Annotated in this window: 75 protein-coding genes and 4 tRNA genes; 36 read left to right on the forward strand and 43 right to left on the reverse strand. The window is 67.5% G+C overall.

Annotated features, from left to right (window positions below; all coding sequences use genetic code 11):
• The first annotated feature begins 299 nt into the window (after positions 1-299).
• The 6 genes from AC5P5R_RS17845 to AC5P5R_RS17870 are packed head-to-tail and all read left to right on the forward strand — an operon-like array spanning position 300 to position 4,532.
• Entirely contained in the window at positions 300-920 is a 621-nt protein-coding gene (locus AC5P5R_RS17845; protein ID WP_012479189.1) for a LemA family protein, read from the forward strand.
• Between the two features lie 3 nt (positions 921-923).
• The gene (locus AC5P5R_RS17850; protein ID WP_172986085.1) at positions 924-1,811 is read left to right on the forward strand and encodes a TPM domain-containing protein; all 888 of its coding nucleotides are present in this window, start codon (positions 924-926) and stop codon (positions 1,809-1,811) included.
• A complete protein-coding gene (locus AC5P5R_RS17855) occupies positions 1,811-2,305 on the forward strand; it encodes a TPM domain-containing protein (protein ID WP_032966445.1) in 495 nt (164 codons plus the stop codon). The genes AC5P5R_RS17850 and AC5P5R_RS17855 overlap by 1 nt, the downstream gene beginning before the upstream one ends.
• Positions 2,306-2,356: 51 nt before the next feature.
• On the forward strand, positions 2,357-3,244 hold the full coding sequence (lgt, locus tag AC5P5R_RS17860) for a prolipoprotein diacylglyceryl transferase (protein ID WP_164281760.1): 888 nt from the start codon (positions 2,357-2,359) through the stop codon (positions 3,242-3,244).
• Positions 3,241-4,035: a thymidylate synthase gene (locus AC5P5R_RS17865; protein ID WP_049395308.1), complete on the forward strand. Its 795-nt coding sequence runs from the start codon at positions 3,241-3,243 to the stop codon at positions 4,033-4,035. Before lgt ends, AC5P5R_RS17865 begins: the two co-directional genes overlap by 4 nt.
• A gap of 5 nt (positions 4,036-4,040) precedes the next feature.
• On the forward strand, positions 4,041-4,532 hold the full coding sequence (locus AC5P5R_RS17870; RefSeq protein ID WP_049395315.1) for a dihydrofolate reductase: 492 nt from the start codon (positions 4,041-4,043) through the stop codon (positions 4,530-4,532).
• 124 nt (positions 4,533-4,656) lie between these two features.
• Here the strand turns inward: AC5P5R_RS17870 and AC5P5R_RS17875 are convergent, their stop codons facing one another.
• The 10 genes from AC5P5R_RS17875 to AC5P5R_RS17920 form a co-directional block, all read right to left on the reverse strand.
• Positions 4,657-5,319 carry a DUF1287 domain-containing protein gene (locus tag AC5P5R_RS17875; protein WP_049395309.1) on the reverse strand — a complete coding sequence of 221 codons (663 nt, stop codon included), beginning with the start codon at positions 5,317-5,319 and terminating at the stop codon, positions 4,657-4,659.
• Positions 5,316-6,341 carry a symmetrical bis(5'-nucleosyl)-tetraphosphatase gene (locus AC5P5R_RS17880; protein WP_049395310.1) on the reverse strand — a complete coding sequence of 342 codons (1,026 nt, stop codon included), beginning with the start codon at positions 6,339-6,341 and terminating at the stop codon, positions 5,316-5,318. The genes AC5P5R_RS17875 and AC5P5R_RS17880 overlap by 4 nt, the downstream gene beginning before the upstream one ends.
• A gap of 15 nt (positions 6,342-6,356) precedes the next feature.
• On the reverse strand, positions 6,357-6,740 hold the full coding sequence (apaG, locus tag AC5P5R_RS17885) for a Co2+/Mg2+ efflux facilitator ApaG/CorD (RefSeq protein WP_005412297.1): 384 nt from the start codon (positions 6,738-6,740) through the stop codon (positions 6,357-6,359).
• A 13-nt stretch (positions 6,741-6,753) separates the two neighbouring features.
• Entirely contained in the window at positions 6,754-7,557 is an 804-nt protein-coding gene (gene rsmA, locus AC5P5R_RS17890; protein ID WP_005408139.1) for a 16S rRNA (adenine(1518)-N(6)/adenine(1519)-N(6))-dimethyltransferase RsmA, read from the reverse strand.
• Positions 7,554-8,534, reverse strand: a complete 981-nt coding sequence (gene pdxA, locus AC5P5R_RS17895) for a 4-hydroxythreonine-4-phosphate dehydrogenase PdxA (RefSeq protein ID WP_049395311.1) — start codon at positions 8,532-8,534, stop codon at positions 7,554-7,556. The genes rsmA and pdxA overlap by 4 nt, the downstream gene beginning before the upstream one ends.
• A 3-nt stretch (positions 8,535-8,537) precedes the next feature.
• Positions 8,538-9,881 (reverse strand): peptidylprolyl isomerase, encoded by a 1,344-nt coding sequence (locus tag AC5P5R_RS17900; RefSeq protein WP_005408141.1) that lies wholly within the window; start codon positions 9,879-9,881, stop codon positions 8,538-8,540.
• Positions 9,878-12,379 (reverse strand): LPS-assembly protein LptD, encoded by a 2,502-nt coding sequence (gene lptD / locus AC5P5R_RS17905; protein WP_080052387.1) that lies wholly within the window; start codon positions 12,377-12,379, stop codon positions 9,878-9,880. The genes AC5P5R_RS17900 and lptD overlap by 4 nt, the downstream gene beginning before the upstream one ends.
• Before the next feature lie 89 nt (positions 12,380-12,468).
• Positions 12,469-13,407, reverse strand: a complete 939-nt coding sequence (locus AC5P5R_RS17910; protein ID WP_100438890.1) for a histone deacetylase family protein — start codon at positions 13,405-13,407, stop codon at positions 12,469-12,471.
• Positions 13,408-13,416: 9 nt separating this feature from the next.
• The gene (locus AC5P5R_RS17915; protein WP_005408144.1) at positions 13,417-13,971 is read right to left on the reverse strand and encodes a cob(I)yrinic acid a,c-diamide adenosyltransferase; all 555 of its coding nucleotides are present in this window, start codon (positions 13,969-13,971) and stop codon (positions 13,417-13,419) included.
• 8 nt (positions 13,972-13,979) lie between these two features.
• The gene (locus AC5P5R_RS17920; protein ID WP_005408145.1) at positions 13,980-14,564 is read right to left on the reverse strand and encodes a hypothetical protein; all 585 of its coding nucleotides are present in this window, start codon (positions 14,562-14,564) and stop codon (positions 13,980-13,982) included.
• 106 nt (positions 14,565-14,670) lie between these two features.
• Here AC5P5R_RS17920 and ubiH point away from each other — a divergent pair, with 106 nt between their 5' ends.
• Entirely contained in the window at positions 14,671-15,879 is a 1,209-nt protein-coding gene (ubiH, locus tag AC5P5R_RS17925; protein ID WP_005412303.1) for a 2-octaprenyl-6-methoxyphenyl hydroxylase, read from the forward strand.
• Positions 15,876-17,057 carry a UbiH/UbiF family hydroxylase gene (locus AC5P5R_RS17930; RefSeq protein WP_005412304.1) on the forward strand — a complete coding sequence of 394 codons (1,182 nt, stop codon included), beginning with the start codon at positions 15,876-15,878 and terminating at the stop codon, positions 17,055-17,057. The genes ubiH and AC5P5R_RS17930 overlap by 4 nt, the downstream gene beginning before the upstream one ends.
• A 143-nt stretch (positions 17,058-17,200) precedes the next feature.
• Here AC5P5R_RS17930 and AC5P5R_RS17935 read toward each other — a convergent pair whose 3' ends face one another.
• The 6 genes from AC5P5R_RS17935 to AC5P5R_RS17960 all read right to left on the reverse strand — a co-directional run bounded on the left by AC5P5R_RS17935 (position 17,201) and on the right by AC5P5R_RS17960 (position 22,576).
• Complete coding sequence (locus tag AC5P5R_RS17935; protein ID WP_005408148.1) at positions 17,201-17,596, reverse strand: EF-hand domain-containing protein; 396 nt, start codon at positions 17,594-17,596, stop codon at positions 17,201-17,203.
• Positions 17,597-17,647: 51 nt separating this feature from the next.
• Entirely contained in the window at positions 17,648-18,715 is a 1,068-nt protein-coding gene (rlmM, locus tag AC5P5R_RS17940) for a 23S rRNA (cytidine(2498)-2'-O)-methyltransferase RlmM (RefSeq protein ID WP_005408149.1), read from the reverse strand.
• Entirely contained in the window at positions 18,699-19,259 is a 561-nt protein-coding gene (locus AC5P5R_RS17945) for a nucleoside deaminase (RefSeq protein ID WP_004154307.1), read from the reverse strand. The genes rlmM and AC5P5R_RS17945 overlap by 17 nt, the downstream gene beginning before the upstream one ends.
• Before the next feature lie 97 nt (positions 19,260-19,356).
• On the reverse strand, positions 19,357-20,079 hold the full coding sequence (locus AC5P5R_RS17950; protein WP_043035678.1) for a DUF6348 family protein: 723 nt from the start codon (positions 20,077-20,079) through the stop codon (positions 19,357-19,359).
• Positions 20,080-20,130: 51 nt separating this feature from the next.
• Entirely contained in the window at positions 20,131-20,784 is a 654-nt protein-coding gene (locus AC5P5R_RS17955; protein ID WP_495226423.1) for a hypothetical protein, read from the reverse strand.
• 43 nt (positions 20,785-20,827) lie between these two features.
• Positions 20,828-22,576, reverse strand: coding sequence for a glutamine--tRNA ligase/YqeY domain fusion protein (locus tag AC5P5R_RS17960; protein ID WP_012479204.1), 1,749 nt, complete (start codon positions 22,574-22,576; stop codon positions 20,828-20,830).
• 259 nt (positions 22,577-22,835) lie between these two features.
• Between AC5P5R_RS17960 and AC5P5R_RS17965 the strand changes: the two genes are divergently transcribed.
• Positions 22,836-23,099, forward strand: coding sequence for a putative signal transducing protein (locus tag AC5P5R_RS17965; RefSeq protein ID WP_005408153.1), 264 nt, complete (start codon positions 22,836-22,838; stop codon positions 23,097-23,099).
• A gap of 30 nt (positions 23,100-23,129) precedes the next feature.
• Positions 23,130-23,795 carry a peptide-methionine (S)-S-oxide reductase MsrA gene (msrA, locus tag AC5P5R_RS17970; RefSeq protein ID WP_049418682.1) on the forward strand — a complete coding sequence of 222 codons (666 nt, stop codon included), beginning with the start codon at positions 23,130-23,132 and terminating at the stop codon, positions 23,793-23,795.
• A 683-nt stretch (positions 23,796-24,478) separates the two neighbouring features.
• On the opposite strand, the gene AC5P5R_RS17975 is transcribed toward msrA, so the two are convergent.
• From AC5P5R_RS17975 to ahpC, 5 genes are all read right to left on the reverse strand, one after another.
• A complete protein-coding gene (locus tag AC5P5R_RS17975) occupies positions 24,479-25,435 on the reverse strand; it encodes a transaldolase (protein ID WP_100438891.1) in 957 nt (318 codons plus the stop codon).
• 50 nt (positions 25,436-25,485) lie between these two features.
• Entirely contained in the window at positions 25,486-25,890 is a 405-nt protein-coding gene (gene rnk / locus AC5P5R_RS17980; RefSeq protein ID WP_005408156.1) for a nucleoside diphosphate kinase regulator, read from the reverse strand.
• 123 nt (positions 25,891-26,013) lie between these two features.
• The gene (locus AC5P5R_RS17985; RefSeq protein WP_005412310.1) at positions 26,014-26,976 is read right to left on the reverse strand and encodes a LysR substrate-binding domain-containing protein; all 963 of its coding nucleotides are present in this window, start codon (positions 26,974-26,976) and stop codon (positions 26,014-26,016) included.
• 85 nt (positions 26,977-27,061) lie between these two features.
• Positions 27,062-28,654 carry an alkyl hydroperoxide reductase subunit F gene (gene ahpF, locus AC5P5R_RS17990; RefSeq protein WP_088610981.1) on the reverse strand — a complete coding sequence of 531 codons (1,593 nt, stop codon included), beginning with the start codon at positions 28,652-28,654 and terminating at the stop codon, positions 27,062-27,064.
• A gap of 223 nt (positions 28,655-28,877) precedes the next feature.
• The gene (ahpC, locus tag AC5P5R_RS17995; protein ID WP_005408159.1) at positions 28,878-29,441 is read right to left on the reverse strand and encodes an alkyl hydroperoxide reductase subunit C; all 564 of its coding nucleotides are present in this window, start codon (positions 29,439-29,441) and stop codon (positions 28,878-28,880) included.
• 355 nt (positions 29,442-29,796) lie between these two features.
• Between ahpC and prmC the strand changes: the two genes are divergently transcribed.
• Positions 29,797-30,654 carry a peptide chain release factor N(5)-glutamine methyltransferase gene (prmC, locus tag AC5P5R_RS18000; protein WP_100438892.1) on the forward strand — a complete coding sequence of 286 codons (858 nt, stop codon included), beginning with the start codon at positions 29,797-29,799 and terminating at the stop codon, positions 30,652-30,654.
• A gap of 48 nt (positions 30,655-30,702) precedes the next feature.
• Positions 30,703-31,644: a prolyl aminopeptidase gene (pip, locus tag AC5P5R_RS18005; RefSeq protein ID WP_014646006.1), complete on the forward strand. Its 942-nt coding sequence runs from the start codon at positions 30,703-30,705 to the stop codon at positions 31,642-31,644.
• A 374-nt stretch (positions 31,645-32,018) separates the two neighbouring features.
• On the opposite strand, the gene AC5P5R_RS18010 is transcribed toward pip, so the two are convergent.
• On the reverse strand, positions 32,019-32,903 hold the full coding sequence (locus AC5P5R_RS18010) for a LysR family transcriptional regulator (protein ID WP_060381100.1): 885 nt from the start codon (positions 32,901-32,903) through the stop codon (positions 32,019-32,021).
• A 105-nt stretch (positions 32,904-33,008) separates the two neighbouring features.
• Between AC5P5R_RS18010 and AC5P5R_RS18015 the strand changes: the two genes are divergently transcribed.
• Complete coding sequence (locus tag AC5P5R_RS18015; RefSeq protein WP_060380825.1) at positions 33,009-34,427, forward strand: MFS transporter; 1,419 nt, start codon at positions 33,009-33,011, stop codon at positions 34,425-34,427.
• 139 nt (positions 34,428-34,566) lie between these two features.
• On the opposite strand, the gene AC5P5R_RS18020 is transcribed toward AC5P5R_RS18015, so the two are convergent.
• From AC5P5R_RS18020 to AC5P5R_RS18035, 4 genes are read right to left on the reverse strand one after another with little or no spacing between them, the layout of a single operon-like run.
• On the reverse strand, positions 34,567-35,364 hold the full coding sequence (locus AC5P5R_RS18020; RefSeq protein ID WP_060380826.1) for an N-formylglutamate amidohydrolase: 798 nt from the start codon (positions 35,362-35,364) through the stop codon (positions 34,567-34,569).
• The gene (locus AC5P5R_RS18025; protein ID WP_005408165.1) at positions 35,357-35,911 is read right to left on the reverse strand and encodes an NUDIX hydrolase; all 555 of its coding nucleotides are present in this window, start codon (positions 35,909-35,911) and stop codon (positions 35,357-35,359) included. The genes AC5P5R_RS18020 and AC5P5R_RS18025 overlap by 8 nt, the downstream gene beginning before the upstream one ends.
• Positions 35,908-36,843: a 5'-3' exonuclease gene (locus AC5P5R_RS18030; RefSeq protein WP_005408166.1), complete on the reverse strand. Its 936-nt coding sequence runs from the start codon at positions 36,841-36,843 to the stop codon at positions 35,908-35,910. Before AC5P5R_RS18030 ends, AC5P5R_RS18025 begins: the two co-directional genes overlap by 4 nt.
• Complete coding sequence (locus AC5P5R_RS18035; protein WP_043033804.1) at positions 36,840-37,421, reverse strand: nitroreductase family protein; 582 nt, start codon at positions 37,419-37,421, stop codon at positions 36,840-36,842. Before AC5P5R_RS18035 ends, AC5P5R_RS18030 begins: the two co-directional genes overlap by 4 nt.
• 331 nt (positions 37,422-37,752) lie before the next feature.
• Here AC5P5R_RS18035 and pacR point away from each other — a divergent pair, with 331 nt between their 5' ends.
• Both pacR and AC5P5R_RS18045 read left to right on the forward strand, forming a co-directional pair.
• Positions 37,753-40,074: a PacR family protein gene (gene pacR, locus AC5P5R_RS18040; protein ID WP_043033779.1), complete on the forward strand. Its 2,322-nt coding sequence runs from the start codon at positions 37,753-37,755 to the stop codon at positions 40,072-40,074.
• A 51-nt stretch (positions 40,075-40,125) separates the two neighbouring features.
• A complete protein-coding gene (locus AC5P5R_RS18045) occupies positions 40,126-41,205 on the forward strand; it encodes an NAD(P) transhydrogenase subunit alpha (RefSeq protein ID WP_043033778.1) in 1,080 nt (359 codons plus the stop codon).
• A gap of 121 nt (positions 41,206-41,326) precedes the next feature.
• Here AC5P5R_RS18045 and AC5P5R_RS18050 read toward each other — a convergent pair whose 3' ends face one another.
• From AC5P5R_RS18050 to AC5P5R_RS18060, 3 genes are read right to left on the reverse strand one after another with little or no spacing between them, the layout of a single operon-like run.
• The gene (locus AC5P5R_RS18050) at positions 41,327-41,788 is read right to left on the reverse strand and encodes a DUF3106 domain-containing protein (RefSeq protein ID WP_012479217.1); all 462 of its coding nucleotides are present in this window, start codon (positions 41,786-41,788) and stop codon (positions 41,327-41,329) included.
• A gap of 3 nt (positions 41,789-41,791) precedes the next feature.
• On the reverse strand, positions 41,792-42,118 hold the full coding sequence (locus tag AC5P5R_RS18055; RefSeq protein WP_012479218.1) for a hypothetical protein: 327 nt from the start codon (positions 42,116-42,118) through the stop codon (positions 41,792-41,794).
• Entirely contained in the window at positions 42,115-42,699 is a 585-nt protein-coding gene (locus AC5P5R_RS18060) for an RNA polymerase sigma factor (RefSeq protein WP_099498133.1), read from the reverse strand. Before AC5P5R_RS18060 ends, AC5P5R_RS18055 begins: the two co-directional genes overlap by 4 nt.
• A gap of 98 nt (positions 42,700-42,797) precedes the next feature.
• Between AC5P5R_RS18060 and AC5P5R_RS18065 the strand changes: the two genes are divergently transcribed.
• Together AC5P5R_RS18065 and AC5P5R_RS18070 are read left to right on the forward strand one after the other, a co-directional pair.
• Entirely contained in the window at positions 42,798-43,118 is a 321-nt protein-coding gene (locus AC5P5R_RS18065) for an NAD(P) transhydrogenase subunit alpha part 2 (RefSeq protein ID WP_060380535.1), read from the forward strand.
• On the forward strand, positions 43,115-44,575 hold the full coding sequence (locus tag AC5P5R_RS18070; RefSeq protein WP_005412324.1) for an NAD(P)(+) transhydrogenase (Re/Si-specific) subunit beta: 1,461 nt from the start codon (positions 43,115-43,117) through the stop codon (positions 44,573-44,575). The genes AC5P5R_RS18065 and AC5P5R_RS18070 overlap by 4 nt, the downstream gene beginning before the upstream one ends.
• A gap of 132 nt (positions 44,576-44,707) precedes the next feature.
• Here the strand turns inward: AC5P5R_RS18070 and AC5P5R_RS18075 are convergent, their stop codons facing one another.
• On the reverse strand, positions 44,708-45,127 hold the full coding sequence (locus AC5P5R_RS18075) for a hypothetical protein (protein ID WP_024957742.1): 420 nt from the start codon (positions 45,125-45,127) through the stop codon (positions 44,708-44,710).
• A 122-nt stretch (positions 45,128-45,249) separates the two neighbouring features.
• On the opposite strand from AC5P5R_RS18075, the gene sufT reads away from it, so the two are divergent.
• The 3 genes from sufT to AC5P5R_RS18090 all read left to right on the forward strand — a co-directional run bounded on the left by sufT (position 45,250) and on the right by AC5P5R_RS18090 (position 49,150).
• Positions 45,250-45,801: a putative Fe-S cluster assembly protein SufT gene (gene sufT, locus AC5P5R_RS18080; RefSeq protein WP_012479222.1), complete on the forward strand. Its 552-nt coding sequence runs from the start codon at positions 45,250-45,252 to the stop codon at positions 45,799-45,801.
• A 59-nt stretch (positions 45,802-45,860) separates the two neighbouring features.
• A complete protein-coding gene (locus AC5P5R_RS18085; RefSeq protein ID WP_049431421.1) occupies positions 45,861-46,955 on the forward strand; it encodes a branched-chain amino acid aminotransferase in 1,095 nt (364 codons plus the stop codon).
• A gap of 452 nt (positions 46,956-47,407) precedes the next feature.
• A complete protein-coding gene (locus AC5P5R_RS18090; RefSeq protein WP_005408178.1) occupies positions 47,408-49,150 on the forward strand; it encodes a S8 family peptidase in 1,743 nt (580 codons plus the stop codon).
• 120 nt (positions 49,151-49,270) lie between these two features.
• On the opposite strand, the gene AC5P5R_RS18095 is transcribed toward AC5P5R_RS18090, so the two are convergent.
• From AC5P5R_RS18095 to wrbA, 3 genes are all read right to left on the reverse strand, one after another.
• A complete protein-coding gene (locus AC5P5R_RS18095; RefSeq protein WP_010481766.1) occupies positions 49,271-49,756 on the reverse strand; it encodes an asparaginase domain-containing protein in 486 nt (161 codons plus the stop codon).
• A 79-nt stretch (positions 49,757-49,835) separates the two neighbouring features.
• A complete protein-coding gene (locus AC5P5R_RS18100; protein ID WP_005408180.1) occupies positions 49,836-50,171 on the reverse strand; it encodes a DUF2069 domain-containing protein in 336 nt (111 codons plus the stop codon).
• Positions 50,168-50,761, reverse strand: a complete 594-nt coding sequence (wrbA, locus tag AC5P5R_RS18105) for an NAD(P)H:quinone oxidoreductase (RefSeq protein WP_005408181.1) — start codon at positions 50,759-50,761, stop codon at positions 50,168-50,170. The genes AC5P5R_RS18100 and wrbA overlap by 4 nt, the downstream gene beginning before the upstream one ends.
• A 77-nt stretch (positions 50,762-50,838) precedes the next feature.
• Between wrbA and AC5P5R_RS18110 the strand changes: the two genes are divergently transcribed.
• Both AC5P5R_RS18110 and AC5P5R_RS18115 read left to right on the forward strand, forming a co-directional pair.
• Complete coding sequence (locus tag AC5P5R_RS18110; RefSeq protein WP_005408182.1) at positions 50,839-52,113, forward strand: YihY family inner membrane protein; 1,275 nt, start codon at positions 50,839-50,841, stop codon at positions 52,111-52,113.
• Positions 52,110-52,679, forward strand: a complete 570-nt coding sequence (locus tag AC5P5R_RS18115) for a TlpA family protein disulfide reductase (RefSeq protein WP_005408183.1) — start codon at positions 52,110-52,112, stop codon at positions 52,677-52,679. The genes AC5P5R_RS18110 and AC5P5R_RS18115 overlap by 4 nt, the downstream gene beginning before the upstream one ends.
• A gap of 626 nt (positions 52,680-53,305) precedes the next feature.
• Here the strand turns inward: AC5P5R_RS18115 and ppk2 are convergent.
• The 4 genes from ppk2 to hemA all read right to left on the reverse strand — a co-directional run bounded on the left by ppk2 (position 53,306) and on the right by hemA (position 58,368).
• Positions 53,306-54,088 (reverse strand): polyphosphate kinase 2, encoded by a 783-nt coding sequence (gene ppk2 / locus AC5P5R_RS18120; RefSeq protein WP_005408184.1) that lies wholly within the window; start codon positions 54,086-54,088, stop codon positions 53,306-53,308.
• A 218-nt stretch (positions 54,089-54,306) separates the two neighbouring features.
• Positions 54,307-56,019: an O-linked N-acetylglucosamine transferase, SPINDLY family protein gene (locus AC5P5R_RS18125; RefSeq protein WP_099497492.1), complete on the reverse strand. Its 1,713-nt coding sequence runs from the start codon at positions 56,017-56,019 to the stop codon at positions 54,307-54,309.
• Positions 56,020-56,024: 5 nt separating this feature from the next.
• Positions 56,025-57,107 carry a peptide chain release factor 1 gene (gene prfA, locus AC5P5R_RS18130; protein WP_024957328.1) on the reverse strand — a complete coding sequence of 361 codons (1,083 nt, stop codon included), beginning with the start codon at positions 57,105-57,107 and terminating at the stop codon, positions 56,025-56,027.
• Complete coding sequence (hemA, locus tag AC5P5R_RS18135; protein ID WP_012479225.1) at positions 57,085-58,368, reverse strand: glutamyl-tRNA reductase; 1,284 nt, start codon at positions 58,366-58,368, stop codon at positions 57,085-57,087. The genes prfA and hemA overlap by 23 nt, the downstream gene beginning before the upstream one ends.
• Positions 58,369-58,431: 63 nt before the next feature.
• Here hemA and AC5P5R_RS18140 point away from each other — a divergent pair, with 63 nt between their 5' ends.
• From AC5P5R_RS18140 to ychF, 8 genes are all read left to right on the forward strand, one after another.
• Positions 58,432-60,117, forward strand: coding sequence for a tetratricopeptide repeat protein (locus tag AC5P5R_RS18140; protein ID WP_171969031.1), 1,686 nt, complete (start codon positions 58,432-58,434; stop codon positions 60,115-60,117).
• Positions 60,114-60,773 (forward strand): lipoprotein insertase outer membrane protein LolB, encoded by a 660-nt coding sequence (gene lolB / locus AC5P5R_RS18145; RefSeq protein ID WP_024957326.1) that lies wholly within the window; start codon positions 60,114-60,116, stop codon positions 60,771-60,773. The genes AC5P5R_RS18140 and lolB overlap by 4 nt, the downstream gene beginning before the upstream one ends.
• Positions 60,770-61,639 carry a 4-(cytidine 5'-diphospho)-2-C-methyl-D-erythritol kinase gene (gene ispE, locus AC5P5R_RS18150; RefSeq protein ID WP_065183692.1) on the forward strand — a complete coding sequence of 290 codons (870 nt, stop codon included), beginning with the start codon at positions 60,770-60,772 and terminating at the stop codon, positions 61,637-61,639. Before lolB ends, ispE begins: the two co-directional genes overlap by 4 nt.
• An 11-nt stretch (positions 61,640-61,650) precedes the next feature.
• Positions 61,651-61,727, forward strand: a tRNA-Gln gene (locus tag AC5P5R_RS18155).
• A gap of 140 nt (positions 61,728-61,867) precedes the next feature.
• Positions 61,868-62,827 (forward strand): ribose-phosphate diphosphokinase, encoded by a 960-nt coding sequence (locus AC5P5R_RS18160; RefSeq protein WP_005415400.1) that lies wholly within the window; start codon positions 61,868-61,870, stop codon positions 62,825-62,827.
• Positions 62,828-62,936: 109 nt separating this feature from the next.
• Positions 62,937-63,554, forward strand: coding sequence for a 50S ribosomal protein L25/general stress protein Ctc (locus tag AC5P5R_RS18165; protein WP_005408191.1), 618 nt, complete (start codon positions 62,937-62,939; stop codon positions 63,552-63,554).
• Positions 63,555-63,602: 48 nt separating this feature from the next.
• Positions 63,603-64,181: an aminoacyl-tRNA hydrolase gene (pth, locus tag AC5P5R_RS18170; RefSeq protein ID WP_049395820.1), complete on the forward strand. Its 579-nt coding sequence runs from the start codon at positions 63,603-63,605 to the stop codon at positions 64,179-64,181.
• Between the two features lie 141 nt (positions 64,182-64,322).
• Positions 64,323-65,414 (forward strand): redox-regulated ATPase YchF, encoded by a 1,092-nt coding sequence (gene ychF / locus AC5P5R_RS18175; RefSeq protein WP_005408193.1) that lies wholly within the window; start codon positions 64,323-64,325, stop codon positions 65,412-65,414.
• A 504-nt stretch (positions 65,415-65,918) separates the two neighbouring features.
• On the opposite strand, the gene AC5P5R_RS18180 is transcribed toward ychF, so the two are convergent.
• The 6 genes from AC5P5R_RS18180 to AC5P5R_RS18205 form a co-directional block, all read right to left on the reverse strand.
• On the reverse strand, positions 65,919-69,185 hold the full coding sequence (locus tag AC5P5R_RS18180; protein ID WP_100438893.1) for an autotransporter outer membrane beta-barrel domain-containing protein: 3,267 nt from the start codon (positions 69,183-69,185) through the stop codon (positions 65,919-65,921).
• A 263-nt stretch (positions 69,186-69,448) separates the two neighbouring features.
• Positions 69,449-70,090 (reverse strand): response regulator, encoded by a 642-nt coding sequence (locus AC5P5R_RS18185; RefSeq protein ID WP_005408195.1) that lies wholly within the window; start codon positions 70,088-70,090, stop codon positions 69,449-69,451.
• Complete coding sequence (locus AC5P5R_RS18190; RefSeq protein ID WP_049418867.1) at positions 70,087-73,314, reverse strand: hybrid sensor histidine kinase/response regulator; 3,228 nt, start codon at positions 73,312-73,314, stop codon at positions 70,087-70,089. Before AC5P5R_RS18190 ends, AC5P5R_RS18185 begins: the two co-directional genes overlap by 4 nt.
• Positions 73,315-73,437: 123 nt before the next feature.
• On the reverse strand, positions 73,438-74,658 hold the full coding sequence (locus tag AC5P5R_RS18195) for an EAL domain-containing response regulator (RefSeq protein ID WP_049418869.1): 1,221 nt from the start codon (positions 74,656-74,658) through the stop codon (positions 73,438-73,440).
• On the reverse strand, positions 74,655-77,426 hold the full coding sequence (locus tag AC5P5R_RS18200) for a response regulator (RefSeq protein WP_100438894.1): 2,772 nt from the start codon (positions 77,424-77,426) through the stop codon (positions 74,655-74,657). Before AC5P5R_RS18200 ends, AC5P5R_RS18195 begins: the two co-directional genes overlap by 4 nt.
• Before the next feature lie 163 nt (positions 77,427-77,589).
• Complete coding sequence (locus AC5P5R_RS18205) at positions 77,590-80,328, reverse strand: TonB-dependent receptor plug domain-containing protein (protein WP_111193815.1); 2,739 nt, start codon at positions 80,326-80,328, stop codon at positions 77,590-77,592.
• Positions 80,329-80,498: 170 nt separating this feature from the next.
• On the opposite strand from AC5P5R_RS18205, the gene AC5P5R_RS18210 reads away from it, so the two are divergent.
• The 6 genes from AC5P5R_RS18210 to AC5P5R_RS18235 all read left to right on the forward strand — a co-directional run.
• Positions 80,499-81,518: a cyanophycinase gene (locus tag AC5P5R_RS18210; protein ID WP_100438902.1), complete on the forward strand. Its 1,020-nt coding sequence runs from the start codon at positions 80,499-80,501 to the stop codon at positions 81,516-81,518.
• A 104-nt stretch (positions 81,519-81,622) separates the two neighbouring features.
• The gene (locus AC5P5R_RS18215) at positions 81,623-82,648 is read left to right on the forward strand and encodes an isoaspartyl peptidase/L-asparaginase family protein (RefSeq protein ID WP_100438896.1); all 1,026 of its coding nucleotides are present in this window, start codon (positions 81,623-81,625) and stop codon (positions 82,646-82,648) included.
• A gap of 137 nt (positions 82,649-82,785) precedes the next feature.
• Positions 82,786-82,871, forward strand: a tRNA-Tyr gene (locus AC5P5R_RS18220).
• Between the two features lie 24 nt (positions 82,872-82,895).
• A tRNA-Gly gene (locus AC5P5R_RS18225) sits at positions 82,896-82,969 on the forward strand.
• Between the two features lie 49 nt (positions 82,970-83,018).
• Positions 83,019-83,094, forward strand: a tRNA-Thr gene (locus AC5P5R_RS18230).
• Between the two features lie 41 nt (positions 83,095-83,135).
• On the forward strand, positions 83,136-83,456 hold a 321-nt coding region (locus AC5P5R_RS18235), incomplete at its 3' end, for a GTP-binding protein (RefSeq protein ID WP_254005100.1).

Below are 83,456 nucleotides of genomic sequence, written 5' to 3' on the forward strand. Positions count from 1 at the left end.
CAGCCCGGCTACACTCGGCGCTGGGCTACCACTCGCCTAACAACTACGCCCGGCAGCTCCGGGCTGCCGCCTGAAACGGCTTCATGGCGTCCGTTTTCAGGGGGCCAGATCAATCCGCGCCATGGATGGCGCGGCTAAGCCTCCAGGGACGGATTCACGGCGTCCCCCGCCATGCCCACCCGCCCGGACTACTCAGGCGATCCATGAGCATGGCCACCGCGGAGGGGGCGGCGCCCGATGGCCGGTCTTTCACCCGAACCGTGGCATGCTCGGTCCCCAGTCCACCCGGAACCTCCGCCATGCGCCTGTTCACCCGTGTCCTGCCCCTGATGCTGCTGGCCTCCCTGCTGTCCGGCTGCGGCTACAACGCCATCCAGCAGAAGGATGAAGCGGTCAAGGCCAGCTGGTCCGAAGTGCTCAACCAGTACAAGCGCCGCGCCGATCTGGTGCCCAATCTGGTGCAGACCGTGAAGGGCTTTGCCAGCCAGGAAGAGCGCGTGCTGACCGAAGTCACCAACGCCCGCTCGCGTGTTGGCCAGATCAACGTCAACGCCGACGACGAAGCCTCGCTCAAGCAGTTCCAGCAGGCCCAGGGTGAACTCGGCAGCGCACTGTCGCGGCTGCTGGTGGTCACCGAGAACTACCCGGTGCTGAAGTCGGACCAGAACTTCCGCGACCTGCAGGCCCAGCTGGAAGGCACTGAAAACCGCATCACCGTCGCCCGCGGCCGCTACATCCAGCAGGTGCAGGACTACAACACCTACATCCGCTCGTTCCCGCAGGTGATCACCGCCAAGATCTTCGGTTACAAGACCAAGCCGAACTTCACCGTGGAAAACGAAGCGCAGATCTCCAACGCGCCGGCGGTCGATTTCGGCAGCGCGCCGCAGCAGCAGCCGGCACCGCAGCCGGGCCACTGACCCATGCGCCTGGCCACTGCGCTCCTGGCCCTGCTGCTGTGGCTGCCGCTGGCTTCGCATGCACCGCAGCTCGCTCCGATTCCGGCGCTGGATTCGCCGGTGGTCGATACCACCGGCACGCTGGACGCCACGCAGAAGCAGGCGCTGGTGCAGCAGGCGATTGAGCTGCAGCAGCGCAAGGGCAGCCAGCTGCAGGTGCTGGTGGTAGCCACGACCCAGCCGGAAGACATCGCGCAGTACACCACGCGGGTCTTCGACCAGTGGCAGATCGGCCGCAAGGGCGTGGACGACGGGGTGCTGCTGGTGGTGGCCAAGGACGACCGGCGCGTGCGCATCGAGCCGGGCTATGGCCTGGAAGGCGCGATTCCCGATGCCATCGCCAACCGGGTCATCCAGGAATACCTGGTGCCGCGCTTCCGCAACGGCGACTACGCCGGTGGCATCACCGACGCCACGGCGGTGCTGGTCAAGCTGATCGACGGGGAAGCGCTGCCGGCACCGGTCAGCGGCCATCGCGGGCGTGAGCCCAGCGGTGGTGGCGATACCTGGTTTCTGGCGCTGTTCATCGGTGTGTTCGCCGGCAGCATCCTGCGCGGGATCTTCTCGCGCGTGCCGCGTCCGCTGCGTGGCCTGCTCGGCGGTGCCGGTGCGGCGCTGGCGGCATTCCTGTTCACCTCCACGCTGCTCGCCAGTGGCCTGGCTGGCGTCGTGGGCCTGATTGTTGCCATGCTCTCCGGTCACCCGGGCCGCTTTGCCGGTGGCGGTGGCTGGGGCGGTGGCAGCTGGGGCGGCGGAGGCGGCTTCGGCGGGGGCGGTGGATTCGGCGGCGGCGGCGGTTGGGGCGGCGGCGGTGGCCGCTCCGGCGGTGGTGGTGCTTCGGGGGGCTGGTGATGATCCAACGACTGTGTCGTCATGTATTTTCGCCGTCTGTACGGCGCGCGTTCCCGCCGGCCACGCTGCAGGCGATCACCGAGGCCATCGCAGCCGGTGAGCAGCGCCACGGTGGTCAGGTGATGTTCGCGGTGGAAGCGGACCTGCCGCTGGCCGCGCTGTGGCACAAGGTCACCCCGCGCCAAGCCGCCGAACATGCCTTCGCGCGCCTGCGCACCTGGGATACCACCCACAACAACGGTGTGCTGATCTACCTGCTGCTGGCCGACCACGCCATCGAGATCGTCGCCGACCGTGGCCTGCAGGGCCGGGTCAGCCCGGCACAATGGCAGCGGGTCTGCACCCACCTGCGCGAGGGCCTGCGTGGCTCCCATCCGGTGGAAGCGCTGCAGGATGCCATCGACGAGGTTTCCAGCCTGATCGAAGGGCACTTTCCGGCCTCGACCCGGTCGAACGATGACGCGTTGCCGAACTCGCCCCAGCTCCTTGGTTGAGCCGGGGCGGCACTGGCCCGAGAATAGGCGTTCAACCGCAAGGCACCTTCCATGATCTATTTCCACGACATCGACCCCATCGCCCTCTCGCTGGGGCCGATCAAGGTGCATTGGTACGGCATCATGTACCTGCTGGGCTTCACCGCCGCCTGGCTGCTGGGACGCAAGCGCATCGCCGCCGGCCGCCTGCCGGGCGTCGACGCCAATGGTTTCTCCGACCTGCTGTTCTACGCCATGCTCGGCGTGGTGCTGGGCGGGCGCATCGGCTACATGCTGTTCTACGCGCTGGGCGATTTCCTGCACAACCCGCTGCTGCTGTTCAAGGTGTGGGATGGCGGCATGAGTTTCCACGGCGGCCTGCTGGGCGTGCTGGGCGCTTGCTGGTGGTGGTCGCGCAAGCACAAGCTGCATTTCTTCGACACCATGGATTTCATGGCGCCGCTGGTACCGCTGGGCCTGGGCTTCGGGCGCATCGGCAACTTCATCGGTGCCGAGCTGTGGGGCAAGTACACCGACGGTACCTGGGGTGTGGTGTTCCCGTCCGGCCTGCCGGCACCGCTGAACCAGCTCGACCACGCCCCCCTGCAGGCGCAGTTCGCCACCGGCGCGCTGAACCAGTTCGCGCGCCATCCGTCGCAGCTGTATGAAGCCTTCCTGGAAGGCCTGGTGATGTTCGTGGTGCTGTGGGCCGTGTCGGCCAAGCCGCGCCACCGTTACCTGGTCGGCGGTCTGTTCGCGCTGATGTACGGACTGTTCCGCTTCGCGGTGGAGTTCGTGCGCATGCCCGACAACGGCGTCTACGTGGCCTTCGACTGGCTGACCCGCGGCCAGATCCTCAGCCTGCCGCTGATCGCTTTCGGCCTGGTGCTGCTGGTGATGTCGCGCCGTGCGCCGGTACTGCAGCCGCAGCTGCCGGTGGCTGCCGAGGGCAAGGCATGAAGGCTTACCTGGACCTGCTCTCGCATGTGCTCGAGCACGGCGCCGAGAAGAGCGATCGCACCGGCACCGGCACCCGCAGCGTGTTTGGCTGGCAGATGCGCTTCGATCTCAATGAAGGTTTCCCGCTGGTCACCACCAAGAAGCTGCACCTGCGCTCGATCATCCACGAGCTGCTGTGGTTCCTGAAGGGCGACACCAACATCGGCTACCTGAAGGACAACCAGGTGCGGATCTGGGACGAGTGGGCCGACGAGAACGGCGATCTCGGCCCGGTGTACGGCAAGCAGTGGCGCAGCTGGGTCACCGCCGATGGCCGTGAGATCGACCAGATGCAGTGGCTGGTCGACGAGATCAAGCGCAACCCCGATTCGCGGCGGCTGGTGGTCAGCGCCTGGAACGTGGGCGAGCTTTCGCAGATGGCGTTGATGCCATGCCATAACCTGTTCCAGTTCTACGTGGTGGACGGCAAGCTCAGCTGCCAGCTGTACCAGCGCAGCGGTGACATCTTCCTTGGCGTGCCGTTCAACATCGCCAGCTACGCGCTGCTGACCCACATGGTGGCGCAGGCCACCGGCCTGGGCGTGGGCGACTTCGTGCACACGCTGGGCGATGCTCACCTGTACTCGAACCACTTCGAGCAGGCCCGCGAGCAGCTGTCGCGCGCGCCGCGCGCGCTGCCGAAGCTGTGGTTGAACCCGGAGGTGACCGACCTGTTCGGCTTCCAGTTCGACGACATCCGCATCGACGGTTACGATCCGCACCCGGCCATCAAGGCGCCGGTGGCGGTATGAGCGCGATGAAGCTGTCGATGATCGTGGCGCTGGATCGCAACCGTGGCATCGGCCAGGGCAATGCCATGCCCTGGCACCTGCCGGATGATTTCAAGCACTTCAAGGCGCTCACCCTGGGCAAGCCGATCCTGATGGGCCGCAAGACGGCCGAATCGATCGGCCGCGTGCTGCCGGGACGGACCAACCTGGTGCTGACCCGCAGCGGCCAGGTGCCGTTCGAGGGCATGCGCGCGGTGGCGTCGCTGGACGAGGCGAAGGCGATTGCCAATGGCGAGGGCGCCAGCGAGCTGTGCATCATCGGCGGCGGCGAGATCTTCCACCAGCTGCTGGACCAGGCCAGTGACCTGTACCTGACCTGGGTGGATGCCGAAGTCCCCGCCGATACCCATTTCCCCGAAGTGGACGTGCAGGACTGGCGGGAAGTGAGCAGCGAGCCGCACCCGGCCGACGAACGCCATGCCTACGCGTTCCGTTTCGTGCACTACGTGCGCCGCTGATCGCGCAAATAGCAACGAAAACACCGACGGGGATGTCGACGGGTAGAGTCGACTGTTAGTCGACTGCTCTCGGCGGTCACCCGAAAAACCCGCGCTGCGCGCGATAGTCGACTGACAGTCGACTCTACCTGGGCTGTCGCTGCGGCATCCGGTAATGCCCGATGATGGCGTGCTGGAACAACAGGTTCTCTTCGCGCGTGCCGCGCGCGATGTTGTGCAGCACCAGCGGTGTGCCATTGGCCAGCCACCGGTCGGAGACGATGCCCACGTGCAGCAGGCCGTTGCCGTTGAGCTTCCAGGCGACGATGTCGCCGGCCGCATAGTCGGTGGCGGCGGCCGTGATCGGTTGCTGCCAGCCCTGCCGTTCGAACCAGCGCATCAGGTTCGGCACACGGCGATGATCGATGTTGCGGTCCGGCCGTGACAGGCCCCAGATCGCGGGATAGGCACTGAAATTGCCGCGCATGTCTTCATGCACGCGCGCCTGCAGGTCCAGGCCCTGGCTGCGCAGGGCACGCACCACCACGTCGGTGCACACGCCGCGATCAACCGGAACGTCGCCGCCGGGATAGGCCAGCACCTGATAGGTAGGGTCGTAGCGGGTGGTGACGCCGACCTGTGCGCGCGCCGCTGCCACCAGCGGCGGCGAAGGCGCCTGCGGCTGCGATGGCGTGAGGCCGGCGTTTCCGCCGTCGGCGGGGGCCGGGGCCGAAGGGGGCTGGCAGCCGCTGGCCAGGGCCACCGTCAGCAGCAGCACCGTCCATGGTGCCCCACCGTGCCGCGTCATGCCTGCGGCGGGGGACTGTTGCTGCCGGGGCCCGCAGAGCCACCACCCGCGCCGCCGCCACGGCGCCGACGACGGCGTGGGCCGCGGTTGCCCGGGTTGGCGGCCAGGGTGTTGCCGCCGCCCTGTTCCTTGCCCTGCGCCGATGCCGCCGGGCGCTCGTGCGCCGGTCGCGCTGGCGGGCGTGCGTTGGGCACGGGTGCGGGGACATGGCGGCCCGGCACCTGCACCACGCGCAGTTCATCGGTATCGAGCTGGATCGCGGTCAGCTTGCCGCCCCAGACTGCGCCGGTGTCGATGGCATGCACGCCCTGGGTGATGGTCAGGCCCAGCGCCGACCAGTGGCCGCAGACGATCTTCAGGTCGCGCTCGACCCGGCCCGGCACTTCGAACCAGGGGTACAGTCCCTGTTCCTGCGTGCCCGGCGTGCCCTTGTCCTCGATGCCGATGCGCCCGCGCGGGGTGCAGTAGCGCATGCGGGTGAGCACATTGATGATCGCGCGTGAACGGTCGTAGCCGGATAGGTTCGGCGCCCAGCTCGGCTTGTCGCCGTACATGTTGCGGAACAGCTTGCGGTAGCCGGCACCGTGCAGTTGCGCCTCGACCTCGGCGGCATGCTTTTCGGCCATCTGCGTGGTCCACTTCGGCGCCAGGCCGGCGTGCACCATCATCCAGCCCAGCTCGCGGTCCACGTGCACCAGCTTCTGCAGGCGGAGCCAGTCCAGCAGTTCGTCGCGGTCCTCGGCCTGCACGATGCGCAGCAGGTCCGGGTTGACCTTGCGCTGTTCCTCTTCGGTGCGTGCACCGACGGCCAGCAGCGAAAGGTCATGGTTGCCCAGCACCACCACGCTGTGCTCGCGCAGCGAATGCACCAGCCGCAGCGTTTCCAGCGACTGGCCACCGCGGTTGACCAGGTCGCCGCAGAACCACAGGGTGTCCTGCGCCGGGTCGAAGCGGATCTTCTCCAGCAGCCGCTGGGTGACGTCATAGCAGCCCTGCAGGTCGCCGATCGCCCACACACTCATCGTCCGGCCTCCGTGTCAGTGCAGGGTACGCGGGATGGCCAGCACGAAAGGTGCGACCGGCGCGGCGAATTCGGTGCCGTCGTCGGCGACCATGTCGTAGTGGCCCTGCATGGTCCCGTGATCGGTCCCCAGCATGACACCGGACGTGTAATGGAAGTCTTCACCGGGACGCAGGCGTGGCTGCTCGCCGATCACCCCGTCGCCATCGACATGCTCGACGCGGCCGTTGGCATCGGTGATGCGCCAGTGGCGTGCGACCAGGCGCGCGGCAACACGCCCCTGGTTGTGGATGCGGATCGTGTAGGCGAACGCATAGCGTCCGTCTTCCGGCGCGGATTGATCGTCGAGGAAGCGCGGTGCGACTTCGACGGAGATGGCGTAAACGTCAGCGTCTTCCATACCGGCAGTGTAATCAGGAGGCATTGGCCAAAGCGATGAATTCGGCCACGTCCAGCTGTTCGGCGCGGGCATCGGGACGTACGCCGGCGGCAACGAACTGTTCGGCGGACACCACGTTGTTCAGGGCGTTGCGCAGGGTCTTGCGGCGCTGCCCGAAGGCGGCCTTGACCACCTCGGCGAAACGCTTGTGGTCGTTGATGTTGATCGTGGCCGGGTCACGCGGCACCAGCCGCACCACGGCCGAATCGACCTTCGGCGGCGGCCGGAACGCGCCCGGCGGCACCACGAACAGCGAGGTCACCTGGCAGTAGGCCTGCAGCATCACGCTGAGCCGGCCGTACACCTTGCTGCCGGGGCCGGCGGCCATGCGGTCGACCACTTCCTTCTGCAGCATGAAATGCATGTCGCGGATCACCGCGGCATGTTCCAGTGCATGGAACAGGATCGGCGAGGAGATGTTGTAGGGCAGGTTGCCGACCAGGCGGATCGGCTGGCCGGCGGCCAGCTCGGTGAAGTCCACGCGCAGCACGTCGCGGTGGACGATGGTCAGCTCGCCCAGCGGCTCGGCGGCGGCGGTCAGCGGCGCGATCAGGTCACGGTCGAACTCGATCACCGTCAGTTTCGGATGCACGCGCAGCAGCGGCAGCGTGATCGCGCCCTGGCCGGGACCGATCTCGACCAGGCGGTCACCGTCTTTCGGGTTGACCGCCATCACGATCTTGTCGATGTAGTGGCGGTCGGCCAGGAAATGCTGGCCAAGCTGCTTCTTGGCCGGGGCGGTGAACACCGGGCCGGAGGGGGAATGCGGGGAATTCATGCGCTCAGTGTACGTTGCCGCGCAAGCTGCGCACACAACGTCGTGGCCGCCTGCAGGCTGGAAGGATCGGCAACGCCACGGCCGGCAAGGTCCAGCGCGGTGCCGTGGTCCACCGCAACGCGTGGGTAGGGCAGGCCCAGGGTCAGGTTCACCGCCTGCTCGAAGCCCGAGTACTTCAGCACCGGCAGGCCCTGGTCGTGGTACATCGCCAGCACGGTGTCGAAGCCGGCCAGCTTGGCCGGCAGGAAGGCGGTATCGGCTGGCAGCGGCCCGATCAGGTCCATGCCCTCCGCGCGCAGGCGCTGCAGCAGCGGAATGACCCGGTCCAGTTCCTCGCGGCCCAGATGGCCGTCTTCGCCGGCGTGCGGGTTCAGGCCGAGCACGGCGATGCGTGGCGCGGGCAGGCCGAACTCGCGGCGCAGCGCGGCGTGCACGGTGCGAAGGGTGTGTTCCAGGCTGGGCGCGGTAATCGCGTCGGCCACCTCGCGCAGTGGCAGGTGGGTGGTGGCCAGGGCCACGCGCACGATGTGGTTGGCCAGCATCATCACCACCTTCACCCCAGCCTGGTCGGCCAGCAGTTCGGTGGTGCCGCTGTAGGCGATGCCGCCTTCGTTGATGACGGCCTTGTGCACCGGGCCGGTCACCACGCCGTGCAGTTCGCCTGACAGGCAGGCCTGGCCGGCACCGAGCAGGGCGCCGATGACCGCGCCGGCATTGGCCGGATCGGCCTGGCCGAAACGGCTCGGGGTGGCATTGGCCACCACGCGCAGGCGCAGGTCGCCGGGAACGCGCGCTTCGGCACCCTCGGGCAGCAGTTGCAGCGGCAGGTTCAGCGCGGCCGCGGCCGCGCGCAGGGTGTCCGGGTCGGCGAAGGCCAGCAGCCGGCAATCTTCACGCGGCTGCTGGACGAGGCGGACGCACAGCTCCGGGCCGATCCCGGCGGGCTCGCCCGGTACCAGAGCGAGCTCGGGGCGCATCGATCAGGACTGCGGCGGCGTGGCGGTGTTTTCCGCGCGGTCGCCACTGCGGAAGCTGACGTAGGCTTCGCCACGCAGTTCCTGCAGGAAGCGGTTGTACTCGTCTTCCAGCTTGCGGCGGCCAATGGTCTCGCGGACCTGGGCACGCTGGTTGTCGTTGGTCACGTCGGTCTGGCGAGTGGCCACGCGCTGCAGGATGTGCCAACCGGCATCGGTGCGGAACGGCTGGCTGACGCCGCCGTCCTGGATGGCGGCCACCTGCTGGCCAAAGGCCGGACCGAACGCATCGGCCGGGAACCAGCCCAGATCGCCGCCCTGGCCCTTGCTGTTGTTGTCCTCGGAGGACTCCTTGGCCACGGTCTCGAAGTCCGCGCCACCGGCAATGCGGGCACGCAGGGTATCGATCTTGGCTTTGGCGGCCGCGTCGGTCTGATGATCGTCCACGCGCACCAGGATGTGGCGACCGTGGTACTCGGTGACGGTGCTGGCGCCAGCGGTGGCGCTGGCATCACGCACTTCCACCAGCTTCAACAGCTGGAAGCCGCTGGGGCCACGGATCGGGCCGACCACTTCGCCGGGCTTCATCTTTTCCATCATCTGCGCGAAGGCCTGCGGGATTTCATCCAGGCTGCGCCAGCCCAGGTCGCCGCCTTCCAGCGCATTGGGGCTGTCGGAATAGCGCACGGCCGCCGCGTTGAAGTCCAGCTCGCCCTTGTCCAGCAGGGCCTTGACGCCATCGGCCTTCTTCTGGCCGGTGGCGATCTGGTCGGCGTTGGCGCCGTCCGGCAACGCGACCAGGATGTGCGCCAGGTGGTACTGGTTGCCTACCGTGGCCTGCTGCTTCAGCGCGGCATCGACTTCACCCTCGCTGACGCTGATGCGGCTCTGCGCGAAGCTCTGGCGCAGGCGCTGCACGGTGATCTCGTCCCGCACCGATGCGCGGAAATCGTTGAAATCGATGCCGTCGTGGGCCAGGCGCTGGCGCAGGGCGTCCAGGTTCGAACCGTTCTGCTGGGCGATGGAGTTCATCGCCTGGTTCAGCTCCTGGTCGCTGACCCGGATGCCGCTGCCCTGGGCGCGGGCCACCTGCAGCTTGACCAGCACCAGGCGCTCGAGCACCTGGCGGCTGAGCACGTCTTCCGGCGGCAGCTGGTTCTCCCGCCCGGCGTACTGCGCCTTGATGTTGGCGATCGCACGCTGGAGCTCGCTCTGCAGGATCACGTCCTCATCGACGACGGCGGCGATGCGGTCGAGCGGCTGCGCCTCCTGGGCAAGCACCTGCAGGGGGGCGGACACGCTGGACACCGCCAGCAGCGAGGCGAGTAGAACGGGGAAGCGCTTGGTCATGGGATCAGATTCGGATCGTAGTCATCGCGGGTCGCCCCGGTGTTGCTGGGCGGCACGAGATAGAGGTCGTCGCGGTTGTAGCCGAGGATAGCACGGCGCAGAGTGCGGTCCGTGTCCTGGCCGATGGAGCTCAGGCCCTTCAGGACGAACTCCACCTGGATGGAGTTGTTCATCTCGCCTTCGCGATTGCGGACATAGCGGCGGCCGACCACACGCACGGCCAGGCAGCAGCTGTCCCACTGGACACCGCCGATGATTTCCAGCGGCTCCTTGTCCTGCAGCGAGTAGTAATAGCGGCCGACCAGGCTCCAACGCGCATTCAGCGGGTACAGGAACGACAGGTCGGCCTGCTCCAGCAGGGTGCGGTCATGCTTGTTGGCACCGGGCAGAGCACCGGCATTGATGCGGTAGCGGTAGCTCAGGTTGACCACGCCGTCGTTGGGCATCAGGTAACGGGCACGGACGCTGGCCAGATCCTCGCGCTTGTACTTCGGGTCCCACTGGTAGGTGGCGCCCAGGGTCCAGCGGTCGTTGATCATGTAGTTGCCGTCGGCGATCCAGGCCGACTTGCCCTTTTCCACCGGAGCACCACCTGGGGTGGTGGTCACCCGCGACTCATCGAAGTACTGGATCTGGCCGATCGAGGCCGAGAAACGTTCCTTGCCGGTGGTCTGGTCGATGAACCGGGTGCTCACCGCCAGGGTCAGCTGGTTGGCGTCGTTCTGGCGGTCGGCGCCGGTGTAGCGCGAGTCGCGGAACAGCTGGCCCCAGCTGAAGGTGAAGTCACGGGTGTCGAAGATCGGCAGCTCGTCCTGGTTGCGGTACGGCGTGCGCAGGTAGAACAGGCGCGGTTCCAGGGTCTGCAGGAACGACTTGCCGCGGATGCTGGTTTCGCGATCGAAGAACAGGCCGGCGTCGATGCTGCCGATCGGCAGGCTGCGGCTGGGCGAGGTATTGCCGCGCAGCTGCTCGGGCGTGGCCGTGTTCGGGTCGATGCCCTGCGAACTCAGGATCTGGGCCTGGATGCCTCTCACACCATCCACCAGGCCACGGTCCAGCTGATAGGCGGTGTAACGGTAGGCCAGGGTCGGGGTCACATACCAAGCCGCGCCGCTGATCGGGAATGACACATACGGCTTCACGTCCAATCGCGAACCGCCGCTGACACCGACGCCGTCGGTCCACTGCACTCCGTTGCGGGTGTACTGCAGATCCTTACCGGTGCCGACGGCGTTCTTGAAGTTGATGTCGTCGTGGGTGAAGCGCACCGCTTCGGCGTAGATGCCGGCTTCCAGCCAGGGCCGGACCGGCTTGTCCCAGTTGAAGTACAGGCGCGGCTGGCGGTTGTAGGGCAGGGCGCGCTCGTCGAGCGTGTAGTCGGTCAGCTGCCAGCGGTCGGCCATGATGCCGGCCGTCCAGTTCGTGCCGGTGCCATACAGGCCCACCGTGCTCTGCAGGTTGGAGGCGGTCACCCCCACCAGGCGGTTGGCGAAATCCTCGACATAGCGCTCGTCGCTGACCCAGGCCAGGTTGGCGCGGGCCTGCCAGTGGCTGTCCACGTTGTGGTAGCCGGTGAACATCACCCGGCCGCGGTCACGGTCACGCAGGCGGTCGTTGGGCATGAACGAGGTCAACACCTCGCCGCGGCCGCCGTTGTAGAGGTAGCGGAACTCGTTGTCGAGCAGCAGGCCGCGCCGGCTCATGTAGCGCGGGGTCAGCGTGTCGTCGTAGTTCGGCGCCAGGTTGAAGTAGATCGGCTGGGCGTAGTCGAAGCCGTTGCGCCCGGACATGCCCAGCTGCGGGAACAGCAGGCCGGTCTTGCGGCGATCATCGATCGGGAACTTGAAGTACGGCGCCCACAGCACCGGCACCTTGCCGATGCGCAGCACGGCGTTGCGCGCGGTGCCGAAGCCCTCGTCGTTGTCCACTTCGATCTGCGGCGCCGACAGCTTCCACACCGGCTGCGAGGGGTCGCAGGTGGTGTAGGTGGAGCGGTGCATCTGGCCGACCGCACCCTGCAGGTCGACCGACTCGGCATCACCGTTGCCCCGGCGCGACACCAACTGGTACTTGATGTCGGAGATCTTGTGGGTATCGCTTTCCTGGTTGCCTTCGGCACGCTTGGCGACCATCCGGATCGACCCGTCCTGGTAGCGGACATTGCCGTCGGCGATGTAGTTGCCGGTTTCGGTGTCGAAGCTGAGCTTGTCGGTACCGACGAACTGGTCACCCCGGCGCAGCGCCACGTTGCCCTCGTACTGCGGCACGGTGGTGGTGCCCAGCAGCTGGTCACCCTCGATGTCGGTCGGCTGCTGTTCGCGGGCGGCCGCGGCGGCAGCCTTGTCCTGGGCCGGGACCGGGGTGGGGGCGTCAGTGAATGCGGGAATGACGTCGGTGGCCGGGCACAGGCCCCAGTTGAGCGGCTTTTCATCGGCCATCGCCGGCAGGCTGATGGCGATGCTCAGAGGCAGGGGAAGCAGGCGGAGGGCTCGGCGCACGCGGTTCGGATTCGGGCGAAAACGGACGGTAGCTTGCCCCATCCCTTGCATAGGGGCAATGAAGGACGCCGGGGCCTGCCGGTTCGGGTTCATCCGGCGGAGGTGCCCACGGACGGCGTGAGCAGGGTCTGGACATGGACCACGCTGCACTCGGCCAGGGCCTGCAGGTCGTAGCCACCCTCCAGCATCGAGACCACCCGGCCGGCCGCGTGACGGCGTGCCAGCGCGTGCAGTTCACCGGTGATCCAGGCGAAATCGTCGGTCTCCAGCATCAGGTCCGCCTGCGGATCACGCAGGTGGGCGTCGAAGCCGGCCGAGATCAGCAGCAGCTGCGGGCGGAAGTCGTCGATGGCCGGCAGCATCTCGTCGGCCCAGACATTGCGGAAGCGGAAGCCACCGCTGCCCGGCGGCAGCAGGATGTTCATCAGGTTGCCGGCACCGCGGTCACGGCGCAGGCCGGAATTGGGGAACAGCCCGGCCTGGTGGGTGCTGTAGTACGAGACCCGGGCGTCGTGCTGGAAGATGTCCTGGGTGCCGTTGCCGTGGTGGACGTCGAAGTCGACCACCGCGATCCGTTCCAGGCCGTGGCGGTCGCGGGCATAGGCGGCGGCGATGGCGATGTTGTTGAGCAGGCAGAAGCCCATCGCCGTGCTGCTGGTGGCGTGGTGGCCCGGCGGGCGTACCGCGCAGAAGGCCAGCGGGTCGTCGCCCAGCATCACCGCATCGACCGCGGCCACGCCGGCACCGGCGGCGTGCACGGCGGCGCTGGCCGAGCCGGGTGAGGTCCAGGTGTCCATGTCCAGCTGGCGCAGCGGTGCGGTCTGCGGTTGCAGCACGAAGTCGAGCAGGGCGCTGTCGTGGACCCGGGTCAGTTCACCGAACTTGGCCGGTGGCGCTTCGCGCCACTCCAGCTGGCCGGGGAACGCGGTGTGCAGCGCGTCCAGCACATGCTGCAGGCGTTGCGGGCACTCCGGGTGGCCGGGGCCGGGGTCGTGCAGCAGGCAGGACGGATGGGTGTAGGCCAGCATCGTGCAGGCTCAGCGCTGGCGCTGCTGTGGTTGCCACAGCGCTTCGCCCTGGCCGTCGGCACGGGCCAGCACCCGGGCCAGCACGAACAACAGGTCCGACAACCTGTTCAGGTACTGCAACGCCTCGCTGCGCACGGCCTCGTGGCGGGCCAGGGTGACCGTTTCGCGCTCGGCGCGGCGGACGATGGTGCGGGCCAGATGGCAGCGCGCGGCGGCTTCGCCGCCGGCCGGCAGGATGAATTCCTTCAGCATCGGCAGGTCGGCGTTGTAATGGTCCAGCTGCTGTTCCAGGGCCGAGACATCGGCGGCGTGGATCGCGGCGTGGCCGGGGATGCACAGTTCGGCGCCCAGGTCGAACAGCTGGTGCTGCAGATGCACCACCAGCGCGCGCACATCCTCGGGCAGGGGCACGGCCAGCAGCAGGCCGAGCGCGGCATTGGCCTCGTCGACGGTGCCGTAGGACGCCACCCGGGCGTCATCCTTGGGCACGCGCTGGCCGTCACCGAGGCCGGTACTGCCGTCGTCGCCGGTGCGGGTGTAGATGCGCGAGAGGCGATGACCCATGTCGCGGCTCAGTGGCGAATGTCGCGGCGGGCCTGCTGGAGCTTCAACACCTGCTCCACGGCCAGCTGCAGGGCGGCGGCCAGCGCCACGTAGATCGCCGTGGTGCGCAGGTAGGGGCCGAACCACTGCGCGTAGTTCTGTGCCCAGCCGGCCAGGGTCGGCTCGGCCACGTTGCTGCTGGTCCAGTAGAAGCCGCCCTGCGCCAGCAGGTGGCAGACCGCCACCGAGGCGACCAGCAGCAGCGCGCCCTTGGCCAGTACCGGCCAGCGCGCGCTCTGGTAGTTGCGGCCCAGCAGCATGCCGCCGGCCCACAGCGAGAAATAGGCCGGCAGCAGCAGCCAGTAGCCCGGCGACACGCAGTAGTGCTGCCAGAAGTCCAGGCCGCTGCTGCGGATCACGATCCAGTCCACCAGCACCGCGAACACCATCAGCAGCGGGAACGCCCAGCGCGTCCAGCGGGCCAGGTAGAAGCCACCGATGAAGAACACCGCCCATGAGGCATCGGGGATCGCCGCGAAGTGATTGACACGGGTCGCTGCCAGCACCAGAACGAGCACGGACAGGACGAAGGCGCGGTTGGCAGTGTCGGACATGGTGGCGGGCCCGGAGCGGATTCAGGTTTCATTCTAGCCCGCCGCGCGGGTTGGCGCAGGACCGGCCGTTCGGCGTACAGACGGGGCGAGCGCGTATCATGAACGCATGAGTGAACGACATGACGTGCTGATTGTCGGTGGTGGCCTGGTCGGCGCCAGCCTGGCCATTGCCCTGGACCGCCTCGGCCGCGACGTGGGCCTGCTCGAGGCCAGCCCGGCCGGCGAGCTGCCGGCGGTGTTCGACCAGCGCAATCTCAGTTTCGCCGCTGCCACCGTCAATGCGCTGACCGCGCTGGGGGTGATGCAGAAGCTGGCGATGGCACCGGGCCCGATCCGGCGCATCCACGTCAGCCGTGCCGGCGATTTCGGCCGTGTGCAGCTGGAAGCGGCCGATTACGACCGGCCTTGGTTCGGCCAGGTGGTGGTCGCCCGCGACTTCGGCCAGGCGCTGGAAGCGCGGCTTCAGGAGCTGCCGCGGCTGCGCCGTTACCGGCCGATGCGGTTCCTGGGCCTGGGTGAAGTGGTCGACGGCTACCGCCAGGTGCGGGTCGCCGATGAGGCCGGCGAGCGCGTATTGCTGGCACGGCTGGTGGTGGGTGCCGACGGTACGACCAGTGGCGTGCGTGGTGCACTGGGCATCGAGGTCGACCGCCATGATTTCCAGCAGACCCTGTTCGTGGCCCGTGTACGCAGCCAGCGCGCGCCGGATGGCACCGCGTGGGAGCGTTTCACCGATACCGGCCCGACGGCCCTGCTGCCGCGCGGCGATCGTCACTTCGGCACCGTGCATGGTGTTGCGCGCGACCAGGCCGATGCGGTGATGGCACTGGACGATGCCGCCTGGCTGCAACGCCTGCAGAACGCGATCGGCTGGCGTGCCGGCCGCCTGCTCGAGTCCGGCCCGCGCAGCGCCTACCCGCTCATCCAGGTGCTGGCGCGCGCGCTGGCCGGTGAGCGCACGGTGCTGCTGGGCAATGCCGCGCAGACCATTCATCCGCTGGGTGCACAGGGCTTCAACCTGGGCCTGCGCGATGCGCTGACCCTGGCCGAGCTGCTGGAGGATGCGCATGAAGATGCCGGCAGTGATGCACTGCTGCAGGCCTATGTCGCGCGCCGCGAGGAAGATCGCCGCCAGACGGTGGCGTTCTCCGGCGGCCTGGCGCGCCTGACCAGCAACCCGGCGCCGCTGATGCGGCCGCTGCGCAGCCTCGGCCTGGTGGCCGCGCAACGCGCATCGGTGCAGTCGATGCTGGTCGGTGGCGCGATGGGCTTCCGCGGCGAAGTGCCGCGCCTGTGCCGCGGAGAAGCCGCATGAGCCGGCGCATGCGCCTTGATGTGGCCATCGTCGGTGGTGGCGTGGTCGGTGCCGCGTGCGCGCTGGCGCTGGCCGATGCCGGCCTGTCGGTTGCGCTGGTGGAAGGTCGTGAGCCCGCGCCGTGGCAGGCCGCACAGCCTGACCTGCGCGTGTTCGCCTTCGCTGCTGACAACGTACAACTGTTGAACCGCCTGGGCGTGTGGCCGGCGATCGTGCAGGCCCGCGCCTGGCCCTACCGGCGCATGCAGGTGTGGGATGCGGCCGGTGGCGAAGATCTGCTGTTCGATGCCGATCGCTTCGGCCGTCGTGAACTGGGCTACATCGTCGAGAACGGCCTGCTGCAGGATCGGCTGTGGGCGGCGTTGCCGGCGGCGGGCGTGCAGCTGCACTGCCCGGCGCGGGTGGAAGCGCTGGAGCAGGACGACGACGGCGTGCGCCTGCGCCTGGATGACGGTCGTCGCCTGGAAGCGGCGTTGGCGGTGGCCGCCGACGGCGCCGAATCGACCCTGCGCCAACTGGCCGGGATCGAGGTTGAAAAGCATGACTACCACCAGCGTGGCGTGGTGGCCTACGTGGACAGCGATCTTCCCAACCAGGCCACCGCCTGGCAGCGTTTCCTGCCGAGCGGGCCGCTGGCGCTGCTGCCGGTGGCCGAGCGCCGCAGCTCGATCGTCTGGACCCTGCCCGAGGACGAGGCGGCGCGCGTGCTGGCGCTGGACGAAGACAGCTTCAACCGCGAACTGACCCGCGCCTTCGCGGCGCGGTTGGGTGAGCTGCGGCTGGCATCACCGCGCGCAGCCTTCCCGCTGCGCCGCCAGCTGGCCCGTCACTACGTGGCCGGCCGCGTGCTGGCATTGGGTGATGCCGCGCACGTGGTGCATCCGCTGGCCGGGCAGGGCGTGAACCTGGGCCTGCGCGATGTGGCCGCCCTGCAGCAGTGGCTGGCGCCGTCGGCCGAGCGCCGTGGCCAGCCGCGGCTGTCGCCGCAGCGCCTGCAGCGCTGGGCACGCGAACGGCGCAGCGACAACCACATCGCCGCCTACAGCTTCGATGCGATCAACCGCCTGTTCTCCAACGACGAAATGCACCTGACCCTGGCCCGCGGCCGGGCGCTGGGCTGCGTCGGCAAATGGCCACCGCTGGTGCAGGCATTCTGGAAGCGCGCCGCCGGGGTGTAGCAGAATGCAAACCGCTCTGGTGGGTGCCCGACGTCAGTAGATCCACGCCATGCGTGGATGAAGATCGCGCTGGATCAAAAAAGGGGACGGAGGGGATTAAGTCGTTTGTGGCACAAACGACTTAATCCCCTCCGTCCCCTTTTTCAGTCGACCAGCCAGCCGGCCAGGTCGGCACGATCCAGCTTGCCGCGACGCTTCACGTCCAACGCATTGAACTCATCGGCCAGCGCCGGATTCGCCTGCGCTTCCTCGCGGCTGATGAAACCATCGCCGTTCACATCCAGCGCAGCGAAGTGGATGCGGTACTGGCCAACCACGCTGCTCGGTTCCAGCGAACGCACGGTCACCTGCGCCTCGCCGGCCGGTTGCGGAATCTCGACGCTGCCGCTGACCCGGCCCGCATCCAGCGGTTGCTGGCGGATCGCGCCGCCGGTGGGGCCCAGCGGCTGGCTTTGTGCCGGGGTGTGCGGCAATTGCTGGGCCACCGCTGGTGCGGCGGCCAGCAGGGTGATCAGCAGCGGAATCGTTCGATGTCGCATGGATGCTCCTTCCTCTGCAGCGCCGGGGTATGCCCGGCGGACGTGATGGCGTCAGCGCAGTGGCGACGCCAGTACGGTGATCTCCTCACGGTCGTGATAGAGCTGCTTGGCACGCACCACCAGCGGCTTGCCGGCCTGGTCCTGGAACAGGTCCAGGCACAGGCGGGTTTCGTCCCAGCGCTTCTTCATCGGCAGCTTCAGGTTGAAGATCGCGTGCCGGCACCAGCCTTCGCGGAACCAGGTGGCCATGCGTTCGGCCACGCGGCGCGGCTGCTCGACCATGTCACAGACCATCCAGTCCAGCGGCTGTTCCGGATGCCAGTGGAAGCCATCGGCGCGCAGGTGCTCGACCAGGCCGGTGTCCAGCACGTGCTGGCGCAGCGGGCCGTTGTCGATGCTCAACACGTGCATGTGCTGGCGGGTCAGCACCCAGGTCCAGCCGCCGGGGGCGGCGCCCAGGTCGGCCGCACGCATGCCGGGCTTGGCCAGTGCTTCGCGTTCTTCCGGCGTCAGCAGGGTCAGCAGTGCTTCGTCCAGCTTCAGCGCCGAACGCGAGGGTGCTTCGGGCAGCAGCTTCAGGCGCGGGATGCCCAGTGCCCACGGCGCGCTGTCGGCCGGGTCGGCCACGCAGACGAAGGCGTGGGTGCCGTCGACGAACACCACGTGCAGGCGCGGCAGGCGGTTGTTCGGCTTGTCAGTCAGCTTGCCGGCCTTGCGCAGCGCCGGGCGCAGTGCGTTGCCGAAGGCGCGGGCCAACCCGGACAGCGGCTTGCCGGCGTCCGAGTCCGGGTGTTCCACCCACAGGTCGCCGAAGCGCGGCGCATCGGCCAGCACGTCGAGCATCGGGGTAATACGGTCGGCCGGGTCCAGCTGCGGCAGCTCGGCCAGCACCACCAGCTTCTGCCGCGCGAAAATCAGCTCGCGCCAGCGCAGGCGCGGAGCCAGTGCCGCAGCTTCGTCGCACATGAAAAGCACATAGCCGTCATTGCGCTGGGTACGCGCATAACCGGCGAAACCGGCTTCGCCGGCACGGAACTGCAGCTCGCCGGCCAACTCGGGCTCGAAGCCCTGCCGGCACAGGCACAGCAGGCCGATGCCGGTCTCAGTAACGGGCGCCATCGCTTTCCCCATAGGCACGCAGCACGCTGCGCGCGGCGTCGCGGTTCAGGCCCTGCACCACTTCGATGCCGCGCTTGTTGAGTTCACCCACCCAGTCGGCCGGCAGCGGGCCTTCATCGAACGGGGTCAGCTCTTCGACGTCGGCCGAGTTGGCACCGATCAGCAGGCGGTCGATGCCGGCCCACACGGTAGCGCCATAGCACTGGCAGCACGGCTGCGAACTGGTGGCCAGGGTGACCGGCGACAGCACCGCGTTCAGGCGCGGGGTCTGCAGGCGCTGCTGGGCCAGCATGTAGGCCATGTTCTCGGCGTGCGCCAGCGAGGTCGCATGCGGCATCACCCGGTTCACGCCGGCGGCAATGACCTTGTCATCCGGGCCGAACACCACCGCGCCGAATGGGCCGCCACTGGCGTGCTCGACGTTCAGCCGCGACAGCTCGATCGCCAGCGCGACCTTGGCCTCATCGCCCGGATATCGACGATCCAGGTCGATCTGGTCGTGGATCCAGGCGGGAAGGGTCAGGTGGACTTGCGCGTACAGCATCGCGGGGGTGCCTCGTGTGGGATGGGAAAAAGTGCGGTTGCTTGGGGAACCGGCGCGCAGTGTAGCCGCACGGGCCTGTATCGGGTGTGGGCGTGGGTCAGCCTGGCGAGCCGGTGCGGATCACCACGTACTGCTTGCGGAACTCCAGCCCGGCCTGCGGCCAGCTGGCCGCGTAGGCGCGCAGCAGGGGCAGGGCGGCGGCGAAGTCGTGGCCGTTGACCCGGCAATCGGCCTCGCACAGGCCGTCGGCATCGCGCGAGGCGAACAGGCGGATGGCGAGGAATTGGCGGGCTTTCAGCAGCTCGTCGAAGGCCTCCATGCTGCGGGTGAACAGGCAGCAGGGGCAGGAGCCATGATCGTCTTCGCTGCAGGTGGAGGCATCCACTTCCTGTGCACGGTAGTGCGCCAACGGCCCCAGTACCACGGTGCGTTCGTGTTCCTCGCCATCGTCACCGGCCGGATAGGTCAGGCCCATCATCGGCAGGCCCTGTGCATCTTCGGCGCCGATCGCAGTCTGCAGGGTCGCCAGGTCTACCCGCACCCAGGTCTGGAAGCCGGACAACAGCGATGCCTGCTCATCGGCACCATTTGCGTGCTGGTACTCGAACAGGCCATCGGCGAATAACCGCGGATGCTGGCTTTCGATGACGGTGGAGGTCTGCCAACCACCGTTGTCGCGCGCGTGTGCGGCCATTGCATGCGGGGTCAGGCGCAGGCCGCTGTCCAGCAGCAGCGCGTTGCCGTCGACGTGGCTGGCGACGCCCGCGTCCTGAAGGACCTGCTGCAGCAGCGGGAGGAGAGCGGCGGAGGTCGTGGTCATGTCAGGCCTGTGGGGTGGATGGGGTGGAACATCCAGGCAGGGCCTGGGCATCTAGCGGTCGAGCGCGTCGAGTTCGGCGCGATATCGCTGCGCGTCGGATTGCTGCTGCGGATCGTTGCCGTGGTCGCGCAGCCAGCTTTCCAGCTCGCGGCGATAGTCCGCGCGGAAATCGGCATTGCCCGGGCTGAAATGCAGCTTGCGTGCCGCCACCTCCACCCGCTCGCGCGCGCTGGCCCGGGCCTGGGCGACGCCGTGCGGGGATTCATTGGTGAGGATGACGAAGTTGCGTGGGAAGCCCGGCGTGTACTTGACCACGAACGGCTGGTCGCGCGCCGGGATACGGATGGCGTTTTCCAGCGGCCACAGCGAAGCGGTGTTGGTGTGGAACACCACGTCCACGTCGCGGCCCTCGGCGGTACGCAGCACCCCTTCGTAGCGCCAGATGTACTGCTCGTTGAGCGTGGAGCTGGTTCGCTCGGCCTTGACGATCACCGCTTCACCACGCTCGCCCACCACGTTGAGGAAGGTGGCGTTGAGGAAGTGGCCGAGGAACATGTTGAGCATCGCCAGCGGGAACACCACGATGGCGTAGCCCGGAAAGCGCCGCCACCACGAGACCAGCCCGGCCAGCACCATCGCTGCAAAAAACGTCAGCCGCGGATGCTGCGAGATGAACCAGAACAGGACGGAGAGGGCGGTGATCATTGTCGATGGCGTGCGGGCGCCGTGCTGGCGCCCGCGCAGGTCCTCAGGCCGACCAGGTATCGCGCAGGGTCACGCTGCGGTTGAACACCGGCTTGGCTTCGGTGTGGTCGCGGCGGTCGGCGACGAAGTAGCCGGTACGTTCGAACTGGAACGACTGCTCCGGCGCGGCGCTGGCCGCGGCCGGCTCGACATAGCCGGTGACGGTGCGGCGCGATTCCGGATTGAGGTAATCGCGGTAGGTCTTGCCTTCCGATTCATCATCCGGGTTCGGCACCGAGAACAGGCGGTCGTACAGGCGGATCTCGGCCGGCACGCCATGCACGGCGCTGACCCAGTGGATGGTGCCCTTGACCTTGCGGTTGGCGCCTTCCATGCCCGGACGCGATTCCGGATCCAGCCAGCCGCGCAGCTCGGTGATGGTGCCGCCGGCATCCTTGATCACTTCGTCGCAGCGGATGATGCCGGCGCCGCGCAGGCGCACTTCGCCACCCGGCACCAGGCGCTTCCAGCCCTTCGGCGGCACTTCGGCGAAGTCCTCGCGGTCAATCCACACTTCGCGTGCGAACGGCACGTCGCGGCTGCCGAAGCTCTCGTCCTTCGGGTGGTTGCTGAAGGTCAGCTGTTCTTCATGGCCTTCCGGCAGGTTGGTCAGCACCAGCTTGACCGGATCGATCACTGCCATGCGGCGCGGCGCTGCACTGTCCAGGTCTTCGCGCAACGCGCCTTCCAGCACGCTGAAGTCGATCAGCGAGTTCTGCTTGCTGATGCCCACGCGCTCGGCGAACAGGCGCATCGCGGCCGGGGTGTAGCCACGGCGACGCAGGCCCTGCAGGGTCGGCATGCGCGGGTCTTCCCAGCCGTCCACCAGCTGCTCGGTGACCAGCGCCATCAGCTTGCGCTTGCTCATCACCGTGTAGTTGATGTTCAGGCGCGAGAACTCGATCTGGCGCGGCTTGGCGGCTTCGCGCGGCAGGCCGGCATCGACCAGCGGCTGGGTCAGCGCATCGTCATGGGCGAAATCGACGTTGTCCACGCACCAGTCGTACAGCGGGCGGTGGTCTTCGAACTCCAGCGTGCACAGCGAGTGGGTGATGCCCTCGATCGAATCACCCAGCGCGTGGGCGAAGTCGTACATCGGGTAGATCGGCCACGCGTTGCCGGTGTTCTGGTGCTCGACGTGCTTGATGCGGTACAGCGCCGGATCGCGCAGGTTGATGTTGCCGCTGGCCATGTCGATCTTCGCGCGAAGGGTGCGCGCGCCATCCGGGAACTCACCGGCGCGCATGCGGCGGAACAGGTCGAGGTTTTCCTCGACGCTGCGGTCGCGCCACGGCGACGGGCGGCCCGGCTCGGTGAGGGTGCCGCGGTAGGCGCGCACTTCCTCGGCCGACAGGTCGCAGACATAGGCCTTGCCCTGCTCGATCAGCTTTTCGGCGGCCAGGTAATAGGCCTGGAAGTAGTCCGAGGCGTGGCGCAGCTCGTTCCACTCGAAGCCCAGCCAGCGCACGTCGTCCTGGATCGCAGCCACGTATTCCGGGTCTTCCTTGGCCGGGTTGGTGTCGTCGAAGCGCAGGTTGCAGACGCCGCTGAATTCGCCGGCGATGCCGAAGTTCAGGCAGATCGACTTGGCATGGCCGATGTGCAGGTAGCCGTTCGGCTCCGGCGGGAAGCGGGTCTTGATCGCCTGGTGCTTTCCGCTGGCCAGGTCCTCGCGCACGATCTGGCGGATGAAATCGCGCTTCTCGTGGCTGTCGGCGGGGGTCTCGGGGCTGGCGGGGGTGTGCTCGGACATGAGTCTGGGGCGAAAAAGGGCAGAAAGACCAACAGTCTAGCGCGTACGGGGCAGGGCTGCCCGGTAGGGTGTGGGGATGCCGGCCAGCGGCCGGCACTACCCAACTGCACGGCGATCCACATTCCGCCGGCCCGCTGCCGGCGCTACCGGAAAGTGGATGGGTAGTGCCGGCCGCTGGCCGGCAGAACGGTCATGCGCCGTCACCACCACCATTCAGCCCACGGGCGTATGCTGGAACCCTGTCCCACGGAGCCGCCGCATGCACATCGTGTACAAGGCCGACAACCTGTTCGACGCCCACCTGGTCAAGCACGCGCTGGAAGATGCCGGCATCCCGGCCTTCGTGTTTGGCGAGCAGCTGCTGGGCGGCATGGGCGAGCTGCCGCTGTTCGGTGTGCTGCGGGTGGGAATCCCCGATGCGGCACGCCCGCAGGCCGAGGACATCGTGGCGGCGCTGGACTTGGGCCACGCGCCGGACGCCCCCATTTCAGATGCAGACGACATAGCCGGACTTCCGGCGTAGGAGCGCATCATGTTGGGAATTGGCCAGGGCATCCTCGGCATCGGCGCCTTCAAGCAGCGCCTGCCACGCCCGGAAGAGGCGCTGCCGGGGCGTGACCAGCCGCTGCCGCTGCACAGCAACCAGCACTTCGTGAACAGCCATCCGCTGAAGGACCGTTTTGCCGGCCTGCAGCAGATCCGTTTCGCGCTGGGCTGCTTCTGGGGCGCCGAGCGCAAGTTCTGGACCGAACCGGGCGTGTACAGCACCTCGGTGGGCTATGCCGGGGGCATCACCCCGAACCCGACCTATGAAGAGGTCTGTTCGGGCCTGACCGGCCACACCGAAGTGGTGCAGGTGGTGTTCGACCCGGCGGTGGTGAGCCTGGAGCGCCTGCTGCAGCTGTTCTGGGAGAGCCACGACCCGACCCAGGGCATGCGCCAGGGCAACGACACCGGCACCCAGTACCGCTCGGCGATCCACGCCACCGACGAAGCCCAGTACAAGGCCGCGCTGGCCAGCCGCGAGGCCTACCAGGCGCAGCTGGATGCGGCTGGCTACGGCCCGATCACCACCGAGATCGTGTACCCGGCACCGGCGTACTACTACGCCGAGGACTATCACCAGCAGTACCTGGCGAAGAATCCGAACGGCTACTGCGGCATCGGCGGCACCGGCGTGAGCTGCCCGATCGGGTTGGATGTGGAGGCGCCGCGCTGACGCGCGGTGGTCCGCCTGCGGCGGGCAACGTCAACGGCTGAAAGCCAAGGCCAAGGCCAAAGCCAAAGCCAAAGCCAAAGCCAAAGCCAAGCGGCTCTGGTTTGCTGTGAGTTTGGCGGGACGGGTGCAGATGGCGGGACACGCCGTAAACCCGTCCTTGGGGGCTCGGCCACGGCATCCATGCCGTGGACGGTCCCGCCATCTGCACCCGTCCCACCTTCGACAGTTTTCCGGTGACGGTGGGCGAGAGCATTGGTTACTGACGAACTGAAGAAAAACAAAAAGGACGCGGCGTTCGCCGCGTCCTTTTTGTTTGGTTCTGCAGTGCTTTCTGTAGAGCTGAAGGCAGCGGCAGGAGCCGCTGCCAACGTCGCTTGCGCGACGGCCCGGAGGGTGCCGGTCAGGACGACCGGCACAGCCATGCTCGGCTGCGAGCAAGCGAAGCGCGCGACCCGCTGTTGCTCTTCTTTCTTTCTTCCTTGGCGGGCGGCCGCAGGAACTTGTCAGAGGGCGGGCGGGTTGGGTTCGCGGGGGTGTCCGCGGCATGGATGCCGCGGCCAAGCCCCCATGGACGGGTTCACGGCGTCTCCCGCGAACCCAACCCGCCCGACCCAGCACGGCTGTTGCTTCATGCCCTTCGCGACCAACCGACCCGCCACGAGGGGCTCAGCCGTTGGCCGGAATCACAGTGCCGCGCGGATCCGCTCGCGCAGCGCCTGCAGATCCTTGGCAAACGCATCGATACCGGTCGCCAGCTTCTCGGTCGCCATCGGATCGGCCGCCAGGTCCGCCGCGAACTTCGCCGCATCGATCGGGGTCACCGCCGTGCCGTCCGCTGCACCGGCCACCAGCTTGCGCGGCAGCTCGCCGTGGTCGGCGTCCAGCTTCTCCAGCAGGTCCGGCGAAATCGTCAGGCGGTCGCAGCCGGCCAGCGCTTCGATCTGCGCGGTCGAACGGAACGAGGCACCCATCACCACCGTCGGCGAACCGCGGCGCTTGAATTCGGCATACACGCCACGCACGAACTTCACGCCCGGGTCTTCGTCGATGGTGGCCGGGGTCTGGCCGTTGGCCACGTACCAATCGAGGATACGACCGACGAACGGCGAGATCAGGAACGCGCCGGCTTCGCTGCAGGCCAGCGCCTGGGTCGGGTTGAAGATCAGGGTCAGGTTGCAGTCGATGCCCTCGGCCTGCAGGATGCGCGCGGCTTCCACGCCTTCCCAGGTCGCGGCGATCTTGATCAGGATCTTCTCGCGCGGCACGCCGGCATCGGCGTACATCTGGATGAACTGGCGGGCCTTGGCCACGGTGGCGGCGGTGTCGTGGGCCTGGTCGGCGTCCACTTCGGTGGACACGCGGCCCGGCACCAGCGTGCTCAGCAGCGCGCCGACGCCGATGGTCAGGCGGTCGGCCACGGCGTGCACCACGGCTTCGCGGTCGCCACTCTGCTGGCGGCCCCAGGCCAGTTCGCGTTCGATCAGCTCGGCGTAGACCGGCAGGTCCAGCGCCTTCTTCACCAGGGTCGGATTGGTGGTGCAGTCCACCGGCTGCAGGCGCTTGATCGCCTCGTAGTCACCGGTATCGGCAACGACCACGGACAGTTCGCGCAGCTGGGACAGTTTGGACGGGGTACTCATTACGGCTCCTGGTGCAGGGGGATCGAATCGCGCGCGGTGCGCAGCGGTAATCAGGGGCGGTCGTTGTGGACCGCGGTCACGCGCAGGCGCAGCTTGCGGCCGCCGGGCGCGTTCCAGTCGATGCTCTGGCCGATCGAAAGGCCGAGCAGGGCACTGCCGACCGGGGCCAGCACGGAAACCTTGCCTTCATCGACGTTGGCTTCGCGGGGGAAGACCAGGGTCAGGACGTGCTTCTCGCCCGACACTTCATCTTCGCACTCCACGCGCGAATGCATCATGACGATGCCTTCGGGAATCTGGTCCGGTGCCAGCACGGTGGCCCGGTTGAGTTCTTCAGCAAGCGCGAGCGCGGCAGGCGTCTGGCTCAGCGCAGGGGATTCGAGCATGGCGTCCAGGCGGTCCATGTCGAAGGTGGAAACGGTGATCGACGGCGGCAGGCCGCTGGCGGTACTCATGGTGAAGCTCCTTGGTTGAAAGCCATGCAAAAGGCGGCACCTGCTGGCGCCGCCTGTCTGTATTGTGGGGACAAATGCGGCCGGAATCGACTCCTGCCGATTCCAGGCCGGTGCTGCGGGGGTTCAGCCGTTCAGGGCGGGGCCGGGCAGGGCGGTCGCTTCGCCGGTGGCATTCACCGCATCAAGGGTGAACAGCGCCTGCGGCAGGCGCTTGAACTGGTCGGCCAGTTCCATCAGGAAGTCGTTCATGGCCGAGCTGCGGCGCCAGATCATGGCGATGCGACGGCTGGGACGGCCCTCGCCGGTGAAGTCGAGCAGGCGGATGTTGTTCGATCGCGGCACCGGCGGCTGCACCGACAGGCTGGGCAGCAGGGTGATGCCGACGTCGGCGGCAACCATCTGCCGCAGCGTCTCCAGGCTGGTGGCGCGGAACTCGGACTTCTCGTTGGCGCCGAACAGGCGGCACACTTCCAGTGCCTGGTCGCGCAGGCAGTGGCCATCTTCCAGCAGCAGCAGCTTCTGCGTGGCCAGTTCCTGCACATCCAGGTGTTCGCGGCGGGCCAGCGGGTGGCGCCCGGACACCGCCAGCAGGAACGGTTCCTCGAACAGGAACTCGGCGTGCAGCTGGTCGTCGATTACCGGCAGCGCCAGCAGCGCGGCGTCCAGCTTGCCTTCGCGCAGGCGGTCCAGCAGCACATCGCTCTTTTCCTCGACCAGCAGCAGTTCCAGCTCCGGGAAGCGCTCGCGGATGCGTGGGATCACATGCGGCAGCAGGTACGGACCGAGGGTCGGGAAGATCCCCAGGCGCACCGTCCCGGCTTCCGGGTCGCGGCTGCGTCGCGCCGCTTCCTTCAGCTGCTCCACTTCGGACACGATCACCCGTGCCCGTGCCGCCGCTTCCTGGCCGGCCGGGGTCAGCATCACCTTGCGCGGTGCGCGTTCCACCAGCGGCAGGCCCAGTTCTTCTTCCAGCTTGCGGATCTGCGTGGACAGCGTGGGCTGGCTGACAAAGCAGGAGGCGGCAGCCCGGCCGAAATGCTTGTGGTCGGCCAGGGCTACCAGGTACTTCAGATCACGTAGGTTCATCCTTACACCCCAGGGGTAACGGACCGGCTGACGGCATGGTTACCCGACAGGCAGACAATGTTCCCGGTGATCTGGGAACGGTGGATCAGGCCGCTTCAGCAACGGCACCGCTGCTGTTGCTCACCGACGAGCGGATCAGGTGGTCGAACGCGCTCAGTGCGGCGGTCGAACCGGCGCCCATGGCGATGATGATCTGCTTGTAGGGTACCGTCGTGCAATCGCCAGCAGCGAACACACCCGGCAGGTTGGTCTGGCCGCGGTCGTCGATGACGACCTCGCCACGCGGCGACAGCGCCACCACATCCTTCAGCCACTCGGTGTTGGGCAGCAGGCCGATCTGTACGAAGATGCCTTCCAGCTCGACGCGGTGGGCGTCGCCGCCGATGCGGTCCTTGTAGACCAGGCCGGTGACACGGCTGCCGTCGCCCAGCACTTCGGTGGTCTGTGCGCTGGTCAGCACGGTGACATTGGCCAGGCTGCGCAGCTTCTTCTGCAGCACTTCATCGGCGCGCAGGCTGGAATCGAACTCCAGCAGGGTTACATGCGACACGATGCCGGCCAGATCGATGGCCGCTTCCACGCCGGAGTTGCCGCCGCCGATCACCGCCACGCGCTTGCCCTTGAACAGCGGGCCATCGCAGTGCGGGCAATAGGCCACGCCCTTGTTGCGGTACTGGTCTTCGCCCGGCACGTTCATCTGCCGCCAGCGCGCGCCGGTGGACAGGATCACCGAACGCGACTTCAGCACCGCGCCGTTCTCCAGCTGCACCTGCACCAGGCCGTCTTCGCCAGCCGGCACCAGCGCGCTGGCGCGCTGCAGGTTCATGATGTCCACCTCGTACTCGCGCACGTGCTGTTCCAGTGCCGTGGCCAGCTTCGGGCCTTCGGTCTCCTTCACCGAAATGAAGTTCTCGATCGCCATGGTGTCCAGCACCTGGCCACCGAAACGCTCGGCGGCGATGCCGGTGCGGATGCCCTTGCGTGCGGCGTAGATCGCCGCTGCAGCACCGGCCGGGCCACCGCCCACCACCAGCACGTCGAAGGCGTCCTTGGCGGCGATCTTCTCGGCATCGCGCTTGCTGGCATTGGTGTCCAGCTTGGCCACGATCTGCTCGAGGGTCATGCGGCCCTGGTCGAACACTTCGCCGTTGAGGTACACGGTCGGCACCGACATGATCTCGCGCTTCTCGACTTCGTCCTGGAACAGGGCACCGTCGATGGCCACGTGCTGGATGCGCGGGTTGAGCACCGCGGCCAGGTTCAGGGCCTGCACCACGTCCGGGCAGTTCTGGCAGGACAGCGAGAAGTAGGTTTCGAAGCGGTAGTCGCCTTCCAGGTTCTGCACCTGCTCGATCAGCTCGGCGGTGGCCTTGGACGGATGACCGCCCACCTGCAGCAGCGCCAGCACCAGCGAGGTGAACTCATGGCCCATCGGCAGGCCGGCGAAGGTCAGGTGGATGTCCTGGCCCGGGGTGCCCAGGTCGAAGGACGGCACGCGGCCCTGGCCATCGCGCAGCACCTGCAGCGAGATCTTGTCCGACAGGCTTTCCAGGGTCTGCAGCAGTTCCAGCATCTCCTGCGACTTGGCGCCGTCGTCGGCGTGCGCGGTGATCTGGATCGGGCGGGTCACGCGCTCCAGATAGGTCTTCAGCTGCGACTGCAGGTTGGCGTCCAACATCGGTCTTCTCCTGGCTTCAGGCAAACAGGGGGCGTGGCACCGCTGTACAAGGTAGCGGACCAGCTGGGGGTAGGGGTGAACCCAAGACAGCGACCGTGGAAGGGGCTGGCTGGCCAAGGCGGGCGAGCGTTGGCTGTCTTGGGTTCACCCCCACGCCGGTAGGGCACCGGCATGGGGATGAAGGGCGCGCCGTGGCGTGGGGCCACGGAAGGCCGGTACTGCGTTAGATCTTGCCGACCAGGTCCAGCGACGGGGTCAGGGTCTTCTCGCCTTCCTTCCACTTGGCCGGGCAGACCTGGTTCGGGTTGGCGGCGGTGAACTGGGCAGCCTTCAGCTTGCGCAGGGTCTCGGAAACGTCACGGGCGATCTCGTTGGAGTGGATCTCCAGGGTCTTGATCACGCCTTCCGGGTTGATGATGAAGGTGCCGCGCAGGGCCAGGCCTTCTTCCGGAATGTGCACGCCGAAGGCGTTGGTCAGCTGGTGGGTCGGGTCGCCGACCAGCGGGAACTGGGCCTTGCCGACGGCCGGCGAGGTTTCGTGCCACACCTTGTGCGAGAAGTGGGTATCGGTGGTGACGATGTAGACCTCGGCGCCAGCCTTCTTGAACTCGGCGTAATGGTCAGCCGCGTCTTCGATCTCGGTCGGGCAGTTGAAGGTGAAGGCGGCCGGCATGAAGATCAGGACGGACCACTGGCCCTTCAGGCTGGCGTCGGAAACCTTGATGAACTCGCCATTGTGGTAAGCGTTGGCTTCGAACGGCTGGATCTGGGTGTTGATCAGGGACATCGTTTTTCCTCTGGTGAAGGGGAGTGGGTGAATCGACAGGAGCTAGGTTACCGACTCGCTGGCGATAAGAACAATCCATTGATTGCATCTATTTGATAGATGGAGTCTATCATTTGGTCATGAGCAGGCACTGAACCTTGCCGCTCCCATCCTGCAACTGGCTGTGTGACAAGGGAAATCTCCCCGAGGCGCGGAAAGGGGGCCGATAGCCCCTCCTTATTCCCTCCGGCAGAACCTGAACGGATTGCAGCTTTTTGCAGTGTCGAGCCACGCTCGACTGCGGATCTCTGGAACCGAGCCCATGCTCCGCTGTTCCAGAAGCAGCCGAGCATGGGCACGGCTCTACAATTGCGGAATGTCTTTCCAAACCGAACCCACCCTGCGCCAGACCGTGGCCGAGGCCAGTGCCCGTCTCGGCGGCATCGAAGCCCGCCACGAGGCTGAACTGCTGCTGCTGCATGTACTGGACCGCCCGCGCAGTTGGTTGTTCGCGCACGCCACCGATCCGTTGGCCGCCAATGACCAGGCCGCCTTCGAGGCGTTGCTGGCCCGCCGCGTGGCCGGTGAGCCGGTGGCCTACCTGACCGGCCGTCGCGGATTCTGGACGCTGGACCTGGAGGTCGACCCGGCCACGCTGATCCCGCGTCCGGAAACCGAGCTGCTGGTCGAGCTGGCGCTGGAGCGCCTGCCGCCAGACCAGTCGCTGCAGCTGGCCGACCTGGGCACCGGCAGTGGTGCGATTGCACTGGCACTGGCCAGCGAACGGCCGCAGGCGCAGGTGCTGGCCACCGACGCCAGCCCGGGCGCGCTGGCCGTGGCCGCGCGCAATGCCGCCCGCCATGATCTGCGCAACGTCCGCTTCGCCGAAGGCGGGCACGACTGGTATGCGCCGCTGCAGGGCGCGCGTTTTGATCTGATTGCCAGCAACCCGCCGTACATCGCCAGCGACGATCCGCATCTGGAGCAGGGTGACCTGCGCTTCGAGCCGGCCACCGCACTGGCCTCGGGTCCGGATGGCCTGGACGACATCCGCCGCATCGTCGACGGTGGCCAGGCCCACCTGCTGCCCGGCGGCTGGCTGCTGATCGAGCACGGTTGGGACCAGGGCGAGGCGATCCGCGCGCTGTTCGACGCGGCGGGGTTTGCCGAGGTGCAGACCGTGCAGGATCTGGAGCAGCGCGACCGCATCACCCTGGGCCGGCGTCCGGCCTAGAATGGAGGTTCTCCTGCCCCGGCAGGGCATCACCCTGGAGCTGCAAGCATGCGTACGCTGTACCCCGCCATCACCCCCTATGACGTCGGCACCCTGAAGGTCGACGACCGCCACACGCTGTACTTCGAACAGTGCGGCAACCCGGACGGCAAGCCGGTGGTGATGCTGCACGGTGGCCCGGGCGGTGGCTGCAGCGACAAGATGCGCCAGTTCCACGACCCGTCCAAGTACCGCATCATCCTGTTCGACCAGCGCGGTGCCGGCCGTTCCACCCCGCACGCCGACCTGGTGGACAACACCACCTGGGACCTTGTTGCCGATATCGAGAAGCTGCGCGAACACCTCAAGGTCGATCGCTGGCAGGTGTTCGGTGGCAGCTGGGGTTCGACCCTGGCGCTGGCCTATGCCGAAACCCATCCGCAGCGCGTGACCGAACTGGTCCTGCGCGGCATCTTCATGCTGCGTCGCTGGGAACTGGAATGGTTCTACCAGGAAGGCGCCAACCGCCTGTTCCCGGATGCGTGGGAGCATTACCTGAAGCCGATCCCGTCGGTGGAGCGCCATGACCTGATCTCGGCCTTCCACCGCCGCCTGACCAGCGACGACGAAACCACCCGCCTGGAAGCGGCCAAGGCGTGGGCGGTGTGGGAAGGCGCGACCAGCTTCCTGCATGTCGATGACGACTTCATCAACAGCCACGAAGACCCGCACTTCGCGCTGGCGTTTGCCCGCATCGAGAACCACTACTTCGTCAACGGCGGCTTCTTCGAAGTGGAAGACCAGCTGCTGCGCGACGCGCACCGCATCGCCGATATTCCCGGCGTGATCGTGCACGGCCGCTACGACGTGGTCTGCCCGCTGGCCAACGCCTGGGACCTGACCAAGGTCTGGCCGAAGGCGAAGCTGGAAATCACGCCGGCCTCGGGCCATTCGGCGTTCGAGGCCGAGAACGTGGACGCGCTGGTGCGCGCCACCGACAGCTTCGCCTGATCGGTAGTGCCGGCCGCTGGCCGGCAACGCCGCACCGGTAGCGCCGGGCCATGCGCGGCGCTACCAACCCTCATCCACGCATGGCGTGGATCTACCACAGCCTGGTAGTGCCGGCCGCTGGCCGGCAACGCCGCACCGGTAGCGCCGGTCATACGCGGCGCTATGAACCCTCATCCACGCATGGCGTGGATCGACCACAGCCTGGTAGTGCCGGCCGCTGGCCGGCAACGCCGCACCGGTAGCGCCGCGCCATGCGTGGCGCTACCAACCCTCGTCCACGCATGGCGTGGATCGACCACAGCCTGGTAGTGCCGGCCGCTGGCCGGCAAACCTGAAACGGGTGGATTCCTGCAGGCGCCGGCCAGCGGCCGGCGCTACCAATCCCCGGCCAGCAATGCGTCGGCCAGCACCTGCAGCTTCGGCGAATGCTGGCGCGACGGCGGGTAGATCAGTGACAGCGCGCGGCTGCGGCCCTCGAACGGCTGCAGCACGCGCTGCAGGCGGCCGTCGGCCAACGCATCGGCCACCGCGAAATCCATCACCTGCACGATGCCGATGCCGGCGATGGCCGCTTCCACCAGCGGATCGCCGCTGTCGAACACCATCCGCGTCGGCGGCGTGAACTCGCGCAGTTGCCCGTCCTGCAGGAACTGCCAGTCCACCAGCCGGCCACTGCGCAGGTTGCGCACCGCCAGGCAGGCATGATCCTGCAGCGCGGCCACATCGTCCGGTGCGCCACAGCGGGCCAGATACGCGGGGCTGGCCACCGTCACCCAGCGCAGCGGCCGCAATGGCCGCGCGACGATGCGCTGGTCGGCGATGACGCCGGTGCGCAGCGCGGCATCGAAGCCTTCCTCGACCAGATCGACCAGGCGGTCGCTGAGCACGGCTTCCACCTGCAGTTGCGGATGCTGTTCCAGTAATGGCGCCAGCATCGGCACCAGCACCTTGCGCCCGAACATCGACGGCGCACTGATCTTCAATGTACCCGAGGGCGTGCACGGGCGGTCGGCCAGTTGCCGCTCGGCATCGTCCAGGCCGGTCAACAACGGTGCCACCTGTTCCACGAACTGGCGGCCATCCGGGGTCAACGCCACGTTGCGGGTGTTCCGCTGCAGCAGCTTCACCCCCAGCGTGGCTTCCAGCCGCCCGATCGCGCGGGACAGGCCGGACTGGCTCAGACCCAGCTGACCGGCGGCCACGGTGAAACTGCGCGCTTCGGCCACCTGCACCAGCATGCGCACCGCATTGAGGTCCATCGAGGCTGCATTCATGCGGAAAATCATGACAGAAATGGTGGGCAGGGGGTTTATTGATTCGGTCGCATCAATGAGACTGCGCTCCCCCATCGATCCAGACCGCCGATGCCTCCCCTCAAATACCCGCGCTGGGCGTTGACCCTGCTGGCCACCGCGCAGCTGATCATCGCCCTGGACGCCACCATCATCTTCGTCGCCCTGCACGACATGGGCCGCGCGCTGCAGATCAACGCGCAGCAGCTGCAGTGGGTGGTCAGTGCCTACACCGTGGCGTTCGGTGGCAGCCTGCTGCTGGGTGGCCGCGCCGCCGACCTGATCGGTCGCCGCCGTTTCTACCGGCTGGGCATGCTGCTGTTCGCGCTGGCGTCGCTGCTTGGCGCACTGGCGCCGAATGCGACCTGGCTGATCATCGCGCGCGCCGCGCAGGGCGTCGGTGCGGCCCTGCTGTTCCCCGCCACGCTGGCACTGATCAACACGCTGTACGCCGAAGGCCCGGTGCGCAACCGCGCGCTGGCGATCTGGAGCATGGCCAGTGCGGTCGGCCTGGCGCTGGGCACGCTGCTCGGTGGCGTGCTGACCCAGGCGTTCGGCTGGCCGGCGGTGCTGGCGGTGATCGTGCCGCTGGCCACGGCGTGCGCGGTCGCAGCCGGTGCGTGGTTGCCGTCCGATGGTCCAAGGGTGCGCGGCCGCTCCTTCGATCTGGCCGGTTGCCTGACCGTCACCGCCGGCGGCAGCCTGCTGGTCACTACCCTGGTTCAAGGGCCGGAGTGGGGCTGGACGGCACCGGCCACGCTGATCTGCCTGCTGCTTTCAGCCGTGCTGTTGACGGTGTTCGTACAGATCGAAAAACGCAGCCGTGACCCGCTGATGCAGTTTTCGCTGTTGCGCCTGTCGGGCCTGCGTGCGGCACTCGGCCTGACCTTCGCCTTCATGAGCAGCTATGGCGTGCAGTACTACTTCCTGGCGCTCTACTTCCAGGATGGCTATGGCTGGAGCCCGCTGCAGGCCGGCATGGCCTTCCTGCTGCCGACGTTGGTGTGCACCTTCGGCATCCGTATTGCCGAACGCATGCTGCGGCGCCGTTCGCCACGGCAGGTACTGGCCTGGGGCTTCGCCGCCGGTGCCATCGGCATTGCCGCGGTGGCGCTGGCGATGCCGCACGGTGCCAGCTACTGGCCGCTGCTGCCGGGCATCGTGGTGCTCAGCATCGGCCAGGGCATGAGCTGGACGGCGATGTGGATCGTGGCCGGGCAGGGAGTGCCGGCCGCACAGCAGGGTGTCGCATCTGGCATGGCGGCTACCGCGCAACAGATCGGCGGTGCCCTAGGTCTTGCGGTGCTGGTGATGGTGGCCAACGCCGCGCGCGGCACGCAGGCCGCAACCAGTGCCGACGCCCTGCAGGGCATGGTCAATGCACAGTACGGCGCCGCGTTGTTCGCCGCGCTTGGCGTGGTGATCGCGCTGGGCCTGCGCCCGGCGCCGGTCGAATCGGCCGCCACCGTCTGCCCGGTCAGCGATGCATGATTGAAGGCGCTGGCGTGGGTGGTGGATGTGCCACGCCTGCGGTAGTGCCGGCCGCCGGCCGGCAAACACATTGATCCAACTACCCTGAGGTTGCCGGCCAGCGGCCGGCGCTACCGATCCGGGATGGATCCACGTGCGTTCAACCGAACGCCAGCAACTGCGGCTGCAATGCGCTGAAGATCCGCGCCAGCCGCTCCGCCCACGCCTGCTGCCCAGCCACATCGGCGATCAGGTCCTGGCGGATCTCCAGTTCCACGTGCACCAGGCCACGGCCTTCGCCATGCACCGGTACCGCGTAGTCGCTGGTACTGCTGACCGAATATGGTTCGTTGTCACCCACCACCAGGTCGCCTTCCTCGCGCAGTGCCTGCAGCAAAGCATGGGCGAAGCGCGTGTCCTGGTGGTACAGCACGCCGACATGCCACGGTCGCTGCGCGCCGTTCATCGCCGGAGTGAAGCTGTGCATCATCACCAGCAGGGTGGGGCGGCCGGCATCGCGGCGTGCGTCCAGTTCCGCGTCGATGCGCGCGTGGTAGGGCGCGTGGATCGCATCGATACGCTGCTGCCGCTGTGCCGCCGACAGCCCGGCATTGCCCGGCACGACGGTGTGGTCGCTTACTTCCGGAATCAGCGTCGGCGAGGCCAGCGGGCGGTTGCAGTCGATCAGCAGCCGCGAATAGGTCTGTTCGATGGCCCAGGCATCCAGCCGTTCGGACAGTGCGCGGGTGGTGCCGGCAATGCCGATGTCCCAGCCGATATGGCGGTCCAGTTCGGCCTGCGGCAAGCCCAGGCCTGCGAGGACACGCGGCACCTGCTGGCCGGCATGATCGGCCAGCAGCAGGTACGGCGAGGCACCCTGAGGCCGGTGGATCGTATGGATCGCCGGGTCGTCTGCGCCGAGCAGCGCCGGCAGCGCGTGCAGGTCGGCGTCAGCCACGCGGGCGTCCGTCCAGATGGTGCTCGATCATCCACAGCCCGGCCCAGAGCTTGGCGTCCAGCTCGTAGCCTTCGCCCATCTTCTGCACCAGCCAGGCCGCTGCCTCACTGCGCGGAATCTCGTGCACGATGATGTCTTCGCTGTCGTCACCACCGCCCTCGCCAACGCGGCGCAGGCCGGTCGCGCGCACGAAGGCGATCTTCTCGCTGCTGGCGCCGGAAGAGGTCGGGCCGATCAGCAGCACTTCGGCGTGATCGGCGGTCCAGCCGGTTTCTTCTTCCAGTTCGCGCACGGCCGAAACTTCGATCGATTCGCCGGCGTGGATGTCGCCGACCAGGCCGGCCGGCATCTCGATGGTGGGTGCCTGCAGCGGCACGCGGAACTGTTCCACGAACAGCACCTTGTCCTCCGGGGTGACGGCGATGATGATCGCGGCCAGGCCACCGGCATGGGTACGTTCGCTGTATTCCCAGGTGCCGCGCACCAGCATGCGCTGGTACTTGCCTTCATAGACGACACGCGGGGCTTCGGTGTTGCGCTGGCTCATGCGGGCTCGCTGTGGGTGGGAAGAATATCGGGCACGCCGGCGGCATCGAACAGCCGGCGGCGGGTCATCGGGCCGAAGCGCAGGGTCTGGCACAGGCCGCCGAGCAGCTCGGGATCGGCCGCCTGGCGCAACAGGCCGGGCTGGCTGCCTTCCAGCGGCGCGTCCAGCGCGATGGTGGTCAGCTGGCGCCAGAGCTGGGCGTGCTCGCGCTGCTCGCGCAGGCGCACCGCCATCTGGGCGGCGCCGCGCAGGCGCAGGAACGGCACTTCGTCGAGGCGTTCGTACAGTGCATCCATGCTGCCGAAATGGGCCAGCAGCACGGCGGCGGACTTGCTGCCGACGCCACTGATGCCGGGAATGTTGTCCACCGCATCGCCGCACAGCGCCAGGTAGTCGGCGATCTGGTGCGCGTGCACGCCGTGCCGCGCCTTCACTCCGGCCACGTTCCAGCGCTGGTTGCGTGCGTAGTCCCACTGCTCGTCGTGATCCAGCAGCAGCTGCGACAGGTCCTTGTCGGCGGAGATGATCACGCCGCGGTGGCTGCCACGATGCACATGCAGGGCGCTTCCGATCAGGTCGTCAGCCTCGTATTCATGGTGGGCCAGAACGGCGAGGCCCAACGCTGCGCACAGCGCCTTGCAGTGCACGAACTGGCGCTTGAGCGCCTCCGGCGCCGGGTCGCGGTTGGCCTTGTAGGCGGGGTACAGGCGGTGGCGGAAGCCACTGTCCAGCGCTTCGTCGAAGGCGATGGCGATGTGACGCGGGCGTTCGCGCTCGAGCAGGTCCAGCAGGAAGCGGGCGAAGCCGTGCACGGCATTGGTCGGCCAGCCCTGCGCGTCCTGGAACTGGTCGGGCAGGGAGTGCCACGCGCGGAACACATAGATGCTGGCGTCGACCAGGTACAGCGACGGCGGTGGTACCGGCAGGGTCATGCCGGAGGCGTCCAGTCGCGCAGCAGGATGGCAGGGTCCGGACGCTCGCGCTCGGGCACGGCGGCCTTCGGCGTGCCGATATGGATGAAACCGGCGATGCCTTCGCCCTCGGCCAGGCCCAGGTAGGCGTGCACGGCGGGGTCGAAGGCCATCCAGGCGGTCAGCCACTGCGCGCCGAAGCCCAGCGCCTGTGCGGCCTGCAGCAGGGCGAAGCAGACGCAGCCGGCGGTCATCAGCTGCTCCTGCTCGGGGACCTTCGGGTCCGGGCGCGGGCTGGCCACCACCACGATCACCAGCGGCGCATGGCTGAAACGCTGGCGATCCTTCTCGAACACGGCCTCGCCCGCATGCGGGTCGCGTTGGCGGCTGCGCTCGGCCAGGAAGTCGCCCAGAGTGTGACGTGCATCGCCGGCGATCTTCAGGAAGCGGAACGGTACGCGCTTGCCGTGATCGGGCACGCGCACTGCCGAAGCCAGCATCCGCTGCAGGGTGGCCGGGTCCGGGCCGGGCTCGGCCAGTTGCCGCGAAGGCACAGAGCGGCGGGCATCCAGGGCGAGCAGGGCGGCGGGGTCGGGCATGGAGTCTGAACCGGTCATCACGGAGGTTTGATTATAGTCGGGGTGGTCAAAGACACCGTCTGTGTCGCGTCTGGCCTTTGAATACCAAACTGTGATGAACGTCATGCCACTGGCGGGAAACGGACGGCCGCTTCCCCTCGCCTCGCAGGCCTTGCACGGCTTACGATATCTACCTTGCCGGGCCGCCGGTCATGAGGTTTGAAGTGAGGACTGTTTCACTGTCCGTGACGGGCTGGCCGGCCTACCATCGACGTACCGGTACATGGGGTGTGCCGGTTGTCGCGATGTCCACGTTGTCTGTCGTACCAGAGAAGGTGGGGAGCCTTCCCGAATGATGAGCGCGCCCACACCGATGGGATCGCCGGGCCGTGACCCGGCCCAGCTCCAGCGTGCCCGGGACATGGTCCTGCCCGCGCTGTGCCAGGCCTTTGGCGCGGCACTGGCGCGCTTCGACGATGCCCTGTTCGACCGGGCCGGCAATGCCGGTTCGTCGCAGCTGCTGTTCCTGGATGCGATGCGCGAACTGCGCCGCCGCCGCGAGGACATTGCCGGTGCCTTCTCTGGCCACCTGCAGCGGGCCTGGGATGCGCTGGCCAGTGGTGAGCCCATGTCGGCCGAATCGACGCTGTCCGGCCCAGCCGAGGATGGCCTGAGCCTGCTGGCCGAGCACGTGCTGGAGTCGCGGCTGGCGGTGCGCAATTTCGCCACGGTGCTGCTGCGTGACTTCAAGCCGGTGCTGGCGCGGCTCGACCGTCGCCTGGGCCGTCTGGTCGGCGGCGCCGAACTGGATGCCGACCATAATCCCATCAGCCCCGAACACCTGGGCGTGGCCATCCACGAAGCCTTTGCCGGCTGTGAACTGGCCCCGGAAGTACACCTGGTGCTGATCAAGCTGTGCGAGCGCGACCTGCGCGCGCCGGTGGGTCGCATCTACGAGAAGCTGGACGAGCAACTGGCCGCGGCCGGGGTGATGTCGCAGATGGGGGCGCCGCGGCGTCCGCCGTCGGCCGCGCCCGACCCGCGCATGGCCTCGGGCCTGGATGACCTGGTGGAGCAGCGCCCGGGCTCGGGCCTGGACGGCGAATTCGGTGATGACGAGCAGGCCGCGCCGGCCTGGGCGCAGCGCTTTGCCGCACGCTGGTCCGAGCGGCGTGGCCACATGCAGCAGCACCTGGGCGCCGAAGGCAGCGGCACCGGCGAGGCCCATGCGGGCCAGCAGGGCATGCTGCTGGAGGCGCTGCACGAACTGCTGCAGCAGACCCGCCACGTGCGCGAGGACGCGACGTCGGCCGCACAGGTGGCGATCGGCCAGCAGCGTCCGCTCAGCCAGCGCGAGATGATGTCGGTGCTGTCGCTGCTGCAGGCCACGCCCAGCGCGACCCTGCGCGCAGCGATCGGCGAGGACGGCGAATCGTTGGCGCAGCGGTTGAAGAGCGAAGTGCTGTCCAGCGCCACCCGTCTCGGTGTCGACCCGGGCCAGACCCGGCTGGACCCGCAGGACGAGGATGCAATCGACCTGGTGGGCATGCTGTTCGACGTGATGCTGGACGAGCGCGAACTGGAAGGCCGCTCGCGCGAGTTGATCGGCCGCCTGGTGGTGCCGTTCGTCAAGGTCGCCATGCTCGACCGTCGCATGTTCGTGCAGAAGACCCATCCGGCGCGCAAGCTGCTCAACTCGCTGGCCGAGGCCTGCGAAGGCAACACCGGCGAAAGCCAGGCCGAGCGCATGCTGATGGCCAAGGTCGAGGAGATCATCGAGCGCCTGGTCGCCGAGTTCAACGAGAACCTGGCGATCTTCCTGACCCTGGAAGAAGAATTCCGCGAGTTCCTCGTGCAGCATCGTCGCCGCGTGGAAATCGCCGAGCGTCGCGCCGCCGAAACGCAGCGTGGCCAGGAAAAGCTGGAAATGGCCCGTACCCGTGCCGGCGCCGAGCTGGACCGCCGCATTGGTGATGCCACCCTGCCGCCGGCCATCGCTGAATTCCTGCGCCAGCCATGGCAGCACCACCTGACCCTGGCGCTGCTGCGCGAAGGCGAGGAGGGCGCATCGGTGGCCGAAGCGCTGAGCCTGGGCGACGGGCTGCTGGAGGAAGTGGCCGAGGCCCGCCGCCAGATCGTCGGCAAGCCGTGGCTGCAGACCTGGCAGCCGGCGCTGGCCAAGGTGTTCGCCAGCGTGGGCGTGCATGGCGACGCCGCCACCGGCGCCATCGATGCCCTGCATGACACCCTGCAGGGCATTGCCGAATCGCGGCCGGAACTGCAACGCGCGCTGCCGGAACTGCCGCAGGTGGCACTACCGACCCCGCCGGTGGCCGAATCGCCGGCGGTCGAACTGGGCGGGCAGATCGATGCCGATGATTTCGACAATGCCGACGCCGATCGCTTCCGTCGCATGGAGATCGGCAACTGGCTGGACTTCGTCGACAAGGACGGCAAGGTGCAGGCCGGCAAGCTGTCCTGGGTCAGCCCGATTTCCTCGCGCCTGCTGTTCGTCAACCGTCGCGGCGTGCGCTTCTGCGTGGCCTCGCCGGAGGAACTGGCGGTGATGGTGCGGCTGGGACGCCTGCGCGCCCATGTGGATGACGGTGCGTTCGACAGCGCGATGCAGGGTGTGATCGATCGGCTGGACCCGGGCAGCGCCACGCTGCACTGAGTGGAGCCGCCTGCTAGGATCGGGAAAACTCACCGATCAGCGGGGACCTGCATGGCCGTGGCGTTGCTGGGGATCAAGGAGACCGCGCCGGGCGAACGGCGCGTGGCGCTGACGCCGGAAACCGCGCGCAAGCTCGGCGCCCTCGGCATTACCGTCTGGTACGAGGCCGGTGCCGGTCTGGCCGCAGGTTTCACCGATGCAGCCTATGACGATGCCGGTGCCCGCGCATTCGACGCCGGGCGCTGGACCGAAATCGACATCCTGTTGTGCGTGCAGGCGCCGCCGGCGGCGGTGCTTGAACAGCTCAAGCCGGGTGCCACCGTGGTTGGCCTGTTGACCCCGGCCAGTGATCCGGGCCTGGCGGCACTGGCTGCCGATGACCGCCTGCACCTGTTCCCGCTGCAGCAGCTGCCGCGTACCACCCGTGCGCAGGCGATGGACGTGCTCAGTTCGCAGGCCGGCATGGCCGGTTACAAGGCCGCGCTGATCGCCGCCGAACGCGCACCACGTTTCTTCCCGATGCTGACCACCGCTGCCGGCACCGTGCGTCCGGCCAAGGTGCTGGTGATCGGTGCCGGCGTGGCGGGGCTGCAGGCCATTGCCACTGCCCGGCGTCTCGGTGCACAGGTGGAAGGTTTCGACGTGCGTCCGGAAACCCGCGAGCAGATCCAGTCGCTGGGCGCGCGCTTCCTCGATCTTGGCGTGAGCGCGGCCGGTGAAGGCGGCTATGCGCGTGCGTTGACCGAAGAGGAACGTGCCGAGCAGCAGCGCCGGCTGGCCGACCACCTGCGCAGCGTGGATGTGGTGATCTGTACTGCAGCGGTGCCGGGGCGACCGGCGCCGACGATCGTGACTGCCGCGATGGTGGAGGGCATGGCCACCGGCAGCGTCATGGTCGATCTGGCGGCCGAGAGCGGTGGCAACTGCGCACTGACCCAGCCGGGGCAGTGCATCGAGCATCAGGGCGTGACCATCGACGGCCCGCTGGGCCTGGCCAGCCGCGGCGCCACCCAGGCCAGCGAGATGTATGCGCGCAACCTGCTCAACTTCGTCGCGCTGTTCGTGCGCGAAGGGCAGCTTGGTTTCGACTGGGAAGACGAGCTGCTGGCGAAGACACGCTGGCAGGCGTGAACGACATGGGGTCAGATCCCTTTGCCTCTGGCAAAGGGATCTGACCCTGGTTCCCGGAATCTGCCAAGGGGCGGATTCCTTTGCCTCAGCAAAGGGCTCTGACCCCGTTCCCCGCGGCGTTTCAGCGCGGCTTCGCCGGCGGTGGGTTGTCGCGCACCCAGTCCTTGCGTTGTTCCGGCGTCATCTGCGACCAGCGCTCGCGCAGTGCGTCGCGCTGCGCGGGCGGCAGTTCCCGCATCTGGCCGAACAGGGCCCGGGCCTGTTCACGCTGTTCCGGGCTCATGTGCTCGAAGCGGCGCAGGCCACGGCGGGCCTTGTCGCGCTCCTCCGGGCTCATCGTCTGCCAGCGCTGGCCATGCGAGAGCATGCGCTGGCGCTGGCCGGCATCGGCGCTGTTCCAGCGGTCGCGCAGTGGCGCCAGCAGCGATTCCCGCTGCGCTTCGCTCAACTGTTCCCAGGCCGGCAGCGGCGTGGCCGGCGCAGGGCGTGCCGCAGGGGCGGGCGCGGCGCTCTGCGCCAGCGCCGGGAGGGCCGGCAGCAGCAACAGGGTCATCAGCAGGGGCAGGGTGTGCAGTCGGGACATGATTCACTCCATCGCCAGGTCGGTATCGCCCAGCCACAGGTACAGATCGGGATTTTCGTCGTAGAGCGCGCTGTTGTCTTCCACCGAGGCCAGCACAGGTGCCGGCGCGGGGCCCGTCAGCGTGCCATGGCCGGTGAACTGCAGGCCGATACCCAGCGCCACCACCAGTGAACAGGCGCTGGCCAGCCACCAGCGCAGGCGCCCGTGCCGGGTCGCGCTGGCGCCGTGTCGGGCCTGGCGCAGGCGTGCCAGCGTAGCCGGCGACAGCGCGTGCAGCGACTGCGCGTGCAGGCTGCGCAGGGTGTCATCGGAAGGCAGGGAGCGGTTCACGGGTGGATCTCCAGGTAGTCCTGCAGCGCCTGCCGGGCGCGTGCCAGATGGGTTTTTACCGCGCCTTCGCTGCAGCCCATGGCGCGGGCGGTGGTGGCCCCGTCCAGGTCCTGCAGCACGCGCAGGGTGAAGGCCTCGCGCTGGCGGGCGGGCAGGCGGCGCAACGCGTCCACCAGCTGCTGGTACTGCTGGCGCTGTTCATGCGCCTGTGCCGGGTCCGGGCCGGGATCGGCCCAGTCGATCTCGCCGCCTTGCGCGTCCTGGTTGTCGCGCCAGAACGGCAGGCGGAAGCGGCGCCGGCGCTGCACGTCGATCACGCGCCGGCGCAGGATGCTCCAGAACAGCGGCGCCCATTCGGCTGCCGGCTTGTCGGCGTAGTCCAGCATGCGCAGCAGCGCGTCCTGCACCGCGTCCATGGCGTCTTCGCGCTGGCGCAGGCCGGCCTCGGCGAAGCGGAACGCGCGCGGGCCGACGGTGGCCAGGAACGCTTCCAGCGATGCCGGCAGGGCATCGGTCTCGGCGCTCGGGGGGACGGGGCTGCTCACCAGCACAGGGTACGGTTCCTCGCTCGGGGTCACCATCGACAACGCGTGAGCGCCGCTTCGGTTGACGCCGGGTGCACGCCGGGTTCAGCCCATGGTTATGATGGGCCGACGAAGACAGAGCGGGAGCGTTGCCAGTGAGTGACGGGTTCGTAGCGCTGTACATCTTCATGCTGGCCGCCATCGCCGGCCACGTGATCATTTCGCGGGTGCCGGTGATCCTGCATACCCCGCTGATGTCGGGCTCCAATTTCATCCACGGCATCGTGCTGATCGGCGCGATGGTGGTGCTGGGGCACGCACAGACACCGTTGGAGAAGGTCCTGGGCTTCCTCGCCGTGGTGCTGGGTGCCGGCAATGCCGCCGGTGGCTACGTGGTCACCGCGCGCATGCTGGAAATGTTCAAGCCGAGCGCGCCCAAGGGCGGCAAGGACGAGCCGAAGGAGCCGCAGGCTTGAACATCAGCACCGTCGAACTGCTCGACTGGCTGGTCAAGGCCAGCTACCTCGTCGCCGCCACGCTGTTCCTGCTGGGCCTGCAGCGCATGGCCTCGCCACTGACCGCGCGCAGCGGCATCCGCTGGGCCGGGCTGGGCATGCTGCTGGCCACGGCGGCCACTTTCTTCCTTCCCGAACTGCACAACGTGCCGCTGATCCTGGTGGCGCTGCTGCTGGGCGCGGGCCTGGCCTGGTGGTCGGCCGGCAAGGTTGCCATCACCGACATGCCGCAGATGGTGGCGCTGTACAACGGCATGGGCGGTGGCTCGGCGGCGGCGATCGGCGCGGTGGAGCTGCTGCGCTACGCCTTCCTTGCCAACCGCGATACCAGCCACTGGAGCGCGCAGGCGCTGGCCGATCTGGCCGCGCGCCAGCCGTCGGGCACGGTGCTGCTGCTGGCGGTGGTCGGCGCAGCGATCGGCGCGGTGTCGCTGTCCGGCTCGGTGATCGCCTGGGCCAAGCTGGATGGACGCCTGGACAAGCGCGTGACCTGGCCGGGCCAGCAGGTGATGAACCTGCTGGTGGCGCTGGCGGTGGTGGTACTGGCGATCATCGCCGCCAGCACGCTCAGCACCTGGGCGATCGTCGCCTTCTTCGTACTTGCGCTGGCGCTGGGCGTGCTGATGACGCTGCCGATCGGTGGCGCCGACATGCCGGTGGTGATCTCGCTGTACAACGCGTTCACCGGCCTGGCGGTGTCGTTCGAAGGTTACGTGCTGGGCAACGAAGCATTGATCATCGCCGGCATGATGGTCGGCGCGGCGGGCATCCTGCTGACCCGGCTGATGGCCAAGGCGATGAACCGGCCGATCCGCAACGTGCTGTTCTCCAACTTCGGCGGTGGTGCTGGTGGCGAAGCGCAGGCGATCAGCGGCTCGCAGAAGCCGATCGAAGCGGCTGACGTCGCCGCGATGATGGCCTTCGCCGAGCGCGTGGTGATCGTGCCTGGCTACGGCATGGCCGTGGCGCAGGCGCAGCACAAGATCTGGGAGCTGGCGCAGCGGCTGGGCCAGCGCGGGGTGAAGGTGAAGTTCGCGATCCACCCGGTAGCGGGGCGCATGCCGGGGCACATGAACGTGCTGCTGGCCGAGGCGGGTGTGCCCTACGACCTGATCGCGGACATGGACGACATCAACCCGGAGTTCGCCAACACCGACGTGGTGCTGGTGATCGGCGCCAACGACGTGGTCAATCCGGTCGCACGAACCGATCCGGCCAGCCCGATCTACGGCATGCCTGTGCTGGACGTGGTCAATGCGCGCAACGTGGTGGTGATCAAGCGCGGCAAGGGCACGGGCTTCGCGGGCATCGAGAATGCGCTGTTCTACGCCGACAACACCCGCATGCTGTATGGCGACGGTGCCGAAGCGGCAGCCTCGCTGGTCAGCGAGTTGAAGGCGCTCGACGGCGGGCATTGAGGACCGGGGGCGGATCCCTTTCCGCAGGAATGGGCTTTGACCCCTTTGCCGGCCAGCGGCCGGCACTACCATCCCATCCACGCATGCGTGGATCTACCTGCATGTCCCCGGCGGGCGTGGCAACCGGCGCGCTCAGCGCGCCAGCCAGGCGCCCACGGCCAGGCCCAGCGCCAGCCACAGCCACTCCACCGCGCCATTGGCCAGGGTGATCAGGGTCCAGGCCAGGTGCGGGCCCATCCGCATCGTGGCGTCCCACAGGTCCAGCCCGATCGAGCCGCCCATCCAGGCGCTGGCGATGGTCCAGTTGGCCACGGCGGCCACCAGCAGGGTGCCCACCACGACCAGCACGATGCGCAGCCGGCCCGGGCCGAGCGTACCCATGCGCAGCATGAACACCAGTTCCAGGGCGGTCAGTACCGCCATCCAGCCGACCTGCCGGCCGGTCATCAGCGCCAGCACCATCCAGGCAAGGGGAGCAACAACCAGGCCCAGCAACAGCATGATGGGCCAGAGCCAGGTCACGGTCCTGGCACGCGCGGCATTGGAGGACATCGAAGCTCCCTGAAGATCACCCACAGGATACTGTGGTTTGCGGCGGTGCACCGGCGGTGCCGGAGCGGCTGGGCTAGAATGCCGTCTTGCGTGGCCCCGGCCACGGCCCCATATCGGTCCCCATGTATTCCCGTAGCAGCGAACCTGTCCACTTCGAGCGCGATTGCGAGGCCGTGATGGTCCCGCAGGGCGATACCGTAACCCTGCCCGCCGGCAGCTATGGGTACATCACCCAGGCGCTGGGCGGCAGCTATTCGGTGTTCGTCGAGGGCAACCTGTTCCGCATCGCCGGCAAGGACGGCGACGCCATCGGCAAGGAGGCACCGGCACCGCTGGAACTGCCGGCCGACGCCACTGATGAACAGGTGGAACAGCTGGTGTGGCAGCAGCTGCGCACCTGCTTCGACCCGGAAATTCCGGTGAACATCGTCGAACTGGGCCTGGTCTACGAGGTCGAGATCAAGCACCTGGACGAAGGCCAGCGCGAGATCGACGTGAAGATGACCCTGACCGCACCGGGTTGTGGGATGGGCGACATCCTGGTCGACGACGTGCGCAGCAAGCTTGAAATGATCCCGACGGTGGCCGAGGCCGACGTCGACCTGGTGTTCGACCCGCCGTGGAACCAGCACATGATGTCCGAGGCGGCCCGGCTCGAGACCGGCATGCTTTGACCCAGGGCCCGCAGTGACGCGGGCCCGGCACTACCCGCAACCAGAACAGGAATCCTCCGGTGTCCCAGTCCATCCCCAGCTTCGCCGTTACCCGTTCGGACCACCCGCGCAGCGCTGAAGAGCGCGCCAAGATCCTGGAGAAGCCGGGCTTCGGCCTGCACTTCACCGATCACATGGTGGAAGTGCGCTGGGACAAGGATGCCGGCTGGCACAACGCCAACGTGCGTGCCTACGGCCCGTTGCAGCTGGATCCGGCTGCGGCCGTGCTGCACTACGGCCAGGAAATCTTCGAAGGCATCAAGGCCTACCGCCATGCCGATGGCTCGATCTGGACTTTCCGTCCGGATGCCAACGGCCGTCGCCTGCAGCGTTCGGCGCAGCGCCTGGCGCTGCCGGAACTGCCGGTGGAGATCTTCGTCGAATCGCTGAAGCAGCTGATCGCGGTCGACAGTGACTGGGTGCCGTCGGCCGATGAGTCCAGCCTGTACTTCCGTCCGTTCATGATCGGCGACGAAGCCTTCCTCGGCGTGCGTGGCGCGCACAAGGCCGGCTACTACGTCATCGCCAGCCCGGCCGGCCCGTACTTCGCCAAGGGCGTTGCCCCGGTGTCGATCTGGCTGTCCACCGAATACGCGCGTGCGGCCAAGGGCGGCACCGGTGCCGCCAAGTGCGGTGGCAACTATGCTGCCTCGCTGCTGCCGCAGCAGAAGGCGCAGGCACAGGGCTGCTCGCAGGTGCTGTTCCTCGACCCGGTCGAAGGCAAGTACCTGGAAGAACTGGGTGGCATGAACGTGTTCCTGGTCTACAAGGACGGCACTCTGGTGACCCCGGAACTGTCGGGCAGCATCCTCGAGGGCATCACCCGCGAGAGCATCCTGCAGCTGGCCCGCGACCGTGGCATGAAGGTCGAAGAGCGCAAGGTCAGCATCGACGAGTGGAAGCAGGGCGTGGCCTCCGGCGAGATCGCCGAAGTGTTCGCCTGCGGCACCGCCGCGGTGGTCACCCCGATCGGCCAGCTGAAGGGCGAGGGCTTCTCGGTGGGCGACATCAACGCGCCGGCCGGCGAAGTGACCATGTCGTTGCGCAAGGAACTGACCGACATCCAGTACGGCCGCTTGCCGGACCGCCACAACTGGCTGGTCAAGCTGGGCTGATCGCCCACGCTGAAACTGTAGCGTCGAGCCACGCTCGACTGCGCTTCCGGAAAGCCCGTCCCCCGTGACGGGCTTTCTGCGTTGTGGGCCTGCGGTCAGATCCTTTTCCATGGGAAAAGGGATCTGACCCCCGAATCAGCGAACGCCGATGTCGGCATAGTCATTCCAGGACACGTGACGGCCCAGTCAGGTCTGTGCAGGACACGAGAAGGTTCCTTCACCTTCACAAACCCTCGACCCGAAAAGTCTCAGAACGAACATTTCATCTTGCTGAAAAGACGCTGAAAATCTTGTGGTGTCCGGTTTCGGCCATTAGCGTCATGTGCACGGCGGATCGTTAGGGGGATCCGCTGACTCACCGGACTTCGAACCTCGCCAATGCAAGCCAGCCCCGGGTTCGGGCCGGTGCTTCTGCCGATTCCGGCATTCACACCACAAGAAAGGGAAATACGATGTCCCAGGTAACGCAACCGCGTGTGCGTCGAGTGTGGGTGGTCCTTGGTGCGTCCGTTCTGTCATCGCTGCTGCTGGCCACGCCTGCGCTGGCCGGTGATGTCCAGCTCAGCGGCCTGCAGTCCGCGCCGACGCACCAGCGCTTCATCGTCAAGTACCGCGACGGCAGCGCCGCCGTGGCCAACACTACTGCGCTGGCTTCGTCGCTGAAGACGGCCGCCGCCGGCCTGGCCAGCAGCCAGGGCCGCGCGCTGGGCCTGCAGCAGGTCCGCAAGCTGGCCGTCGGCCCGACCCTGGTCAAGACCGACCGTCCGCTCGACCAGGCCGAATCCGAACTGCTGATGCGCAAGCTGGCCGCCGACCCGAACGTGGAATACGTCGAAGTCGACCAGATCATGCGCGCGACGCTGACCCCGAACGACACCCGCTTCAGCGAGCAATGGGGCTTCGGCACCTCCAATGCCGGCATCAACATCCGGCCGGCCTGGGACAAGGCCACCGGCACCGGCGTGGTGGTGGCCGTGATCGATACCGGCATCACCAACCATGCCGATCTGAACGCCAACATCCTGCCGGGCTATGACTTCATCAGCGACGCCGCGATGGCGCGTGATGGCGGCGGCCGCGACAACAATCCGAACGACGAAGGCGACTGGTACGGCGCCAACGAGTGTGGCTCGGGCATCCCGGCCTCCAACTCCAGCTGGCACGGCACCCACGTTGCCGGCACCGTCGCGGCGGTGACCAACAACAGTACCGGCGTGGCAGGTACCGCGTTCAATGCCAAGGTCGTGCCGGTGCGCGTGCTCGGCAAGTGCGGCGGCTACACCTCCGACATCGCCGATGCGATCGTGTGGGCGTCCGGTGGCACCGTCAGCGGCGTACCGGCCAACGCCAATCCGGCCGAAGTCATCAACCTCTCGCTGGGCGGCGGTGGCAGCTGCTCGACCACCTACCAGAACGCGATCAACGGCGCGGTCGGCCGTGGCACCACCGTGGTGGTCGCCGCCGGCAACAGCAACACCAACGTGTCCTCGTCGGTGCCGGCCAACTGCCCGAACGTGATCGCGGTGGCGGCGACCACCTCGGCCGGTGCACGTGCCAGCTTCTCCAACTACGGTACCGGCATCGACATCTCGGCACCGGGCCAGAGCATCCTGTCCACCCTCAACACCGGCACCACCACGCCGGGCAGCGCGACCTACGCGTCGTACAACGGCACCTCGATGGCGGCGCCGCACGTGGCCGGCGTGGTCGCGCTGATGCAGTCGGTCGCTCCGAGCCCGCTGAGCCCGGCGCAGGTCGAGAGCATCATCAAGAGCACGGCACGTCCGCTGCCGGGCGCCTGCTCGGGTGGTTGCGGCGCCGGCATCATCGACGCCAATGCCGCCGTGGCCGCAGCGATCAATGGTGGCGGCAACCCGAACCCGGGTGGCAACGTGCTGCAGAACAACGTGCCGGTGACCGGCCTGGGCGCTGCGACCGGTGCCGAGCTGAACTACACCGTCGCGGTTCCGGCCGGCAGCACCCAGCTGCGCGTCGCGATCAGTGGCGGCAGCGGTGATGCCGACCTGTATGTGCGCCAAGGCAGTGCCCCGACCGATACCACCTACACCTGCCGTCCGTACCTGAGCGGCAACAGCGAGACCTGCACCATCAACAGTCCTGCCGCCGGCACCTGGTATGTGCGGGTGAAGGCCTACAGCACCTTCTCGGGCCTGACCCTCAACGCCCAGTACTGAGCCCAAGCCCCTCTCCATGGGCACGCCCCGGCTCAGGCCGGGGCGTTCTTCTTTGGGTAGGTACCGGCCTTGCAAGGGCAGCGCTTTGGTGCGTGCCGACCTTGGTCGGCACGCTGTTCCTCAGACCGACTCGAAGCGGTTGGCGGCCACGTTCTTGCGCACGTGCTGCGGATCGAAGATACGACCGTTCATGGCGATGTATACGCCGCTCGGCAGCGACTGCACCGCACCGATCGCGCAGCCGATGTTGAACTCCGCATCCGACCCACGGAACCGCGCCGGGCTGAGCGCGCCGGTCATCACGATGGTCTTGTCCGGGATCGTCGCCAGCACCTTGCCGGTCTGCACCATCGAGTCGGTGCCGTGGGTCACCAGCACGTGGCGGGTCGGCTGCGCGGCGATGGTGGCGCGGATCAGTTCGCGGTCTTCGTCGTTGATGTGCAGCGAATCCTTGCGCAGGATCGGAATCACGTTGAAGCGGAACGTCACGCCCAGCTCGCGCAGGATCATGCCGATCTGGGGGTCGCCGATCTGGTAGTCCGACTTGTCGTCGAAGTAGATCTTGTCGATCGTGCCACCGGTGGTGACGACCAGGAGCTCTTCCATCATGTGCATGCGCGAAACCAGGACAGGTACAGCGGCGCGGGGCCAGGAACACAGATGATACGGCCCGGCGGGCGCAGCGTCAGCGTCGCTTGCCGAAGCGGGCGCGCAGCCCCGGCAGGCTGGCGCTGAAGATCACCAGCAGGGCCAGGGCGATTTCGATCAGCGCCAGCCAGCGTGTTTCCGGGTGGCTCCAGGCGCTCATCACGCCGTGGCTGAACCAGCCCAGCGCCAGCACCGAGGCCCAGAACCCGGCCTTGCGCCAGCCCAGCCGCAGCGCAAAGGCCAGCGCCAGCGGCGGCGCGGTGAACACCAGCTGGGTGGCCAGCCAGTGCTTGTCATTGATGAACCAGCCTGCGAACAGCGCGGCCAGCCCCATCAGGGCCAGCAGCAGGACCGTGCGCGGCGGGCGGCTCATCGGGCCAACCGCTGCGCGATGTCGGCCACCCGGCGGCCCAGCGCGCGGGCCAGCACGGCCTCGTCGTCGGTCGGCTGCGGATCGTCGGCGGCACCGGCCACGTGGCTGGCGCCATAGGGCGTGCCGCCGCTGGTGGTGTGGCTCAACGCCGGTTCGGTGAACGGGATGCCGACGATCACGCAGCCGTGGTGCAGCAGCGGCACCTGCATCGACAGCAGGGTCGATTCCTGGCCGCCGTGCATCGAGGCGGTGGAGGTGAACACGCCGGCCGGCTTGCCGGACAGGGTGCCATTGACCCATTCGGCGCCCAGTCCATCCAGGAAGTGCTTGACCGGCGCGGCCATGTTGCCGAAGCGGGTGGGGCTGCCGAGCAGCAGGCCCTGGCATTCCACCAGGTCCTGCACGCTCACGTAGGGGGCGCCGTCGTCGGGTACCGGCGGCTGCGCGGTCTGGGTCACGGCGGCCACTGGCGGCACCGTGCGCAGGCGCGCGCTCATGCCCGGCACTTCGCCGATGCCCCGCGCGATCTGGCGCGCCAGCCGTGCCACCGAACCGCCCCGGCTGTAGTACAGCACCAGAATCTCGCCCATCGTGCCCGCTTCTCCTCGTCGTGTGGTCGCCAGTATGGCTATCCTGCCAGCATTCCGCATCGGGTACCCTTCCACCGATGGAACCTTTGGATACGCTCAACCTGTGGATGGAGCGCGCGCGGGATCGTGCACGGGCCATCAGTTTCGGCCGCTTCCTGTGGCATCGCTTCCTCGACGACCGCCTGTTCCAGGCAGCGGCGGCGCTGGCCTACACCACGGTGTTCGCGTTGGTACCGCTGGCGATCGTGGTGTTCGGCGTGCTCTCGGCCTTCCCCGTCTTCGACCGCTGGAGCGACCAGCTCAGCGATTACGTCTTCTCCAACTTCGTGCCCAATGCCGCGCGCGCGGCCGAGGGCTACCTGCGGCAGTTCTCGGCCAGTGCCGGCCAGCTCACCGCCGCCGGCTTCATCGCGCTGGTGGTGTCGCTGCTGATCACGCTCAACAGTGTTGAAGAAACCTTCAACCAGATCTGGCGGGTCGGCTCGACCCGGCCCAAGCTGACCCGCTTCCTGGTCTACTGGACTGTACTGACGCTGGGCGCGATGCTCGCGGCGGCTTCGCTGGCGGTGTCGGCGCGGGTGTTCGCGATGCCGCTGTTCGGCACCCAGGAGGGCCGCTGGCTGGCCGAACTGGCACTGCGGCTGGCGCCGATCCTGATCGAGTTCGTCTGCATCACGCTGATGTTCCGGGTGGTGCCGCACCACACGGTGAAGTGGCGGCATGCAGTGCCTGGCGCCATTCTGGCCGCGGTGATCCTGGAGCTGGTGAAGTGGGGCATCGGCGCCTACCTGGGCAGCTTCCAGTCCTACCAGAAGCTGTATGGCACGGTCGCCTTCGTGCCGATCCTGCTGCTGTGGATCTACCTGTGCTGGGTGGCGGTGCTGCTGGGCGCGTCGTTGTCTTCGTCGATGGCGGCCTTCCGCTACCAGCCGGTGGAACTGCGCCTGCCGCAGGGCTACGAGTTCTATGGCCTGCTGCGCCTGCTCGGCCGCTTCCACCACGCCCGTGCCAAGGGCAAGGGCCTGGCCGACGATGAAATCCTGCGGCTGGAGCCGATGCTGACCGATTCGCTGCTGCAGGACCTGGCCTGCAACCTGCAGGAGATCGGCCTGCTGCGCCGCGATGAACGTGGCGAATGGCTGCTCTCGCGCGACCTGGACCAGGTCAGCCTTGCCGATCTTTACGAATGTACCCAGTTGCGCATTCCGGTAGCCGAGCAGCATCTGCCGTATCGCGACGACAGCCTGGGCCGTGCCGCATTGGCGGCGCTGGATGATCTGCGACTGCCCCTGCGTGAACGCCTGAAGCGCAAGGTCAGCGATATCTATACCGACTCTGGAGACATGCCATGACCCGCAAGACCCCGTTGCTGCTCCCGCTGGCCCTGCTGCTGGCACTGTCGGCCTGCAAGCCGGCCCAGGAGCCGACGCCGGCCAGCAGCCAACCGCCGGCGCAGGCACCGACGCCGACCGCACCGGCACCGGTCGAGGAAACCCCGGCCGAGCGCACCACCGCCGAGTTCCCGACGCTGAAGATGAAGGCGGTGGATGGCAGCGACTACGACCTGGCCGCGCACCGCGGCAAGTGGGTGGTGGTGAACTTCTGGGCGACCTGGTGTGCCCCGTGCCGCAAGGAGATGCCCGAGCTGTCGGCGCTGCATGCGATGCGCAGCAACATCGAAGTGGTCGGCCTGGCCTACGAGGACATCGAAGTGCCGGAAATGCAGTCGTTCCTGACCAAGCATCCGGTGACCTATCCGATCGTGATCGTGGACCCGTTCGATCCGCCGGCCGATTTCGCCACGCCGCGCGGCCTGCCGCTGACGCACCTGCTGGATCCACAGGGCAAGCTGGCGCACACCTTCCTCGGCCCGGTGACGGCCGCCGACATCGAAAAGCAGATCGCTGCTGCCAAGTAATGGGGTTGGGCGGCAGGGCCTGCGGCCCTGCACCCGCGGTAGTGCCGGCCGCTGGCCGGCAACCCCAGCAACAGCAAAAGCAACAGCAACAGCAACAGCAACAGCGGGCTATCCGTGGGATGGCGGGGCGGTGTCGGAGTGCGGGGACGCTGCAAGTACGTCCCTGTAAGCTTGGCAGCCGCATCCATGCGGCTGACACCCCGCACTCCGACACCGCCCCACCTCTGACAGATTCCTCATGTCTGGTAGATCCACGCCATGCGTGGATGATTCTCCAGACAAATCGAATTTTTCGAATTGAATTCGAAGAGCATCCACACATGGTGTGGATCAACGACAGATCGCGGAAATCTGTCGAAGGCGGGGTGGGTCCGGGTGCGGGGGCGTGAGCCGCATGGGCGCGAGGCACGCCTCGGGCGGGTTGGGCAGGACGCCCAACCCCGGTCTTGCCGTGTTCGCAGGACAGCGCACACGAGCAAGCCGCGACCGAGCTTACATGGACGTACTTGCAGCGCCCCCCGCACCCGGACTCGCCCCGCCATCCCTCAGGAAGCCCGCCGTTGCTGTTGCTGTTGCCGTTGCTCTGGCTTCGGCAGGTGCAGGGCCGCAGGCCCTGCCGACCCACCCTAATCCTCGACCGGGAAGTCCTCGATCGGCTTCAGCACATCGTAGTGCTCGCGATGCAGCTTGCCCTTCAGCTTCGGCAGCTCCGGCAACGGCGCATCCACGCGCGTGTCCGGCAACCGGTCCAGCAGGTTGCGCACCAGCGTCAGCCGGCCCAGCCGCTGGTCGTTGAAATCCACCAATGTCCACGGTGCCGCCTCGCGATGGGTCGCGCGCAGCATCGCCTCGCGGGCCTCGGTGTAGGCGCTGTACTTGCTGCGCGATTTCAGGTCCACCGGGGAGAGCTTCCAGCCCTTCAGCGGATCGAGATGGCGCTCGGCGAAGCGCTTCTCCTGCTGCTCCTGGTCCACGCACAGCCAGTACTTGAACAGCAGGATGCCGTCGTCCACCAGCAGCTGTTCGAACACCGGCGCCTGGCGCAGGAACTGCTGGTACTCGGTCTCGCTGCAGTAGCCCATCACCCGTTCGACGCCTGCGCGGTTGTACCAGCTGCGGTCCATCAGCACGATCTCGCCGGCGGCGGGCAAGTGCGAGGCGTAGCGCTGGAAGTACCACTGCGTGGCTTCGCGGTCGGTGGGCTTGGGCAGCGCCACCACCCGGCACTGGCGCGGGTTGAGGTGCTGGCTGATGGCCTGGATCGCGCCGCCTTTACCTGCGGTATCACGGCCTTCGAACAGCACCAGCAGGCGCTGTCCGCTGTGCTGCACCCAGCGCGCCATGGCGGTCAGTTCCAGCTGCAGCGGCAGCAGCAGTTCGTCGTAGTCCTTGCGCTTGAGCTTGGCCATCGTCACACCACGCGGGGAGGAAGCCCGAGCGTAGCGCAGGGGCTGCCCAGGCGATGTCGACGCCGGGTAGAGTCGACGGTCAGTCGACTATCGCGCGCAGCGCGGGGTTTTCGGCTTCCTGCCGAGGGCAGTCGACCAGCAGTCGACTCTACCCAGTCGACGTCATCCAATCGACATTACCCAGCCGACATTACCCAGCCGACATTACCCAGCCGGCATTACCCAGTCGGTTCGGTTGTTCCCAGCCAGCCGTGTTCGCGCGCCAGCTGCTGCACCAACGCCGACAGATCGCGGGCAAACCCGCCCATGTCGAACAGCCCGCTGCGCTCGCGCGCCTGTGCCAGTTCAGCGCGCAACGCCGCCAGTGCTGCAGGGTCGTTGCCCAGCGCGCTGGCGGTGGTGATGAACGCCGTATCGTCGGCGACATTCATCCGTGCCATTCCCAGATGGTGGTTGAGGCTGCCGGCCACGCGCGCGGCGAAGGTGTCACCCGGGCAGGTAAGCACCGGGCAGCCGGCCCACAGCGCATCGGAGGCGGTGGTGTGCGCGTTGTACGGATGCGTGTCGAGGAACAGGTCGGCCAGCGGGTAACGGGCCAGGTACTGCGGATGCGGCAGCTTGGCCATGAACACCAGGCGCGCCGGGTCCAGGCCGGCAGCCTGCGCGGCAGTGCGCAGGCGGGCGTCGGCCTGGCCCGGTCCGGACAGCAGCCACAGTACGCTGCCGGGCACTGCCTGCAGCACTGCGAAGGCACGGCCCATGCTGCGGGGGTTGAGCTTGTAGCTGTTGTTGAAACAGCAGAACACCACGCCCTGCGCGGGCAGGCCGCAGTCCGCACGGGTCGGCGCAGGCTCCAGCACGCGCGTATTGTCTGACGGCTGGAAGGCTCGTGGCAGGCGCAGCACGCGTTCGCTGTAGCACGGCTCCAGTGCCGGCGGCAGGGCGAAGGCATCGCCGACCACCGCGTCCATCCACGGCGCCCCCGACGTGCCCGGATAGGCCAGCCAGTTCAATTGCAGCGGGGCAGGGCGCATCGCCAACACTTCCGGCGTGCCGCCACCGCCCCAGCCGCGCAGGTCGAACAGCAGGTCGATGCCCTGTGCGCGGATGCGTGCGGCGGTATCGGTGTGTCGCAGGCCAGTCACATCATGCAGCTGCGCCGCTGCCTGCAGGCGCTGGCGAATGCGGCTGCCGTCGTCGCGGTTCAGCGCGAACAGATGCAGTTGCAGTGCGGGGTCGCGACGCAGCTGCTCGAACAGCGCCACGGTCAGCAATCCGGTCGGATGTGCGCCGAACCCATTGGAGAGGAAGCCGACGCGCAGCGGGCCGTGCGGGCGCACCGTTGCCGGAGGCAATGGCCGCACCGAGGCAGCCACGGCCAGCGCACGAGTGTGCGCGCAGGCCAACTGTTCGGCAGCGCTGGCGTCCTCGCTGAGGAAGGCGAACGGCTCGACCACGCCCTGGCTGCTGGCAACGGCGGCGCGCACCTGTGCCGCCAGCGTGTCCAGGTCCTGCCAATCGCACAGGCGACGCTGCCAGGCCAGGCGCTGGGCGGCGATGTACGGCTCGGCCGGCATCAGCCCATGCGCGCGTCGATAGGCCGCCGACGCGCCTTCGGCATCATCGGCATCTTCCAGTGCATGGCCCAGCCACAGCGCAATGCCGGGATGCTGCGGTGCCAATGCCGAGGCCTGGCCGAGCAGCTTGGCCGCATCGCCATGTGCACCGGCCATCCACGCCACGCGGCCCAGCCGTGCCAGCGCTTCGGGGTGATTCGGGCGCAGCTGCAGCGCACGTCGCGCGGCCTGTTCGCCGGCAGCGATGTCGCCGGCTTCCAGTTCCACGTCGGCCAACATCACCCAGGCGACGAAGTCGTCGGGCTGGCGGGCGATCGCTTGCTGCAGTTGCTGTCGCTGCTGCCAGGCCGACATCGTGCTCAGCCTGCCGACAGCTGGGCCAGGGCGTCGACCTGGTGTTCGTGGCTGAGCCGCTGCAGCAGCGGATCGAGGTCGCCGGCCAGGATGTTGGGCAGGTCGTACAGGGTCAGGCCCTCCACGCGGTGATCGGTGATGCGCCCCTGCGGGAAGTTGTAGGTGCGGATGCGCTGGCTGCGATCACCACTGCCGACCTGCAGGCGCCTCGACTCGGCCTGCGCCGCGTCCTGGCGTTGGCGCTCGGCGTCGAGCAGCTGCGCTTTCAGGCGCTTCATCGCCTTGTCGCGGTTGGCGTGCTGGCTGCGTTCGGTCTGGCATTCCACCACCACGCCGGTCGGTACGTGGGTGATGCGGATCGCCGACTCGGTCTTGTTGACGTGCTGGCCACCGGCGCCGGAGGAGCGGAACGTATCCACCTTCAGGTCGGCCGGGTTGATGACGATGTCATCGACTTCGTCGGCCTCCGGGATGATCGCCACGGTGGCCGCCGAGGTATGGATGCGGCCCTGCGATTCGGTGGCCGGCACGCGCTGCACACGGTGCGTGCCCGATTCGAACTTCAGGCGCGAGAACGCACCACGGCCGACCACCCGTGCCACCACTTCCTTGTAGCCACCGTGCTCGCCGGGATTGTCCGATTCGATCTCGACCTTCCAGCCCTGGCGCTCGGCATAGCGGGCGTACATGCGGAACAGGTCGCCGGCGAAGATCGCCGCTTCATCGCCGCCGGTACCCGCGCGCACTTCCAGGAACAGGTTGCCTTCGTCGCGCGGGTCGCGCGGTACCAGCAGCAGCGCCAGTTCCTGCTCCAGTTCCAGCAGGCGCGCCTGCGCGGCGGCGATTTCCTCGTCGGCCAGCTCGCGCAGGTCGGGGTCGGCGCGCATGCCTTCGGCGGCGGCCAGATCGGCCTTGGCACGTGCTTCATCGGCCAGTGCAGTGGCAACCGGTTCAAGTTGGGCGAATTCGCGCGAAAGGTCGCGGAAACGGGTGTTGTCGGCGACCACGTCGGGTTCGGCGAGCAGGCGTTCCAGTTCTTCGCGGCGCTCGGCCAGCGCTTCCAGCTTACGGCGCAGGGTCGGCGTCATCGGGTCTCACGGGTGGGTGGCGGTAACCCGGCGTAGCCGGGAACAGGCGCTCGGCGGCGCGGGTCAGGTCGGCATCGCCGCTCAGTGCGGCAGCGCGCAGGGCAGCGGTAGGAGGATGCAGCAATCGATTGGTCAGGCCGTGGGCCAGCAGTTCCAGCACTTCGTCGGCCGGCTTGCCGTTGGCCAGCTGCTGGCGCGCGCGTTCCAGCAGTTCAGTGCGGGTGGCCTCGCCGAACGCACGCAGCTGTCGTAGCGGCGCCTGGTGGGCGCTGGCCTGCTGGGTCTCGATAAAACGCGATACCTGAAGGTCGATGATCGCCTCGGCCTCGGCGGCCGCCTCGCGGCGTCCGCGGCGGTTGTCTTCCACCGCGCGCTCCAGGTCGTCGACGGTGTAGAGGAAGGCGTCGTTGAGCGTGCCGACCTCCGCCTCGATGTCACGCGGCACGGCCAGGTCGAACAGCAGCATCGGCTTGTGCCGGCGCGCGCGCAGGGCCTTGGCCACCATCTCGCGGTGGATCACCGGTTCGCGCGCAGCGGTGGCCGAGAACACCACGTCGGCCTCGCCCAGGTGGCGGTCCAGTTCGGTCAGCGGCAGGGCTACGCCACCATGGCGGCTGGCAAGTTCCTGCGCGTGGGCGAGGGTGCGGTTGGCGATCAGCAGCCGGCGCACCTTGCCTTCGCTCAGGTGCCGTGCAGCCAGTTCGATGGTCTCGCCGGCACCGACCAGCAGCACGGTGGAATCGTCCAGCCGCGCGAACGCGTTCTGCGCCAGGCGCACCGCCGCCGACGCCACCGATACCGGGTTGGCGCCGACCTGGGTATCGGTGCGCGCACGCTTGGCCACCGAGAAGGTCTGCTGGAACAGGCGGTCCAGGCGCTGGCCGAGCAGGCCGTGGTCACGCGCCGTCGACCATGCGTCCTTCACCTGGCCGAGGATCTGCGGTTCGCCCAGCACCATCGAGTCCAGGCCGGTGGCGACCCGGAACAGGTGGCGTACGGCTTCTGCATCGGCATGCTGGTACAGGTAGCCCTGCAGGTCGCCGGCCTGGGCGTGCAGCCACTGGTCCAGTGCCTGTGCCGAATCGGCCACGGCATACAGCTCGGTGCGGTTGCAGGTGGACAGCAGCACCGCCTCGGCGATCTGCGGAGTATCGCGCAGCGAACCGAGCGCGCGCGGCAACGCCTCACCGGCGAAGGCCGCGCGCTCGCGCAGCTCCACCGGTGCGGTCTGGTGATTCAGTCCGAGCACCCACAGGGTCATTGTTCAGTTGCTTGCGATAAGCTGCTGGCCATTGGACGACATTTTAAGGCCCCGATGCCGACGATGCCCGCATTGATTCGCATCCCCAGTGTTCTGCTGCTGTCCCTGGCCTGCAGCCAGGCCCTGGCGGCGGTGCCGGCCAAGGCCCCCGTACGGGCCCCGGCCACTGAGGAACTGGCGCTGGAACCGGTGATGGCCGGTGAGTTCGCGCTGCAGGCCGGCAAGCTGGCCGAGGCGGCCCGCTGGTACCTGCAGGCGGCCCAGCAGACCGACGGCGACGCCGGCCTGGCCGAGCGCGCGACCCGCATTTCCATGCTCGCCAACGATGACGCCAGCGCCGCCAAGGGCCTGGCCCTTTGGCAGCAGCGCGCGCCCAGCTCGTTGACCATGCGCAGTGCCGCTGCCGCGCTGGCCATGCGCCAGGGCGATGTGAAGGCAGCGCGTGGCGATCTGCAGGCCTTGCTGGCCGACCCGGATGAACGTGGCTGGAAGTTCGCCCTGGCCGCCCTGATCGGCGGCGGCCGCGACCCGGCAGTGCCGGCGCAGGTGCTGGGCGAGCTGGTCGACGCCAACGCCATTCCGCCGAAGATCGAGGCGTGGCAGGAGTTCGGACGCCTTGCCCTGCGCATGGACAAGCCCGAGCTGGCGCGGCGCATGATCGATGAAGTGGTCAAGCGCTTCCCCGAGGAGCCGCGCGTTGCGCTGCTGCGCGCCAGCCAGCTGCAGCAGGCCGGGGAGACCGGCAAGGCGTTGTCGTTGCTGCACGATGTGGAGCCGAAGACCCGACAGGACCCTGAACTGCGCAATGCGGTGGCCATTGCCTACGACAGCCTCGGCCAGCCCGCCGCCGCCGAGCGCGTGCTGGCGTTCGGCCCGCAGGACGTGCAGACCTGGGGCATGCGCGCCTCGCTGCTGGCCAAGCAGGGCGACAAGGCGGCGCTGTCCAACCTCTACAACGAACTGTCGCGGCAGGCGGCCAAGCCGGACCCGGCGCAGCGCCTGCTGCTGGGCAAGATCGCCGAATACCTGAAGCGTTATCCCGAGGCGGTGCAGTGGTACCACAGCGTGCCCGGTGGCGATGAACTGAGCGAGGCGCGCCTGCGCGCGGCCAACGCCCAGGCCCTGGCCGGGCGCCTGCCGCAGGCATTGGATGAAGTGCACGCGATCCAGTCCGATGCGGTGGTCGACGACGATGTGCGCCGCGATGCCTACCTGCTGGAAGCCGAACTGCGCCAGCGTGCTGATGACAGTGCCGGGGAGCTGGATGCGCTGGCCCGCGGCCTGGCCGCCTACCCGGATGACAACGGCCTGCTGTACGCCCGTGCGCTCACCTGGGAACGCCGCGACGACATCCCGCGCGCCGAGGCCGACCTGCGCAAGATCCTGGTGACCGACCCGGAGAACGTGCCGGCATTGAACGCGCTGGGTTACACCCTGGCCGATCGCACCGGTCGCCTGCAGGAAGCGCTGGAGCTGATCGATCGCGCCCGCGTGGCCGAACCGGACAACGCTGCCATCGTCGACAGCTATGGCTGGGTGCTGTATCGCCTGGGCCGCAAGGAAGAAGCACTGGTGCAGCTGCGCCGTGCCTGGACCCTGGCCAAGGACCCTGAGATCGCCGCCCATGTCGGCGAAGTGTTGTGGGTGCTGGGCAAGCATGACGAGGCCCGCCATTTCTTCGACGAAGCGGCCAAGCTCGACCCTGAAAACCGCGCGCTGCTGCGCGCCCGCGAGAAATTCAATCCATGAGTGTTTCCCTGATCCGGCCGCTGCTGTTGGCAACTGCGGCCCTGGCGCTGACCGCCTGTACCAGCGTGGGCACGCAGAAGACCCCGGCGCCGGCGGTGGTCGAGGTTGTTTCGGCCGAAGCGGCGCAGGCCGAGGCGGCGCGCGTGGCCGCGCTGCAGGCACAGCCGGACTGGGCTTTCCAGGGCCGGGTCGCAGTCAGCAAGGGCAAGGATGGCGGCAGCGGACGCATCGACTGGAAGCAGGAAGGACGCCGCTATGTGGTCGAGCTGAGCGCGCCGGTGACCCGGCAGAGCTGGAAGCTGACCGGCGATACCCATTCCGAAGCCGGTCGCCTGGAGGGACTGGCCGGTGGGCCGCGTGCCGGCGAGGACGCCCAGCAACTGCTGCTGGAAGCGACCGGCTGGGACATTCCGGTCAACCAGCTGCCGGCGTGGATCCGTGGCCTGGTGGCCGGTGATGCTGCCGGTCCGGAGAAGGTCGAGCGTGATGGTGAAGGCCGGCCGCGTCGCATGCAGCAGATGGGCTGGCAGGTGCAGTATCTGGACTGGTACCCGGCCGAGGCCGGGCGCCCGGCGCTGCCGCGCCGGATCGAGGCCGGCAATGGCGACGCCAAGGTGCGCCTGCTGGTCGACCAATGGGGGCAGGGCACCCCATGAGTGCCGGGCGCGATGACAGGGGCTGGTCCTGGTGGCCGGCCCCGGCCAAGCTGAACCTGTTCCTGCACATCACCGGCCGCCGTGCCGATGGTTACCACGAGCTGCAGACCGTGTTCCGCCTGCTGGACTGGGGCGACCGCATCGGTCTGCGCCTGCGCGAAGACGGCCAGGTGCGCCGTCAGGGCGAGGGGCTGGCTGGCGTGGCCGAGGCGGATGACCTGGCGGTCCGCGCCGCGCGGCTTCTGAAAGATGCGGCCAATATCGTGCAAGGCGCGGACATCATCGTCGAAAAACACGTTCCTGCAGGTGGTGGCTTTGGCGGCGGTTCGTCCGACGCGGCCACCGTACTGGTGGTGCTGAACCGGCTCTGGCGTGCCGGTCTGGACGAGGACGCGCTTGCTGCGCTGGGCCTGCGCCTGGGCGCCGACGTGCCGGTGTTCGTGCGCGGGCGCAATGCCTGGGCCGAAGGGGTGGGTGAGCGCCTGCAGCCGATCGTGCTGGCGCCGGCCTGGTATGTGGTGGTTGAACCGGGTGTTCATGTTCCCACCCCGGCTCTGTTCGCAGACCCGGATTTGACGCGCGGCAGCCCAGTGGCGAAAATAGAGGACTTCGCTTCCGGGACCCTGGTCGGGAACGCGTTCGAACCGGTGCTGCGCCGCCGTGAGCCTGCCGTCGAGGCAGCGTTCGCCGCGTTGAGCGACATCGGCACGGCGCGGCTGACCGGTTCGGGAAGTGGTTGTTTCGTCGAGTTCGCATCGCAGTCTGCCGCAGAGCAGGGACGGTCGAAGTTGCCGAAGGAGTTGCGGGCAAGGGTGGCAGCGGGCGTTGCGCGTTCGCCACTGCTGGATGCACTCGAGCAACACTGATTTATCAATGCAGGGGCGTCGCCAAGAGGCCCAAGGCACCAGGTTTTGATCCTGGCATTCGTAGGTTCGAATCCTACCGCCCCTGCCAATAGCGGCTGTGTCCGCGCCTTCCAGCGCATCGCCCGCGCGGGACGTGGAAACAACCGCGGTGTTGTCAGCAGCAAGGGTCCATCGGGGTCCTTGCCGACTCCGGATCCCCGCCACTCGTCCCCGCCCGAGACAATCATGATGCAAGAGTCCCCGAACCTGCTGGTCTTTTCCGGCAACGCCAACAAACGTCTGGCGCAGAACATCTGCAAGGAACTGGGGGTTCGCCCGGGCAAGGCGCTGGTCTCGCACTTCTCCGATGGTGAAGTGCAGGTGGAGATCGAAGAGAACGTCCGCAAGCAGGACGTGTTCGTGATCCAGCCGACCTGCGCGCCGAGCGCGGAAAACCTGATGGAACTGCTGGTGCTGATCGACGCGCTCAAGCGCGCATCGGTGGCCAGCGTGACCGCCGTGGTGCCGTACTTCGGCTACTCGCGCCAGGATCGCCGCATGCGTTCCTCGCGCGTGCCGATCACCGCCAAGCTGGCGGCGAAGATGTTCAGCACCGCTGGCGCTGATCGCGTGCTGACCGTCGACCTGCACGCCGACCAGATCCAGGGCTTCTTCGATATTCCGGTGGACAACGTGTATGCGTCCCCGCTGCTGCTGGCCGACATCTGGCGCGCCTACGGCACCGAGAACCTGATCGTTGTGTCGCCGGACGTGGGCGGCGTGGTCCGCGCCCGTGCCGTGGCCAAGCGCCTGGATGACGCCGACCTGGCGATCATCGACAAGCGCCGCCCGCGCGCCAACGTCTCCACCGTGATGAACATCATCGGTGACGTCGAAGGCAAGACCTGCGTGATGGTCGATGACATCGTCGACACCGCCGGCACCCTGTGCGCTGCTGCTGCTGCCCTGAAGGCGCGCGGTGCGCTCAAGGTCGCCGCCTACTGCACCCACGCGGTGCTGTCGGGCCCGGCGGTGGACAACATCACCAATTCCCAGCTCGACGAGCTGGTGGTGACCGACACCATCCCGCTGAAGGACGCGGCGCGGGTGTGCAGCAAGATCCGCCAGCTGAGCGTGGCAGAAATGCTGGCCGAAACGATGCGCCGCATCGCCTTCGGCGAGTCGGTCAGCTCGCTGTACGTCGACTGAGTTTTTCGCCCCTGCCGGCAACGGCGGGGGCATACCCGGATGCTTCTGGTCGCGGAAGCATCTTCAACCGCCACGCCGCAGGGCGCGGCAACAACCTGAGTAGTCGAAAATGTCGAAGACCCATGAAATCAAGGTCACCAAGCGTGAACTGCAGCGTAAGGGTGCGAGCCGCCGCCTGCGTCACGCCGGTGTGATCCCGGCCATCGTGTACGGCGGCAACGCCGAGCCGGTCGCCATCAGCCTGGACCACAACGAAATCTGGCTGGCCCAGCAGAACGAGTGGTTCTATGCCTCGATCCTGGACCTGAACCTGGATGGCCAGGTGCAGAAGGTCCTGCTGCGTGACATGCAGCGCCACCCGTACAAGCAGCTGATCATGCACCTGGACTTCCAGCGCGTGAACGAGAACGAAGCCCTGACCGCTTCGGTCCCGCTGCACTTCGTCAACGAAGACACCTCGCCGGCCGGCAAGGCTGCCGACGTCGTGGTCACCCACGAACTGAAGGAAGTGACCATCACCTGCCTGCCGAAGGACCTGCCGGAGTCGATCGAAGTCGACCTGGGCGAGCTGAAGGCCGGTGACGTGGTGTACCTGTCCGACATCAAGCTGCCGAAGGGCGTGGAAATCCCGGCCCTGGCGCTGGGCAAGGACCACGACGACGCCATCGTCACCGCCAAGGCCGGCAAGGCCGACGAGGCTGACGAAGAAGCGGCTGCCGCCGAGTAATACCGTTACGGTGCCTGCCTCCGGGCAGGCACCGTACTGGAAGGAACCATGGCAGGACTGCGACTGATCGTCGGTCTGGGCAATCCCGGATCGGAACACGCCCGGACCCGGCACAATGCCGGGTTTCATTTCGTTGAGGCCCTGGCGGAGAAAGCCGGTGCGCGATGGAATGTGGACAGCAAGCTGTTCGGTGAGACCGCCAAGGTCGAGATCGCCGGGCAGACGGTGTGGCTGCTCAAGCCCGCCACCTTCATGAACCTCAGCGGCAAGTCGGTCACCGCCGCACAGCGGTTCTGGAAGATCGAACCGGAAGAAACCCTGCTCGCACACGACGAACTGGACCTGGCGCCCGGCGTGGCGCGGCTGAAGTTCGATGGTGGCCACGGCGGCCAGAACGGCCTGCGCGACACCATCCGCCTGCTCGGCCACGGCAAGTTCCATCGCCTGCGCGTGGGCATCGGCCATCCCGGCCACAAGGACCGTGTGGTGGGTTGGGTGCTGGGTCGCCCGTCCAAGGAGGATGACGTGCTGATCGCGCGCGCCATCGACGATGCGATCGACGTGCTGCCGCTGGCGGTACAGGGCGATTTCAGCGAAGCGATGAAGCGGCTGCACACCCCGAAATAAGCTGTAGGTACCGACCGTTGGTCGGTACGGAACCAACCAATCCGGTAGGTACCGACCGTGGGTCGGTACGGAGAATGATTGGAAAAGCAGCGCCCAGGCCGCTGTTTCCCCAATCACTTTCACCCCAGAGAGCTGTCACCCATGGGTATCAAATGCGGCATCGTCGGCCTGCCCAACGTCGGCAAGTCGACCCTGTTCAATGCGCTGACCAAGGCGGGTATCGCCGCGGCGAACTTCCCGTTCTGCACCATCGAGCCGAACGTCGGCATCGTGCCGGTGCCGGACCCGCGCCTGAACGAGCTGGCGGGCATCATCAACCCGCAGAAGGTCATCCCGACCGCGGTTGAGTTCGTCGACATCGCCGGCCTGGTGGCCGGTGCCGCCAGCGGTGAAGGCCTGGGCAACAAGTTCCTGGCGCACATCCGCGAAGTCGACGCGATCACCCACGTGGTGCGCTGCTTCGAGCACGGCGACATCGTGCACGTGGCCGGCAAGGTCGATCCGATCTCGGACATCGAAACCATCGACACCGAGCTGGCGCTGGCTGACCTGGACAGTGTCGAGAAGGCGCTGAACCGTGCCGAGCGTGCGGCCAAGGGCGGCGACAAGGACGCAGCGGCGCGCAAGCCGGTGCTGGCCAAGCTGCAGGCTGCGCTGTCCGACGGCAAGGCCGGTCGCTCGGTCGGTCTGGACGAGGAAGAGAAGGCGCTGGTGCGCGACCTGTTCCTGCTGACCCTGAAGCCGGTGATGTACATTGCCAACGTGCTGGAAGACGGTTTCGAGAACAACCCGCACCTGGAAGCTGTGCGCGCGCACGCCGCCGCCGAGGGCGCGCAGGTGGTGCCGGTGTCGGCCGCGATCGAGGAAGAGCTGTCCCAGCTCGATGACGAAGACCGCGATACCTTCCTGGCCGACCTCGGCCTGAGCGAGCCGGGCCTGAACCGCGTGATCAACGCGGCCTACAGCCTGCTCGGCCTGCAGACCTACTTCACCGCTGGCGTGAAGGAAGTCCGCGCGTGGACCGTGCGCAAGGGCGCCACCGCCCCGCAGGCTGCCGCAGTCATCCACACCGACTTCGAGAAGGGTTTCATCCGCGCCGAAACCATCGCGTATGACGACTTCATCAAGTACAAGGGCGAAGCCGGCGCCAAGGAAGCCGGTCGCCTGCGTCTGGAAGGCAAGGAATACCGCGTGCAGGAAGGCGACATCCTGCACTTCCGCTTCAACGTCTGATCCAGCGGCATCGGATCGACCCCGGACGCCCCGCCCTGTGCGGGGCGTTCGCGTTTCCGGCGATGGACAAAAAAACACCACGCTGCGAAACGCTTGCGGTGTGATGTTCGCCGGTACTTGTCCACAGCAAACTCCCATCGCTTTCCACGTCGGGTGTGGAAAACCGGCGAACCTGATGCAGCGCCGAGCCGATGCACGGCTGCGATGGACGTGAGCAGAGCGCGGGCTCGGCGCTACCTGCCTCGATCGTGCAACGTGGACAAATTTTGACCACGCTTCGAAGCGCTTGCGCAGCAACACTCCCACCTACTTGTCCACATCAAATCCCAACCACTCTCCACGAGGGGTGTGGAAAACCGCGAAGAGGCATGGATAAAAAATAGCCACGTCCTGAAACGCTTGCTCCATGCGGTTCGCAGGCACTTGTCCACACCTAACCCCCATCGCTTTCCACGCGGCATGTGGAAAAAGCGCCCGGCACTCCCTTGCCGGGCACTTCCCGCATCACCAGGTGTACGACACGCCCATCTGCGCACTGATATCGCGGAAGCCCATGCCACCGCTCTGCCGGCTCAATTCACCCCAGCCTCGCCAACCGCCGGACAGATTCACCTGCACACCGGCCTTGGCTTCGTAGATGTCGCGCGGCAGCTGCCGCTGCAGGCGCTCGCCGTCCATCGCCAGGCCTGCGCCATTGCCGCCGGACCACCAGTTCACCGCCACGTACGGGTGCACCTGGCCCTGCGCCGGGCTCAACCCGCGGCTGTACAGGCGCAGGCCGAGGCGGCTGCTGGTCTCGCTACCGCCGCGGTCCTCGACCACCGTGCCGTTGGCCTCGACCACGCGGTCGCTGTCATAGCGGCTGTGAACCACCTGCAGCTGCGGTTCCAGGTAGATGCCGCGCTGCGCGGTGCGCCGCAGGGGAAGCACATAGCCGGCTTCGGCCGACGCACTCCAGTTGCGGGCGTCATAGCGCTCCTTCTGCAGGCCTTCGCCCTGCACGCTGTTGCGGAAGCGGCCGTACTGCAGCCAACCGTCCACATAGGCGCCGCCCTGCATGCGTGCATCCTGCAGCCAGGTGGCATAGGCGCCCACGCTGGTGCCGGTGACCACGCCCCGCGCGGCGTAGCCGGTCACCTGCGATCGGCTGTCATTGCGCGCACGGCCGTGACCGAGCATCGCACCTGCCTGCAGTTCGCCCTTGCCACCCACCTCGAAACGGCGGCCGACGCCGACCAGCACGCTGCTGATCTGCCCATCGACCTGGACCTGGCGGTTGCGGTCGTGGCTGTCGGGCTGCGCGCTGCGAAGGTGCATCCAGGCCACGGCATCGCCGCTGACGCCCGCTTCGGCGGCGGGATCACCGGCGCGGTCGTGCAGGCTGTGCCGGAACATGCCCAGCGCGGCGCTGCGGTTGGCCAGGTAGGCCGCCGGTTCCGGGCGTTCCACCTTCGGACGTGTCGGGTCAACTGGATCTACCGGATCGACGGGATCGACGGGATCGACAGGATCGACAGGATCGACAGGATCGACGGGATCGACGGGATCGACGGGATCGACGGGGTCCACTGGATCCACTGGATCCACTGGATCGACAGGATCGACGTATTCCGAACGCAGGTACCAGTTGCCATCATCCGGGGTCGACACGCCGCCCTTGAACAGGAAGTAGTCGTAGGCACCGGCAACCGCGCGGCCCTGCAGGCCGAACTGAGCATCGGACTGGCCACCTACGGTGATCAGGCGGATGCCCTCCTGGGTCAGTGCACCGGCGCCGCCGGCATTGCGCACGCTCACGCTGGCGGTGCCGCTGCTGTTGCCGCTGATCACCAGCTGATCGCCGAGCGAGGTATCGTCCCCCAGTGCACGGTTGAAGATCCAGTGGCCACCGTTACCCACGTAGTCGCCGCTGACAGTGACGGTCTTGAAACCGCCCGCCGCCGGTGCATCGAAGGCAATGGTGCCGGCGTGTTCGAGTGCACCGACGCTGGAACTGTCACGCACGTTCCACTGGCTGCTGCCATCCAGCGCCAGCTGTGCGACCTGGTAACCGGAGTCGTTGCGCAGGGCGCCGCTGAACTGAGTACCGTTGCGCAGCACCATGTGCACCTCCGCAGTCGCGCTGTCGACGACCACGTCGCCGCTCAGGCGGCTGTTGTTCGCGGTGAAGCGGATCTCGGACGTTGCCACCGAGCTGCCATCAGTGAACACGGTATCGCTGACCCTCAGCAGTCGGCCGCCAACCAGGTCACCTGCCTGACGGGCGACAACGGCGGTATTGTTGAGTGTCAGTTCGTGGTTGCTTCCCTGCAGCCACAACGCTGGGCCGTCCAGGGTCTCGATCTGGCTGTCGTTGAACACCAGCCGATCCCAGTAGGGACCAAATACGGTGATGTAGGAACGATAGGCGCCCGAGTTCGTTCCCAGCGCCTGGATGTGCAGGGCGTCCGCAGTGAGCTTTGCAGTGTTCATCTGCACGATGCCGAACGAGGCTGCGCCATGGGTGGTGATCGAGCCGCCGTCCAGCTGTATGTCCGCGGTACTGCCGCCCAGGAACACACCACCGGACACCGCACCGTAGGTCGCAATGTCGAGATTCCTGGCACGGATCCGGGAGTAGGGCGTTGGAGGGTTGCTGCCGGAAGCGCGCAGGCCGTAGACGCCATCGCCATGGGTATCAATGCTGCCACCGGTGATCGTCGCGGTGCCACCCCATACGTCCACACCGTGGCCATACCCGTTGTCACCAAAGGTGCTGATCACAGTGTTGCTCAGGTCCGCCAGCGAGTCGGCACCGGACAGCCAGATCCCGGAACTGCCATCGCGCACGGTGAAGTGCGCGCCCTCGGCGGTCAACTTGCCCCAGCTGTTGACGTTGACGCCGTAGCCGCCGGTGCTTTCAAAGCGGGCATTGGTGATTTCCGCTGTGGCGAACGTTCGACTGGTCCGGTTTCCCATCAGTCGGATGCTGCTGCCGTTGGCGGTGGCGGTGCCCCCGGTGATGCGGAGGATCCCCCCGTTGTCAATGTCGAAGTAGCCATTGATGACATCCACGTCGCGCAGCGACAACACGCTTCCGCTGCCGCTTGCGGACAGGCGGCCGCTGGAACCGTTGGTTGCCTGCGCGAACGTCATCGCCAGTGATTCCAACGAAAGCAGTGCGCCGCCGTCGGCATAGATGGCACGGCCGGCACCGTTGCTGATCGTGGTACCCGATACATGCAGCTCGCTTCCACGTCCGCTGGAATACAGGGCATGACCATCGCTGCTTACACTGCCGCCATCGAGCCATATCTTGCCGCCGTTGGTGGCGTTGACCGTGCCGTAGCCGGAACTGTTGCGATAGGCATTGATGACCAGGTTGCTGGCGTGGATGACACTGCCGATGCCGGTTGCGTTGAGCGCATAACCGACGCCTGAACTTCCATTGCCAAGCTGTATGTGACCTCCCTGTACAAGAACACTGCCACCTGCGGAGGCCTGGATTGCGCTGCCGCCGCCGGTGACATCGACGCGCGTGTCATCGAGCGTTGCCGTGCTGCCGGCTCCGTTCACGTCCAGGGCGAAGCCGCCCACGGAGTGCAGCAGGGTATCGCCCGCATCCAGCTGCAGGGTCTGGCCATTGATGACCTTCAGCGGTCCGGTCAGATCGGCGGCGTGGGCCGGCAGCGCCGCCCACAGGGCGGTCGCCAGCAGGCTGGGAAGGAGGGGGGCAGGCGCGAGGCGCGCGCGCCCAGGCGCACGGCGGTACCGTGTGGGGGAGGCGTACATTCTGTTGGACTTCCTGTGGCAGGGCGCAGCACGGCTGCGCGAACTGGCGCGGCAGGGCCGCGTCGCTGCGGAAGCCACACGCGATGGCAGCTGCAGGCGCCATCGGACTTCCGTCCCCCAGGGCGGCGCAGCTACTGCCGGCAGGCGCACCAAGGCGGGATGCGTCCAGCCTAGAAATCGGCGCTGTCCTATGGAATCAGGCGTTTCCTAAAGCCGGTGCGGGCCCTTGTACAGGGGCTGCAGGGTTCAGCCTGGAGTGGACCTCAGGCGAACAACGAGGCCTGCAGGCAGTACTCGATCAGCGCCTGATCACTGTCCACGCCCAGCTTGCGCATCGCGCTGATCTTCTGCGTGCTGACCGTCTTGGCGCTGCGCTGCAGCTGGCGTGCAATGTCGCCCACGCTCATGCCGCCGGTGAACAGCCGGATCACTTCCAGCTCGCGCGGCGACAGCCGCGCACGCACCGCATCGGCATCGGCCGGCTCGCTCGCCGCTACCGGCAGCAGGCCCGGGGGCCGGTAGACGCGGTCGGCCAGCACCACGCGCAGGGCCTGTACCAGGCTGCCCAATCCATGGCTCTTGAGCACCACGCCGCCGGCACCAGCGGCATACATCGCCGCAACCAACGACGGGTTGGACACCATCGTCAGCACCAGCAGGCGCGTCTCCGGGAAGCTGCGGCGCAGGAACGAGATCAGCTTTATGCCGTCCCCGAAGCGGTCGCCCCCTGGCATGCTGTAGTCGGTGATCACCGCCTGTGGCCGGGTCCGGGTCATCAGCTCGATCAGCGTCGCCGGGTCGGCCGCTTCGCCCACGACCTCGAGGTCCAGCTCCCCGGCCAGTACGTCGCGGATGCCGGCAAGCACGATCGGGTGGTCGTCGGCGATGAGGATCCGTGTGGTCATGGCGGGTTCGGGTCGTCAGATGAGGAAGGAGATGCCGCGCCGAGCAGCGGATGCAGCAGCTGTTCGAGGCGTCGCTGGAAGCCGGCAAGCGGAGCCTCCTGGGTGACCAGGTCATCGCCGCCTGCGAGGCCCTGTTCGATCCGCAGGCCGCTGTCCACCAGCGCAGGTGCGCCGACGATGACCAGTGCGCCGCGGATGCGATGCAGTACCTGCACCACGCGCGCCGGATCGGCGGTGGCAATCGACTGGCGCAGGCTGTCCAGGTCAGCCTGCATGGTCTGCACGAACAATGCCTGCATTCTTGCGGGAACCTGCAGCGGCGGATCATCATCGCGCGTATCGGTGGATACAGGACTTTGCGGCGGCGCGGAAACCGCCGCATCGCCCTGGGTGATCCGGATCAGCAGGCGTTGCAGCGCTTCCAGCGTGATCGGCTTGACCAGCACGCCCTGCATGCCCGATTCCTGGCAGCGTTGGCGTTCGGCCGGATCGGCGTTGGCGGTGGCACCGTGGATCGGCACGCTGACACCGCGCGCCCGCAAGGCGCGCGCCAGGCCATAGCCATCCATCCCGGGCATGTTCAGGTCGGTCAGCACCAGCGCGAACGCGCCCTGCTGCCAGTAGCCCAGCGCTTCATTGCCATCGCTGGCGACCACGGCGCGGCAGCCGAGCTGTTCCAGCTGGTCGCGCAGGATCGCCTGGTTGATCGGGTTGTCCTCGGCCACCAGCACCTGCAGGCCGAAACGGCGCGTCGCCGGCAGGCGCCCTTCGGCGCTCGCCGCTAGCGGCTGGCCACTGGCCGCGGCCAACGCGAGCACGATCGCATCGAACCGGTGCAGGCCAACCTGCCAGAAGCCATCAATGTGCCGGGGGCGCACGCCGCCTTCGCGGCAGGCGACCACACGCGGTCCACCGGCCCACCCGGGCAGCGGGTCGTCAAGGACCAGGTCGAGCAGCACGGTGGGCGATGGCAAGTCTGCCGTGCTGTCTTCCCGGTACACGCTGGCCTGTGCACCACGCTGCTGCAGGCGTTCGCACAGCGATTGCACCAGCTCGCGCACGCTGCCCCGTACCTGGACCTGCAGGCCCGCAGGCAGCTGCGGCGCAGGGGATTGCTGCGGATCCGCCGGCGCCGGTGGCAGCGGCAGTTCGACGCTGAAGCTGCTGCCCAGGCCGCTCTCGCTGACCACACGCAGCTGGCCTTCCATCAACGCCACAAGATGCGCGCAGATGGCCAGCCCTAGGCCGGTGCCGCGCATCGCATCGGTGCCCGGGTTGGCCTGGAAGAACGGCTCGAACAGGTGCGCCTGGTGTTCGCTGGCAATGCCGATACCGGTATCGGCGACCTGCCACTGCAGCCAGCAGCGTTGCTCCTGCCAGCGTGCCGAAACGCGCACCACCACGCGCCCGCTGTCGGTGAACTTCAGTGCGTTGCTGATCAGGTTGTTGAGGACCTGGCGGATCCGCGCGGCATCACCGCACACCAAGGGTGGCACGTCGGCATCGATGCAGGCGTAGAACCGCAGCCCCTTGTTGGCGGCCGCGGCAGCATACGAGTCGAGCGCATCCTCGGTCAGTCGCACCGGATCGAACGGGCTGGGCTCCAGGCTCAGTTGCCCGGCCTCTGCCTTGCTGACGTCGAGGATGTCGCTGATCAGCTGCATCAGGGTCGAGGACGAACGCTGGATCGTCGCCAGATAGTCCTGCTGCCGCGCATCCAGTGGTGTGAGTCCGAGCAGTTCGAGGGTGCCGAGCACGCCGTACAGCGGCGTGCGGATTTCATGGCTCATCGTGGCCAGGAACTGGCTCTTGGCCCGGTTGGCCTGGTCGGCGGCACGGCGCGCCTGCTGCAGCACCTGTTCGGCTTCATGCTGGCTGCTGAGATCGATGAACAGACACAGCACCGCCGGCTCGCCGCGATAGCGCGCCGGCGTCGCGGTCACCAGCAGGTGGCGGCCTTCGGGCGTGGTGTAGGCCAGCCCATCGCCGAGCGTGGTGCCTCCAGCGGCCAGCACGCTGCGCCGCCAAGGGCCATGCCAGCCTCCGCTGTGGTGGTCTTCGCCCAGCCAGCGGCGGGCGAGGGTGTTGTCCAGCAGCACATTGCCATCGGTACGGCGCAGCAGGCACAGCCCGATCGGCGCGTTGTCCAGGATGGTGCGGCTGAAGGCCTCGCTTTCCAGCAGGCGCGCGTGGTTGCTGCGCAGTGGTTCGATGACCGAACGCCGATACGCGCGCAGCAGCAGCGTGCCACCCAATGCCAGCAGCAGCGCCACCACGGTCGCGCCGAGCAAGGGCCCCTGTGGGTGCTGGAACACCTGCCGCCAGCTGACGTGGTACACCGCCAGCCAGCCGCGCTCGCTGCGCATGCGGAACTGCAGGCCTGCAAGGCCGGCCTTCCAGGAGGTGCCAGCGTCACTGGCGTCTGCTGCATCGCCCAGCAGGCGCTGGCCATCGGTATCGAACAGCGACAGCCGCTGGAACACCGGAACACCCAGCACCTGCCGGTAGTCATCGACACGTCCCGGATCGAGCAGGCAGGCCAGCGCGGCCTGTGAATCCTTGTCGTCCTCGCCCCACAGGCGTGCATCCTGCGGCGCATGCGCGATGGCCAGCAAACGGGTCTGCCGGTCGCGCCACGGTACGCTCACCCAGACGATGCCACCGCGCTGCAGCGCCGGACGCGTGCCCATGACCCGGTGGATGTCGGCGATCGCCGGGCGCAGGTGATGCGGGCTGTTCTGGCTCGCATCGGTAACGCCGATCTGCACCGGTGCCAGCAGCCCGCGCGTGCCCTGGCCATCGACCAGCAGGCATTGCGGTGGTGGGTAGTGCGAGGCCGACCAGAACGTGCCGTAGAAGCGCAGGAAACGATCGCCCAGCTCGTTCGGTAGCGAAAGACTGGCTCCCTCGCTCCCGATCGCCGCGAAGTTGGCGAACAACGGGCCGCGTTGCAGTTCCACGCTGGCATCGGCAACCGGCTGTCCTCGAGCGCCGACATCGTGCAGCCGCCACTGGCGCAGGAAGCGCTCCTGCTCGCGAAGCGTGCCGTCCAGGCGGCGGAAGTGGTACTCGATCTTGCTGCGCTCTTCGTTCAAAAGCTGCGAGCCGGCCGACAGCAGCAGTCCGGCCTGCAGGGTCGCCAGCACCACCACGCCGATCAGCAGGGCGTGGACGCGCAGTGAGCGGCGAGCGAGTCGGCGAACAGGGGCGGCCTCGGCCGGCATGGCGGGTCTCAGGGTGGGGGCGGACAGAGGCACCGGTGGCGGCAGCGCAAAGTCCGCCGCCACTGCACAGACAGGATCGTCAATGCGACTTGATGATGTTGTGAAGTCGCTGTGGAATCCGTGTCAGCTCAGGGCGGCTCGCGATCTTTCGTCCAGTTGCGGTGCTTCTTCGTCCAGCAGGCGGGTGAACTCGTCTGAGGGCAGCGCCTGCGAGATCAGGAAACCCTGCACCTGGCTGCAGCCGAGCTGGCGCAGCGCGGCCAGGTCGGCATCGCTTTCCACGCCCTCGGCCACGATGGTCAGCCCGAGCTGGTTGGCCAGCGCGATCACCGTCGACAAGGTCAGGTGCAGGGCCGGGTCACGGGCGCAGCCGCTGACCAGCGCGCGGTCGATCTTGACCTCGGTGAAGGGGGTATTGACCAGATTGTGGACCGAGCTCAGACCCTGCCCGAAATCATCCTGGGCCAGGCCGAAGCCCTTCATGCGCAGCCGGCAGGCACCGGCATAGAAGTCGCTGACGTGCCGCGTGGTGCTGTTTTCCATCAGCTCAAAGCACAATTCACCAGGCGTACCGCCGTTGGCCAGGGTCAGTGCCAGCAGTTCGTCGGGCAGGTCCGACTGCTCCAGCAGGTGAGGGGGCAGGTTGATCGATACCGGTACCCGGAACCCTTGTTTGCGCCAGCGTGCCTGTGCGCTGATGCTGGCCTTGAGCATCATCCGCAGCAGATCGCCCTCCAGCCCGTATCGGCAGATCGCCGGGAGGAAGCTGCCAGCGGCCAGCGCGCCCAGCTGCGGATGGCGCCAGCGCACCAGTGCCTCGGCCGCCACGACCCGCCCTGACTGCAGTGACTTTTTCGGTTGGAACCAGGCCGTCAGGCTGCCATCGGCCATGGCCTGGCGCAGCTGCGAAACATCCGGTTCGGGTGCAGCCGCCGCGCGCGTGGGGGCCTTGCCAGTGGCCTGACGCGCCTGCGCCAGCGCCTCGAACAGGGCATCCACGTCGGCGGCCGCCACCGGCTTGGGCAGCAGGCCGATCACCTCCAGCCCCAGCGATTCGGCCATCAGCCGTGCCGAGGTCATCATCCGCCGCGGGGCCGCGCTGACCACGGCAAGGCGGGGTGGGCGTGGCTGCGCCGCCAGCGCCTGGATGAACTGGATGCCGTCCTGCCCGGGCATCAGCAGGTCACTGACCACCAGGTCGTAGGGCTGGCAGGCACACAGTGCGATGGCGGCATCCACGTCTTCGCAGGCATCGACCTGGACGCCGGCACGGCTGCCGAAAAGATTGGCCAGGAAACCACGCTGGAAGGGCTGGTCTTCCAGGATCAGGACACGCTGGGTCATGCGGGATCTCCTTGGCGCAGGGCGGTGAGTGCCTTGCGCAGGCGGGCGATGTCGATGGGTTTGCTGAGGTAGCCCTGCATGCCACTGGCCAGGCAGCGCTCGCGCTCTTCGGCGGTGGCATTGGCGGTGGCGCCGATCACCGGTACCAGGTTGCCGTCATCGCGCAGCTCGCGGGCCAGCGCGTGGCCGTCCATGCGCGGCATGTTGATGTCGGTCACCACCAGATCGAAGCACTGCTCGCGGCACCGTTGCAGCGCTTCAATGCCATCCTGTGCCAGCTCCACGTCGCAGCCGAGGGTGCGCAGCTGCTCAGCCAGGATCACCCGGTTGATCGGGTTGTCCTCGACCGCCAGCACGCGCAGCCCCAGCGGCACGGGCGGTGCCAAGCGCGTGGTCTCCGGCTGCGCCGCACGTTGCTGCTGCACGTTGGCCAGCGCATTGCCGATCGCGGTCATGCCATGCAGGGTCACGACCAGGCTGCCATCGGCGGCAGTGATCGGCTGGTCACCGCCCTCGATCGATGCCACCACGCGCGGGCCCGACCATGCCAGCGGAGTGGCTGCTTCACCATCCATCAGGATCGCGCCGTCATGGTCCAGCAGCGTCGGGTCGCCAAGCAGGGGCTGCGCGTTGGCACCCCAGCGACACAGCCAGCCACAGGCACTGTCGACCAGCTCGCGGTCGCGGCCGCGCACCAGGATCGGTGGTTCCGGCAGCAATGTGGGCCCATCCTCGGCAGCGGCCAGCACCGGCAATGGCAGGCGGACGCTGAAGCTGCTGCCCAGGCCCGGCTCGCTCACCACCTGCAGCTCGCCGCTCATCAAGCGCACCAGACGGTCGCTGATGGACAGGCCCAGGCCGGTACCCTGCGCGCTGGCCGCGCCGCGGACCTGGCGGAACGGTTCGAACAGACGCGCCTGTTCCTCCGCAGCAATACCCACGCCGGTATCGGTCACCTGCCAGGCCAGCACGCTCGATTCACCTTCGCGCTGTACCTGGCGCACGCGCAACACCACCCGGCCATGCTCGGTGAACTTGATCGCGTTGCTGAGCAGGTTGCCCAGCACCTGGCGGATGCGGTCGGCATCACCGAGCACCCGCGTCGGCAGGCGCGGATCGGTGCAGACCAGGATCTGCAGGCCCTTGCAGGTGGCCGACGCGGCGAAGCTGCGCAGCACACTCTCGGTCAGCTCGCGCGGCGAGAACGCCGCCGGCTCCAGGCTGAGCTGCCCTGACTCGATCTTGGACACATCCAGCACATCACTGATCAACTGCAGCAGGACCGACGAGGAACTCTCGATGGTGCGCAGGTATTGCGACTGCCGGGCGTCCAGCGAGGTGTGCCCCAGCAGCTCCAGCGTGCCCAGCACGCCGTACAGCGGAGTGCGGATTTCATGGCTCATGGTGGCCAGGAACGCGCTCTTGGCCTGGTTGGCCGCATCGGCCGCCTGGCGTGCCGACGACAGTGCGGCCTGTGCCTGGCGGTGTCGGGAAATATCATGGAAGACGCATAGCAGCACATCATCGCCCTGGTAGCGGCAGGCCGCGTGCAGCACCTGCAGCTGGCGCCCGTCGCGGGCGGTGAATTCCAGTCCGCGCCCGCGCTCGCCGGCATGTCCGCGCCATGGCGCCTGCCAGTCGCTGTGTTCGCCTTCCTCGCCGAGCCAGTCGCGCAGCAGCTGGTTGGACAGCAGCAGCGCGCGGTCGTTGCGGCGCAGGACGCAGATGCCGACCGGCGCCATGTCGATCACCGTCGAACTGAAGTCCAGGTTCTCCAGCAGGCGGCGGTGCTGCTGCAGGGCCGGCTGGATCAGTTGCAGGTCCACGCGATGCCGTAGCAGGCGCAGCGCAACACCGGCCAGCAGCAGCAACAGCACGCAGACCAGCAGGGGCACGGCCAGGTCGCCCAGCAGCAGCTGCGGCGGCAGGTGGTAGACCAACCGCCAGCCGTCATTGCCGACACTTTTCACCAGCGCTACGCCGCGCGGCAGGCCGCCGCTCCATAACGTACCGAAGCTGTCGTCCTGGCGTTCCCGCAGGATTGTCCAGCCCGCGCGATCCAGCCGCGGCGCCTGGCTGGACAATGCAGGCTGCCCAGAACGGTCGAGCAACGCATAACCGCCGATGCCCTGGCCATCGATCATGCCCGCCGCTGCATCTGTATCAAGCAGCAGTACCAGCCACTGCGCCGGATGGGGACCGGACTGCACCGGCTGCGCCAGTGCGACGCCACGGTCACCCGGGCGCAGCCAGTACACCCGGTCAGCGCCCTCGAGGCTGCCGTTGCGCGCCTGCAGTGCACGCAGCGATGGCAGGCGTGCCACGTCCAAGTCGACCTCGCCTCCGGCCAGCCAGTGCGCACCCCGCGCATCGACCAGCAGCAGGTGCGTCTGCAGCGCCTGCAGCGTGTGCTCGGCACGTGCCGACAAGAGCAGTCGCTGGCCCGGCTGGCCGCCGGGGCCATCCAGCGCCACCTGGCGCATGCCTTTGCTGTCCGTGGCAGGCACATCCGGATTGCCGGCCAGCACGGAATCGCCCAGGTAGCGCAGCAGGGCTTCGCGCTGGTCGAAATAGATCTGGGCCCTGTAGGCCGCTGCATTCATCTCGCGGCGATGGGTCGAGATGTCCTCGGTGAATGCCGTGAGCAGGTAGAACCCGGCCGCGGCGGCCAGGCAGATGAAGACACAGACGGTCAGGCAGCGCAGTAGCACCGACGCGGTGGTCGATGGCACGGTCTTCTGCAGCGAAGGGCGGGGGAAGCGGAACATGCAACGATGCTAGGAAGCGGCGCGGACGGCGCGGAATCAGCTGTTTCCTAAAATCCCCGGCTGGCCGGCCGGCCCGGAGCCTGCACGCGGGCACCGTTCAGGTGGCAAAAAAAAGGAACCCCCGCCGAAGCGGGGGTCTCCTGTACGGACATTGGCCGGGCACTTACAGCGCGCTGCCACCGAACTTGTGGGTGTACTGCAGGTTGATGGTGCGGCCGACGCTGTCGAACCAGGACACGTCGTAGTACGGATACGCGGTGTAGGTGGCATCCTTCGGCGGCATCTTGTTGAACACGTTGACCACCGACAGCGACAGGCGCGAATGGTCGTCGAAGCGATACTGCACCGAGGCGTTGTAGCGGTAGGTCGCCTTCACGTAGGGGCTGTCACCGCTTTCCCAGTCGAACGACTGGTCGTAGTTGTCCGAGGTCGGCAGCTTGCCCAGGCGCGAACCGTAGACCGTGGCCGACCACGCGTCCTTCTCCCAGGTCACGCTCAGGCTGGTCTTGGTGCGCGGGATGTCGAATCCGCTGTTGACCGCGAACTGGTCCAGGGTCGGATCGCCGGGGTAGCGCTGGAAATCGTGCTTCTTCACCCAGGTGTGGGTGCCATTGAGGATGAAGTCGCCGATACCGGTCTGCAGGCGGTAGCGCAGGCCGACGTCGATGCCGGAGGTCGACTCGCGGGCGACGTTGATCGGCGCCACGCGCACGCCGTACAGGCGGCCGTCGCTGGTACGGGTGATGCGGTCGAGCGCGTCCACGCAGGTCGGCGAACTGATGTCGGCACTGCCGAGCCGGCAGTTCGCTTCGTTGGCCAGGAGGGTGCGCACATCCATGTCCTGCACCTGCTTGCGCATGTCGATGTCGAACCAGTCCACCGACAGGTCCAGGCCGATCGCCGGCGACCAGACGAAGCCTGCGCTCCACGAGGTGCTGGTTTCCGGGTCGAGCTGGCGGTTGCCGGTGCGGCTGCGGATCAGGTTGCGCTCGTAGTCGGAACAGTCGCTGGCGCCATCGGCGCGGCAGCTGTACAGGTCTTCGGCGGTGGTCTCGTCGTTGCCCGGTCCGGCGAACACGTAGTGCAGGTCCGGCGCGCGGAACGCGGTGCCATACGAACCGCGTACCAGCAGCGTGTCGATCGGGCGCCATTCCAGACCGCCGCTCCAGGTCGCCTTGCCGATGGTGTGGCCGGAATAGCGGTACTGGTCGTAGCGGCCGGCCACGCTCAGGTTGACCGTCTCGTGCAGCGGCATGCGCAGCTCGGCGGCGGTCGCCCAGCGGTTGCGCGAGCCCTGGCCGTCCGAATCCTTCCAGCTGTAGTAGTAGTACTGGGTGGCCAGCGGATCGGGATTCAGTGCATAGGCCTGCTGGCCCACTTCCACGGTCGCGGCGAACCCGGCATCACCGCCCGGCAGGCCGAACAGCGCGGAATTGGTCAGCGTGAATGCAGCCGTCTCGGTGCGCGACTTCGGCGAATAGGTAGTGCGTGCGGCAATCGAATCGTACTCGGCGCGGGTCAGCGGCCGGTACAGCCGCGACGGGTCCGCGTTGTAGATCGGGAAACCGTCGTCGTCCACGCCCAGCTGCGGGCCCAGGAACAGGTCATTCGCCTTGGAGGCGATGATCTGCGCCCAGCTGATCCGCGACTGGTACTGCGAATGGCTCAGCGCCGCTTCGTAGTCCCAGTTGCCGGCCAGATTGCCCTTGAAGCCGGTGGTCACGCTGAAGGTCTTCTGCGTGCTGCGTACCGTCGCATTGCGCAGGCCCCCCATTTCCTCGGGTGAGAACTGGCGCTGCCAGAACTCGATCTCGCCGGTGGCCTGGTTGTTGAAGTAGCCCGACTCATCGCCATTGGCGTCCATGCGGCCCCACTTGGTGACGTCGCGCATCAGCGACATCGTGTGGTAGCCCAGCTGCACATCGGCGAACCATTGCTGGCCGTTGTCGAAGTCGTAGCTCAGCGAGGCGTAGCCATTGGCGCCGCGGCGCTTGCTGAGGATGGTGCCGTAGCCGATCGAGCTGTCGCTGCCGCAGTAGTAACCGTAGCGCGGGCGGTAGGCGCGGTAGGTGCTGCCCTGGTTCTGCCCGGCCAGCGCTTCGCAGGTGGCCGCGCCCGGATCCAGGTAGTCGTCGTTGTAGTCCGTACGCAGGTAAGCGCGGCGGGCGATGCGCGAGCCCTCGCTGGGGCCGTCCTGGGTCGAATCCTGGATGTCGCGCTCATAGGCCCACAGCGGGGTCTGCGACTGCAGCTCGACGCTGTACACGGCGTTGAAGTTGCCGCGGCTGAAGCCGCTGGCCAGGCTCATGTCGAACGACTCGCCACCGCCTTCGCTGGTGGTGCCCATGCGCATGTCGATCGTGGTGCCGTCGGCCTTCTTCTTCAGGATGAAGTTGACCACGCCGGCGATCGCGTCCGAGCCGTAGATGGCCGAGGCGCTGCCGGTCAGCACTTCGATGCGCTCGATCATCCCCAGCGGGATGTTGGAGACATCGGTGAAGTTGCTGCGGCCCTTGAACGGCATCGGGAAGTCGGCGATGCGGCGGCCATTGACCAGCACCAGCGTGTGGTTCGGGCCCAGGCCGCGCAGGTCCACCTGCTGGGCGCCCGGCGAGAAGTCGGCGCCGCTGGAAGACTGCTGGCTCTGGGTCTCACCGCCGTTCTGGGTCATTGCACGCAGCACGTCCGGCACGCTGGTGAAGCCGCTGGAGCGGATCTGTTCGGCGTTGATCACCGTGATCGGGGCGGGGCCTTCCACCTGGGCGCGCGGAATGCGCGAACCGGTGACCTGCACCGCATCCAGTTGTTGAACCGAGGAGGAAGCCGGTGCCTGGGCCGCCGCGGAAGCAGCCACGCCCATCAACGCCAGCTGGATCGACCACGCCATCGCCTTTCTACGCATGAGGAATTCTCGGAAATGAAGCCGGCCCGCAGAGGAGGGGCCCTGTCCCCCATTCAGATTTCCGGAACGGGCGCGCGCATTTAACGCCTTTTTCATGTCCTTGACTACTGGGTCCCTATCTGGCAAAGAGTGGAAACGCTTGCAAGTCGATTTTGTTCAGGGAGATCAAGATGCGACGCCTCCATCGGACCCTGCATGCCCCCTTCGCCTGGCTGGCGCTGCTGGTCTTGGCCGTGCCGTTGGTCGCCCTTGCGCAGGACCTGCAGGGCCCGGGCTTCGCCTACTACGAAGCCGGCGATCTCGACGCGCCCCGGCCCGGTCCGCGCGCACCGGCCATGATGCTGATGGGCGGTGGCGAATGGGTGCCGGAGGCCTTCCACTGGTGGCTGAAGCAGGCTGGCAATGGCCGTGTGCTGATCCTGCGCGCTTCTGGCAGTGATGAGCTGCAGGACCGCCTGTACCGCGAGATCGGCGGTACCACCGCAGTGCAGACGCTGGTCTTCGACAGCCGCCGCGGCGCCGACGATCCGGCCGTGCTGCGCGTGGTTGCCGCAGCTGATGCCATCTTCATTGCCGGTGGTGACCAGTCGCGCTACATCCGCTTCTGGAAGGGCACTGCGCTCAACCGCGCGCTGAACGCCCACGTGCGCGCTGGCAAGCCGATTGCCGGTACCAGTGCGGGGCTCGCCATCCTCGGTGGCTATGCCTACGGCGCGATGGACGGCGGCAGCATCACCTCTGCCGGCGCCCTGGCGGACCCGATGGGCAGCGCGGTGACCATGGACAGCGGCTTCCTGCAGATGCCCTACCTGCAGCGCGTGGTCACCGACACCCACTTCGACAAGCGCGACCGGCTCGGTCGCCTGATCGTGTTCGTGGCGCGCGCCGCACAGGACAGTGGCGACCCCGACATCTTCGGCATCGGCGTCGACGAGGACACCGCCCTGTGCGTGGAGCCTGATGGCCAGGCGCAGGTCTACAGTGCTGACGGCGAGGGCAAGGTCTGGGTGGTCAGCCCCGGCCGCGATGCCGACCGCCTGGTCGAGGGCGAGCCGCTGCGCTTCCGCGCGGTGCCGGTAACGGTGGTCGCCAGCGGCAGCCGCATGCGCCTGGATGACGTCCAGGCCGAGGCCGACTACCAGGCCGTGGCCGACGTCAGCGATGGCGAGCTTGAGTTCACGCTTCGGTAGTGCCGGCCGCTCGCCGGCAACCCACCTTCCCTGATACGCCCCCGCCGGCCAGCGGCCGGCACTATCCTGCAATTCATTCCCCGCTACTGCTGGAGACGTATCCGATGAAACTGCGCCTGGCGCTGTCTGCGCTGTCTGCGCTGCTGTCCCTGCCCATGCTTGCCCAGGCCGCACCGGCCGCTTCACCGCTGCTGGTCATCCACGGCGGCGCCGGCGTCGAGCGCAAGGACCTGTCGCCGGCCGAGGAAAAGGCCGCACGTGACGCGCTGCGGGCGGCACTGCTGAAGGGTCATGCGGAGCTGGCGGCGGGGCGCCCCGCGCTGGCCGCAGTCACCGCCGCGATCACCGTGCTGGAGGACGATCCCACCTTCAACGCCGGCAAGGGCGCAGTGTTCACCCACGACGGCCGCAACGAGCTGGATGCGGCGGTCATGGATGGCGCGAACCAGGCGGCGGGCGCGGTGGCGGGCGTGCAGCGGGTGCGCAACCCGATCCTGCTGGCGCAGACCGTGATGCAGAAATCCCGCCACGTGATGATGGTCGGGCAGGGCGCCGAAACCTTCGCGGCCGAGCAGGGCATTCCTCTGGTCGATCCCTCCTACTTCCGTACAGAGAAGCGCTGGCAGCAGCTGCAGCGCGCGCTGAAGGAAGAGGCCAGCGGCCAGGCGCATGCCGACCTGGAGACTGCAAAGCACTTCGGTACCGTTGGTGCGGTCGCATTGGACGCGCAGGGGCATCTGGCCGCCGGCACCTCCACCGGGGGCATGACCAACAAGCGTTACGGCCGGGTCGGTGACTCGCCGATCATCGGTGCCGGCACCTGGGCCGACGCACGCTGCGCGGTGTCCGGCACCGGGTGGGGCGAGTACTACATCCGCACTGCGGCCGCGCACGAGATCTGTGCGCGCATGCGCTACCAGGGGCAGAGCCCGGAGCAGGCCGGCAAGGGCGTGATCAACGAGACGATTCCGCAGATGGGCGGCGACGGCGGTGCGATCGTGCTCGGCGCAGACGGAAAAATGGCCACGCCGTTCAACACCCAGGGCATGTATCGGGGCTGGATTGGCGGCGACGGCGTCCCTCATGTCGCAATTTTCGCCAACGAGACCCTGCCGGTCCCAGGGCAATAACCTTGCGTATCAATGGGTTTGCGACAGCGTGTGAAAAAAATGGAAAAAAGCGTTGACAGCCCCCCGTCCCATCAGCAGAATAAGCGGCTCACCACCACACACCGCAACGCTTCGGCGGCAACGGAATGGGGTGGTAAGGAGGGATACCCAAGCGGCCAACGGGGGCAGACTGTAAATCTGCTGGCTTACGCCTTCGGTGGTTCGAATCCACCTCCCTCCACCAGTTTCACGTTGTGACATTCCCGGCGCGGGAGTAGTTCAATGGTAGAACCTCAGCCTTCCAAGCTGATGGTGCGGGTTCGATTCCCGTCTCCCGCTCCATTGAATGAACTTTGAATATTATCGAGTTCATGTCATAATGCAAAACTCGGCTCACGTAGCTCAGTCGGTAGAGCACTTCCTTGGTAAGGAAGAGGTCGAAGGTTCGATTCCTTTCGTGAGCACCATCTTAAGCATCACCTCTCAGACGAATTCGAGATAAGCAGCCATGGCCAAGGGTAAGTTCGAGCGCACCAAGCCGCACGTCAACGTCGGCACCATCGGTCACGTCGACCACGGCAAGACCACGCTGACCGCCGCACTGACCAAGATCGGTGCCGAGCGCTTCGGTGGCGAGTTCAAGGACTACTCCTCGATCGACGCCGCTCCGGAAGAAAAGGCTCGTGGTATCACGATCTCGACCGCGCACGTCGAATACGAATCCCCGGTCCGTCACTACGCCCACGTCGATTGCCCGGGCCATGCTGACTACGTCAAGAACATGATCACCGGTGCCGCCCAGATGGACGGCGCGATCCTGGTGTGCTCG

This window comes from Stenotrophomonas sp. YJH_SMC_19 (genome assembly GCF_059367915.1).

Bases quoted from the DNA above. Each gene is read 5' to 3' on its own strand.
- AC5P5R_RS18015 (WP_060380825.1), top strand. From the start codon at position 33,009: ATGCCTCCCCTCAAATACCCGCGCTGGGCGTTGACCCTGCTGGCCACC.
- AC5P5R_RS17935 (WP_005408148.1), bottom strand. From the start codon at position 17,596: ATGCGACATCGAACGATTCCGCTGCTGATCACCCTGCTGGCCGCCGCA.
- AC5P5R_RS17930 (WP_005412304.1), top strand. From the start codon at position 15,876: ATGAGCCGGCGCATGCGCCTTGATGTGGCCATCGTCGGTGGTGGCGTG.
- AC5P5R_RS18100 (WP_005408180.1), bottom strand. From the start codon at position 50,171: ATGAGCCGCCCGCCGCGCACGGTCCTGCTGCTGGCCCTGATGGGGCTG.
- AC5P5R_RS17880 (WP_049395310.1), bottom strand. From the start codon at position 6,341: ATGAGTGTGTGGGCGATCGGCGACCTGCAGGGCTGCTATGACGTCACC.
- hemA (WP_012479225.1), bottom strand. From the start codon at position 58,368: ATGACCCTGTGGGTGCTCGGACTGAATCACCAGACCGCACCGGTGGAG.
- AC5P5R_RS18025 (WP_005408165.1), bottom strand. From the start codon at position 35,911: ATGAGCCAGCGCAACACCGAAGCCCCGCGTGTCGTCTATGAAGGCAAG.
- AC5P5R_RS17960 (WP_012479204.1), bottom strand. From the start codon at position 22,576: ATGTCCGAGCACACCCCCGCCAGCCCCGAGACCCCCGCCGACAGCCAC.
- AC5P5R_RS17900 (WP_005408141.1), bottom strand. From the start codon at position 9,881: ATGACCAAGCGCTTCCCCGTTCTACTCGCCTCGCTGCTGGCGGTGTCC.
- ahpC (WP_005408159.1), bottom strand. From the start codon at position 29,441: ATGTCCCTGATCAACACCCAGATCCAGCCGTTCGAAGCCAACGCTTAC.
- AC5P5R_RS17870 (WP_049395315.1), top strand. From the start codon at position 4,041: ATGAAGCTGTCGATGATCGTGGCGCTGGATCGCAACCGTGGCATCGGC.
- apaG (WP_005412297.1), bottom strand. From the start codon at position 6,740: ATGGAAGACGCTGACGTTTACGCCATCTCCGTCGAAGTCGCACCGCGC.
- AC5P5R_RS18165 (WP_005408191.1), top strand. From the start codon at position 62,937: ATGTCGAAGACCCATGAAATCAAGGTCACCAAGCGTGAACTGCAGCGT.
- ppk2 (WP_005408184.1), bottom strand. From the start codon at position 54,088: ATGGCCAAGCTCAAGCGCAAGGACTACGACGAACTGCTGCTGCCGCTG.
- sufT (WP_012479222.1), top strand. From the start codon at position 45,250: ATGTATTCCCGTAGCAGCGAACCTGTCCACTTCGAGCGCGATTGCGAG.
- AC5P5R_RS17855 (WP_032966445.1), top strand. From the start codon at position 1,811: ATGATCCAACGACTGTGTCGTCATGTATTTTCGCCGTCTGTACGGCGC.
- AC5P5R_RS18095 (WP_010481766.1), bottom strand. From the start codon at position 49,756: ATGGAAGAGCTCCTGGTCGTCACCACCGGTGGCACGATCGACAAGATC.
- ispE (WP_065183692.1), top strand. From the start codon at position 60,770: ATGAGTGCCGGGCGCGATGACAGGGGCTGGTCCTGGTGGCCGGCCCCG.
- pacR (WP_043033779.1), top strand. From the start codon at position 37,753: ATGATGAGCGCGCCCACACCGATGGGATCGCCGGGCCGTGACCCGGCC.
- AC5P5R_RS17945 (WP_004154307.1), bottom strand. From the start codon at position 19,259: ATGCTGTACGCGCAAGTCCACCTGACCCTTCCCGCCTGGATCCACGAC.
- AC5P5R_RS18180 (WP_100438893.1), bottom strand. From the start codon at position 69,185: ATGTACGCCTCCCCCACACGGTACCGCCGTGCGCCTGGGCGCGCGCGC.
- AC5P5R_RS18115 (WP_005408183.1), top strand. From the start codon at position 52,110: ATGACCCGCAAGACCCCGTTGCTGCTCCCGCTGGCCCTGCTGCTGGCA.
- lolB (WP_024957326.1), top strand. From the start codon at position 60,114: ATGAGTGTTTCCCTGATCCGGCCGCTGCTGTTGGCAACTGCGGCCCTG.
- AC5P5R_RS17975 (WP_100438891.1), bottom strand. From the start codon at position 25,435: ATGAGTACCCCGTCCAAACTGTCCCAGCTGCGCGAACTGTCCGTGGTC.
- AC5P5R_RS17865 (WP_049395308.1), top strand. From the start codon at position 3,241: ATGAAGGCTTACCTGGACCTGCTCTCGCATGTGCTCGAGCACGGCGCC.
- rsmA (WP_005408139.1), bottom strand. From the start codon at position 7,557: ATGAATTCCCCGCATTCCCCCTCCGGCCCGGTGTTCACCGCCCCGGCC.
- ahpF (WP_088610981.1), bottom strand. From the start codon at position 28,654: ATGTTGGACGCCAACCTGCAGTCGCAGCTGAAGACCTATCTGGAGCGC.
- AC5P5R_RS17915 (WP_005408144.1), bottom strand. From the start codon at position 13,971: ATGGGTCATCGCCTCTCGCGCATCTACACCCGCACCGGCGACGACGGC.
- AC5P5R_RS18030 (WP_005408166.1), bottom strand. From the start codon at position 36,843: ATGACCCTGCCGGTACCACCGCCGTCGCTGTACCTGGTCGACGCCAGC.
- AC5P5R_RS18090 (WP_005408178.1), top strand. From the start codon at position 47,408: ATGTCCCAGGTAACGCAACCGCGTGTGCGTCGAGTGTGGGTGGTCCTT.
- AC5P5R_RS18075 (WP_024957742.1), bottom strand. From the start codon at position 45,127: ATGTCCTCCAATGCCGCGCGTGCCAGGACCGTGACCTGGCTCTGGCCC.
- AC5P5R_RS18190 (WP_049418867.1), bottom strand. From the start codon at position 73,314: ATGCCGGCCGAGGCCGCCCCTGTTCGCCGACTCGCTCGCCGCTCACTG.
- pip (WP_014646006.1), top strand. From the start codon at position 30,703: ATGCGTACGCTGTACCCCGCCATCACCCCCTATGACGTCGGCACCCTG.
- pdxA (WP_049395311.1), bottom strand. From the start codon at position 8,534: ATGCGCCCCGAGCTCGCTCTGGTACCGGGCGAGCCCGCCGGGATCGGC.
- AC5P5R_RS18110 (WP_005408182.1), top strand. From the start codon at position 50,839: ATGGAACCTTTGGATACGCTCAACCTGTGGATGGAGCGCGCGCGGGAT.
- ychF (WP_005408193.1), top strand. From the start codon at position 64,323: ATGGGTATCAAATGCGGCATCGTCGGCCTGCCCAACGTCGGCAAGTCG.
- AC5P5R_RS18205 (WP_111193815.1), bottom strand. From the start codon at position 80,328: ATGCGTAGAAAGGCGATGGCGTGGTCGATCCAGCTGGCGTTGATGGGC.
- pth (WP_049395820.1), top strand. From the start codon at position 63,603: ATGGCAGGACTGCGACTGATCGTCGGTCTGGGCAATCCCGGATCGGAA.
- AC5P5R_RS18185 (WP_005408195.1), bottom strand. From the start codon at position 70,090: ATGACCACACGGATCCTCATCGCCGACGACCACCCGATCGTGCTTGCC.
- AC5P5R_RS18060 (WP_099498133.1), bottom strand. From the start codon at position 42,699: ATGGTGACCCCGAGCGAGGAACCGTACCCTGTGCTGGTGAGCAGCCCC.
- AC5P5R_RS18140 (WP_171969031.1), top strand. From the start codon at position 58,432: ATGCCCGCATTGATTCGCATCCCCAGTGTTCTGCTGCTGTCCCTGGCC.
- lgt (WP_164281760.1), top strand. From the start codon at position 2,357: ATGATCTATTTCCACGACATCGACCCCATCGCCCTCTCGCTGGGGCCG.
- rnk (WP_005408156.1), bottom strand. From the start codon at position 25,890: ATGAGTACCGCCAGCGGCCTGCCGCCGTCGATCACCGTTTCCACCTTC.
- AC5P5R_RS18045 (WP_043033778.1), top strand. From the start codon at position 40,126: ATGGCCGTGGCGTTGCTGGGGATCAAGGAGACCGCGCCGGGCGAACGG.
- AC5P5R_RS17965 (WP_005408153.1), top strand. From the start codon at position 22,836: ATGCACATCGTGTACAAGGCCGACAACCTGTTCGACGCCCACCTGGTC.
- AC5P5R_RS17845 (WP_012479189.1), top strand. From the start codon at position 300: ATGCGCCTGTTCACCCGTGTCCTGCCCCTGATGCTGCTGGCCTCCCTG.
- AC5P5R_RS18035 (WP_043033804.1), bottom strand. From the start codon at position 37,421: ATGCCCGACCCCGCCGCCCTGCTCGCCCTGGATGCCCGCCGCTCTGTG.
- AC5P5R_RS17955 (WP_495226423.1), bottom strand. From the start codon at position 20,784: ATGATCACCGCCCTCTCCGTCCTGTTCTGGTTCATCTCGCAGCATCCG.
- AC5P5R_RS18195 (WP_049418869.1), bottom strand. From the start codon at position 74,658: ATGACCCAGCGTGTCCTGATCCTGGAAGACCAGCCCTTCCAGCGTGGT.
- wrbA (WP_005408181.1), bottom strand. From the start codon at position 50,761: ATGGGCGAGATTCTGGTGCTGTACTACAGCCGGGGCGGTTCGGTGGCA.
- AC5P5R_RS17920 (WP_005408145.1), bottom strand. From the start codon at position 14,564: ATGTCCGACACTGCCAACCGCGCCTTCGTCCTGTCCGTGCTCGTTCTG.
- AC5P5R_RS17910 (WP_100438890.1), bottom strand. From the start codon at position 13,407: ATGCTGGCCTACACCCATCCGTCCTGCCTGCTGCACGACCCCGGCCCC.
- AC5P5R_RS18125 (WP_099497492.1), bottom strand. From the start codon at position 56,019: ATGTCGGCCTGGCAGCAGCGACAGCAACTGCAGCAAGCGATCGCCCGC.
- AC5P5R_RS18200 (WP_100438894.1), bottom strand. From the start codon at position 77,426: ATGTTCCGCTTCCCCCGCCCTTCGCTGCAGAAGACCGTGCCATCGACC.
- AC5P5R_RS18160 (WP_005415400.1), top strand. From the start codon at position 61,868: ATGCAAGAGTCCCCGAACCTGCTGGTCTTTTCCGGCAACGCCAACAAA.
- AC5P5R_RS17875 (WP_049395309.1), bottom strand. From the start codon at position 5,319: ATGACGCGGCACGGTGGGGCACCATGGACGGTGCTGCTGCTGACGGTG.
- ubiH (WP_005412303.1), top strand. From the start codon at position 14,671: ATGAGTGAACGACATGACGTGCTGATTGTCGGTGGTGGCCTGGTCGGC.
- AC5P5R_RS18010 (WP_060381100.1), bottom strand. From the start codon at position 32,903: ATGGACCTCAATGCGGTGCGCATGCTGGTGCAGGTGGCCGAAGCGCGC.
- AC5P5R_RS18050 (WP_012479217.1), bottom strand. From the start codon at position 41,788: ATGTCCCGACTGCACACCCTGCCCCTGCTGATGACCCTGTTGCTGCTG.
- AC5P5R_RS17950 (WP_043035678.1), bottom strand. From the start codon at position 20,079: ATGACCACGACCTCCGCCGCTCTCCTCCCGCTGCTGCAGCAGGTCCTT.
- AC5P5R_RS17850 (WP_172986085.1), top strand. From the start codon at position 924: ATGCGCCTGGCCACTGCGCTCCTGGCCCTGCTGCTGTGGCTGCCGCTG.
- AC5P5R_RS18210 (WP_100438902.1), top strand. From the start codon at position 80,499: ATGCGACGCCTCCATCGGACCCTGCATGCCCCCTTCGCCTGGCTGGCG.
- AC5P5R_RS18215 (WP_100438896.1), top strand. From the start codon at position 81,623: ATGAAACTGCGCCTGGCGCTGTCTGCGCTGTCTGCGCTGCTGTCCCTG.
- prfA (WP_024957328.1), bottom strand. From the start codon at position 57,107: ATGACGCCGACCCTGCGCCGTAAGCTGGAAGCGCTGGCCGAGCGCCGC.
- AC5P5R_RS17985 (WP_005412310.1), bottom strand. From the start codon at position 26,976: ATGAACCTACGTGATCTGAAGTACCTGGTAGCCCTGGCCGACCACAAG.
- prmC (WP_100438892.1), top strand. From the start codon at position 29,797: ATGTCTTTCCAAACCGAACCCACCCTGCGCCAGACCGTGGCCGAGGCC.
- rlmM (WP_005408149.1), bottom strand. From the start codon at position 18,715: ATGGCGCCCGTTACTGAGACCGGCATCGGCCTGCTGTGCCTGTGCCGG.